Below are 113,451 nucleotides of genomic sequence, written 5' to 3'. Positions count from 1 at the left end.
GGGAATCCGGTGATGAAGATGACGGCCGCCGCGACGCCGATCGCGGCCAGCGCGTTGCCGGTGCCGTGGGTGAGTCCGATACCGGCGCCGATGGAGAAGTCGGCGAGATAGGCGATACCGCCCAGCGCGGTGGTCGCCACGACCATGGGGGTCCAGCGGCGGTAACGACGCGGCGCGAACCGGAGGGTGTAGTCCTCCAGGGTCTCGCTGACCGCGCGGTCTCCGGTGGCTGGGGCGCCTGGGACGCCCGGGGTGTCCGCGGTGTCCGCGGTGTCCGCGGTGTCCGCGGTGTCCGCGGTGGCCGGCCCCGTCTCGTGGGGCTCCGGATGGCTGTCGGGCGCTATCAGCCGTGGTTCGGTGCTCATGCCACGCCTCCTTGGGCCGGGGTGGTGGGGCGGGAGCGTTCCCTCGCGGGGACAGTAGGCAGCCGGTGTTTCCCGTCGGCGATCACCAGATGTCGGAGACGTTTCCGCGCCGGGCGGCGTCGCGACCGCGGGCGGGGAGCGATCCATGAGCCGCGCCCACGAAGGGTCCATGACCGGACGCCATGGATCCTCAACAGGGAGCTATGCGCATCAGAAAACGCCCGGCGCCTCCGAACGGGCTGGTGGCATGGCCACGACTACCGTATCGACACCCTCCCCACGCGCCGGCCCACACCGGCGCGGACCTCCGCCAAGGTCTGACGGCGCCCCGACGGGCCCCACCGGCCCGCGGCATCCCGACGGACCCCCCGGCCCGCGGTATCCCGACGGACCGCCCCTGCCGACCGCATGACGAGACAACGGTCCACAAGGCGGAAACCAGCCCTTATGCTCATACGCATGTCCGCACCCGCTCGCCTCCTCTGTCTCGCGCTCTTCGCGAACTCGGCGTGGTGTGTCGACGACGGCCTCTGTCGCCGCCCGACCTGTCGCCGCTGAATCGGTCGCCGCCGGGCCTTCGGCCGGCAAACCCGAAGCCGCCGCGTCCCTCTTCTCGGGACGTCTTGCGTTACGGCCATCGGCGGCCTCCCCCTGACACATCGGCCCTCCCGTTCCCCGTCCTCGGAGACCCCGCAATGACCGCACCGCCCGTGGAGGCGACGAAGTCCGCCGCCCTGCTCTCCCCCTCCCCCACCTCCGTACCCCGTCCCGACGCTCCCCCCGCCCCGCCCGTGCGCCCGGTGCCGCTCGTCGTGTCCGCGCTGATCGCCGTGGCGCTGACCGGCTATGTGTGGTCCGCCCATGGGGCCAGGCCCGGTGTGCTCCTGCTGCTCGGCCTCGGCCTCGGTGTGGCGCTCTTCCACTCGCGCTTCGGCTTCACCTCCGCGTGGCGGCAGCTCGTCGCCGTCGGCAATGGCACCGGGCTGCGCGCCCACGCCCTGCTGCTCGGGACCACGGCGACCCTGTTCGCGCTGGTGATCGGCACCGGCACCGGCCTCTTCGGTTCGGTGCCCGCGCCCTCGGCCGGAACCCTGGGTGTGGGGCTGCTGGCCGGTTCGTTCCTGTTCGCCGTGGGCATGCAGCTCGGCGGCGCCTGCGCCTCCGGAACCCTGTTCGCGGTCGGTTCCGGGCAGTCGTCGATCGTGCTCACCCTCGGTGGCTTCATCGCCGGTTCGACCCTCGCCGCCTGGCAGTTCGGCCTCTGGAAGGACCTGCCCGCCTTCGAGCCCGTCGTCATGGCCGACCACATCGGCTGGTTCGGCTCCTGGGCCGTGACCATGGTCGCGCTCGCCCTCATCGTGGTCGTCTCGCGGCGTGTCCAGGCCCGCCGCAACCCGCCGCCGACCGGCCCCGTACCGTCCGCGCGCGGCGCCGCCGCTCGGGTGCTCCGCGGCTCCTGGCCGCTGGCCGCCGGCGCCCTGGCGCTGTCCGTGCTCGGCGCCGGGGTACTGCTGGTCTCCGGCGGCGCCTGGGGCATCACCAGCGCGTTCAGCCTGTGGGGCTCGGAGCTGGTACGCGCCCTCGGCGGACACCCGGAGACCTGGACGTTCTGGCAGCAGCCCAAGAACGCCGAGATGCTGGCGGGCCCGGTGCTCACCGACAAGAACAGCCTGACCGACATCGGCATCATGATCGGCGCGGCGCTGGCGGCGGCGCTGGGCGGCACCTGGACGCTCCATCGCGGCGTGCCGTGGCGGACCGCCGTCGCCGCGGTGCTGGGCGGTGTGCTGATGGGTATCGGTGCCCGGCTGGCCGGCGGCTGCAATATCGGCGCCTATCTGGCGGGCATCGCGTCGGGCAGTCTGCACGGCTGGATCTGGGGGGCCGTCGCGATCCTGGGCACCTGGGCCGGTCTGAGGCTGCGCCCGCTGTTCGCGCTGAGCAACCCCAAGCCGACGGACGGTATCTGCTGAGCACCGGCACGGCCCGAGGGGGCCGGGGCGGGAGATGGCTCCCGCCCCGGCCCCCTGCCGGCCTCAGGACCGCCAGTCGACCTTGAACACCCACACGTGCCGCCCGGAGCCGCGCGCCGCCGACGGGACGTCGACGACCAGCTTGCCGCCGGTCGTACGCCAGCTCAGCGGCCGGTCGTGGCCGAGCAGCGTCACCCGGTCCCCGGGCCTGACGGGCACCGGAGCCTCGACCGTGAGGGTACTGCCCGGCCGGGTGAGCGAGTGGATGTAGAACGCCTTCTCCGGCCGGACCGTGAAGCGCAGGTCCTCACCGAGCTGCGGCATCCTCGCCCAGTACGTACTGCCGTAGATCGCCTCGCCGTTGACCTTCAGCCACTCCCCGGTCTCCCGGAGCCCGCGCTCCATGATCTCCGGGATGGTGCCGTCGGCCCGCGGGCCGATGTCGAGCAGGAAGTTGCCGTTCTTGGAGACGATGTCGACGAGGGAGTGGATGACTTCCTCGGTCGTCATGTACTTGTCGTCGGGAGTGGCCCGGTTGTAGCCGTAGGAGCGCGGGTCCAGCCCCCGGCTGGCCTCCCACTTCGCGGTGACGACCGAGTCGTACGTGGTGTACTCGGGCGTGGTGAAGTCGTGCGGGCCGATCCCCGAGCGGTTGTTGACGGTCACCTCGATGGGGCGCGCCCGGTTCTTGGCGTGGTTGAAGTACTCCGCCAGGACACGATGGCTGTCGTTGTCGCCGCCGATGTCGCACCAGAGGATCTCGGGGTCGTACCCCTCGATCAGCTCCAGCATCTGCGGGGCCTGGAGGTCCTTGATGTAGTCCTGGCCCGCGAAGTGGCCGGTGTACGGGACGGGTTCCAGGGTGTACGGATTGCGGGGCGCGTGCCCCTCCCAGGGGTGGTCGGGGTTGAACCACTCCGGCATCGAGAAGTACAGACCGCGGTGCAGCTCCGGTGTGTAGCGGCGGGACGCGTCGAAGAGTTCCCTGATCAGATCGCGCTTCGGGCCCATCTTCACCGAGTTGCGGTCGGAGACCTTGGTGTCCCAGAGGGCGAATCCCTCATGGTGCTTGGAGGTCAGGACGTGGTACTGGGCGCCGGCGTCCCGGAACAGCTCGACCCAGGAGCGCGGATCGAACCGTTCGGCGCGGAACTGCGGGATGAAGTCGTCGTAGGCGAACGACTCGCCGTAGGTCTGGCGGTGGTACGCGTACGTCGGGTTGTTCGGGTCCTGCATCTGGGACCAGTACCACTCGGCGTACTGCACCCCGACCGGCGCCCACGCGGGCACGGAGTAGACGCCCCAGTGGATGAAGATGCCGAACTTCGCGTCCTGGAACCAGTACGGCGCCTGATGGGTATTCAGGGAGTCGTCGGTGGGCTGGAAGTCGGGCACTCCCAGGGTGAGGGAGCGACGCGCCTCGGCGGCCTGCCGGCCCCGGCCGTGGGCGACGATCCGGCCGTCCTCGCTGGTTCCCGGCGCGGTGCCGGGGCCGGGGCGGATGCCGATCCGTACGCGGGTCTCGTCGCCGGGAGCGAGCCGGGTGACGCGACCGGGTACGACCGTACGGGCGCCCGCGACGTCCACGGAGAGGCTGAGCCCGTCGGCGGCGAGGATGCCCACGGTCCCCGCGTTGACGACCGTGGCCTCGACGCTCTGGGCGCCGTGGTCCAGCGAGGAGGTCGTCGAGTGCACGCCTCGGAGCGCCAACGCCCGTCCCTCGACGGCCGGTTGGAGGGAGAGGGCGAAGATGTGCAGCGAGGAGGAGTTCTCCTCGGCGGGGCGGGTGACCGGCAGGGTGAGAGCCACGGCCTCCCTGCCCGGGTCGATGGTGAGCGTGGAGGCGGCGATCACGACCTGGTGCGGATCCTTGGCGCCGGTGGGACCGTAGCGGTACGGGGCGACGAGGGCGCCCTTGCCCGCGTACCAGTCGGGCCCACCGAGGGCGGCGGCCGAGGTGGTGCCGTCCGCGTAGTGGACGGTGGCCTCTCCGGAGGTCTCGCCGTAACTGCTCGCGGTCAGGAAGTGGCCCGACAGATACCGGCCCGGGGGCAGTTCGACGCGCTGCCCGAGGGCGACGATGTTGTTCTTCGCCCCCGCCGTGGCGGCCGGGAAGAGATAGGCCAGTCCGTCGATCTCCACCTCCCCCGCAGGGAGTTCCTCGCCGGGGAAGGTGTAGCCGGAGCCGTCGAAGTTCCCGCCGCGGGCGTCCGCGGTGTCGATGCCGTCGTTGTCGAACCACTGCTCCAGGGGTACGGGGAGAGCGGCCGGGACCGTGCCCCAGTCGCCGTCTCCCCCTTCCGTTTCCGTCCCAGTTCCCGTCACCGTTTCCGTCCCCGGCAGCGTGGTGCGCGGACTCGCGTCGGCCGTGGCCGGGTGGACCAGAGCGGCGCCGATTGCCGCTCCTGCCGTCATTCCGAGTACATGGCGTCTGTGAAGTTCCGTCATAAGGTCCGATGATTGAAGTATGACAAGAACCTGTCAATGCTCTTTTCAGGACCCCATTCTCTTGCCCGTCCGTATCCATCGGATGAATCGAGGACCATGATGAGGCGGGCCGGGACGGCGAGGGAGACGGCCTTCCTCACTCGGGCCGTTGTGCATCCATCAAGACCTGCCCGGCGTCCGTGCGGTAATAGAGCACGGACCGCCCGGTACGCCGGCGCCGGACCAGTCCCGCGTCGAGCAGGATCTTGAGATGGCGGCCCACCGACCCCAGTCCCTGGCCGGTCAGTGCCACCAGCTGCGTGGTGCTCTTCGGCGTGCCCAGAAGGACGAGGACGCCCGCCCGTGCCGTCCCGAGCAGCGCGCCCAGTGTCTCGGGCACCGGCGCCCGGCCCGGCTCGGCCAGCGCGCCCGAGCACGGGTACACCACGGCGTACCGGTGGGACGTGTCCCAGGAGACCCAGCCACGGCCGGGGGTGACCGGGACGAACATCAACCGCGCCCCGGACAGCTCCAGTTGAGGATAGTCGTACGCGTTGATTCGCAGCCGGCCCTCGCCCAGCCAGCGCATCCCCGGCCGCAGGCCGTCCAGGGCCGCCGCCCAGCCGCCCTGGCTCAACTGCCCTGTGCGCGCGACGACATCGGCCTCGATGATGGACCGGCGCCGGGGCCAGTGGGGCAGGACCGTCTCCGTCCACACCCACTCCAGCAGATCGGCGGCGCGGGCCGGCAGATCGGACCGGCGCAGCCGGCCGGGGAGCGGTCCCGCCAGCGACTCGGTCAGATCGGCACGGGCCGTCCCGGCGGGAGTCTCGCGGATCCGCGCCAGCTCGTCCGCGAACGCCCGCTCGCCCTCGCCCGTCGGCGTGGGGGTGAGGAACGTCGCGTTCCAGCCGCGCCCCAGCCCGGCCCGTACGAGCAGCGCGGTGACCGGGTCGTCGGCCAGCCGCTCCCGGTAGGCGGGCAGATACGCGTCGAGCCAGGCGCGTTCGCCGGGGTGCGCGGCGGTGCCCCGCTCCAGGGTCTTCAGGGTCGCGGTGGTCTCGGCGAGCGGGGACACGACGAAGCGGCTCTCCGCGAGCGTGTCCGCGCTGACCAGCCAGCACCCCATGGTTTCGCCTCCCCGCGAAACAGTATCGCTCCCGTCAGCGGGCCACCGAGACTCCGGCCATGCGCACCTATCAAGATCTGTTCCGGACACCGGAGTTCACGCCGCTCTTTCTGACCTCCGCCGGGCAGACGGCGGCCCAGGCGGTGAGCGGCCCGGCCCTGGGCACACTGATCTACACGGAGACCGGCTCACCCCTGCTCTCCGCTCTCGCCATGTTCGGCCCGTCCCTCGCCCAGGTGGTCGGCGCGGCCACCCTGTTGTCGGCGGCCGACCGGCTGCCGCCGCGCGCCGCGCTGACGGGCACGGCGCTGCTCTTCGGTCTCGCTACCGCTCTCCAGGCCCTCCCCGGCCTGCCCGTATGGGCCGCCCTCGCGGCCCTTCTGGGCCTCGGAACGATCGGCTCGCTGAGCGGCGGGGTGCGCTACGGACTGCTGAACGAGGTCCTCGCGAAGGAGGGATATCTGCTGGGCCGCTCCCTGCTCAACATGTCCGCCGGTGCCACGCAGATCGGCGGGTTCGCCGTCGGCGGTGTGCTGGTGACCGCTCTGTCGCCGCGCGGGGCGCTGCTCGTCGGCGCCCTCCTGTATCTCGTCGCGGCCGCCGTCGCCCGGTGCGGTCTCGGCCGGCGCCCGCCGCGTGCCGCCGGGCGTCCGTCGGCGGGCGAGACCTGGCGGAACAACGCGTGGCTGCTGTCGTCCGGCCCCCGCCGCCGGGTCTATCTCGCCCTCTGGGTGCCGAACGGGCTGATCGTCGGCTGCGAATCGCTGTTCATCCCCTACGCGCCCCGCCACTCGGGGCCGCTCTTCGCCGTCGCGGCGCTCGGCATGCTGGCCGGGGACGTCGCGATCGGCAGGTGCGTCCCCCGGCGGTGGCGCGGCCGGCTCGCTACCCCCCTGTGTCTGCTGCTCGCCGCCCCGTATCTGCTCTTCGCCCTGCGCCCGGCGCTGCCGCTCGCGGTGACCGCCGTCGTTCTCGCCTCGGTCGGTTACGCGTCGAATCTGCTGCTCCAGGAGCGGCTCATGGCCCTGACACCCGAGAAGTCGAGCGGCCACGCCCTCGGCCTGCACGCCTCCGGCATGCTCACCATGCAGGGTGTGGGCGCGGCCCTCGCGGGAGCCGCCGCCGAGCACACCTCGCCCTCGACGGCGATGGCGCTGACGGCGGCGGCCTCCCTTGTCGTCACCCTGGTCCTGGCGGGGCCCCCGCGGCATGGACGGGGTGAGCCGGGCCGCCGCCGGGCAGGCGGGACCTCGAAGACACGCCCTACCCCCGGTACGTCTCCAGCAGGCGCAGCCACACCTCGCTGATCGTCGGGTAGGAAGGAACCGCGTGCCACAGGCGGTCGATCGGGACCTCGCCGACGACCGCGATCGTGGCGGAGTGGAGCAGTTCGCCGACGTCCGGGCCGACGAAGGTGACGCCCCGGAGAATCTCGCGGTCCAGGTCGACGATCATCCGGGCCCGGCCGCGGTAGCCGTCGGCGTAGAGGGACGCGCCCGCGACGCGGGCCAGGTCGTAGTCGACCGCGCGGACACGATGGCCCGCCGCTTCGGCCTGAGCGAGGGTGAGACCCACGGCGCCGACTTCCGGTTCCGTGAAGACGACCTGAGGGACGGCGGCATGGTCGGCGGTGGCGGCGTGGGTGCCCCAGGGGCCCGCGTCCAGGGTCGGTACGCCCTGGGCCCTCGCCACGATGGCGGCTCCCGCGATACGGGCCTGGTACTTGCCCTGATGGGTGAGCAGGGCGCGGTGGTTGACGTCCCCGACCCCGTAGAGCCAGTCGCTGCCCTTGACCCGGCAGCTGTCGTCGACGGTCAGCCAGGAGCCCGGTTCCAGACCGACCGTCGCGAGACCGATGTCCTCCGTGCGCGGGGCGCGGCCGGTGGCGAAGAGCACCTCGTCGCACTCGATCCGCTCGCCGCCGGCCAGTGTCACGGTCACAGGTCCGGTCCCGCCGTCGCGCTCGACCGCGCTGATCGAGACGCCCGTTCGTACCGTGGCGCCCGCCTCCTTCAGCGACTCGGCGACCAGTTCCCCGGCGAAGGACTCCATCCTCGGCAGCAGGTGGTCACCCCGGACCAGCAGCGTGACGTCGGAGCCGAGCGCCTGCCACGCGGTGGCCATCTCCACGCCCACCACTCCCCCGCCGACGACCACGAGCCGTCCGGGGACCCGCGCGGAGCTGGTCGCCTCGCGGCTGGTCCAGGGCTTGGTACCGGCGAGTCCCGGGAGATCGGGCAGTACGGCCCGGCTGCCCGTGCACACGGCGACGGCATGGCGGGCGATCAGCACCTGGGTGTCGCCCTCGGGGCCCGTGACGGAGACCTTCTTCTTCCCGTCCAACCTGCCGTGTCCGCGGTAGAGATCGGCACCGGTCCCGTCGAGCCACGCGACCTGGCCGTCATCCTTCCAGTGCGCGGTGAACTCGTCGCGGTGGGCGAGCACGGCCTCGGCGTCCAGCGGCCCCCGTACGGCCTGGCTCACCCCCGCCACGCGCCGGGCCTCGGCGCGGGTGATCGCCGGGCGGAGCAGGGCCTTACTGGGAATACAGGCCCAGTACGAGCACTCGCCTCCGACGAGTTCGCTCTCGACGACCGCCGTGCTCAGCCCGGCCGCCCTGGCCCGTTCGGCGACGTTCTCGCCGACCGGTCCCGCTCCCAGCACCACAACGTCGTATTCAAAGGTTTCCGTGGCATGCGTCATAGGGGCCAGTCTGGTGCGAGGCCTGTCGCATGGCCACACGATCTTCGGGCAGGGGCCAGGAATACGGCGATGACGCACGCCGTTGTCGCAGGCGCCGCAACCCGGAGAGTCAGGAAGAGGTATCAGGCTATGGCCACTGTGGAACTCACCAAGGAGAACTTCGACAGGACGGTGTCGGAGAACGACTTCATCCTGATCGACTTCTGGGCTTCCTGGTGCGGTCCGTGCCGCCAGTTCGCCCCGGTGTACGAGAAGGCGTCGGAGCGCCACGAAGACCTCGTCTTCGCCAAGGTCGACACGGAGGCGCAGCAGGAGCTGGCCGCCGCGTTCGAGATCCGTTCGATTCCGACGCTGATGATCGTCCGGGACAATGTCGCGGTGTTCGCCCAGCCCGGCGCGCTGCCCGAGACCGCCTTGGAGGACGTGATCGGACAGGCACGCGCGTTGGACATGGACGAGGTGCGGAAGTCGGTGGCCGAGGCCGAGGCGACGGCGAAGAACAGCGAAGCCGCGCGGTGACCGGGGCCGCCCGGTGACCGACGGCGCGCAGTGACCCAGGGCGGCCCCGGGCCCGGAGCCGGGAGCCGGACGCCGAGTTCACGCTCCGCGGCGCGAACCCGGACCCGCCAAACCCCAGCCGCCGGACCTGGGCACGCCTCCCGTCAGCGTTCCAGCACGAGCGCGAGGCCCTGTCCCACGCCGATACAGAGCGCGGCGAGGCCCGTGCCCGAGCCCGCCGCGGCGAGCTGGTGGGCGACGGATCCGGCCAGCCGGGCGCCGGAGGCACCGAGCGGATGTCCGATCGCGATGGCGCCGCCGCGCGGGTTGACGACGGCCGGATCGAGGCCGGGCCATTCGGCGAGGCAGCCCAGCGACTGGGCGGCGAAGGCCTCGTTGAGCTCGAACGTGGTGAGATCGGCGAACGTACGGCCGGCCTTGGTCAGCGCCCGCTGGACCGCCTCGACCGGGCCGAGGCCGAAGAGCTGCGGCTCGACGCCGGTGACCGCGGAGGCCCGGATACGGGCGAGCGGTTCGCGGCCCGTCTCGCGCAGCCCGGCCTCGTCGACGAGGAGCAGCGCGGCGGCGCCGTCGTTGAGAGGCGAGGCGTTGCCGGCCGTCACGGTCCCGGTCCCGTCCGTACGGAAGGACGGCTTCAGCTTGGCGAGCGCCTCCATCGAGGTGCTGTCGCGGACGCATTCGTCGCGGGCCAGGTCCACGCCGTCGTACGGGACGACCTCTCCGTCGTACAGACCCGCGGCCCAGGCGTCGGCGGCCTTGCGGTGGCTGGCGAGGGCGAACGCGTCCTGCCGCTCCCGGGTGATGGCGTGCTTGTCCGCGATCAGTTCGGCGCCCTCGCCCAGCGCAACCGTCCACTCCCTGGGCATCGCCGGGTTGGTCATGCGCCAGCCCAGGGTGGTCGAGTGGAGCTGCTGATGGCCGGCCGGAAAGGCCCGCTCCGGCTTCTGGAGGACCCAGGGCGCGCGGGACATCGACTCGACCCCGCCCGCGACGGCGACGGACGCGTCACCGAGGGCGACCGCGCGGGCGGCCTGGATGACCGCTTCGAGGCCGGAGCCGCAGAGCCGGTTGACGGTCACCCCCGGGACGGACACGGGCAGTCCGGCGAGCAGCACGGCCATGCGTGCCACATCGCGGTTGTCCTCGCCCGCGCCGTTGGCGTCCCCGAACACGACGTCGTCGATCCTGGCCGGGTCGAGCTCCGGAGAGCGGTCCACCAGGGCCTTCAGCACATGGGCGGCGAGATCGTCGGGACGTACGGAGGCCAGGGCACCCCCGAACTTGCCGATCGGCGTACGGACGGCGTCGACGACATAGACATCGCGCATGGTCATCGGATCTCCGGCTCCTCTCCCACAGCGTGACAGCGGTGACGGCGCGGACGGGGTTGTTCCCCACGCCGCCCCTCGCCCATCAGGGCATTCGCCTGGTGAACCATGGTTCACAATGGCGCGGCCAGAGTCTCTGCCTCCGGACGACGGCTGTCAACCGGCCTGGGCCCTGCCTGGGTCCTGTCCGACACATCCCACGAAAGCGGGCCGCCGGGCCCCGGTGCCTCAGGCGGCCGGAGCGTCGATCACGCGGACCGACAGGCCGTAGTCCACTTCGTAGCCGTCGATCAGCAGCGCCTCCACCGTGCGGGTCTCCGGGTCGATATCGGCCTCCATGCCGTTGCCCGCGTAGCGCGGATAGCCGGACGCCCCCGTTTCGCCCGTCGCCTCGACGAGTGCCGAGCGCAGTGCGTTCGCCGAGGCGGGCGGGCCTCCGTCGCCCTCGGTGAACTCGGCCACCAGCAGGATCTCGAAGCGCGGCGGAACGGTACTCATACGTTCGACGCTAGCCACCCCGTCATGGCCACGCATGTCGCCGCCCGCGCGCCCCGCGCGCACCCGCGCGCGCCCCGCCCCGCCGCCGGGTCAGCTGGACTCGCGGTGAACGACCCGCGAGTCCATCAGGTCGTGCCGCTCCGGCTCGCCGCCCGGATCGCGGACCACCCGGTCGACGAGTTCGGCCAGCCGCTGTCCCGTCACCATGTCGACCCGCACCGTGGAGAGCCGGGGCCTCAGCAGCCTGCCGAGCAGCAGATCGTCGGAGCCGATCACGGCCGTCTCCGCCGGGATGCCGACTCCTTCGTCCTGGAGCGCGCGCATCAGGAGCATCGCGTACTCGTCGCTGAACGCGAAGACCGCGTCGAGGCCCATGGACCGCCAGCGAGCGGCGAGGGCGGCGGCCGAGCCCTCCTCGTACGCGAGCGGCAGCGGGACGATCCGTACGCCCGTGCCCGTGCCCGTGCCCGTGCCAGCCTCGGCAGCGGCACGGGCGCCCGCGAGCCGGGGTCCTGAGAACATCTCCAGACCGGGTTCCTCGGGCATCACCACCCCGATCCGGCGACAGCCGCGTCCGATCAGATGCTCCACCGCCCGGCCGCCGATCGCGCTCTGGTCCATGACCAGCGCGTGCGCGCCCTCGACCCGCCCGGGTCCCAACGTGATGACGGCCTTCGCGCCGGACCGTTTGAGTACCTCCACCCCGTGCGGGGTGAGCGCGATCTCGCCGAGTGACACGACCGCGACGGGCCGCAGCTCCGCCCAGGCGCGCGCCGCCCCGTCCCTGTCCAGGCCGAGGCTGCCGTACTGCACCACGGTGTAGTCGAGCCGGCGCAGCGCCCACTGGAGTTCGTTGAAGAAATGGCTGTAGAGCGGTCCGACGGGGATGTGCGCCGTGGGCAGCAGAACGATCCTGCTGTGCCCGGCGCGCAGGGAGCGCGCGGCGGCGTGCGGTACGTAGCCCAGCCGCTCGGCGGCCTCGCGCACCTTGCGCCGGGTGGGGTCGCTGATGCGCACGGCCGAGGTGTTGTTCAGTACGTACGAGACAGTGGCCCGGGAGACTCCGGCCACCCGCGCGACATCGGCGCTGGTCGGAACGGGACGGTCGGCGGGCTGCTCGGTTGACTGGGTCATGGCAGCCGGTATCTTTCCAGACCGGTCCACGGAGGTCCGGCGGACGGCCGAACCAGTACGCCGGTACGCCACCGCACCGGTACGCCAGCACACCGGTACGCCAATAAGCCAGCACCCCCGAGAGCGAAACAGCGCGACCGAGATCCCGGAAGGCATGCACTGTGCGACTCCACACCCATACCTGGGGCGAGGGCGATCGCGTCGCGCTCCTGATCCACGGCATCATGGCCGACCACCGCACCTGGCGCCGTGTGGGCCCCGCCCTCGCGGCCCGCGGCCTGCGCGTGATCGCCGTCGATCTGCGCGGTCACGGCGCCAGCGACCGTGGTGACTACGGCATGGAGCACTTCGCCGACGACCTCGTGGAGACGTTGCCGGCCGGAGCCGAGGTGGCGATCGGACATTCCCTCGGCGGGCTCGCCCTCTCCCTCGCCGTGGGGCGGCTGGCGCCGGGGCGTGCCGTCTACTCCGACCCGGCCTGGTATCTGCCGCGCACCGAGGGAGAGTTGGACGGCCCGAGGGCGCTCGCCCGCACCAAAGCACTGTCACGGGAGGAGATCACGGCGCTCAACCCCCGGTGGGAGAGAGAGGATGTCGATCCGGAGCTGGAGTCCCTCACGGCCTGGGACGAGAACACCACGTTCGGTCTCGCCCCCGCGTTCAGCGCCGATCTGCTGCCGGCCGCGCCCGTCGTCCCCTCGCTCGTTCAGCTCGCCGGTCCCAGCGTCATGATCTCCCCGGCGAACGCGGCGGAGTTGGCGCGGCGCGGCTTCCATGTCCGTACGGTGGCGGGTGCCGGGCACACCATCCACCGCGACGACTTCGACGGGTTCATGGTGTCCCTGGACGGCTGGATATGACCCGGATTCACCAGGCACTGTCCGGCCGGGAACGGACCCACCCTCCCCGTCCGGGAGGGACCCGCCCCACGGAGTGATCCACGGACGTTCTAACGTCATCCGGATGACGCCCATCCCCGGCGCCGCCAGCGGCGAGCGCACCAGCGACAGCAGCGACCTCGACTCCCCGGGCCGTAGCGGCCCGGCCGCCACGACGGAGGCCGAACCCCGGGAGGTGGGGCGGGTCCGCACCTCGTACGCCCCGGAGCACGACGGCGATCCCGACCCCGGCGAGATCGTCTGGACCTGGGTGCCCTTCGAGGAGAACGACGGGCGCGGCAAGGACCGCCCGGTGCTGGTGGTCGCCCGCGAGGCGGCCGGCACGCTGCTCGCCGTACAGCTCTCCAGCAAGCGCCACAACCAGGACCGCGAGTGGGTGCCGATCGGGGTCGGGCCGTGGGACCGCGCGGGCCGTGAGTCCTGGGTGAATGTGGACAGGGTGCTGCGCGTCCACGAGAAGGGCATGCGGCGCGAGGCCTGCGCGCTGGACCGCGGGCGGTTCAATCTGGTCGTCAACCGGCTCAGGGAGCTGTACGGCTGGCGGTGACGCCGGCCGCCGCGCCCCCGGGCGCCGCACAGTCCGCGAACACCCGCCGGAACGCCCCCAGCGTGGTCCCGCGCGCCGTCCGGTCGAGCACCGCGAAGACCGTCTCGTCGATGTGGCCCGCGAACCGGCCGCCCGCGGTGAGCAGCGCCCGGAACGCGTGCGCGACCTGCTCCGGGTCGTTGCGGAAGACCCCGCAGCCCCAGGCACCCAGTACCAGCCGCCGGTAGCCGCGCTCCGCCGCCGTCTCCAGTACGCGTTCGGCGCGGACGGCGAGCGCGGCCGGAATCCGGTGGACCTCGGCGGGGGCGCTCCGGGCGATCACGCCCGCGTTCGGGGCGGGCGAGGTGAGAAAGCCCACCCGGTACGGCGTGTCGAGCAGCCTGCCCCGGTCGTCGCGGAAGACCGGCACGCCGGGTGAGTGGACCACCCGGTCGGTGTAGAAGGGGCTGCGCTCCGCTCGGTGGTGGGCGTAGAACTCGGGCACGCGCAGCAGCGTCGTATACAGCGCGGAGGCCCGGCAGAGGGCTTCTTCCTGGGCCTGCGCGCCGTTGAGATACCCGCCGCCGGGATTGCGCGCGGAGGCGAAGTTGAGGACGACGACCGGTCCGGAATCGGCCATCGTCAGCCGCCGCGCCGCCTCCAGGCTGGTCTCGCGGGTGATCTCGATGACCGGCACGCGGGTCGCCCGGCCGGTGGCCCGGCCCCCGTACGGAGCGGTGCCCGTCGCCCGGTCCGGCGTGGGCACGTCCGCCCCGTCCCTGGCCGGCGCGATCGCGACCGGCTCGGGCCCGTACATCCGGGTCCCCGCGACCGCCGCGTCCACGGCCGTGCGAATCCCCACGTCACAGCCGTTTCCCGTACGGTAGCCGCCCGTTCGGACGATCTCCTCCGTTTCTTTCGCGATCCCCCGCAGCAGTGCGCTCATGCGGAAGTCCTGCGTGGACGACCCCGCTCGGGGCAACCGGATTTCTGACGAAACGATGACCGCAGGGGCACTCTTGTGCGAAGCGGCGAGAGTGGCTTTAGGTTGGACGAAGCGCTTCGCCCCCACCCCGGGAGCGGAGTCAGGTCACGGTCTTCGACAGGAGGATCCGGCCATGCCATTCGACGGCTTGACCGATGAGGGAACACCACTCGGCGAGGACGACGCCGAGGATCTACTACGCGGTATCTGTTTCAAGACGGGCCCGCCCCGCACCGTGGGTGTGGAACTGGAATGGCTCGTGCACGACCTGCGCTCCCCCGAAAGAGCGGTCCCGGCCCACCGCCTCAGAGAGGCGTACGAGGGGCTGAGGACCCTGCGCCTCGCATCGGCACTCACCTTCGAACCCGGCGGCCAGCTGGAGCTCAGCTCCCCGCCCGCCGCGTCACTGATGGAGTGCATCACCACCACCGCCGCGGATCTGGACACCGTACGCCCGGCGCTGCGTACGGCGGGACTCGCGCTCGCGGGTCTCGGACAGGACCCCTGGCACTCCCCGCACCGCATGCTGCGGGAGCCGCGCTATGACGCGATGGAGACCTACCTCGACCGGATAGGTCCGGCCGGACGCGCCATGATGCGGACCACGGCCTCCATCCAGGTGTGCCTGGACGTCGGCCACGAGGAGCCGGGGCCGCTCGGTTACGGCCGGCGCTGGCAGCTCGCCCATCTGCTGGGCGCGGTGCTGGTCGCCGCCTTCGCGAACTCCCCCATGAGCGAACACAGACCGACCGGCTGGCGCTCCACCCGGCAGGCGATGTGGGCCCAGCTGGACCCTGCCCGGACCGCCGCGCCCTCGGCGCGGTACGAGCCCCGTGCCGCCTGGGCGGCGCATGCCCTGGACACACCGGTGATGTGCATCCGGGCGGAGAAGGGGCCCTGGCCGGTGCCCGACGGGCTGACCTTCCGGGAGTGGATACGGTCCGGGCTGCCCCGTCCACCGGTCCGCGCGGATCTCGACTACCACCTCACGACGCTGTTTCCGCCCGTCCGGCCGCGTGGTCATCTGGAGTTGCGGATGATCGACGCCCAGCCGGGTGAGGACGGCTGGATGGTGCCGCTCGCCGTCACCACCGCGCTGTTCGACGATCCCGAGGCGTCGGAGACCGTCTACCGCACCGTCAAACCACTGGCGGAGACCGCGGGTTCGCTGCCCGCTCCCCGCAATCTCCTCTGGGCCAACGCGGCGCGGCACGCGCTGAGCGACCCGGAGCTGCACGCCGCGGCGATCGCCTGTTTCGCCGTCGCCCAGGAAGCACTCCCGCGCATCGGCGCCACGCGGGCCGTACAGGACGCGGTCGCGGCCTTCAACGACCGCTACGTCGTGCCCGGCCGATGTCCCGCCGATGATCTGCGCGCCTCCGTGAACGGGAAGGACCCCAGGACATGACCGACTCCGCGGAAACCATGAAAGGCGCGGAAAGCGCGGACGCCGTCGGGATGCCGGCGGAACGGCTGCGGCTGCTCGCCATCGAGGTCCTGACGACCGCGAGGGACCGTACCGCCCTGCTGACCTCCTGTGTCGACGACCACGAGCTGACGGCGCAGCACTCGCCGCTGATGTCCCCACTGGTCTGGGATCTGGCGCATATCGGCAACCAGGAAGAGCAGTGGCTGCTGCGGACGGTCGGGGGACGCGACGCCATCCGCCCGGAGATCGACTCCGTCTACGACGCCTTCGAGCATCCCCGGTCCGCACGGCCGACGCTGCCGCTGCTGCCACCCGCCGAGGCGCGCGCCTACGCCTCCGACGTACGCGGCAGGGTGCTGGACATCATCGAGCGCACCCCGCTCCATGGCGGTCCGCTGCTGGACGCGGGGTTCGCCTTCGGGATGATCGCCCAGCACGAGCAGCAGCACGACGAGACGATGCTCATCACCCACCAGTTGCGGCGGGGGCCCGCCGCGCTGACCGCGCCCCCGCCGCCCGCCGGGGACACCATCGGACTGCCCGCCGAAGTGCTCGTACCGGCCGGGCCCTTCACGATGGGCACCTCCACCGAGCCCTGGTCGCTGGACAACGAGCGCCCGGCCCATCAGCGGCTCGTCCCGGCGTTCTTCATCGACACGGTGCCGGTGACCAACGGTGACTACCAGCACTTCATCGACGACGGCGGCTATACGGACGAACGCTGGTGGGCGCCGGCCGGCTGGGAGCAGATCCGCACGCACGACATCGTCGCTCCGCTGTTCTGGCGGCGCGAGGGCGGGCAGTGGCTGCGCCGCGCGTTCGGTGTGGTGGAGCCGGTCCCCGCGGACGAGCCGGTGCTCCATGTGAGCTGGTACGAGGCCGACGCGTACGCCCGCTGGGCGGGGCGGCGGCTGCCGAGCGAGGAGGAGTGGGAGAAGGCCGCCCGCCACGATCCCGTCTCCGGTCGGTCGCTGCGGTATCCGTGGGGTGACGACGAGGCCACCCCGGAGCGGGCCAATCTCGGCCAGCGGCATCTGCGGCCGGCCCCGGCGGGCAGCTATCCGCGGGGCGCCTCGCCGCTCGGCGTACGGCAGTTGATCGGGGACGTCTGGGAGTGGACGTCGAGCGACTTTTTGCCCTATCCCGGGTTCGCCGCGTTCCCGTACCGGGAGTACTCGGAGGTGTTCTTCGGCAGCGCCCACAAGGTGCTGCGGGGCGGGTCGTTCGCGGTGGACGCGGTGGCGTGCCGCGGTACGTTCCGCAACTGGGATCTGCCGGTCCGCCGCCAGATCTTCTCCGGTTTCCGTACCGCCAGGGATGTCTGATGTGCCGCCATCTCGCCCGGCTGGGACCGCCGGTGGCGCTCGGTGAGGTGCTGATCGCGCCGCCGCACGCGCTGTTCCGGCAGTCCTGGGCGCCGCGCCGGCAGCGCCACGGCACGGTCAACGCCGATGGTTTCGGGGTGGGCTGGTACGCGGACGGCGATCCGCTGCCCGCCCGCTACCGCCGTGCGCGGCCCATCTGGGGGGACCTCGGATTCACCGATCTGGCGCGGGTGGTCCGTTCCGGCGCCCTGCTCGCCGCGGTACGTGACGCGACCGAGCCGGGCGCCGACGGGGAGGCCGCCGCCGCGCCGTTCTCCGCCGGGCCATGGCTGTTCAGCCACAACGGCTCGGTCGGCGGCTGGCCCGGCGGTCTCGCGGCCCTGGCCGCGGCCCTGCCCGCCGAGGAGCTGCTCACCCTGGCGGCCCGCAATGATTCCGCGCTGGTGTGGGCGCTGCTGCTGCACCGGCTGCGGGCCGGTGACGAGCTCGGCCAGGCGGTGGGCGACACCGTCCTCGATGTCGCCGCCGCCGCGTCGGCCTCCCGGCTCAATCTGCTGGTCACCGACGGCGAGCGGATCGCCGCGACCGCGTGGGGGGACACCCTCTGGTATCTCACCGACCCCGGGGGCCACTGGACCGTGGTGGCCTCCGAGCCGTACGACGACGACGCGCGCTGGCGCGAGGTGCCCGACCGCACCCTGCTCGTGGCGACCCGCGACGACGTGCTGTTGTCCCCTCTCAAGGAGCCACCCGAGTGAGCCCGTTCCTGCTGACCCGCACCCTGCCCGAGGACGCCACGGACGCCGCTCTGCGCGCCGATGTGCTCCAGGGGCTGACCCACACGCCCAAAGTGCTGCCTCCCAAATGGTTCTACGACTCCCGGGGCAGCGAACTGTTCGAGGAGATCACCAGGCTGCCCGAGTACTATCCGACCCGTGCCGAGCGGGAGATCCTGCTCGCGCGGGCGCCGGAGATCGCGGCGGCGACCGGGGCGCGGACCCTCGTGGAGCTGGGGTCCGGATCATCCGAGAAGACCCGTCATCTGCTGGACGCGCTCACCGGCCTGCACAGCTATGTGCCGGTGGATGTCAGCGAGAGCGCGCTGACCGGCGCCGCCGAGTCCCTGCTCGCCGAGCACCCCGGCCTCCATGTGCACGCGCTCATCGCCGACTTCACCCGGGGGCTGGCGCTGCCCGGCACCCCGGGCCCCCGGCTGGTCGCGTTCCTCGGCGGCACGGTCGGCAATCTGCTGCCGGCGGAGCGCGCGTCGTTCCTGGCGTCGGTCCGGGGGCTGCTCACGCCCGGTGACGCGCTGCTGCTCGGTACGGATCTGGTGAAGGGCGAGTCCGTACTGGTCAGGGCGTACGACGACGCGGCCGGGGTGACGGCCGCCTTCAACAAGAACGTCCTCCTGGTCATCAACCGGGAGCTGGGCGCGGACTTCGATCCGCGCGACTTCGACCATGTGGCGCTCTGGGACGCCGGGCACGAGTGGATCGAGATGCGGCTGCGTGCGCGCCGGGACCTCATGGCGAAGGTCCCGGAGCTGGATCTGGTGGTGCACTTCGCGGCCGGCGAGGAGGTGCGTACGGAGGTGTCGGCGAAGTTCCGTCAGGACCGGGTACGCACCGAACTGGCCGAGGCGGGAATGGAGTTGACGCACTGGTGGACGGATGAGGAGGGCCAGTTCGCACTGTCGCTGGCGACCGCTGTGTGAAGGACGCCGTCCGTGACCGTGGTCCGGGCGATGCCCGACCGGGCGTCCCGGGCCAGCTCGCGGCGGTCGGTGTGGCGCCCGGCGGGGATCAGCGGCAGGACCGTGATCTCCGCCGTGAGCCCGCGGGCCGTCACGACCCGCCACAGCGAGGCGGTGATGGTGTCGTCCCCGACGAATGCCGGAGCGCCGGACGGCTCGCCGTCCGGCGCGCGGTAGGTGATACGCACCGGACGGACGGCGGCGTCCGCGTCCAGCGCCGCCTGGAAGACGGCGGTGGTGAACCGGCCCTGTTCGCGCCCGCACCAGGTGCAGGCCTCGGGGAAGACGATCACTCGCGAGCCGGCGGCGAGCGCGGTGGAGAGGGTCCGTACGGTCTCGGGCAGCGCCCGCAGCCGCTCCCGCTCCACGAACAGGGTGCCGCCCAGCGCGGCCAGCGCGCCCAGCAGCGGCCAGCGCCGTATCTCGCTCTTGGCGAGCATCCGCCCTGGGAAGACCGTGGCGAGGAGCGGTATGTCCAGCCAGGAGACGTGGTTGGCGACGACCAGCACTCCGGAGCCGCGCAGGGGCGCGGGCTCCCCCACGACGCGGACGCGCAGGCCGAAGAGCCGCAGCACCATGCGCGTCCAGTGCCGGGTGAGCCGGTCGCGTACCTCCCCTCCCAGAAGCGTGAGGAAGGGGGACGTCAGCGCGCCGGCCAGGACGAGACCGACGCCCGCGAGCAGCCGCACGGCCCCGGTCAGCGCCCCGGCGGCCGGGCCCCGGTGGGTCGCGCAGTCGCGCGGGGTGCAGGGCGCGGTGGGCAGCCAGGCGCTCATGCGCCGGGGGCGAGCGAGAGGAAGTGCCGCAGATAGCGCGGGTTGGTGCGGCGCATCGACAGCAGCACGTACAGGTCGGCGACGCCGAACTCCGGGTCGTGCGCGGGCGCGCCGCACACCCAGGCGCCGAGCCGCAGATAGCCGCGGAGCAGCGGCGGCAGCTCGGAGGGCTTGGCAGCGGCGGCGGAGGCGTCCGGGGTCCAGAGGCGGTGCGGGGTGACCCAGTACTCCTCCGGCGCCAGGTTCTTCTCCTTCACGGTGCTCCACGTCGAGGCGGCGAGCGCGCCGCCGTCCGCGAGCGGGACCGAGCAGCAGCCGGCCAGCCAGTTGTAGCCGCTGTCGGTCATATAGCGGGCGAGCCCGGCCCAGATCAGGGCGATGACACCGCCGGTGCGGTGCAGGGGGTGGACGCACGAGCGGCCGACCTCGACCAGATCGTGCCGGATCGGGGCGAGCCGGGAGAGGTCGAACTCGCTGTCGGAGTAGATACGTCCGGCTTCCCTGGCCCGCTCGGGCGGCAGCAGCCGGTACGTACCGACGACCTCGCCGGTGCTCTCCTCGCGTACCAGCAGGTGGTCGCAGTACGCGTCGAAGGCGTCGACGTCCAGTCCCGGTTCGGGGCCGTCGAGCCGGGCGCCCATTTCACCGGCGAAGACCAGGTGGCGCAGCCGCTGCGCGGCCCGGACGTCCTCCTGGTCGCGGGCGAGGGACACGACATAGCGCGGCTCGGCGGGTCCGGGACCTGTCCCCGTGGTGGGGGCGGGGACGGCGGGGCCGGCCGGGACGAGTGGAGCGGGGGCGATGGCGGACATGCGGACTCCTGTGCCGGTAGGGAAGGCAGGCCGCCGGGGCCGCCGCTCGCGCGACGGGGCCCGGCACCTTGTTTCTTCCGTGGCCGACTGGATTTGACATGACCACACGGGGGAGCGCGGATGTGAGAAGGCTGAATGGCCGGGAGCACGGGGACCGCGACACGGCCCGGACCGGAGGCCTCAGCCGGACAGCAACGTCACGCTGATCAGCTCGGATGCCGTCTTCGCCGACTCCTCCGGGTCCTTGCCCTCAAGAACGTCCGTCATATAGGGCTTGATCGGGTTGTCGGCCTCGACACTCGCCCACTGCGGTGAATTCGGGGTGGCCCGCCCCCGCGCGGCGCCCTCGGCCATCGCGGCCGTGCTCGCGTCGCCGCGGATGACCCCGGCGAGGGTCGTCTTGTTCGGCACATAGCTCATGGTCCGGGCGAGATCCGTCTGCCAGGTCTCGCCCGCCAGCGCCTTGACCACCTCGACGGCGGCGGAGAGATGGCTCGAGTTCTTCGGCACGATCAGATCGGAGCCACCGGTGAAGACGGCTCCCGGCTTGTCCGCGGTCTTGCCCGGAATGGGGAAGAAGCCGAGCTTGCCCTTCAGCTCGGGGTTCTTCTCCTCGATGATCCGCGCCGAGCTGGGGGTGGAGATGATCTGCGCGACGTCGCCCTTGGCGAAGACCTCCGCCTGCGGAGGATTGGCCTCGTCGGAGTTCTTCGGCCCGTTGCCCAGCGACTGGAGGTCCTTGTAGAAGTCCATGCCTCTCAGCGCGGCGGGCGTATGGATCGTCCCCTGCCACTCGCCACCGGACTCGACGGCCAGCTCGCCGCCCTCGTCCCAGATGAACCCGGCCAGGGTGTACCAGTCCTGTCCGGCGAGATAGATGCCCTGGTTCCCGCCGCGGTTCAGCTCGGCGGTGTCGTCCAGCCACTGATCCCTGGTCTTGGGCGGCTCCTCCATCCCGGCGAGCGCGAACAGATCCTTGTTGTAGATCACGACACGATTGGCCGCGTACCAGGGGATGCCGTACTGCGCGCCGTTGATGCTGCCCGGCTGGGCGAGACCGGGCAGCCAGTCCTCGCTGCCGAGATCTCGTACCGACTCCAGGGTGAGATCGCGCAGATTGCCGCTCTCCGCGTACTGGGCGACTTGGGTGTTGCCGACCTCGATCACATCCGGCGTGCCCTCGCCGTCGAGCGCCGTCAGCACTTTCTCGCCGATCCCGGTCCACTCCTGGATCTTGATGTCGAGCTGGACGGACGGATGTTCCTTCTCGTAGTCGGTCACGAACCGCTTGAGGAAGTCGTCCGAGACGCTGTCCTTCATCAGCCAGACGGTGATCGTCATGGAGTCGTCCCCACCGGGCAGCATTCCGCAGCCGCCGAGGGCTACGGAGGACACAAGAGCCACGGAACAGGCGAGAGGGCGGTTCTTCACGTAGGTCAACCTTCTGGCGTGAGTGCACGGAGCAGGAGAGAGGGCCCGACGTGGGGGGAGCGAAATCGGGTTCGCACGGGTGTGTGGGATTTTGGTATGGACCAAACGGCCGGTCAAGTCCCGGAAGGGAACGGAAAGCAGACGGAAGGGGACGCACGCGACCATGACGCCCGTCCCCGGCACGGCCGAGGGCCATCCGGCGCCGGCTGTCTCGCGGAGCGCCACGTGGTGGGGCACGGTGGAGTGAGACCGCGACACCCGTGACGCGTGAAGAGGAGAGCGACGCCATGTCCCACCACACCTACCGGGTCACCGAGATCGTCGGCAGCTCGCACGAGGGCATCGACGACGCCATCCGCAATGGCATCGCCCGTGCCTCCCAGACGCTGCGCGGTCTGGACTGGTTCGAGATGACGGAGGTACGGGGCCATATCGTCGACGGCGACATCGAGCACTACCAGGTCGGACTGAAGGTCGGCTTCCGGCTCGACGACGCCGGCTGAGCCCAGGCGCCGTCAGGTGCGGCCCTCGCGCTGTCGTCAGGTGCGGCCCTCGCGCTCCTGCGCGTCCTTCAGCGCCTGTGACGTGCTCGCCCAGCGGGCCCGTACGACCCGGAAGCCCGCCCGTTCGGCCGCGTCACAGACCAGTTCGTCGTCGTCCACCAGCATCCGCACCTCCCGGCCCCCGGCCAGTCCGCGCAGGATCTCCAGTTTGGTCGTACGCGCGGGCCGCCGGTCGCTGTTCCCCCGCATCCAGATCCGCCCCTCGGGCAGGCCGTGCTCACGCAGCCAGGCCAGCGTGTCCGCGCGGCAGCGCTCCGGGCGGCCGGTGAGGTACATGATTTCGCACTCCACGGTGGCCTCCGCCACCAGCCGTACGCCCTCGGCCAGCGGTGTGTCCTGTCCGGCCGCGCCGAAGAATCCGTTCCAGTCGCGGGGCCGCCGCTCCAGGAAGTGCTGACGGTGGCCGGTCTCCGCCAGCGTTCCGTCCAGGTCGAATATGGCCAGCGGCCTGCTGTTCCCCGTCATCCCGCTCCCCGTCGTCCGTGTCACGTCCGCCAGCGTAGACAACGACGCGGACGGCGGCGCCCGCGCGTCGGCAACGCCCGGCGGTCGCCGGTAAACACGTTCGACATGGCGTGCCCGGCCCCGCTAATCTGCGGCCATGTCCAGTCCCGAGGCGTCAAGACTCTAGCCACCGGTCGTCCGGTGGCCTGCTCGCGTTGTCGCGTTGACAAGCTCCGCGGCCCATGAGGCCGTCGGCGCTGTCGTCTGCGACCCGCCGCCATCGGATCGCCGTAGTACGGACTGTATTCGGCCTCGACCGGGCGTCACTTCCCTGACGCCGGGAGGCCCTTCGCGCGGTGGTCGCCGCGTATCTCCCGCCCGGACCGTCGATCACCGGCGTCCGTGCGGACACTCCCGCGGCCCACCGCTGCCTTGTCGGCGCCTTCGCCGACGCCTTGTCGGTCCATTCGGTCACACGATCCACGGTGTGGTTGCGGAGTTCTGTTATGCCATTCGCTCTCTACCTGCTCGGACTGGCGGTCTTCGCCATGGGGACGTCCGAGTTCATGCTGTCCGGCCTCGGGCCGGACATCGCACACGATCTGGGGGTGTCCATCCCGGCGGCGGGGTCGCTCACCTCCGCGTTCGCCGTGGGGATGGTCATCGGCGCGCCGCTGATGGCGATCCTCGGTCTGCGCTGGTCGCGACGGCGCGCACTGCTGGTCTTCCTGCTCACGTTCCTCGCCGTCCATGTGGTCGGCGCGGTCACCACCAGTTACGGGGTACTGCTGGTCACCCGCGTCATCGGGGCCCTGGCCAACGCCGGGTTCCTCGCCGTGGCGCTGGTGACCGCCACCGGCATGGTCGAGCCGAACGCCAAGGGGCGCGCCACCTCCGCGCTGCTCGGTGGGGTCACCATCGCCTGTGTCGCGGGCGTGCCCGGCGGCGCGCTGCTCGGTCAACTGTGGGGCTGGCGCGCGGCGTTCTGGGCGGTGGCGATCGTATCGGTACCGGCCGTCGTCGCGATCCTGCGGGCGGTGCCGAGCGGCGGCGCCGGTCCGGCGCGGACGAGCGCGCGTCGTGAGCTGCGCGCGCTGCGCGAGCCCCGGCTGCTGGTGACCCTGCTGCTGGGCGCGCTGGTGAACGGTGCCACGTTCTGTACGTTCACCTATCTCGCACCGCTCCTCACCGAGGTGGCCGGACTCGGTTCCGCGTGGGTGCCCGTCCTGTTGGCGCTCTTCGGTCTGGGTTCGTTCACCGGGGTCACCATCAGCGGCCGGCTCGCCGACGTACGGCCCGTCCCGCTGCTGGTGGCCGGCGGCGCGGCGCTGCTCGTCGGCTGGGCCGTCTTCGCGCTGACGGCCGGGAACCCGGTGGCGGCGGGCGCGTTCGTCTTCGTCCAGGGGACCCTCTCGTTCGCCGTCGGCTCCACGCTGATCACGCAGGTGCTCTACGCGGCGACCGGCGCGCCGGCCCTGGCCGGCGGGCTCGCCACGGCCGCGTTCAACGTGGGCGGCGCGATCGGGCCGTGGGCCGGCGGCGTCGCGATCGGCGCCGGACTCGGCTTCCGCGCGCCGCTGTGGGTCAGCGCGCTGCTGGTGGCCCTCGCCCTCGCCACCGGCGGCGTCGCCCGGGGAGTGCGGCGCGGGGCGGCCGACGACCACGAGGGGGTGCCGACCGCGACCCGGTAGCGGAGCCTCAGGAGCGTGAGACCTTACGGGTCGCCCGCAGCCACTCCTTGTTCATCGCCGCGATGGACGGCAGCGGGATCCCCTTCGGGCAGGCGGTGGCGCACTCACCGGTGAGGGTGCAGCCGCCGAAGCCCTCCTCGTCCATGGTCGCGACCATGTCGAGGACCCGGGTCTCGCGCTCCGGTGCGCCCTGCGGCAGCACATTGAGGTGGTTGATCTTGGCCGAGGTGAAGAGCATCGCCGAGCCGTTGGGGCAGGCCGCGACACAGGCGCCGCAGCCGATGCACTCGGCGTGTTCGAAGGCGAAGTCGGCGTCGGGCTTGGGGACCGGTGTGGCGTGTGCCTCGGGCGCGGCGCCGGTGGGGGCGGTGATGTAGCCGCCCGCCCCGATGATCCGGTCGAAGGCGGACCGGTCCACCACCAGATCCTTGACCACGGGGAAGGCCCCGGCCCGCCACGGCTCGACATCGATGGTGTCGCCGTCGTCGAAGTGCCGCATATGGAGCTGACAGGTCGTGGTGCGCTCGGGGCCGTGGGCGTCGCCGTTGATGACCACGCCGCAGGCGCCGCAGATGCCCTCGCGGCAGTCGTGGTCGAAGGCGACCGGCTCGTCGCCCTTGAGGATCAGCTCCTCGTTGAGGGTGTCGAGCATCTCCAGGAACGACATGTCCTCGGAGATGCCGTCGATGCCATAGGTGACCATGGCGCCGGGGGCGTCGGCGTCCGGCTGTCGCCAGACGCGCAGGGTGAGCCTCATGCGTAGCTCCGCTGGGTGGGGTGGACGTACTCGAAGACGAGGTCTTCCTTGTGCAGGACGGGCGCGGTGCCGGTCCCTGTGAACTCCCAGGCCGCGGCGTAGGAGAACTCCTCGTCGCGGCGGGCGGCCTCACCGCCCTCGGTCTGCGACTCCTCGCGGAAGTGGCCGCCGCAGGACTCCGCGCGGTGCAGGGCGTCGAGGCACATCAGCTCGGCCAGTTCCAGATAGTCGACGATGCGATTGGCCTTCTCCAGCGACTGGTTGAGCTGCTCGCCGGTGCCCGGCACCTTGATACGGCGCCAGAACTCCTCACGGATCTGCGGGATCCGGTCGAGCACCTTGCGCAGGCCCTCGTCGGTGCGGGCCATTCCGCAGTGTTCCCAGAGGAGTTCGCCGATCTCCTTGTGGAACGAGTCGGGCGTGCGGTCGCCGTCGACGGCGAGCAGCAGCCGCAGCCGGTCCTCGGTGTCGGCGACCGCCTCGGCCACCTCGGGGTGGGAGTCGTCGATCTCGTCGTGGTGCGGGTTGCGGGCGAGGTAGTCATTGATGGTGGACGGCAGGACGAAGTAGCCGTCGGCCAGGCCCTGCATCAGCGCGGACGCGCCGAGCCGGTTGGCGCCGTGGTCGGAGAAGTTGGCCTCGCCGATCGCGAACAGCCCCGGCACGGTGGTCTGGAGGTCGTAGTCGACCCAGAGCCCGCCCATCGTGTAGTGGATCGCCGGGTAGATCCGCATGGGCACCTCGTACGGGTTCTCGGCGGTGATCCGCTCGTACATCTCGAAGAGGTTGCCGTACTTCTCCTCGACGGCCTTGCGGCCGAGCCGCGCGATGGCGTCGGCGAAGTCGAGATAGACGCCCTGTCCGCCGGGTCCGACCCCGCGGCCCTGGTCGCAGACGTTCTTCGCGGCCCGTGAGGCGATGTCGCGCGGGACGAGATTGCCGAAGGAGGGGTAGATCCGCTCCAGGTAGTAGTCGCGCTCGTCCTCGGGGATCTCGGCCGCGGGCCGCTGGTCGCCGCGCGCCTTCGGCACCCAGATGCGGCCGTCGTTGCGCAGCGACTCGCTCATCAGCGTCAGCTTGGACTGGTGTTCGCCGGAGCGCGGGATGCAGGTGGGGTGGATCTGGGTGAAGCACGGGTTGGCGAAATGGGCGCCGCGCCGGTGCGCCCGCCAGATGGCGGTGGCGTTGCTGTTCTTGGCGTTGGTGGAGAGATAGAAGACGTTGCCGTAGCCGCCGGAGGCGAGGACGACGGCGTCCGCGAAGTAGGTGGAGATCGTGCCGGTGATCAGATCACGGGCGACGATGCCGCGGGCCCGTCCGTCGACGACGAGCAGATCGAGCATCTCGGTGCGCGGGTGCATCTCGACGGCGCCCGCCGCGATCTGCCGGGACAGCGCCTGGTAGGCGCCGAGCAGCAGTTGCTGGCCCGTCTGGCCGCGGGCGTAGAAGGTACGGGAGACCTGGACGCCGCCGAAGGAGCGGGTGTCGAGGAGTCCGCCGTACTCCCGGGCGAAGGGCACGCCCTGGGCGACACACTGGTCGATGATCTCGACCGAGACCTCGGCGAGCCGGCGGACATTGGACTCGCGGGCCCGGAAGTCGCCGCCCTTGACGGTGTCGTAGAAGAGCCGCTGGATGGAGTCGCCGTCGTTGCGGTAGTTCTTGGCGGCGTTGATGCCGCCCTGCGCGGCGATGGAGTGGGCGCGGCGCGGCGAGTCCTGGTAGCAGAACTGGACGACGTGGTAGCCCTGCTCGGCGAGGGTGGCGCCGGCGGCGCCGCCCGCGAGGCCCGTACCGACGACGATCACGGTGTGCTTGCGCCGGTTGGCGGGGTTGACCAGCTTGGCTTCGAAGCGGCGCCGGTTCCAGCGCTCGGCGACGGGCCCGTCCGGCGCCTTGGTGTCGGCGATCGGCTCTCCGACGGTGTATTCGGCGTAGTCGGTGGGTTCGTTCATATCAGCTCACCACTCCGGTCATGACGGCGACGGGTACGGCGACGAATCCCGCGGTCAACGCCAGCGCCAGCAGATTGGCCGTGCCCTTGAGGACGCGTTCGCGGGCGGCGTTGCCCGCTCCGAGGGTCTGTGCGGCGCTCCAGAAGCCGTGCTGGATGTGCAGCCCGAGGGCGAGCATCGCGACGAGGTAGATCACGTTCCCGTACCAGGTGGAGAAGGTGTCCACGACGTTCTGGTACGGGTGGCCGGCCTGGAAGCCGCCGGAGTGCACCGTGCCGGTCGTCAGATCGAGGATGTGCCAGACGATGAACAGGGCGAGGATGATCCCGCCCCAGCGCATGGTGCGGGTGGCGTAGCCGGCGCGGGCGCGCTTGTGTACGTACTTGCTCGGGCGGGCGGCGAGGTCACGGCGGCTGAGCTGGTAGGCGCAGACCGCGTGCAGGACGACGGCCACGACGAGGACGACGCGGAGGATCCAGAGCGCCCACTCGTAGTGCAGAATCGGTTCGCCTATGGTCCGCAGCCAGTGCGCGTAGCCGTTGTACTCCGGCGGTCCGAAGAAGATCTTGAGATTGCCCAGCATGTGCGCGACCAGATAGCCGAGCATGATCAGGCCGCTCACGGCCATGACCGTCTTTTTTCCGATCGTTGATCCCCAGAGGGTGCGGGTCATGGACGGCCGTTGGTCCGTCCCCCGCGTTGCCAGCGCCATGGACAGCACGCTAGGCCGGGTGATGCCAAGAGGTCCAAGACATGGTCCGGCTGATCTCCATAGCCTGTTCCTATCGCACGATCTACCCTGGCTCTTATGCAGTTCCAGCAACTTCTCTACTTCGTGGCCGTCGCCGAGACCCGGCACTTCACCCGCGCCGCGGAACGGGTCCATGTCTCGCAGCCTTCCCTCTCCCAGCAGATCAGAGCGCTGGAGAAGGAGCTGGGGGCCGAGCTGTTCAGCCGCGCCCGCGGCAATGTGGCCCTCACCGACGCGGGCGAGGCGCTGCTGCCGCTCGCCCGGCGCATCCTCGCCGACACCGAGACCGCGCGGGTCGAGGTGCAGGAGCTGGTCCAGCTGCGGCGCGGCCGGGTCAGGCTGGGGGCGCCGCCGAGCCTGTGCACCGGACTGCTGCCCGACGTCCTGCGGACCTTCCACGATCTGCACCCGGGTATCGAGCTGCTGATCGAGGAGAGCGGCTCACACGATCTCGTACGCGAGCTGGCGCGCGGGGCGCTGGATCTGGCCCTGGTGGTGATGCCCCTGCCGGCCGCGTCACCCGCGCTGACCACGGTCGAGCTGCTGCACGAGGATCTGGTCGTGGTCTCGTCGGCCGCCGTCCCGGCCCCGCGGCGCCCCGTCAGGATCGCCGATCTGGAGGGCGAGCCGCTGGTGATGTTCCGGCACGGCTACGACCTGCGCGAGCTGACGGTGGCCGCTTGCCGGGCCGAGGGGTTCGAGCCGTCGTTCACCGTGGAGGGCGGCGAGATGGACGCCGTCCTCGGTTTCGTACGGGCCGGTCTGGGTGTGGCGGTCGTACCGAGCATGGTCGCGGCGCGGGCGCGCGATCTGAGGGTCACCGCCCTGGCCAGGCCGGGGCTGCGCCGTACGATCGCGCTCGCCCATCGCAACGATGTCGCCCCGCCGCGCGCCGCGCGCGAACTGCAGAAGGTGCTGCTGTCCACACAGAGCGCGGCCCCGAAGGGGACCAGGGTCCAGGACGTCGCGTCCTAGTGCCGCGACCGGCAATGTTTGCCCGGCAAGGAGCGGCGACCGGTGCGTGTGATCGCAAGGCGGCGGGAAGCCCTGGTAGCGGAGCTACCTGGGCTTGTGGCCAACGCCGCGACGAGGCAAACATTGCCGAGAGGGGCACTAGACAGCGTCCGCGAGCGACAGCATGTGCAGCTGCTCGGGCGGCCCCGGTCTGGCGTAGTACCAGCCCTGGGCGGTGTCGCAGCCCAGCCGGCGCAGATGCTCCGCCTGCGCCCCGGTCTCCACGCCCTCCACCGTCACGGCCAGCTCCAGGCTGTGCGCGAGCGCGACGATCCCCTCGACGATCTTCAGATCGACCGGGTCCGCCGGATGCTGCTGCATGCCCTGGGTGAAGGAACGGTCCAGTTTGAGGACGCTCACCGGCAGCCTGCGCAGATTCGCCAGGTTCGAGTAGCCGGTGCCGAAGTCGTCGAGCGCGATGTCCACGCCCATCTCGGAGAGCTGGCGCAGCGGCTTGAGCAGATCCTCGTCCGCGCCGATCAGCGCGGACTCGGTGACCTCCAGACAGAGCGCGCCCGGCGGGAGGCCGATCCGCTCAAGCACCTCGACCGTGTCGGCGACGAGCCCGGGGTGGTGCAGCTGGGTCGGCGAGAGGTTCACATTGATCCGCAGCGGTACGGCCGAGTGCACCCCCGTGCCCTCCGGCAGCTGGCGCTGCCAGAACATGGCCTGCCGTACGGACTGTTCCAGCACCCAGCGGCCGAGCGGCACGATCAGTCCGGTGTGCTCGGCGAGCGGGATGAACCGGTCCGGGCCCAGTACGCCGTGCTGCGGATGGGACCAGCGCACCAGCGCCTCCGCGCCGTGCACCGTGCCGTCGTCCAGATGCACCAGCGGCTGGTACTCGATGAAGAACTCACCGCGCTCCAGGGCCGCGGGCAGCGCCGTGGTCAGTCCGTGCCGGGTGATGGCGCGCGCGTCGGCCTCCGGATCGGCCACCTCGTAGCGATTGCCGCCCGCGGCCTTGGCCCGGTACATGGTGATATCCGCGCTGCGCAGCACCTCCGCGGGGCTCCGCCCGGCGGCGGGTCCCTCCACGATGCCGATGCTGCCCCGGACCGTGAACTCCCGTCCGTCGAGCCGGACCGGAGTGGCCAGTACGTGGAGGATCCGGGAGGCGAGGTCGACCACGCCCCGCTGGGTGTCGGGCCCGGTGGTCAGCGCCACGAACTCGTCGCCGCCCAGCCTGGCCACCATCTCGCCCTGCGCGGTGGCGCAGCTCTGGAGCCGGTCCGCGACCTCGACCAGCAGCCGGTCTCCCGACGAGTGGCCCAGGCTGTCGTTGATCGCCTTGAAGCCGTCGAGGTCGAGATAGCAGAGGCCGAAGCGCGCGCCGCCACCCGCCGAGAGCGTCTTCTCCAGACGCTCGAAGAACAGCGTCCGGTTGGGCAGTCCGGTCAGCGCGTCGTGCGTGGCCTCGTATCTCAGCCGCAGATTGAGCAGCCGCCGCTCGGTGGTGTCCTCCATCAGCGCCAGCTGATACTGGGGAGCGCCCTCGGCGTCCCGGAGCAGCGAGAGGGTCAGATTGGTCCAGAGCACCGTGCCGTCGTTGCGGTAGAACGGCTTCTCGACCCGGAAGTGCTCGCGCTCGCCGCGCACCAACTCGTCGTAGAGGCGCCAGACATGGGGCGCGTCCTCCGGATGGACCCACTCGCTCACATTGCGGCTGCGGACATGGTGTTCGAGTCCGCCGAACATCTGGGTGAGGGTGTCGTTGACCTCCAGCACATTGCCTTCGAGATCGGCGATGCCGATGCCGATGGCCGCGCCCTCGAACACCGCGTGGAACCGGGCCTGCGTGGCGTGCAGCGCGTCCTCGGCGTCGTTGCGCGCGGCGAGCGCCGAGCGAGCGATGGCCTCCTGCTCGCTCAGCGTGCGCTCGCGCAGCGCCTGGGCGAAGCCGGCGGCGAGGGAGTGCTGGAGGCGGGCGCAGCGGGCGCGGTTGTCCTCCGCGGTCAGCTCCTCCGTACCGCAGTACAGCACCAGATAGGAGTCGATGACGCCGAGCGTACGGCCGAGGGCCTCGGGGTCGGTGCAGTGCGCCGCCACGAGGGCGGTGCCGACACGTGTGGCGGGCGCGGTGTCGAAGAGGTGCGCGTGCAGCGCCTCCTGCAACTCCCGGGCCAGCGGCAGCAGATGCGTTTCGAATTCGGGGCGCGTCAGAGACGTGGCCGTCGCCGGGAAGATCGCCCGGCTCCAGATCGTCGCGAAGCGCCGGAGTCTGTCTTCCAGGCCGTCCGGTTCACTCTCGGCGGCTCTCGACTGCGAGGGCACCATCACGCCTTGCGTCCCACTCCGCCGAACCCCGAGAAGGCGTACGGGTCCTCCTGGTCGGCGGGGCTGTCGGGCCGCCAGTGCGGCATGGACACCAGACCGGGCTCGACCATCTCGAAGCCGCCGAAGAACCGGGCGGTCTGCTCGCGCGTGCGCATGATCAGCGGGTTGCGGATGTCCTTGTAGACGGCGACCGCGGCGCCCGTCTGCTCCTGCGGGAGCGGCACGCCGTCGTACGAGGCGTGCGTGAGGACGAGCAGGCTGCCGGGCGCGAGCGCGTCGCGCAGCTCGGCCACCGCGCCGTACGGGTCGTCCGCGTCCTCCAGGAAGTGCAGGACGAAGACGAGCAGCAGCGCCACGGGCCGCTCCAGGTCCAGCAGCCCGCGCGCCTCGGGGCTGTTGAGGATCTTCCCGGGCTCGCGGAGATCGGCGCTCACGATGGCAGCGTTGTCGTTGCCGCCGAGAACGGCCTGGCTGTGTGCGACGGCGACCGGGTCGTGATCGACATAGAGCACCCGGGCGTCGGGGTCGCCGGCCTGGGCGACCTCATGAACATTTCCGTAGGTCGGAATACCGGATCCGATGTCGAGGAACTGCGTGATGCCCTCGTCCAGTGCGAATTTCACCGCGCGACGCATGAACGCGCGGTTCGTCTTCATGATCGTGGGAAGTCCCGGCATGAAGCCCATTGCCTTGCGTGCCGCGTCCCTGTCCACCTCGAAATTGTGCGAACCGCCCAGATAGTAGTCGTAAATGCGGGAAACGCTCGGCATCGATATGTCGATGCCCTGCGGGGCCCAGGCGGGACGCTCCATCGATGTCTCCAACAAGTCGCCACGGGATGCGGCCAAGGTACACGGCCGGTTGTTCGAGCCGAGGCTACTGATCGCCCGCCAAGAGAGCGAGCCCAAACGGAAATTAGCGATCCGTTCTTGGTCACACGCCACTGGCACGTGCGACAGGTCCGCCGCCGCACGGAGCGGTGCGGCGGCGGACCGATGGGCCGGAGACGCGCGGCGCGGGGACTACTTGGGCGCCCCGACCAGCTTGGAATCCGGGGAAACCGCGAACCAGGTGCCGCCAACGCCCTGACCATTGGTATCTCCCGGCTTTGTGTCGCCGGCGAAGGTGTAGATCGGCCAGCAGTCGATGCTCTGCTGCTTGATTCCATCGGGCCGGTCGAAGGTCACGAAACCCTTCTCGATGATCCCCTCGGTGTCATTCTTGTCGACCGGAGCGACGACCGGCCACTTCTCCAGACAGGCTCCAGTGCAAGCCGACTTCATCGGCCAGGCGGAGTCCTTCGTGAACCGATAGACCGTCATTCCCTTCGAATCCACCACAATGTCACCGAGTTTGGGATCCCTGCGGACCGAGAGTCCGGGAAGATCGGCGGGGGTGGCTTCCGCGTCGGAGCCGGAGCCGGCCACCGCGGCCTTCTTGCCGTCGGGAGCCGAGGCGAACCATGTACCGCCCACACCCTGGCCGTTGGCGTCACCGGGGCTGGTGTCCTGGGCGTACCGGTACATCGGCCAGCCGGCGACGGTCAGTTGCTTGGTGCCGTCGGCGCGGGTGACCTCACCGAGCAGCGTGGCATCGGTGCCCGCCGCGGCCTTCACGTCACCCGCGGCCACCACCGGCCAGACCTTCGCGCAGTCACCCTCGCAGTTCGAGGTGGGCGGGCTCGCCGTGTCCTTGTCGAAGCGGTAGAGCGTGAACCCCTCGCTGTCGGTGAGCACCTTGCCGAGCTTCTTGCTGTCCCACACGGCGAGTTGACCGGCCGGCCTGGCCGCCGCCGCGCCCGTATCGGATCCGTAGCCGCTGTCCGCTCCGTATCCGGCGTCGGCCGGCTTGGCGGCGCCGACGGACTGGCCGTTGGTGTCGGTTCCTTGCTCCTGACCGCACGCCGTCGTCAGGGCCAGTACGGCCACCGCGGTCACCGCGAGCGAGGCGTTCCGCCAGGTGTTCATGTCAACTCCCGTTGTATGTAGGCCAGTTGAGGCGCCCGGTTGCGCTGCTCATGGCCCTAAGTACGGAGCGGGGGCGGCCTCGCGTTCAACGTGGCCGGAAAAAACTTCCGCGGGGCAAGACCATGGCCGTCACATCCCCCCAATCAGGGGAATTCGAGCGCTTTTCCGCGTGTCGCGGCCGGAGAAGGAACAAACTCCTGCCCGTGTACGGATCACTCGTCGGACGGCTGCTCGCGGCCGCCGCACTCATATCCCTGTCGGCAGTCCCACTGCCCGCTGTGGCCAGCAGCTGCGCCTACGCGTCCCTCGGGCCGGGTGGTCCCGGCGGTCTGTCAGTAGCCGTCGCCGTGGTCGGAAGCGGCCACTGCCCGCCGCCTCCCACTCCGCCCCCTCCCCCGCCGTGCGAGCCACCCACCAAGCCGCCGAAACCATCGAAGCCACCCAAGCCACCCAAGCCATCGAAACCGCCCAAGCCCACCCCTCCGCCGCCACCCACACCCCCGGCACCGCCGCCGCCCCCCGCACCGCCGCCCCGGCCGTCACCGCCCCCGCCTCCGCCGGCCCCCAGCGCCGTACCGGAGCCGCCCCCGCCTGCCGTCAGGCCGCCTGTCCGGCAGCCCCGGCCCGCGCCGCCACCCGCACCGCCGCCTGCGCCGAAGCCGAAGCCACCGCCGAAGCCACCGGCCCCGAGCCCCACGCGGCCTTCGCCCACCCCGTCGGCGACTCCCACGCCGTCGTCGGTGGCGCTGCCCTCCTATCGCAAGGCGACCCGTGATCAGCCCAGGAGCGGCCCTTCCCCCGTTCTGCTGATGCTCCTGATCACGGCCCCGGCCGTGCTCGCCGTAGCCGTCCTGCGTCCCCGCTCCCGCTGATCGACGGAGATCTCATGTCGGAATGGCTCGTTCTGAGCATCGCGATGGCCGCCGCCTGCGCGGTCGTCCTGACCATCGTCGTCATCAACAACCGCCGCGTCCGCGAGGACGACGACCCCTCCGAGACACCCGACGTCATGGACTACATGACGATGATGATCGGCGTGGTCTACGCGATCGTGCTGGGCCTCGCGATCGCCGGCGTCTGGGAGGGCCGCAGCTCGGCGCAGGAGTCCGTACGCCAGGAGGCCCAGGCGCTGCACGAGGTACGGCAGCGGGTCCAGGTCTACCCCGCCGAGGTACGGGACCGGATCCGCGCCGATGTCGACGCCTATGTCACCTACGTCGTCCGCACCGAATGGCCGCACATGTCCGAGCACGAGGCTCTCAGCGCGAAGGGCACCCAGCTCTTCGACCGGATCCGCACGGATGTCAGCCAGTACGCGCCCAGGACCGATCTGGAGGGACAGGCGTACCAGCCGCTGGTCGACCAGGTGGCCGCCGCCGACGACGCCCGGGGCGCGCGCGGGCAGAACGCGGGCCCCACCATGCCGGGGGTCGTCTGGTTCGGCCTCATCACCGGCGCCGTGGTCACGGTGGGGCTGATCTTCGTCCTGCAGATCCGCCGTACGTTCCGGGAGTTGCTGCTGGCGGGGCTGTTCAGCGTGCTGATCTCGTTCCTGCTCTTCCTCATCTGGAACTTCGACGCTCCCTACGGCCGCGGGATCAGCGCGACCGCGGCGCCCTTCCTCGATCTGTTTCCGCAGATCGGGTCCTGAGCGACGACCGGATCCCGAGCAGGGTACGGGTGTCCGCCGCCCGGGGGACACCCGTGCCCCATTCGCCCGTCAGCGATCGCGGCTGTGATAACGCGCTCCTAGCGTTTCCCGCATCGAGGTGCATTTCCATCCTGATGTGGAAACGGTTCCGCAGCTGCTCCTCGGGGACCCGGAGGATTCACCATGCGCGCGATACGTGCCGCGTCCGCCGCTCTGCTGGCAGTGTCCGCACTCGTACTGACCGCCCCCACCGCGACGGCCGCCGTCAACGGCGGAAACGCGCCGTTCGGATTCACCGTCACACCCTCCACAGTCGCGGCGGGCGGCAGGGTGACTCTCTCCGTCACCAACTGCGGTACGACCGCCACGGCCTCCTCCGGGGTCTTCGACACGGTCAACATCCCCTCGGGCCGGTCCGCCACCGCAACGGTCGACTGGGACGCGAAGGCCGGCGCCACGTATCAGGTGACCTTCACCTGCAACGGCCAGTCGGGGACGACCAGCCTCCGGATCTCGAGCGCCACGCGGAACCCGGCACCGGCCTCGACGGTCACCCGTACCACGGACCCCACCGTCGTACCGGGAGGTGTGCGGGGAGGGCTCGGCGGCAGCATGGGCGGGATGAACACCACCGAACTCGTGGCCGGTTCGGCGCTGGTGGTCGCGGCGGCCACCGGCACGATCTACGCCGTACGCCGGCGTACGGCGGACCGTAAGCACTGATCACGGGCGGCCGGGTCACCGGCCGCCCCTACACAGGACGCCGCCGGGCGTCCCCGTCACAGGAAAAAGCCCCTGCCCTGAAAAAGCCCCCGCCCCTGAAAAGGCCCCCGCCCCGAGTCCTCGGTCAGGACTCGGGGCTACGGGCGTTCGGGGCCCCGCGGACCCCCGGTGGAGGCTGCCGGGAGAAGGGCGCCCGGTCAGACCCGCACACCGGCCGGCCCGCGACGGCGCGCGAGGAACAGCGAACCACCGACGGCCGCCGTGGCGACGAGCCCGCCGCCGACCGCCATCTCCGTGGAACTGGGACCGATGGATCCGCCGAGCCCGCCCAGCGCGCCCAGCCCCTCCAGCACCCGGAACTGGTGTGTCGCGACCCTGTCGTTGTCACTGCACCTGACGGCCAGGTTGTAGTTGCCCGGCGTGGCGTCGTCACGGATCCGGGCCCTCGCCGTGGAGTTCCCCGACGCGTTCACGGACAGATCGACCCGCGGGAAGGCGTTGGACGTGACGGTGCCTCCGTGGCCGCAGCCGCGGGCACTGATCTCGATCGTGCTGCCCTGGTGGACCTCGAACGGATTGATCGTGACATTGGTCGGACCGTTGTTGGCGACGGCCAGCGGAGCGGAGAGCGCCACGGCCGCGCAGGCGACGGCGGTCACCGCCAGAGCGCGTGAAGCACGCATCGTTGAACCTCCAGCGGAAGGCGCCCCAAAGCGGTGCTCCGGGAGATTCGACGAGTACGCCCTCCATGACGAACCCTCACCGGGCTTCGCGGATACCGCATTTCGGGGCTGGTCCACCTCGGTGAGCCGACACGCCGTCAGGAGGACGCCCGCCCGACGGATCCGCAGGTCACAGACCGTCAGAGATTTTAATGTTCCGGTTGCTCGGATGGGTCAGCCCGCCCGGCGCCCGCCACCCATTCGCCTTTCAGTGATCGCCCCCGGGTTGCGACGCCCTTACCGTGCCTGCAGACGTCCACGGAGGGAGAACTATGGGCATGGACCACAACGCCCGGGAGTCGAGAAAGCGCTCGCCCTGGGGCGTTCTGGCTCTCGTCATGCTCACCGGCATCGCGATGTTGCGCAACGGGGTGGACGTACCGCTGGGACCACCGCAGCCCGCGGCGGCCGCCGCGCTGGACACCGTGCCCGATCCGGCGGCGGGCGCCGTCACCACCGACTCCGTGCCGATCGTGAAGCCGCTGCCGTACGCACCGATGTCCCGGGTGCGGATCCCGACGCTCAGGGTCGACGCGCCGGTCGTGGACGTGGGCCTCGACCCGGACGGCTGGATCGCCGCCCCGCCGCCCCGGAACCCGAATCTGGCGGGCTGGTACCAGAACGGTGTCGCGCCCGGCCAGCGGGGCACCACGGTGGTCGTCGGCCATGTCGACAACAGCTCAGGACCCGCGATCTTCTTCGGTCTCGGCTCGCTGGACAAGGGCGATCAGGTCGAGGTGGAGCGCTTCGACGGCAGGACGGCGGTGTTCGAGATCTACGGGGTGGAGGTCTTCTCGAAGAACGATTTCCCCGCGGCCCGGGTCTACGGCGACTCCGGCCACGCCGAGCTACGGGTGATCACCTGCGGCGGCGGCTTCTCGAAGGCGAACGGATACGACGGCAATGTCGTCGTCTTCGCCCGGCTGGTCAAGACCCGTTGACCAGCCGGGAGCGGCCGGGGGCCTCAGCGATGAGGCACGGCGATGCGGTACCCGTCGTCCAGCAGCCGCGGCAGATAGCGGCGCAGCGCCGCCACACTCTGCGAGCGGTCGCCGCCCGCGTCGTGGTTGAGGACGACGACCCCCGGCCCGGCGCCGTCCACCACTCTGCGGACGATGGTGTCGGTACCGGGGGTCTCCCAGTCGAGGGTGTCGACGGTCCAGGCGAGCGGCTCCATGCCCATCTCGGCCCCGATCTCGAAGGCGTACCGGTTCCAGGCGCCGTAGGGCGCGCGGTACCAGAGGGGCGGGTAGCCGAGGATGTCCTCGACCACCTGGCTGGTGCGCCCCATCTCGTCACGGATCCGCGACGGTCTGAGCGCGGTCATCAGCGGATGCGACCAGGTGTGGTTGCAGATGATGTGGCCGTCGCCGTCGGCCTCCCGCAACAGGTCGCGATGGGTGTCAGCCGTCTCGCCGCAGACGAAGAACATCGCGCGAACGTCGTATCGGCGCAGTGTGCGCAGGATGCCGGGGGTGTAGTCGGGGTCGGGCCCGTCGTCGAAGGTGAGGACCATCGTGCGACCCAGTTCCGGCATCTCCAGGATGGGTGTCTTGCGTACCGGCGGCAGGGGTCTGCGGTAGCGGGGCTGCGCGCCCTCCGTCATGGGCTGGAGCCGGTATGCGGAGGGTTTGACAGGGGGGGCCGCCCTGCTCACCGCCTGTGCTCCGGTCGCCGGGGGCGGCGCGGCGGGGCTGCCGGGTGTCTGGGCCTGTCCCGCGGTCAGCAGCCGAGTGGTGAGCGCGGCGCCGACGCAGGCGGCGATCCGCAGGACCGCACGGCGCCCCGGAATCATCTGATCCTTTTTCATGACCAATGGCTCGCACGGTGGATGCTCCGTGCCGCTCACCAACACCGGTTATCCGGGGGAAAGTACCCGATGGGGTGAGCCATGAAGAGAACCCGGCGCCGGTGCACCGACGCGAAGGAAGTGTCTCACGAATGGCCGCAGGCCCCGGACACGAGGGGACGGCGGCCCAGGATCGGTCCACTCCTCGATCGGCCGCCCGCACCCCTCCGGCACGGCCTCGCCGCGCGTGTCGTCCTGGTCCGGCCGGATCGTGAGGTCAACGCTCCGGGGAGACCGCCGCCGGTCTGTTCGCCGGGAGCGGATACCCTGCGTGCCGTGACTCAGCAGCCCACTCAATTCGAACGTGGTACCGACGGCCCGAAGGTGATCGTCGTCGGCGTGGACGGTTCGCAGTCCTCGTTCCGCGCCGCCGCGTACGCCAGCGGCCTCGCCAGGCGCCAGAACGCCCTGCTCGCCATCGTCTATGTACAGCCCGTCATGGCGGCCGGCGCCGCCCTCGGCGCCCCGGTCACGGAGGCGACCGGGGAGATCGCCGAGGGGCTGGTGGAGGAGATCCGGGGGGCCGTGGAACGGGTCAGGGACGTCTGGGACGTCCGCTGGGAGTTCCACACCTTCCACGGGGACCCGTACAGCGGACTGGTCACGGCGGCCGACGAACTGAAGGCGGATGCCGTGGTGGTGGGCGCCTCGGAGTCGGCGGGGCACCGGATCATCGGCTCGGTCGCGGTACGGCTGGTCAAGGCGGGCCGCTGGCCAGTGACGGTCGTCCCGTAGCCCGCGTCGTACGGCTCCCTCCGCCCCACAACCCCCGACCGCGCTCCCGCGTCCCTCCCGACGCGCCCGCCGTCCCTCTCAGCGGCCCGTGGTGAGGCCGTCCGCCGCCGCGCCCCGGCTCAGGACCGCCTCGCTGATCTCCGACTGGATCTCGCGGTAGTCGTCCCGCTCGGAGTCGCTCCGTACCGCCTCCGGCAGATTGACCACGCGTCCGGTGTCGAGGTCCCACATCTGCGGGATGAACTGGGCCTTCTTCACCGGCCAGCGCTCCCCCGGCGCGGCGGGCGGCGCGAAGGTGAACCGGCCGATCGAGCCATGGTTGCCCCGTGCGTCCAACTCACCGTCGTCGTTGGTCATCGTCCCGGCGATCTGGTCGCCCATCCCGTAGATGATCCAGGTGCCGTTCACCTTCTCGTACGGCTGCGGGACATGTGCGTGGGTGCCGAGGATCAGATCGATGTCGGGGCGGCCACCGGTGCGCGACGCGGTGAGTTTCCTGCCCAGGCTCAGTTGCTGCTCGTCGGGGTCCGTCTGCCACTCGGTCCCCCAGTGCAGGCTGATCACGACGACATCGGCGCCCGCCTTGCGTGCGGCGCGGGCATCCGCGATGATCTTTCGCTCGTCGATGAGGCCGACGGCCCAGGGCTGCCCGTCGGGAAGCGGATAGTCGTTGGTGCCGAAGGTGTACGCCAGTTGCGCCACCTTGGCTCCGCCCGCCGTCAGCAGCGCGGGGCGCGCGGCCTCGGCGGCCGAGCGGGCCGTACCGGTGTGCCGGACGCCCGCCTTGTCGAAGGCGTCGAGGGTCCGGTGCACCCCCTCGGCTCCGTCGTCCAGGCTGTGGTTCGAGGCGGTGGAGCAGGAGTCGTAGCCGGTGGCCCGCAGACCGGCGGGGATCTCCGGCGGGGAGACGAAGGCCGGGTAGCCGCTGTACCAGCCGTCCTTCTCGCCGAACACGGTCTCCATATGACAGATCGCCACATCGGCGCGGGAGACCACCGGCTTCACGCTGTCGAGCATCGGCCCGAAGTCATAGCCCTCGCCGTCCGCGTCGGCGTTCGCCCGGTCGATGACGGAGTCGTGCGGCAGCACGTCCCCCGAGGCGACGAGCGTGAATCCGCGCTGCTGCGGCGTGGAGCCGCCCGCGGCGGAGGGTGCGGCGGAGCCCGGCCGCGGCGGGCCGTGCGGGACCGGGGCGGCTGGCCGCTCGGGACCGGTACAGGCCGCCGCGGTTCCGATGAGCAGCGCCGCAGCGGCCACCGCTCCCTGTCGCATGCGCTTCGTCATCGGGCAGGCTCCATTTCCGGGGGGATACCGTCCCAAAGAATCCATATGTTCATATAAATGGTTGTCAACTAACCAAGCCGACAGTGGCCATGAAAGGGGCCAAACGCCACCGCCCGACCGTTCACCGCACCACTCGCCGCAGTGAGCGACCGCTCGTCGCAGACCTCGGTGCACTGTCTGTCCCTCGGCGTCGCCATGCGTTCGGATACGCCAGGCGGCAACGGAGCCGCGTACGACGGCGACCCCGGCGGGAAGGGCGTTCACGATGACCACAGCCATGGCCGAGGAGAGGACCGACGAGCGGGCGCTGACGGAGCTTCAGCGCGAACACGGACCGGCCCTGCTGAACTTTCTGCTGGGTCTGACGTACGGCGACCGGCAGCGCGCCGAGGATCTGCTCCAGGAGACGCTGGTCCGCGCCTGGCAGCATCCCGAAGCGTTCGACGGGCCCTTCGACTCCATGCGGCCCTGGCTGTTCACCGTCGGCCGCAGGCTGGCGATCGACGCCCGCAGATCCCGGCTGGCCCGGCCCACGGAGGTCAGCGACGGGATTCTCGCCGCCACGCCCGACCCCGAGGACCGCACCGAATCCACGGCCGCGGTGCTCGACGTACGGAATGCGGTGCGGACGCTGAGCCATGAGCACCGCGCGGTGCTGACCCAGATCTACTTCCGCGGGCTGAGCGTGAACGAGGCGGCGCGGGTGCTCGGGATTCCGCCCGGCACGGTCAAGTCCCGTTCGTACTACGCGTTGCGCGCGCTGGCCCGTTCACTGCCCGGCTACAGCGCGCCCGGCTACCGCAGATCGTCCTCGTCCAGGAGCGCCAGCAACGACGGCGCGTCGGCCACCTCAAGATAGGCCGCGCCGCACGGGCCGCACTCCGCCAGATGGCCCGCGATCCGCCGGTTCTCCGCGGGCGCGAGCGCTTCGAGTACGTAGGCACCCAGGAGCGACCGCACATGCGGGCCGGAATCGTCCGCTCCATCGTCGGACGCGTCACCCTCGGCCACACCCGTCACAATCCTCTCCCGTCCGCCGACCGATCCTGCCTTTCTGGCCACGCGGGGCGGCCACCGCCGGTTCAATGCTCCGTGAAGCAGGCTTCGGGGGAAGAAAGGAAGGCGGAAGAGCGATGCGTCCGGAATGTACCGAAGGGGCGGGTGGTGGCGGTCTCCTGGTGCCCATGGCTTGGATGTACGCGGAGTACATCGCCGACGAGTTGTTGCGCACCGGCGATCTGATGCCGCCGACGACGCTCGAATACCGGGCGGGGCGGGACGCGCTGGCCCTGACGATCTTCCTCTCCGACAGTTCGGTGGGCGGCCCGCGCGTGGTGGCCAGGATGGAGGAGTGGCGCTCCCTCACGGCGTACGGGACCTGCTGGCGGGAGTGGGTCTGCGGGCGGCTCGACCGACTGGAGGCGGCCGCGTTCGAGGCCGGCCGGGAGACCCGCGATCCGGATCTGGAGCTGGCGGGCGCGGCCTGGCGGTGGCTGGAGGAGACGGAGCTGCTGGCGCCGGATCTCGATGCCATGGGCGCGGCGTGCGACGATCCGTGCCCGGCCGGCGAGGCGGAGGGCCCCCAGATCTGGACCCCGGCCTGGCAGCTCGGGCTGCCGCTCGGCCATCTGGCGATCCATCTGTTCTGACCGGCGGCGCACGCGGGCGGGGCGCTCAGGTGCCGTGCACGCCCGCGCGGTACTTGGGAATCCGTACCGTGATCTTCGTACCCGCACCCACGCCCGTCTCGATGACCAGGCCGTACTCGTCGCCGTAGACCTGGCGCAGCCGCTCGTCCACATTGAGCAGTCCGATCCCGGTGGACGCGCCGCCCTCGCCCCGCAGGATCCGGCGCAGCCGGTCCGGCTCCATACCGACCCCGTCGTCCTCGATCACCACCTCGGCCTCGGCGCCCGCGTCGAGCGCGCTGATGGTGATCCGGCTCGTGGTGACGGCCCCTTCGAGGCCGTGTTTGACGGCGTTCTCGACGAGCGGCTGAAGGCAGAGGAACGGCATCGCCACCGGCAGGACTTCCGGAGCGACCTGGAGCGTGACCGAGAGCCGCTCGCCGAACCGGGCCCGTACGAGCGCCAGATACTGGTCGATGGAGTGCAGTTCCTCGGCGAGGGTGGTGAAGTCGCCGTGCCTGCGGAACGAGTAGCGGGTGAAGTCGGCGAATTCCAGCAGGAGTTCCCTGGCCCGCCCGGGGTCCGTACGGACGAACGAGGCGATGGCGGCGAGGGAGTTGAAGATGAAGTGCGGGGAGATCTGGGCCCGCAGCGCCTTGATCTCGGCCTCGATCAGCCGGGTGCGGGAGCGGTCCAGCTCGGCGAGTTCCAGTTGTACGGAGACCCAGCGGGCCACCTCACCGGCCGCCCTGGCCAGGACCGCCGACTCGCGCGGCGCATAGGCGACCAGGGTGCCCAGGATCCGGTGGTCGACGGTCAGCGGGACGGCCACGCCCCAGCGCAGCGGGCATTCGAGATCGCCGCAGCCGCACGCGAAGGCGGTACCGCGTCCGCTGGCGAGGAGTCCCTCGACCTGTGCCATCACCTGCTGGTCGTGATGTTCGCCCGACCCGTCCCAGGCGAGCACCCTCTCCCGGTCGGTGAGACAGAGCGCGTCGGTGCCGAGCAGGGAGCGCAGCCTGCGGGCCGCCTTGCGGGCGCTCTCCTCGGTGAGACCGGCCCGTAGCGGGGGCGCGGCGAGGGAGGCGGTGTGCAGCGTCTCGAAGGTGGCGCGCTCCACGGGTGTGCCGACATCGCTGGTCCGCTCGGGGCGCGCGGTGCGCCGGCCGAGTACGAAGCCGCCCGCGAGGAGCAGCGGACCGAGCACGATCAGTACGGCGAGGGCGGCTCCGCTCATCCGGCGCCCCCGGTTCCGGTGACGTTTTCCGTGACGTTTCCCGCCCCGTTGCCCGTCACGTCTCCCGTCCCGTTGCCCGTGACAGTTCCGCCACCCGTCGCGTCCGGGCTCGCGGACGGGCTTGCGGACGGGCTCGCGCTCGCGCCTCCGTCGCGGCTGCCGGACATCAGCACCTCCGGCAGATGGAACCGCGTCATCGCCGCGTTGGTACCGGACGGTATCCGGCCGCGCGTGGCCAGGGACACCAGGATCATCGCGAGGAAGCCGACGGGCACCGACCAGACGGCGGGCCAGGCGAGCAGCGCGTGCGGCCAGCCCGACCGTACGGACCCGCTCACCGTGATCACCGTGGCGGCGAACGCCAGACCGCCGCCGAGCAGCAGTCCCGCGATCGCGCCGGGCGGCGTGAGCCTGCGCCACCAGATGCCCAGCACCAGCAGCGGGCAGAACGACGAAGCGGAGACCGCGAAGGCCATCCCCACCGAGTCGGCCACGGGCATCCCGCTGACCAGCAGTGACCCGCCGAGCGGTACGGCCATGGCGAGCGGGGTGGCCAGCCGGAAATGGCGTACACCCCGCGAGGGAAGGACGTCCTGGGTGAGGACCCCCGCGACGGCCATGGTCAGCCCGGAGGCCGTGGAGAGGAACGCGGCGAAGGCGCCGCCCGCCACCAGCGCGCCGAGCAGATCCCCGCCGAGGCCGCTGATCGCCCGCTCCGGCAGCAGCAGTACGGCGGCGTCGGCCTCCGTACCGTAGGGAAGTTCGGGGACATACAGCCTGCCCAGCGCGCCGTAGACGGGCGGCAGCAGATAGAACGCGCCGACCAGCGCCAAGACGATCACGGTGGTCCGGCGGGCCGCGCGGCCATTGGGGCTGGTGTAGAAGCGGACGACGACATGGGGCAGCCCCATCGTGCCGAGGAAGGTCGCCACGATCAGACCGTAGGTCGCGTACAGCGGATGGTCCGCGCGGCCGACGACGGCCGCCGTCAGATCGAGGTCGACGCGCGGCCGTCCGTCGCCCTGCCAGGCCAGCAGCAGGAAGAGCGCGGGCACGAGCAGTGCGGTGAGCTTGAGCCAGTACTGAAACGCCTGGACGAAGGTGATGCTGCGCATCCCGCCCGCCGCGACCGCCACCACCACGACCAGGGCGACCAGCACCCCGCCGAACCAGTCGGGCGCGCCGGTGAGGATCTTCAACGTCAGCCCCGCGCCCTGGAGTTGGGGCACCAGATAGAGCCAGCCCGCACCGACCACGAACACACTCACCAGCCGCCGCACCGCACGCGATTCGAGCCGGCCCTCGGCGAAGTCCGGGAGGGTGTACGCGCCGGAGCGCCGCAGCGGGGCGGCGACGAAGAGCAGCAGGACGAGATAGCCGGCGGTATAGCCGACCGGGTACCAGAGCATGTCGGGGCCGTGCAGCAGCACCAGGCCCGCGACGCCGAGGAACGAGGCGGCGGAGAGGTATTCGCCGCTGATCGCGGCGGCGTTGAGCGCGGGCCGTACCGTGCGGGAGGCCACATAGAAGTCGGAGGTGGTACGGGATATCCGCAGCCCGAAGCCGCCGACGAGGACGGTCGCGAGCACGACCACGGTGACCGCGGCCACCGTGTAACTCTGGTTCACGGAACGGGCCGGCCCTTCACGAGCCGGGCGAAGTCGCGTTCGTTGCGCTCCGCGCGCCGTACGTACCACCAGGCGAGCAGGGTGAGCAGCGGATACGCGGCGAAGCCGAGCACCACCCAGACCGCCGTCGCGTCGCGCAGGGTGGCGAAGGCGAGCGGCAGCGTGGCCGCGACCAGCGCGAGAAGCGCGAACGCGGTGAGTCCCGCCCGGAGTTGACTGCGCATCAGGGAGCGGACATAGGCGTCACCGAGCGCGGTCTGCTCCTCGATCTCGGCCTGGGCACGGTAGCGCGGCAGGGGGCGTACGCGACGGGGCTCACCGGTCACCACCTCGCGCCGGGGCACCGGCTGCCGGGACGCGGGCTCTCCCGTCATTTCCGACCCCCTCTTTCTCTCCGGCTCTCCGCGCTCCCGCCCCGGCCGGTGCCGACGCCGGGCGGACGGCTCGATGTGTCGGACAGAGCCTCGGGCCCGGAGTGTACGCAGCCCGGTGATCCCGGGGGAAGCCCCTGGTCAGCGGCCGCCCTGCCGCATCAGCAGATCACGCAGGGCGCGGGCGTGACGCCTGCTGACCGCGAGTTCGGCATCGCCGACGCGGACACTCATCGCACCCGCGTCGAGCCGTAGCTCGTCGATCCGGGCCAGGGCCACGAGATGGCGGCGGTGGATCCGTACGAATCCGCGGGCCCGCCAGCGCTCCTCCAGTGTGGTGAGGGGGATACGGACCAGATGGCTGCCGGTGTCGGTGTGCAGCCGCGCGTAGTCGCCCTGCGCCTCGGCGTAGGCGATGTCGTCGACCGCGACGAAGCGCGTCACTCCGCCCAGTTCGACGGCTATCTGATCGGCGGCGGGGGCGGAGACCGGCCCGCGCTCCCCCACCAGTTCGGCGACCCGGCGTACCGCCTCGGCGAGCCGCTCCCTGCGGACCGGCTTCAGGACATAGTCGACGGCCTTCAGATCGAAGGCCTGGACGGCGAAGCCCTCATGGGCGGTGACGAAGACGATCAGCGGCGGCTCGGCGAAACCGGCCAGCAGCCGGGCGACGTCGAGGCCGGTCAGCCCGGCCATATGGATGTCGAGGAAGACCACATCGATGGCGGCGGGGTCGTCGGGGCCCGCGTCGAGCGCGGCGCCGATCCGCCGCAGCGCCTCCGTCGCGCTGGTGGCGCCCTCCGCGCCACGGATCCGCGGGTCGGCCCTGAGCAGGTACAGCAGCTCCTCAAGCGCCGGTTCTTCGTCATCCACAGCCAGTACACGCAGCATGACGCCGGAGTGTAGGCGGTGTCCGCCGTGCGAGGACCGCCGCTGCTTGAGTCATTCGGCGTTCCCCTGCGTAACAGTCAGCATGCGGACCTTGGACCTCCATCGTGATGCCGGCGCCTACGCACTGGGCGTGCTCGACGCCGCGGACGCCTTCCGGTTCGAGGACCATCTGCCGGACTGTCCGCGCTGCTCGGAGCTGCTGGCCGAATTCGGCGGGGTGAAGGAGCAGTTGGACGCCTACGCGCGGCGCACCCCCGCCGACATGGCGCCGTTCACCGTCGCCGGTCCGGAGCTGCTGGCCGGGCTGCTCGGCCGTACCGCCTCGGGGCGGCGCCGGGACCGCGGACGGCGGCTCGCGCTGGTGGCCGCGGCGGCGGTGCTCGCGGTGGGCGGTCCGCTCGCCGTCCTCGCCGCGGCTCCTCCGGCGGATCCGGGCAGCCCGGTGACCGCCCGGTGGACCGCGTCGGACCGGTCGACGGGTACGGCGGCGGTGGTGACGGCGGCGGAGAAGACATGGGGGGCGGATATCGGCCTTGAACTGGTCCGGGCCGGTGACTCCGGCTCCTGCGCACTGATCGCGGTGGGCCGGGACGGATCGAGGGAGACCGTGACGTCGTGGGCGGCGCGCGCGGGCGGCTCCACGCCGCTGGTCACCCGGGGCGGTGCGGCGCTGCGGCCCGGCGAGATCGACCACTTCGAGGTCCGTGCCTCGGACGGCCGCCGCGTGATGACGATCGGCGGGCGATGACGCCGGACGGTGAGCGCGCGGCGGCCGTCCGAGGCCGGCTGCTCAGGAGACCGCTCGGACGACCCTGGAGACCGCTCAGGAGGCCGTCAGGAGGCCACTCGGGAGGTTACTCATTTGAGGAGGCGCGACATCCTGCGGTCGGCGAGCGGCTTCCCGCCCGTCTGGCAGGTCGGGCAGTACTGGAGCGAGGAGTCGCTGAAGGAGACCTCGCGGATGGTGTCGCCGCAGACGGGACAGGATTCACCGGTACGGCCGTGCACCCGCAGCCCGCTCTTCTTCTCCGCCTTGAGCCGCCCGGCCGCCACTCCGCGCGAGCGCTCGACGGCACTGTGCAGTGTGTCGCGCAGTGCCTCGTAGAGGGTCGTGATCTCGTCCTCGGAGAGGTTCTTCACCGGCTTGAACGGCGACATTTTCGCCGCGTGCAGGATCTCGTCGCTGTAGGCGTTGCCGATGCCCGCGAGCAGGCGCTGGTCGCGCAGCGCGCCCTTGATCTGACGGTTTTCACCGGCGAGGAGCCGGGCGAACGCGGCCCGGTCGAAGGAGTCGTCGAGCGGATCGGGGCCGAGGCTCGCGATCCCGGGGACATCCGCGGGATCGCGGAGGAGATGCACGGCGAGGCGCTTGGTGGTGCCGGCCTCGGTCAGATCGAACCCGTCTCCCCCGTTGAGGACCGCGCGCAGCGCGAGGGGGCCCTTGCCGGGCCGCGGGGGCTCGGCCGGGAAGGAATCCTTCCAGCGCAGCCAGCCCGCGCGGGCGAGGTGGATGGCGAGATGCAGTTCGCCGTCCCCGGCATCACGCGCGACGATGTCGAGAAACTTGCCGTGGCGGGCGATGACGGTGACCGTGGCGCCCTCCAGTGCGGAGAGAGGCGGATCGTATGTTTTGAGCACATTGATGGTCAGTGGCAGGACACGGACGATTTCCCTGCCCACCAGGTGGCCGTCGAGAAACTCTCGCAGCGCTTCCACTTCGGGTACTTCCGGCATGCGTCCAGGGTGCCGCAGGGGCCGGGTGAACGCCCGGCGGGGCGGTCGGGCACCACATGACCGCCGCGGCGACGAATCCGTTCTCCGGATCGTTCATGGAAGAGCCCCGCCAGAGGTTCCCCGGACAGCCCCCCGGGCTCCCGCCGTCGGAAGGAAGGCCCACGTGTCCATACGCGATCGCCGAGCCGCCGTCCAGCCCGCTCTCGTTCTGGACAGAACCGCCGCGCGCCCCCGCGCCGTCGTCCTGCTGCTGCACGGCGGGCGTGAGGAGGGCGTGGAGCCGCCGGCCCGGCTGAGTCTGCCCGGCGCCCGGATGTGGCCGTTCACCCGTGCGGTGCTGCGGGCCACCGACGGATACGACGTGGTGGTGGGCCGGGTGCGCTACCGCTGCCGGGGCTGGAACGGCAGCCGGGCCGACGCGGCGCGCGACACCCGCCGGGCGCTCGACGAGCTGGGGCCCCTGGTCGGTCCCGTGCCCGTCGTGCTCGTGGGGCACTCGATGGGTGGCCGTGCCGCCCTGGCCGCCGCCGGCCACGACCTCGTCAGCGGGGTGGTGGGGCTCGCGCCCTGGTGCCCGTCGGGCGAGCCGGTGGCGCAGCTGGCGGGCCGCAGGACGGTGCTGCTGCACGGCGACCGTGACCGGGTCACGGATCCGCGCGGCAGCGTCGAGCTGGCCGCCCGCGCCCGTGCGGCGGGCGCCGAGGCCTGTGCCGTACTGCTGCCGGGCGGTGATCACGCGATGCTGCGCCGCCCGCGTACCTGGCACGCCCTGGCCACCCACTCGGTCACCGCGCTGCTGGGCATGGAGCCCTTCCCCGGTCCGGTGCGCCATGCCTTCCCGGAGTCGGCCGAGGACGGAATCGACCCGCTTCAGAGTGCGTAGACGCGCCGCGCGGTGTCCCGGAAGACCGCGTCGCGCTCGTCCTCGCTCAGTCCGTCGGTCACGGTGCGCGCCGCGTCGAGCACCTCTCCGTACGTGGCGGCCAGCCGGCACACCGGCCAGTCGGAGCCGAACATCAGCCGTCCGGGCCCGAAGGCGTCGAGGACCGTGTCGGCGTACGGACGCAGTCCCTCGGCCGTCCAGGAGTCCCAGGCGGCCTCGGTGACCATCCCGGAGAGCTTGCAGACGGTGTTCGGCCGCGCGGCCAGCGCCCTGACCAGGCCCGCCCACGGCTCTGTCGCGCCCCCGGCGATCGGCGGCTTGCCGAGATGGTCGAGGACGAAAGTGAGACCGGGCAGCAGCTCGGCGGCCTTCGCGGCGGCGGGCAGCTGATGCTCCAGGATCACCAGGTCGTACACGAGTCCCGCGGCGGCGACGGCGGCCAGACCGCGTCGCGCGTCCGGGCGCAGCAGCCACTCCGGGTCGGGCTCCCCCTGCACCTGATGGCGTATCCCCACCAGCCGGTCGCCGCCGGGCAGCTCGCGCAGTGCGGCGAGCGTGTCCGCGACCCCGGGCGCGGTGAGATCGGTCCAGCCGACGACGCCCGCGACGAGGTCGCTGCCGTCGGCGGCGGCAAGGAACTCGGGGGTCTCCTCGGGGACCCCGATGGTCTGGACGAGCACGGTCGCGGACACCCCGGCGGCCCGGGTCTCGGCGTCCAGATCCGCCAGGGTGAAGTTCCGGCGGATGGGGGCCATGGCGGGGCCGGTGATCCAGTCCTGGTCGCGTACGGACAGATCCCAGATGTGGTGGTGTGCGTCGATCACGCCCGGCGGTGTCATGACAGCTCCCAGACGACGGGCAGTCCAGCTCCGGCGCCGGCCGCGGAGTAGTCGTGCACGACATCCAGCAACTCGGCCATCCGGGCCTGCCAGGCGACATTGACCGGAAGCCGGTCCAGCTCGGCGAGCAGACGGGCGTAGTCCTCGCACTCCAGCAGATGGAAGAGATCGGTACCGCTGCGCCAGATCGTCCAGGAGGTGGCGCCCGCGGCGCGGATCGCGGCCGTGAGCTCGGCGGGCACCTCGCGGTGCGCCGCCTCGTACTCCCCGACCCGGTCGGCGCGGACCCTGGTGTGCAGGGCGACCCTCATGACAGCACTCCGTCCTCGGTCAGTGGTCCGGTCGGCGGTCCTTCGGTCAGCAGCCCTTCGGCGCGCAGTTCGGCCCACAGGTCGTCGGGGACGGTGAGGGCGGCCAGTTCGGCCGCGTCACGTATCTCGGCCGCGGAACGGGCGCCGACGAGCACGCTGGCGACAGCCGGATGACGCGACGGGTAGTGCAGGGCCGCGGCCCGCAGGGGCACTCCGTACCGGCGGGTGACGGCGTCCATCCGCAGGGCCCGGTCGAGCAACTCGGGCGGGGCGGCGGTGTAGTCGTACGTCGCGCCGGGGCGCGGGTTGGCGAGCAGCCCGGAGTTGAAGACCCCGCCGGCGACGACGCTCCTGCCGCGTGCGAGGGCCTCGGGCAGCAGTGCGGTGAGCGCCGACTGGTCGAGCAGGGTGAAGCGGCCGGCGCACAGCACGACATCGGCGTCGGTGTCGCGGAGGAAGCGGGTGAGCATCGCCGTCTGGTTCATCCCGGCGCCGATCGCCCCGACGACCCCTTCGGCGCGGAGCCGCTCCAGCGCCGGATACGCCTGCTGGAAGGCTTCTTCCGCGTGGTCGTCGGGGTCGTGCAGATAGACGATGTCGATACGGTCCACCCCGAGCCGCCGGAGGCTGTCCTCGATGGAGCGGCGTACCCCGTCCCCGCTGAAGTCCCAGACGCGGCGGTGCGTGGCGGGTACGGCGAAGCCGTGGGCGAGATCGTCGCCGACGGGGCCGGGGCCGGACACGGGGGCGAGCAGCCGGCCCACTTTGGTGGAGAGGGTGTACGCGTCCCGTGGTCGGTCGCGCAGCGCCTCGCCGAGCCGCCGCTCGGAGAGCCCCAGACCGTAGTGCGGCGCGGTGTCGAAGTAGCGGATGCCCACGTCCCAGGCGGCGTCCAGCGCCGCGGCGGCCTGCTCGGGTCCGACAGGGGTGTAGAGATTGCCGATCCCGGCCGCCCCGAAGGACAGTCCGGTCACCCCGACCGTTCCGCGTCCGAGCGTAGTGTGCCGCATACCGCTGCCGCCTCCCGATGTAGCCGCTGCCGACCTCCCGGCCGATGCCGAGGGCGACCAAGATGCCGATCACGATGAAATATTCATCGGATGACTGGACGCGTCAACACCCATGAAGCAGCTATCTGTGAGGATTTCGCACCCAGCTGTCCGATCTCTCGGGGTTCTGTGGTCGCCGAGGCTGTCTATCCGCGATCCGACTTCGGCCCGACGGTGCCCTCCGAGGGCGTGTCGGGTCCGCTGTGGAGGATCTCGCGGGCTTGTTCCGCGGCGCGGGTGATGCTCTCGCCGATGAAGTCGACGAAGCGGGCGATGTTCTCCAGGCGGGCGGCGGCCGGGGTATGGCGGCCGAGGACGGCGACGCCCTGCCGTGCGGTCTCGGCGAGCTGGATGTTGGCCCGGGCGCTGGCGATCGTCGACTGGTACCAGACGTCGCCGTCGGCGACATAGCGCTCCCGGCGGCGTTCGTCGCGTTCCCGGCGCACGAGGCCCTGGCTTTCGAGGAACGCGATCGCTTTGGAGATGGATGCCGGGCTGACCTGGAGGTGCTGGGCGAGTTCGGACGCGGTGAGGCTGCCCGCGTCGGTGATGAAGAGGCAGGTCAGCACCCGGGCCATCATCTTGGGCAGGCCCGATTGCATGAGGAGGGTCGTGAAGATCTCCTCGTACTCGCGTACCGCCTCGGGGTCGCGCCCGTGGGCCTGCACGGGGGCGTGGGGTCCCGGGAGCGCGGTCCGCCGACGGCGGTGGGTGCGGCGTTCGGTGGCGCGGTGGGCGAGGTCGGCGCGGTAGGCGGCGGGGCCGCCGTTGCGCATCACCTCACGCGTGATCGTCGAGGTGGGGCGGTCGAGACGTCTGGCGATCTCCGCGTAGGCGAGGCCGTCGGCCAGCCCCAGCGCGATCTGCTGGCGTTCCTGCTGGGTGAGTCTGCCTCCCGGCATCGCGATCTCCTCTGTGTTCCGTGATGCCTCCAGCATAGCGTTCACTCCTCATTCAATGCAACGATGGAATGACTGACGTTGCGTTACCGCCATATCTGTTGCAACGATAATTAGGCACCTACCTGCGCTGGTGCCCTAAACAAGCAACGAACTTGTTGCGTAATCCTTGAACGCTACGTAGCGTTTCCGGTGTCAGAAACAACAAGCACAAGAGGAGAACACAATGCAGAAGTACGACACCCCCGCCCCGATCTCCGCCGTCCTCGACATCCCCGCGGGACGCATCCGGCTCATCGCCGCCGACCGGACCGACACCACGGTCGAGGTCCTGCCCGCGAACGCCTCGAAGGGCCGCGACGTGAAGGCCGCGGAGCAGACCAAGGTCGAATACGCCGACGGCGTCCTGCGGATCGAGACCTCGGCGGCGAAGCACCAGATCCTCGGCCCCTCCGGATCCATCGAGGTGACCATCAAGCTGCCCGCCGGCTCCCACATCGAGGCGAAGGCGGCTGGCGCCGAATTCCGGGCCGTCGGACGGCTCGGCGACATCGCCTTCGACGGTGCGCACGGCGCGACCAAGCTCGACGAGGCTACGAGCGTCCGCCTCACCGCCCTCGACGGTGACGTCTCGGTCGGCCGCCTGGGCGGCCCCGCGGAGATCAGCACCCAGAAGGGCGACATCCACATCGCCGAAGCCGTACGCGGCACGGTCGTGCTGCGCACCGAGTCCGGCGACGTGACGGTCGTCGCCGCCCGCGGAGTCTCCGCCTCCCTGGACGCCAGCACCGGCTACGGCCGGATCCACAACTCGCTCAGGAACAGCGAAGGCACCGCCGACCTGGACATCAACGCGACCACCGCCCACGGCGACATCACCGCCCGCTGCCTCTGACCCGCAGTCTCCGAAGGAGCACCATCATGACGAAGAACAGCACGTCCTCGGCCAGTTCGAAGTGGACCGGCATGGTGCCGGTCGACGACACGGCCCTGGCCGTCACCGACACCGGCGGTCCCGGCATCCCCGTGGTCTACCTCAACGGCCAGTTCGCCACTCAGGGGTACTGGCGGCGGGTCATCACCGAACTGGGCACGGGCTGGCGGCACATCACCTACGACGAGCGGGCTCGCGGCAAGAGATCGAAGCGTTCCGCGGACTATTCCTTCGAGGCCGCTGTCCGGGACGTCGATGCCGTTCTCGCGGCCAGGGGTGTGGACCGGGCTCTGGTGGTGGGCTGGTCCTACGGGGCGTTCGTCGGGGCGCACTGGGCCGGCCGGAATCCGGACCGTGCCCTGGGAGCGGTCCTGGTCGACGGGGCGGAACCGTACGACTGGCTCGACGAGGCCATGGAGCGGCGGATCCGGAAGACGTTTCGGCGGATGGGCTGGTTCACGCCGCTGCTGCGCCCGACGGGCCTGGTCCCGCGGATGACCGCCGAACAGCAGGCCGACAGCAACATCGAGCTCGGCAGGCTCTCCCGTGAACGCGAGCTGGGCCCGGTGCTGGACAACATCACCGTCCCGGTGCGGTATGTGCTTGCCTCGGGGTCGTCCTTCGGAAGCAAGGGTGATGAGCAGGAACGAATTCGCGCAAGTCTCGATCAGGTATTCGAGCGCAACTCGAACATCCGGCTCAGCGCGAAGGTCGCCAGCAACCACGGCGCGATCCTGAAGAAGGACTTCCCGGCCGTCGCCGAGGCCGTACGCGAGGTCGCCGCCCTCGACCGCGGGAGGCACTGAAGACACGACCAACGGCATCGGACTCCGTCACCGGACCGGCCCTCCGCGCTTGTGCCCCTCCCGGCAACGTGTGCCCCGTCACGGCGGGCAAACCTTGCCGGTCGTGGCACTGGCGGCGCAGGATCAACGACTCAGCGTTTACCGCTGTACCGATGTTCCCCGAGGCCGGGGCCGGCGGAGCGGATCCGGCCGCCCGGCCCGGTGACCCGCAGCAGTTCCCGCAGTTCCTCCGTCATCCCGCGCGCCAGCCGGTCGAGGTCCGGCACGGCCTTGCCGTCGGCGACGAGCCCCACATGCACCCGCCCGCCGTAGGAGGACAGTGCCACCGCCAGGGACTGTCCGCGGGCGAGCGGCGCCATCGGATACACCTCGCGCAGCGGGCAGCCACCGAGCGAGAGCGTGGAGCGCGGCAGCGGGACGCTCGTCACCAGGATGTCGAAGAGCATCCTGGCCGCGCTGCCGGCGAGGGACGCCCCGAGCCGGTGGGCGAGCGGCGGCAGTTGGTCCGCGAGGACGGCCACCGCGCCGGCCCCGCGCGAGGGGCCGGCGGACTTGTTGCGGTCCATGCCCAGGCGTACGGCGGCGAGCCTGGCCCGGGGGTCGGCCTCGGCCACCGGCAGGCCGAGGAGATAGGCGGAGAGCCGGTTGCCGGACCCGGGCGGACTGCCCGGTCTGTGCCGGGTGACCGGCACGAGCGCACGCGGGGCGACGGCGGGCAGCGGCTCGCCCCGTTCGAGCATCCAGCGCCGCAGCGCGCCGGCCACGGTCGCGAGAAGCACATCGTTGGCCGTTCCGCCCGCGGCCCTGCGGATCCGCTGGACGTCCTCCAGATCGAGCAGGGCGGTGGCGAGCCGCCGTGTCCCGCTGGACCCGGCGGTGAGCGCGGGCATACCGCGCGGGTCGAGCCGGCTGGCCCGTACGACCGAGGCGCCGATGCCGACCGCCCGGCCCAGCTCCTCGATCCGGCCCCTGGCCAGCCCGGCCACCTGCCAGGGGCCGGGAAGCCAGGACCGGGGCGGCACCGGACGCGTCCGGCGGGCCCCGGCCGCCCGCGCGTCGGCGATCTGGTCGAAGATGCCGGCGCCGATCGCGACGGCGCGCATGCCGTCGGCCAGCGCGTGGTGCAGCTTCACCAGGACGGCGAAGGGCCGGCCGCCGTTGGCCGCCTCCCGGGCCCCGCCGCCACCGGCACCACCACCGCCGCCCTCCGCCGTCAGGACATACATCTCCCACGGCGGGATACCGCGTTCCAGCGGACGTTCCATCAGCTCCCCGGCCAGCCGCGCCGCCTCCGTCGCGAACTCCCCCTCGGGCAGCGGCAGTCGGCGCACATGACGGCGTACGTCGAACTCCTTGTGCACCGCCCAGGCCGCACCGCCGACCGGCAGCCAGACGTCCCGTACCCGCATCCGGAGCCGGGGAATGGCGGCGGCCCGCGCGGCGAGCAGCTCCCGCACGCCCGCTCCGCCGGCCGTGCCGGGCGCCGCGGTGAAGATCGCGAGCGCGCCGAGGTGCATGGGATGGTCCGCGGATTCGAGATGCCAGAAGGCCAGATCGATAGGTGCCAGCAGCTCGATGGTCAAGGGAACCCCAGGTCCTAGAAGGCGAGGTACGGCGACGGGCTCAGCCAATCGCCTTTGTTCGATTACGGTCAAGTACGATCAAGTCACCTAAAGTTAACGACGAAAACCGTTCAATGTGACGGCCGGTCCAGGACGATGAACTCGCACCACACGCACTTGCCGCTGCCGCGCGACTCCACACCCCACTCCTCCGCCAGCCCTTCCACGAGCCGGAGCCCGCGCCCCGAGACCCCTGAAACCCCGGCGTCCCGGCGGTGCGGCAGGGCGCTCGAACCGTCCTCGACCTCGACCCGCACCCGTCGCTCCACCCCGGACAACACCCGTACGGTCACGACGGCGTCACCATCGGTGTGCAGCAGCGCGTTGGTGATCAGCTCGTCCGCGGCCAGCTCGATCTCGTCGGAGCGCTCCCCGGCGCCCCAGGCGGCCACCGCCGCGCGGATCGTGTGCCGGGCGGTGCTCAGCCCCTCCGCGTCACCCTGCGCGACCTGCTGCTGGAGCCGGCCGCCCGAACGCGGGGCGAGCGCGCCGCCCCGGCGCAGCAGCAGCACGGCGACATCGTCCTCGCCGCCCCGCGCGTCCACCACCTCACAGAGCCGGTCGGCCAGCAGCTGGAGATCGCGCGGACCGTCCCGTACCAGCGCGGCCAGCAGCCGCAGCCCGTCGTCCAGATCGGCTCCCGGTTGTTCCACCAGCCCGTCGGTGTAGAGCAACAGGGCCTGGCCGGGGTCCAGTTCGATCGTCTCCACCGGGTAGTCGAGCCGGCCGAAGGCCGCGGAGAGGCCGAGCGGCAGCCCGCCGGGCACCGGCAGTCTGCGGCAGCCGCCGTCGGTGTCCCTGATCAGCGGATCGACATGGCCGGCCCGGACCAGCTGGACCACTCCGGTGGCGAGGTCGGCCTCCGCGTAGGTGCAGGTCGCGAAGCGGTCCGTGTCCAGTTCATGGAGGAAGACCGAGGCCCGCGCCATCACGGTGGCCGGCGCGTGCCCCTCGGCCGCGTACGCGCGCAGCACGATGCGCAGCTGCCCCATCACAGCGGCCGCGTGGGTGTCATGGCCCTGTACGTCGCCGATGACCGCGCCGACCCGGCCGCCGGGCAGCGGGATCACGTCGTACCAGTCACCGCCGATGTCCCGGCCGAGCCGGGCCGAGCGGTAGCGGACCGCGATCTCGGCGCCCGGCACGGCGGGGATCCGGCGGGGCAGCATCGCCTGCTGGAGCCCCTCGGCCAGATCGTGTTCCTGCTCGAAGAGGACGGCGCGCTGAAGACTCTGGGCGATGCTGCTGCCGAGCGCGACCAGCAGATTGCGGTCCTCGGCGGTGAAGCCGCTCTTCTCCTGGTAGAGCAGCCCGAGGGCGCCGATGGGCCGCGCCTGGGCGATCAGCGGCAGATAGGCGGCGGCGTTGATGCCGAGCTCGCTGATGTGCGGCCACAGCAGGGGGTAGCGCTCCGCGAACTCCTCGGCGGACTCGATGAAGCACGGGGCGAGCGTCCGTACCACCTCGCTCATCGGGTACTGCTCGTCGGTCCGGGTGACCCGCGTCCCCTGTACGTAGGAGCCCTCGGGGCCCTCGGCGACCAGATGGATGCGCCCCGCCTCCATCAGCCCCATGACCAGGCTGCCGGCCCCGAGGTGTGCCAGGCCGTGGGAGTCCTTCAGTACGTCGATGACGTCCTGGACGGTTCTGGCGTGGGCGAGCGCGGCGGCCGTGCCCTCGACGATACTCGTCCGCACCCGGCGCACCGCGCTCAGTTCGAGTCGCGCGGCCGAGTCCGCCAGTTCCTGGGAGGCGTCGCGGACGATGCCGATGACGCGGTAGGGCCGGCCCGCCGGGTCACGGCGGATGGCGCCCTGGGTGTGCGTCCAGCACAGGCTTCCGTCCCGCCGCCGGATACGGAGGTACGCGCCGTAGTTGACGGCGCCTTCCCGCAGCGCCCGCTCCACCACGTCCGTCAGCCGGCTGCCCTCGCTCCGCGGCATCCGCGCCTCCACGCTGCTCAGCCGGCCGTCGTACTCGTCGGGGCACAGATCGAAGACCGCGAGCGCGGGGCCGTCGAGATGCAGAAGCCCGCTGTCGAGGTGCCAGTCGAAGGTGCCCGTCCGATTGAGGGACAGACTGATGCGCGGAGGGGCCGGCCAGTCGTCGGGGAGCGACAGGGGACCCGCTTCCCGTTCAACCATGGAGACACTCTGTCATTATTTGTCGGTTTCTTCGAGCGGTCCCGTCAGCCTCGGACCCAACGGTCAGCCCGCGAACGCATCGGGACGGACCGGCTCGTCGACCGACTGCGGGCCCTTCAGCGACGGGGCGGACAACTCGTCGCCGGGGACCGGCACGAGGTCGTCCGGGCCCGTCAGAATCTCGTCATCGGACAACGCGGGGTCGCCGCCGCCCCGCTCCGGCTCCACCGGACCGTCGGGCGGGACCACCCCGTCGTCCGGTACGAGCGGCGCGTCCCGCGGCTGGTCCGGCACGGCCCGGCCCTGGCCCGGGGGGTTGCCCGGGGGATTGCCTCGCGAGGCATCACCGGACGTCGATCCCACGCCGGCGGGGGCCTCGGGCATGCCGGGCTGCGGCGGCTTCACCGCGTCCGGGTCCGTGATGTCGGCCTCCGGACCGTACTGCGGCGGCACCTGGGGCGGCTTGTCCCGCCGGCCCTCGGTGCCGATCTGCCGCTCGATCCACATGTTGGCGGCCAGGTCGACGATGATCAGGCTGGTGACGACCTCGGGGGTGCGATTGATGACGACGACCCGCTCGGGCAGATAGCCCTTCCATTTCTCGCCCCGGTACCGCACGGAACCCCTGGCCGCGATCGGCGGACTCAGCGGACTGCCGTCGGCGCAGCGCACCCTGGGCACGCCCCGGTTGTCCACCATGACGGCGGTGCCCGCTTGCAGTACGGACTGGAAGGCGGCGGCGGACCGGTCGCGGTAGCCGTGGCTCGTCACCCGGATGTCGGGCCGCAGCACCACGGGGGTGAGTCCGCGCAGGAAGTCGGGGACGGACGCCTGGGTGACACCCGCTCCCTCGGCGAAGGCGCGGGCCTTCGTCCGGTCCTGGGTGAGGAGACGGGTCTGCCGCTCCACCTCACAGCTGGCGACGGAGGTGCCGCCGTAGAGCCCCGGTGTGGAGCCCGGCAGGGCGCGCGGCGCCCGAGCGGTGCCGCCCGCCCCGCCCCGGTCCGGCGACGCGGGCCGGACCGCCGGAGTGGCCACGGCATCGGGGCTCACGGTGGACCGTGTGAACGGATCGGGGCCCGGATCGGCGGCCGGCTGGAGCAGCAACTCCTCGGCGCCCGCCACATCCTCGCCACCCTCGTCCCCACCACAGCCGGCCGTGATCAGAATCCCCGCGGACAGCACGGCGAACGCGACATACCGACGACGGTGGGGTGAGCGCACCAGAATCTCCCGACTCTTCCTCCATGGATGTCCCCTTATGTGTGCCGGATCCCTCCCCACTCCGCAAGCGGGAACAGGGACGACAGGCCTGGGACTTGAACGCGTTCAGGCGGCGGCACGCGCTCGTTCGCAACGCTTGAACACGTTCACGTCCGGGGCGGGATGAGGGATGTCCGCGCAGGTCAGCCCGGTGGAGATGGCCAGCACGCCGTCGTGTGCCGGCGGGCCGGCCGCCGGCACACCCGGCTCGAGGGCCCGCCGGTACCGGTCCTCCGGAGCTGGTACGCCAAACGGCTCGGCCGCACGCCGGGCCGGTTCACTGCCGGGCCGCCTCACCGCCGGCACCTGGAGTCGGTGTCGTCGTCGGAGTGCCACGCGTCGTCCCGTACCCCGGCCGTTGCGGGGGGGTACGGGACGTACAGCGATCGGTCGGTCGATTCGGTGGGTCAGTCGGTCTGGTGGGTCAGTCGATACCGGGCAGGATGTGCGGCTCCGCGAGGTCGTCCTCGTAGCCGGCCAGTCTGATCGGAGCCGACCTGGCCCACACTTCGAGATTTCCGAGTTTCTTCTCGGGCCGACGGGTCCGCTCGACGTACTCCGCCGGGCGCTGCTCGTGTTTTGTGAGATCTGGTGTCACCGCGCACTCCTCTGTGTCGCGTAACTCTGGGACAGGACACGTTTCCGTCGCGGTGGCGCCGTTGTCGGACGGGACCGCGCCCTGGTGGTGGGCCTGTCCCAGCACAGCCGTGGGGATGGTGTATCCCCTGATTGGCCGTCCGTTCGCACCAGAGTAACCATATGAGCGCCAACCCGCTCGATAGGGCTGGCATTCGAGTGAAATTCCGGCCACTCGGCCCACGGCCGCTGGGCCGAGTGGTGATCTGACGGGCTATGAGTCCACCGGCAGCCGTTCGCGGTTTACCAGTCGGCGGGCGCGTAGTCCTTGAGGAAGCAGCCGTACAGATCCTCGCCACTCTCGCCCCGCACGATCGGGTCATACACCCGGGCCGCGCCGTCGATCAGGTCGAGCGGGGCGTGGAAACCCTCGTCGGCCAGCCGCATCTTGTCCGGATGCGGGCGCTCGTCGGTGATCCATCCCGTGTCGACGGCGGTCATCAGGATGCCGTCGCTCTCGAACATCTCCTGGGCGCTGGTACGGGTCAGCATGTTCAGCGCGGCCTTGGCCATGTTGGTGTGGGGATGACCCGCGCCCTTGTAACCACGGCTGAAGACTCCCTCCATCGCGGAGACGTTCACCACGTAGGCACGGGCCGCCTCGGCCGCGGCCATCGCGGGACGCAGCCTGCTGATCAGGATGAAGGGCGCGGTGGAATTGCACAACTGGACTTCGAGCAGTTCGACCGCGTCGACCTCGGAGACCGTCTGGACCCAGCTGTTGGTGTCGTGCAGGTCGGGCACCAGGCCCCCGGCGTCGATCGCCGTGCCCGCCTCGATCCTGGCGAGCGTCGCGGAGCCGCCGACGAGCGCGAGCCCGGTGACATCGGAGGCGCTCAGCGCCTCGGCGCCGACGGCGGGCAGTACGGCCTGGGCACCGCTGCCGAACGCCCCGATGACCTGGGAGGCCGGGAGTTCGCCCGCGGGCAGCGGCGCGGACTCGGCCGCCAGCAGTTCGCTGTACGCCTGCGGAGAGCGGCGTACCGTCTGCGCGGCGTTGTTGATCAGGATGTCCAGCGGGCCCTCGGCGGCGACGGAGTCGGCGAGGGCGACGACCTGCGCGGGATCCCGCAGATCGATGCCGACGATCTTGAGGCGGTGGATCCACTCGTCACTGTCCGGCATCGCCTTGAAGCGGCGGACGGCGTCGCCCGGGAAGCGGGTGGTGATGGTGGTGTGGGCGCCGTCGCGCAGCAGCCGCAGCGCGATGTACATACCGATCTTCGCCCGGCCGCCGGTGAGCAGCGCGCGCCGTCCGGTGAGGTCCGTACGGGCGTCACGGCGGGCCCGGTTCTCGGCGGCGCACGACTGGCAGAGCTGGTGGTAGAAGGCGTCGACCTCGGTGTAGCGGGTCTTGCAGATGTAGCAGGAGCGGGGGCGCCGGAGTATGCCCGCGATCTCGCCGCTGACCGAGGAGGAGGGCAGCAGGCCCTGGGTCTCGTCGTCGATGCGCTCGGCGGAGCCGGTGGCGGTGGCCTCGGTGACGGACTTGTCATGGGCGGTCTTGGCGGCCCTGCGCTCCTGGCGACGGCGCTGCTTGACGGTCCGGTAGACGCCGGCGGTGGCCCGCCGGACCGCGATCGCGTCGGGGTGGTCGACATCCAGCTTGTCGAGTTCGTCGAGCACGGCCAGACAGACGGCCAGGCGCTCGGGGTCGATGCCGGGACCGTACTCCTGGCTCTCGGCATGCACCGGGCTCTCGGCGTACGGCCGGCTGTCGCCGTACGCCGGGCTGTCCTCTGTCACCGTCATCGCTGTTGCCGTTCCTCGATCACTCGTACACCGGGGTCACTCGTACGCCGGAGTCCCCGATGGGGCTTTTCATGGCTATTGCGACCATCCCCGCAGGTCAGGAGCATACCGACGCGCCGGGGGCCAACAAAATCCCACCATCTTAGCCGGTCCCGGCTCCGGCCCGGACGCTTCGGGACTCACCGGCCGGGACCCGGACCCCGAGGAACCTCGTCGTCCGGCGCAGCCGGAAGCCGAGGTTCTCGTACAGCCGGATGGCGTTGGTGTTGGACGCCGCCGCGTGCAGGAACGGCTGCTCACCGCGGGCGCGGATCGAGTCGGCGACGGCGAGGACGAGGCGGGCCGCCAGGCCCTGGCCGCGGAACGCGGGGTCGGTGCAGACGGCGCTGATCTCCGTCCAGCCCGGCGGGTGCAGCCGCTCCCCCGCCATCGCCGCCAGCGCCCCTTCGCGGCGGATGCCGAGATACGTGCCCATCTCGATGGTGCGCGCCAGGAACGGGCCCGGCTGGGTGCGCTCGACCAGGTCGAGGATCTCCGGCACATCGGCGGGACCGAGCAGGACGGCTTCCTCGTCCGGAGCGGTCCTGATGTCCGTGCCGACGAGCTGCACTCCGTCGGCGCTGAAGGTGACCTCCCAGTCGTCGGGCGGCGGAACCAGGAAGCCCGCGAGCGACAGGGATCCGCCGGGGCCCGCGAGCGCGGCGGCGTCGGCCCAGTCCTCGGCGTCGGGGGCGTCCGGCAGCGCGAGCCACGGCGAGACGTCGGGCGGATAGCGCAGCAGCCGGCCGCGCCGCTCGGCGAAGTGCGCGTGCGGTCCGGTGAGCGAGGCCAGCGCGGGATGGTCCAGCGGATGGCCCGACACGACCGGGGACGGCTCCGGCGCACGGGGCGCGGGCGTGCGGGATATGGACCCGGGCGTGCCGCTCATGCGCCGACCTCGATCACGATCTTTCCCCGCACGTGCCCCGCCTCGACCGTGCGCAGCGCCTCGGCCGCGCGCTCCAGCGGGAAGGTCCGGGTCACGAACGGCCGCAGGGCGCCGCTCACCACGAGCTTCGCGACCTCGTCGAGGACCGCGGCCGTCCGCTGCCGTACGACCGCCGCCCCGCCGAGCTGGGGAACCGTCGCCTTGTCCGCCACGCTGAGCAGTTTCGTACGGTCCACCAGCAGCTCGGCCGCGGCCCTGAGATCGTCGCCGCCGACGAGGTCGAGGACGGCGTCGACACCGTCGGGCGCCACGTCCCGTACGCGCGCGGCGAGGCCGGGTCCCGGCGGCACATGGACGGCGCCCAGGGACTCGACGAACTCCTTCTTGCCCGCGCTCGCGGTGCCGATGACCCGCAGGCCGGAGCCGCGCGCGAGCTGGACGGCCGCCACCCCCACACCCCCGCCGGCGCCGGTGACCAGCAGGGTGGCGCCGGGCGGCAGATCGGCCTGGCGTACGGCGTCGTACGCGGTCGCCGCCGCGACCGGCAGTACGGCCGCGTCCGTGAACGACAGCGCGTCCGGCTTGTGCGCGGTGATCCCGACCGGCAGCAGGGTGTACTCGGCGTATCCGCCGGTGAGGGTGGAGCCGAAGACCGCGTCACCCACGGCGAAGCCCTCGACGCCCGCGCCGATCTCCTCGACCACACCGGCGGCCTCACTGCCCAGCGCCTCGGGCGGCGAGGCGGGCGGCGAGCCGGGGCGGCGGTAGCCGTCGCGCAGCTTCCAGTCGACGGGGTTCACGCCCGCCGCGCGTACGGCCACCAGCAGCTGGCCGGGGCCGGGGCTCGGCGTCGGCCGGTCGACGAAGGTCTCCACCTCCGGACCGCCGTGCCGGGTGAAGACATACGCCTTGGACGTGGCCTTGGGCATCGGGGCTCCTCGTTCTGGCCGCTGGCTTCCGTTGCCGCCGCCTACGTCGGACTGGGCAACAGCTGGTTCAAGGTGGATCACCGGCCAGCCTATTCCCGAGGTCACACGGTGTTCATGGAGCCCGGTGTTCATGGAGCCCGGTGTTCAGGAGCCGCGGCGTGCGACGTGCCTGAGCCCCGGCCCGCCCGGCATGCGGGCGGACCGGGGCCGGGGGCGGATCAGGAGGTGGCGCACTCCATCGACGCCGGGTCGGAGGCGTCACGGATCAGCGCGTCATGCGCCGCCTTGAGCCGCTTGACATCGGGCTTCATCACCTTGCGGTCGTAGGTGAGCAGTCCGTTCAGCTCGCCCTCCACATCGGTGATCTGGGTGTAGACCGCGCCATTGCTCCCCTGGCAGGCGAGCTTGCGCACATTGCCGAGCTGGGCCAGATACTCGTCGGTGTACGCGGCCTGGTCGACACCCACATAGGTGTGCTGCACCGGCCAGGCGTGGCCGGGCACCGCCAGCCCCAGTCCGCCGTACTCCCCGCTGACCAGCGCCCGTTTCCCGTCGGGCGCGGGCAGTTGCGGGCTCGGATAGCCGTGGGCGTCGGCGATGTCGCCGTTGCCGCCGTCCACCGCGCCGCAGCAGTTGACCCCGCTCATGTTGTTGACCAGCCGGCTCGGGTCCCACGCCTTGGCCTGGTCGGCGATCCGCGCCTGGTCGTACTGGCCCCAGCCCTCGTTGAAGGTGACCCACATGACCACCGAGGGGCTGCTGCTGTGCTGGTCGATCATCTCCTTCATCTCGTGTTCGTACTGGGCGCGGGACGCGGCGTTCGGCGTGATCGTGTTCATCGCCGGCATGTCCTGCCAGACCAGCAGTCCGAGCCGGTCCGCCCAGTAGAACCACCGGTCCGGCTCGACCTTGATGTGTTTGCGTACGGAGTTGAAGCCGAGCTGCTTGTGCTTCTTGAGGTCGTACGCGAGCGCCTCGTCGGTCGGCGCGGTGTGCAGCCCGTCGGGCCAGAAGCCCTGGTCGAGTGTGGCCATCAGGAAGGTCGGCTTGCCGTTGAGCACCGTGCGCGGCACGCCGTCGACCTTCTCGACCGTGAGGGAGCGCATCCCGAAGTAGCTGCCGACCTTGTCCTTGCCGGCCGTCACTTCCAGCCGGTAGAGATGGGGATCGTCCGGCGACCACAGACGCGGGTCGCGGACCGGCACGCTCAGCGTGCTTCCGGTGCGGCCGGTGACCGTGCCGACCGTGCGCTTTCCGTCGTACGCGGTGGCCGTGACCGGCACACCGTCCCGTATCCCGCGTACCTCGACCGCGAGCTTCTCGGCCGCGACATCGGGGGTGAGCCCCAGCGAGCCGACATGGTCGGCGGCGACCGGTTCCATCCAGACGGTCTGCCAGATACCGGAGGAGGGGGTGTACCAGATGCCGCTCGGGTCCAGGCGCTGCTTGCCGACGGGCGGGTTCTCGCCGTCCGCGGCATCGGTCGGGTCGTAGACGCCGACGATCAGCTCCTGGGTGCGGCCGGGCTTGAGCGCGTCGGTGACATCGACGCTGAACCGGTCGTAACCGCCCTTGTGCTCGGTCACCTTGGTGCCGTTGACGTACACCTCGGACTGCCAGTCGACGGCGTCGAAGTTGAGGTTCAGCCGCTTGTCCTGGCCTACCCGCCAGTTCGGCGGCACGGTGAAGGTGCGGCGGTACCACATCCGGTCCTCGTGCCGTTCGATCCCGGAGAGCTGTGATTCCACGGGGTACGGGACGAGGATCCGCTCGCGCAGTGTGGTGCCGACCGGCGGGCGCTCGCCCTTCTCGGCGGCGGCGAACTGCCACTGTCCGTTGAGGTTCTGCCACGCGTCGCGGGTCAGCTGCGGCCGGGGGTACTCGGGGAGCGCGTTCCCGGGGCCCACCTCCTTGGCCCAGGGGGTGGAGAGCTGGTACTCCGAGGTGTTGGGCCCGCTGCTCCAGAAGGCCGCGACCGGCTTGCCCTGCTGGGCGGCGAGCCCGCCCGCGCCGTCGTAGCGCAGATCGGCGGAGCCGCCCTTGCCGACGACGGGTTCCTTCAGGGTGACCAGCAGCCGCCTGGCGTCCTTGGGGTCGCTCCGCACGCTCCCCAGCGGCCAGGCCGCGCCGCCGATGATCGCGCTGAGATGGGAGACGAGGCCGGCGGGCGGGGCGGCGAGCTCCTGGACGAAGTCGAGCCGCAGGGTGCGGCCGTCCGGCAGCACGGTGGCGGAGGTGGCGCCGTCGTACGCGAAGCCGTCGGGCAGCCGGAACGCGGACTGGGGCACCGGACGCTTGCCGCCGCCGGGCTCGGTCCACCGCAGGTGGAGGTTGGAACCCCCGTAGTGCTCGAAGTACTCCACCTTGATGTTGTAGGCCCGGTCCGCGGTGAGCTCGACGGGCGGGGAGGTCTGCTCCTTCTCCCAGTCGTCGACCCAGTGGTCGATGGCGAGCCGGCCGTCGATCCAGAGCCGGAATCCGTTGTCGCCGATCATCGAGAAGGTGTGCGCGCCGGTGGTGGCCGGAACGATTTTTCCGGTCCAGCGCACGGTGACGTCGTCGGCCCGCCCGGTGGCGGCCGTCAGCCTCGGTTCCAGAGTGGCGAAGTCGATGGACGGGTCGAACCCGGTGGCCTTGAGTTCATGGAAGTCGAAGGCTCCGGGGGCGGACTGGGTGTAGTACTCACCCTTGAGCCCATGGGCCTCGACCGTGTCGTCGGCGGCCGAGGCCGCGGGGACCGCGGTGAGTCCCGCGAAGCCCAGAACGACGGCGAGCAGGAGAGCCAGTTTTCTTCGGATGCGCACATGTCCTCCTTGTGGCCAGCGCCCCCGACCGGTGGTGTCCGCCCGTCGGGGAACGGCGTCGGGTGCGTGCCGGACGTCGTGACGGGAGGACACCGCCGGGAGGGACACTGGGGTGGCGGCTCGTTGCGACAGTCTGTACAACGTTGGAAGGAACGGCAGTTGGCATGACAACATGCCGTTCCGCCCGCTGTCCAGGGTCACGACAGAGTGCGGGCCGGCGCCATATCCATCGATGTACGAACAGGGCAGGGGGCGGGCCCGCGGGCCCGCCCCGGAGGGGAAGTGCGGGTGTCCGTCAGCCTCAAGGACGTCGCGGAACGAGCGGGCGTCTCCATCAAGACCGTCTCGAATGTGGTCAACAACTACCGTCATGTCACCCCGGCGATGCGGGCCAAGGTGCAGCGGGCGATAGACGAGCTGGGCTACCGGCCGAATCTGACGGCCCGTCATTTGCGCAAGGGCCGTACGGGAATCCTGGCGCTGGCGGTGCCCGAGCTGGGCAACCCGTACTTCGCCGAACTGGCGGGCGCGGTCATCGACGTGGCCGCCGAGCACGAGTACACCGTGCTGCTCGACCACACCGGGGGCCGCCGGGAACAGGAGATCCTGGTCAGCCAGGGGTTCCGGGCGCAGGTCATCGACGGACTGATCCTGAGCCCCATCGAGCTGGAACGGGAGGATCTGCTCGGCCGCGACCACGACGCGCCGCTCGTACTGCTCGGCGAGCGGGAGTACGACCTGCCGTACGACCACATCGCGATCGACAATGTCGCGGCCGCCAGGACCGCGATACGGCATCTGCTCGCCGTGGGCCGGTCGAGGATCGCCTTCCTGGGCGCGCGGACCGACCGGGTCAATGAACCCTCGCATCTCCGGCTGCGCGGCTGGCGCGCGGAGTTGACCGAGGCCGGGCTGCCCGCGCCGGACTCGATGATCGCCCCGACCGGGGGGTGGGACCACCCGGACGGCGCCGCGGCGATGGCACGCCTGCTGGACTCCGGGGCGCTGCCGGACGCGGTCTTCGCGTACAACGACCTGATCGCCATCGGCGCGATGCGGGTGCTGTCGGAGCGCGGGCTGCGGGTTCCCGAGGATGTCGCGGTGGTGGGCTTCGACGACATCACCGAGGGCCGCTACGGCACGGTGACATTGACCACGATCTCGCCCGACAAGCAGACCATCGCCCGGCTCGCCGTGCAGTCGCTGGTGGAGCGGCTAGGTCCTGTCCGGGGGGAGACGGCGAGCACCGCCGATGACCAAGAGGCTCCAGGTGGGGCCAGGCCCCCCGGGAGCACGCGCGCACGTGAACTCCGGGCCGATTTCCGGCTGGTGGAGCGGGAGAGCACGGTCGGCCGGGGGTGACCGCGGCGCTCCGGGTGTTCTCCGCCGTTATCGCGCGAAGGGTTTACAGGCTCCGTACAACGATGTAAAAACCCTTCCGAACGATCTCAACGCACAGCACCTCTGTACGAGTTGACCTCCCGTGAGCGCCCTGCGCGCCGGGGCCGCGCCGAGATGGGGTTCCGCCATGAAGCCTTCCGCCGTCCGCCGCACCACCACCACCACGACCGTTCTGGCCGCGAGCCTGGCCGCCACGCTCGCGCTCACCGGCTGCGCGAAGTCCGAGGACGACGCCTCCGGCGACAAGAGCGCCTCCGCCGGGGCGGACGCGGGCCAGGTGGTCGCCTCGCCCAGCGCCGGAAGCTCCGAGACCTGCACCGTCGAGCGGTTCGGCGGCGAGAAGATGGATCTCTCCGGCGCGACCGTCGGCTTCTCCCAGTCCGAGAAGGAGGCCAACCCCTTCCGGATCGCGGAGACCGCCTCCATCAAGGCCGAGGCGGAGAAGCGCGGTATCAAGCTCCTCACCGCCAACGCCCAGACGCAGTTCTCCAAGCAGATCAGCGATGTCCAGGACCTGATCGCCAAGGGCGCGGACCTGCTGGTGATCGCCCCGCTGAACTCCGACGGCTGGGGCCCGGTGCTGCGCACGGCGGCAGCCAAGAAGATCCCGATCGTCACCATCGACCGGAAGATCAACGCGACCGCCTGCAAGGACTATGTGAGCTTCATCGGCTCGGACTTCATCGAGCAGGGCAAGCGCGCCGCGGACCGCATGATCGAGGCGACCGGGGGCAAGGGCAAGGTCGCGATTCTGCTCGGAGCGGCCGGAAACAACGTCACCACCGAGCGTACGAAGGGGTTCAAGGACCAGATCGCGGCCAAGGCCCCCGGCCTGGAAGTGGTGTTCGAGCAGACGGGTGAGTTCGCGCGGGAGAAGGGCCAGCAGGTCACCGAGCAGCTCATCCAGTCGAACCCGGACATCACCGGGATCTACGCCGAGAACGACGAGATGGGCCTCGGCGCCGTCAACGCCCTGAAGAGCGCGGGCAAGAAGGCGGGGGACGTCAAGATCGTGACGGTCGACGGCACCCGCAACGCCGTGCAGGGCATCGTGGACGGCTGGATCTCCGGGGTCATCGAGTCCAACCCGCGCTTCGGGCCGCTGGCCTTCCAGACCCTCGACACGTTCACCAAGGGCGAGGAGGTCGCCCAGGACATCGTCATCCAGGACAGCGCCTACACCGAGGCGAACGCCACGTCCGACCTGGGCAAGGCCTACTGACGTGCTGTCGGTGACCGGCCTGTCGAAGACCTTCCCCGGCGCGCGGGCCCTGGACGGCGTGGACTTCGCCATCGGGCCCGGCGAGGTCCACGCGCTGATCGGTGAGAACGGCGCCGGCAAGTCCACCCTCATCAAGCTGCTCACGGGGGTGTACCGGCCGGACGAGGGCGAGATCCTCTTCCGGGGCGAGCCGGTGCGCTTCGCCACCCCGCTGGAGGCGCAGCACGCCGGGATCTCCACCATCTACCAGGAGGTCAATCTCGTCCCGCTGATGAGCGTGGCCCGCAATCTCTTCCTGGGGCGCGAGCCCCGCGGCGGGCTCGGGCTGATCGACTTCGGCCGGATGCACCGGGAGGCGGACGAGGCGCTACGGGCGCTCGGGCTGCGCGTCGACGTACGGCGGCCCCTGCGCACGCTCGGCGTCGGCGCCCAGCAGATGGTGGCGCTGGCGCGGGCCGTCTCGGTCGACGCGCGGGTGGTCATCATGGACGAGCCCACCTCCTCGCTCGAACCGCGCGAGGTCCGCACCCTGTTCGGTGTGATCAGGATGCTCAAGGAGCGCGGGATCGCGGTGGTCTACGTCAGCCACCGGCTGGACGAGCTCTACGAGGTCTGCGACACGGTCACCGTTCTGCGGGACGGCAAGCGGGTCCACACGGGTCCGATCGCGGAACTCGACCGGCTGACGCTGGTGTCGCTGATGCTGGGTCGTGAGATGAGCGAGGTGCGTGGCGAGGGCCTTACCAAGTTCACCGGCGGCCATGACACCGGTACCGAACCCGTCCTTGAGGCAATGGACTTGACGGTACGTCACCACCTGGACGGAGTGTCGGTGCGAGTGCGTCCCGGTGAGGTGGTGGGGCTCGGCGGGCTGCTCGGTTCGGGCCGCAGCGAGACCGCGAAGGCCATCGCCGGGGCGCTGCCGCCCGACTCGGGCCGGGTGCTGGTGGCCGGGCAGCCGGTGCGTACCGGCTCCACGCCCGCCGCGATCCGGGCGGGCATCAGTCTGCTGCCCGAGGACCGCAAGGCCGAGGGCATCGTTCCCGGACTGTCCGTACGGGAGAACATCGCCTTGGCCGCGCTGCCGGGGCTCTCCCGCTTCGGTCTGGTCGACGACGCCCGGATCGACCGGGTGGTGGACACCTTTATGAAGCGGCTGCGGATCAAGGCGTCGGGGCCGCACCAGAAGGTCGGTGAACTGTCCGGGGGCAATCAGCAGAAGGTGCTCCTCGCTCGCTGGCTCGCGATGCGGCCCAAGGTCCTGCTGCTGGACGAGCCGACCCGGGGCATCGACGTCGGGGCCAAGGCCGAGGTGCAGCGGCTGATCGACGAGCTCGCCGGCGAGGGGCTCGGGGTGCTGCTGATCTCGTCCGACATGGAGGAACTGATCGAGGGATCCGACCGCGTCGTGGTCCTCAAGGACGGCGCCGTGGTCGCGGAGCTGACCGGGACCGAGGTGACGGAGGACCGGCTGCTGCACGCCATCGCCTCGCAGGGGGGAGCCCGCGATGACTGACCTGGCGGCGCCCAGGCGCGTACCGCTCGACCGCGCACGGCTGCTGGCGCTCCTCCAGGAGTACGGCGTATACGCCGGCGTGGCCGTACTGCTGCTGGCCAACGTCCTCTTCACCCCGCACTTCCTGTCCGCGGAGAACTTCCGTACTCAGGCCGTACAGGTCGCGCCCGTCCTGATCGTGGCGCTCGGCATGGCGCTGGCCATCGGCAGCGAGGGGGTGGATCTCTCCGTCGGCTCGGTGATGGCGCTGTCGACGTCCCTGCTCTCCCTCTATCTGGGGTACGGGCCGTGGATCGCGCTGATCGTGGCGGTCATCGGCGGGGCCGTCGTGGGACTCGCCAATGGCTCGCTGATCGCGTTCATCGGGGTGCAGCCGATCGTGGCGACCCTGGCGCTGATGGTCGCGGGGCGCGGCATCGCGCTGGTGCTGCTCCCCCAGCTCAAGGACGTACGGGACCCGGCGATGGCCTCGCTGGGCTCCGGCGATCTGCTCGGCATCCCCTATCTGGTGCTGATCGCGGCCGTGCTGGCGCTCGCCGTCGCCTTCACCGTACGGCGCACGACCTTCGGCCGGCAGCTGCTCGCGATCGGCGACAGCCGGCCGGCGGCGAAGCTCGCCGGTCTCCCGGTGCGCAGGGTGCTGATCATCGTCTACATCTGCTCGGGTGTGCTCGCCGCGATCGCCGGTGTACTGGCCACGGCGCGGCTCCAGGCGAGTGACCCGACGTCACTCGGAACCCTGATGGAACTGTCCGCGATCACCGCGGTGGTGGTGGGCGGTACACCGCTGAGCGGAGGCCGGATCAGGATCGGCGGCACGGTGGCGGGCGCCGTACTCATCCAGTTGCTGACCGCCACGCTCATCAAGCACGATCTGCCGCCGTCCTGGACGCAGATCGCGCAGGCCGTGGTGATCGTGCTCGCGGTCTACGCGGCACGGGAACGGGGGAAGCGGTGACCACTGTGCGGACCGGGACCGGACCCAGGGAGCAGGGCCTCCCGCCGCTGGAGGAGGAACCGCTCGGCGCGAGCCGGGCCGAACGCCTCAGCGCGCTCGCCCAGCAGCACGGCGCGCTCGTCACCCTCGTCCTGGTGGCCGTCGCCGCCTCGATCGGCTTCGACACCTTCCTGACGGGCGACAACCTGGAGAACATGGCGGTCTCTTCTGCCTTCCTCGCCGTGGTCGCCCTCGGCATGACCTTCGTCATCATCACCGGCGGGATCGATCTCTCGGTGGGCTCGCTGTTCGCGCTCGGCGGGGTGCTCGCCGCGTGGGGCTCGCAGTACGGAACGGCGGTCGCCCTGCTGCTGCCACTCGCGGTGTGCGGACTGATCGGCCTGGTCAACGGGTTGCTGATCGCACGGGCCCGGCTGGCGCCGTTCATCGTGACGCTGGCCGCGATGCTGCTGGCGCGCGGAGTCCTGCTGTCGGTCACCGACGAGGGCTCGAAGACCTACCTGGTGGACGAGCGGTCCTTCTTCGCCCGCCTCGGCCAGGACAAACTGCTCGGGATCGGCCTGCCGGTATGGATCACCGTGGCGCTCTTCGTCCTGGGCGCGATCGCGCTGCGCCGCAGCCGCTTCGGGCAGTATGTGTACGCGGTGGGCGGCAACGAGGACGCGGCGGCGCTGATGGGCGCGCCGGTGGCCCGTACGAAGATCGCCGTCTACACCCTCTCCGGCCTCTGCGCGGGCCTGGCCGGCGCGCTCAACGCGGCGTGGCTGGTGTCGGGGGTGACCATCCTCGGTGCGGGAATGGAGCTGGAGGCGATCTCGGCCGTCGTCATCGGCGGCACGCTGCTGACCGGTGGCTTCGGCTTCATCAGCGGCTCGCTCGTCGGCGTACTGCTGCTGAAGGTCATCCAGAACGTGATCAACCAGATCGGCTCGCTCGACTCCGCGTACCAGCAGGTGGTCAGCGGGGCGTTCCTCGCGGTGGTGGTGATCGCGCAGACCTGGCTGGGCCGCAGACGCCGGATGCTGTGACAAGGACAAGGACAAGGACAGCGACGGGGACAGGGCCGACGGCCGTGACCCGCGCCGGCCCTGTCCCGTTCCGCGCTCCGCGCGGGGGACGCGGGGCACGGAGTCTGCGCGACGAGCGCCGCCATCAGCAGCCACACGCCCGCACAGCACGCGGCGAGCGTCTTGTACGCGTCCTTGGCGCGGTGCCTCACTGTTTCACCGTGTGAGGTCGCGGGTCGTCGGTGTCTTCCCGGTGGATCGGGCAGTCGCACCGAGGCCGAGGCCACAGAGCGGACAGGTTGTTGTCTCGCGTTTTCGCGGGGTGGACGGTGTAGCGGGGTACGACGGTCGTCCGCACGCCGCCCGGACTCAGACGGTAGACGGAGATGGTCATGGTCGTGGTCACGACGCCAGTTCCTTGGCGCTCCGCCACGCGGCCCGGAGGTCCCGCGCCTCTCCGCAGTCGACGCCGTTCGTTCGGCAGCCGTTGCATCCCTGCGTGTGCTTGATCCATGCGTTGTACGCGGTCTGCACTCCAAGCGTTATGGTCCGCGCGGCGGAAGCAGCTCTCCCGTCGGGTTCGAGGGCCGCTCCCCACCCCCGGGACCGATCGTGTGTCACGCATGCGCCGCACCTCCGCCGTGGGGTTTGATGCGACGAGTGTTTCCGCTGTCAGTCCAAAGCCCCAGGGATGCAGCACCCTAGTTTTGTCACGCTAATCGGCCACCCCGAGAAACTCCGCGAGGGAGCGCAGTCCCTCGGGGTGGTTGGGCAGGGCCCACAAGTCCTCGACGATGGCAACGGCAAGAGTGTGATGCTGCATCCACGTAGGCGTCACTCTCCGGAGCGCTTTGAGCGTGCGCACCGCCCCCTCCGCGTCTCCGACATCCGTGTGTGCGCGTGCGACGTCGAGAAGCAGCCACGTGCGCCACGACGGGGGCGTGTCTTTCGCCAGCCGCATTCCCTTCGACAACCGGAGAGCCTCTTCCGGATGTCCGAACTGAACTGCCAGACGCACGCGTTCGATCCGCACGGACGACTTACTGAAGACGCTCACCATCCGCGTGTCTTCTTCGGCCGGCAACTTGGCGACGCGTTCGGCGGCCTTCTCCGCAGTGCGCATCATCTCGTCGGCACGGTCGTAATCGCCCCGTCGAGCAAAGCTCGTCGCAGCGGACATCAGAAGCCCTCCCCAGACACGCACCCCCTCCGCGGTGCCAAGATGGTCCCGTTCTACCCGGGCGGCAGCGTGCAACGCTACGGCTGTGGCGTCGTCCAGCCGGTTCTGACGCTGATAGGCCCACGCCACGCTGTTACAGATCATGGGAGTCAGCAGTGGGTCGGAGGACGCGTCGGCCGCAGCTATCGCCCGTTCGAGGCTCATGAGTGCGAGATCGGTCTTCCCCAGCCTCACGGCGAGATGTCCGCCGAGCTGGAGCACCTTTCCGAGTGCTGCCTGGGCGCCTGCCAGATCCGCGGCCACGAGCCGGCGGGCATCCATGACGATGCCCGGGAACGACTTCATCAGGCTGTCGAACTCTGCCGCATGGTAGTCCGACCACGCGTCCGCGATCTGATCACGCAGGACAGACACGGACAGCCCCTCGGCTTCGGACGGGTCCGGTAGCGCTGAAAAGAGTGGTGGGGTGATCGCACGGCGCACTGCGACGAGTGCGGGAGAATCCCCTTCGCCGGTTGACGGAGCGCCCGGGGGGTCGCCCAGGAGCGTGGTCAGCTCGACCCCCAACGCGTCAGCGAGTGCGTGAAGTGTGGGTAGCAGAGCCGACTTCTTCCGACCCTGTTCGAGGTGGCGGATCACGTCGACCGACACAGCGGATCGTTCCGACAGTTGCTCTTGCGTCAGGTCGGACAACTTCCGAAGGCGACGTAGTGTCGATCCCAGTTTCTTGCTCACGCAGTAAACGGTACGCCGACGAGAGGGCATCCAACCTGGGAAAGCTTCCGACCTCTCATCCGCGGAGATACCGGGGGCTTCACCGTCCTACCGGGGACGACCGTAGGGTCCTCCCCGCGGCGGCCGCTGTGCGCAGCCGGGCATTCAGGACCCCCGCGCGGACGTGAGCAGCTCCTCGTACACCGCGTACGTACGGCGGGCCACCTGGTCCCAGCCGAACTCCCGCACCGCGCGCCGCCGGCCCGCCGCTCCCATCCTGGCCGCCGACTCCGGATCGTCGAGCACGCGGTTGAGCGCTTCGGTGAGACCCGACTCGAAGGCCTCCGGGTGGCGTTCGTCGTACGGCACGAGCAGGCCCGTACCCCCGTCGTCGACGACCTCGGGGATTCCACCGACCGCCGAGGCGACCACGGCCGTTCCGCACGCCATCGCCTCCAGACTGACGACGCCGAGCGGCTCGTACACCGAGGGGCAGGCGAACACCGTCGCGTGGGTGAGGAGTTGGACCACCTCGGAGCGCGGCAGCAGCTCCGGGATCCAGTGCACACCGTCGCGCGTCCGCCCCAGTTCCTCGACCAGCTCACGGAACTCCGCGCCGATCTCGGGGGTGTCCGGGGCGCCCGCGCACAGCACCAGCTGGGCGCCGGGGTCGAGGGCTCGGGCGGCACGCAGCAGATGCGGGACGCCCTTCTGGCGGGTGATACGACCGACGAAGAGTACGAAGGGGCGGTCGGGGTCGATGCCGATCCGGTCCAGTACGGCGGTCCCCCGGTCCGGGCGGTAGAGGCGGGTGTCGATGCCGTTGTGGACGACCCGCACCCTGTCCGGGTCGAGCGAGGGATAGCGGGCGAGGAGGTCGTCACGCATGCCCCGGGAGACGGCGATGACGGCGTCCGCGCCCTCGACGGCCGTGCGTTCGGCCCAACCGGAGAGGGCGTAACCGCCGCCGAGCTGCTCGGCCTTCCAGGAGCGCGGCGGCTCCAGGGAGTGCACGGTCATCACATGCGGGATGCCGTACAGCAGCTTGGCGACATGGCCGGCGAGATTGGCGTACCAGGTGTGGGAGTGGACCAGGTCGCGGCCCTCCAGGGCGGCGGCCATCGCCAGATCCACCGAGAGGGTGCGCAGCGCGTCATGGGCTCCGTCGAGTCCGGCGGCGGCCCGGTGGCGTACCACCCCGGCCGCGGGCTCCGTGTCGCCGTCGCCCCAGCAGTGCACTTCGAGCTCGGTCAGGGAGCGCAACTCCCGTGCCAGGAGCTCCACATGGACGCCGGCACCGCCGTGGACGTCCGGCGGATACTCGCGGGTGAGCAGCCCGAGCCTCACGCCATCCCCCCGTTCTCGCCCGGCGATCGCAGCCCTGTCATGGTCACCCGGAAACCCTCCGTGCGGAAGACCGCCGCGGAGGCCGGTCGAAGACGCAGTCCCCGCACAGCCCGCCCGTCGGGCAGCGGTAGTAGAGACAGCAGCTGCGCCGGCGGAACGATCCGGCCGGCGCACCGCCGGTGGCGCGCAGGTCCGGGTGGGCGAACAGCTCGGCGGCCAGCGCCCCGGCCCGTTCCGCCACCTCCGGCCTGCCGTTTCCCTCTCCCCAGACGGTCAGTTCCCGTACGGCTCCGGCCAGCGCGGAGCCCGCGTTTCCCCACAGCAGCCGGAGCGAGATCCGGCCGTCGCGCCGCAGGGCCTCGGCGAGCGGGACGAGATGGCCGTACTGCACCACCTCGCGGACGGCCTCGGCGGTGCCGGGCAGCGCGCGCGGGCCGGTCAACAGGAGGTCGTCCGGTGAGGTCATCTCCGGGTCCCAGTGCAGGCGGCGCGGATCCAGATCGGGGACCGCGTCCGCCAGTACGGCGCAGCCCAGGGCGATCGACCAGAGCCGGGCGGCCAGGCCGAGCTGCGCCACGGAGGCGCCGATCCTGCGCTCGGGGGCGCGCAGCCGGGCGGCGACCTTGTCGACGCGGGCGGTGAGCGGCGCGGTGTCGCCCGCGTACACCCGGGCCAGCGGAACGTGGCCGGCGGGGGGTGTTCCCGTACGCAGGGCGAAGAATCCGCCCACGGCGGCGACTCGCGCCAAAGTCTTCGGCCTTAGAGGCCGCGCGCCTGGGTGGGGCGGCGTCGCGTGCCGATGGGCGCGGCCTCTTATCAGGTCCGTACCGTCCGTCTGGTCCATATCCCGCCCACCACATCCATAGGACTACATCCCGCCCCACTTTGTACTACGAGAGCAGTACGCCGGAATGACCTCTCCAGGACGACGCCGAAATCACGCCGACAAGAGATCGTGGCACCATGAGTGCACTCGCGCTGTCCGTGCTGTTGTCGCTGGTCTCGGCGGTCGCCTACGCCGCCGGGGCGATTCTCCAGGAACGCGTCGCGACGGACACCGCCGACCGCCCGTACGCACCCCTGCACAACGGGGTCTGGTGGGCCGCCGTGGTGCTGAACGGCCTGGGCGCGGTGCTGCATGTGGTGGCGCTGGCGTACGGACCGCTCAGTCTGGTCCAGCCGCTCGGTGCGCTCACCATCGTCTTCGCGCTGCCGATGGCGGCGCTCTTCGTCGGCCGCGGGGCCGGGCACACCGCCTGGCGGGGCGCGATCATGGCGTCCGTGGGGCTGGCCGGACTGCTGGCGCTGACGGACGGCGCCGACTCCCAGTCGCTGGCCGGCGGGGAGCGGCTGGTGCTGGCAGCGGCGACCTTCGGCGCCGTGGGGCTGCTCTTCCTGGTCGCGCAGGTGGTGGGGCGCCGGGTCGTACGGAGCATGGTGCTGGCGGGCGCGGCCGGTGCCGCGTTCGGTATCGCGTCGGTCTTCACCAAGACCGTCGCCGTGGACTGGACCTCGGAGGCGCCGACCGTACAGGCGCCGAGCCTGGTGGTGATCGCGGTTCTCGCGGCCTGCGGGCTGCTGCTCTCGCAGGCCGCCTACCGGGGCGCCGGGCTGGCCGCGCCGCTGGCCACGGTGACCGTCGTCAATCCGGTGGTGGCCGCGGCCGTGGGACTCACGCTGTTCGACGAGCAGTTCAGGTACGGCGTGCTCGGTACGGTCCTGGCGCTGGGCTCCGGTGTGGTCGCGGCGGGCGGGCTGATCCTGCTCACCACGGAGCGTCTCGCCGTACAGACGCGGGAGGCACGGCAGCACGGGAAGGCGGCATCGGCGGCCCGGCCGTCGTCCTGGGACCGGCCGCCGGACGACACCGAGGCCCCGTCAGATCCTGACGCCGCGCTCCCGCAGGTAGGCGAGGGGGTCGATGTCGGATCCGTACCCCGGCCCCGTACGCATCTCGAAGTGGAGATGTGGTCCCGTGCTGTTGCCGGTGGATCCTGACCGCGCGATCCGCTGGCCGCTGCCGACCTGCTGGCCCTCGCGCACATTGAGCGCGGAGAGGTGCGCGTACTGGCTGTACTTGCCGTCTCCGTGCCGGATGACGACCTGATAGCCGTACGACCCCTCCCAGCCGGCCGAGACCACATGACCGGCGGCGACGGCCTTCACCGAGGTGCCGGTGGGGACCGGGAAGTCCACTCCCGTGTGGTAGCCACTGGCCCAGGAGCCGGACTGGCGGTACTGGGTGCCGGTGGAGGCGGAGACCGGGGCGGTGGCCCCGGCCGTTCTGGGCTTCTCGGCGCGGACGGGCGTCTTGGCCTGCTCGCGCTTCTCCGTCTCCTGGGGCTTCTCGGCCTGCTTGGGCTTTTCGGCCTGCTTCGGCTTCTCGGCTTCCTTCGGCTGCTCGGCCTGCTTCGGCTTCTCCGTCTGCTTCGCCGGGGCGGCGGGCTTGGGCTGGGCCACGGGCTTCGCCGTCTGCTTCGGCTTCTCGGCCGGGGCGGGCTGCGCCTTGGGCTGCGCGGGGGCGCTGCCCTTCGGCGGCGCCTGGACGTGCAGGACGAGCTTCTGCCCCGGGAAGATCAGATCGGGGTCGCTGCCGATGAGCCGGCGATTCTCCTCGTACAGCCGCTGCCAGCCGCCCTTGACCGACTCGTCGACGGCGATCTCGGAGAGCGAGTCGCCACGGGCGACGGTGTAACCGTCGCGCTGCGTCGGCACGGAGGTGGGCGACGCCTTCTCGCGCGCGACGGGCGCGCTCTTCGCGCGGATGGGTCCGCTGGTCTTCTCGGTCGCCGTACGGGGCGCGTTCGCGGCGTCACGGGCCTGGTCCGGAGTGATGTCCGGCGCGTCGCCGCCCCGGGTCAGTCCGGCGCGGACCGAGCAGGCGGGCCAGGCCCCGGGGCCCTGCCCCTTGAGCACCTTCTCCGCGACGGCGATCTGCTGATCCCTGGTCGCGAGGTCGGCGCGCGGGGCGTAGCTCCCGCCGCCGTACGCCTCCCAGGTGGACTGGGTGAACTGGAGCCCGCCGAAGTAGCCGTTATTGGTGTTGATCTGCCAGTTGTTGGTCGACTCGCAGGACGCGACCTTCTCCCAGACATCGACCGAGGCGGCGTGTGCCGTACCCGCGGCGATGAACGGCAGCGCCATCCCCGCGCCGCCGGCCGTGACAGTCAGGGACGCGCGGTTGATACGGCTCGGCTGGTATCGGCGGTGCCGACCGGTTGCGGCCATGGCTGGGCTCCCCCACTGGCTGTAGGACACGTCACAAGCGGCCAACTTAGAGGCTTGGCACAGACCATGACAAGGCCTCGGCTACTCCCCGGCCACTCCTGAGCACTCAGCGTGCCACCACGGACCCGGTCACGTCTCAAGGAGCCGCGTATTGGCTGCCGTTGACAGGGCCGCCGGGGTCCGGGGAATCTGTGCGAGGGGAGCAGGAGAGCGCTCTCCCATCGCACGAGGGAGACAGACATGAACGGGGCGGGCAAGAACGGGGCGGGCATGACCGACGAAGAGATCGGCCATCTGCTGGAGAAACTGGATCTCGGACAGAAGGTGCGTCTGCTGACCGGCGCGAGCACCTGGCGTACGCACGCGGAACCGGCCATCGGGCTGCGGGCGCTCACCTTCTCCGACGGGCCGGCGGGGGTACGGGGCGAGGCCTGGGACGAACGGGACACCTCGCTCGTCCTGCCCTCCCCCACCGCGCTCGCCGCCGCCTGGGACGACGAACTGGTCGCGGAGCTGGGCGGACTGCTCGCCGCCGAGGCCCGGCGCAAAGGCGTGGACGTCCTGCTCGCGCCCACCCTCAATCTGCACCGGTCACCGCTGGGCGGGCGGCACTTCGAGTGCTTCTCCGAGGATCCGCTGCTGACGGGCCGCACCGGCGCCGCGCTCATCGACGGCGTCCAGTCCGGTGGAGTCGCGGCCACCGCCAAGCACTTCGTCGCCAACGACGCGGAGACCGACCGGCTCACCGTGGATGTGCGGGTGGACGAACAGACGCTGCGCGAGGTCTATCTCGCCCCCTTCGAGGCCGCCGTGGAGGCCGGTGTCCAGGCGGTGATGTCCGCGTACAACCAGGTCAATGGCGTCACGATGGCGGCGGCGCCGCTGCTGGAACGACCACTCAAGAGCGAGTGGGGCTTCGACGGCCCGGTCGTCTCCGACTGGGGCGCGGTGCGCTCCCTGCTCGACACGGCCCGCGCCGGACAGGACCTGGCGATGCCGGGCCCCGACGGTCCGTGGGCCGACGGGCTGCGCGCCGCCGTGGAGCGTGGGCTCGTCCCCGTGGAACGGATCGACGACAAGGTACGGCGACTGCTGCGGCTGGCCGACCGGGTGGGCGCCCTGGGCCCTGTCCGGCCGCGAAGATCGGCCGGACAGGGCCCAGGTCCTGTCCGGGTACGGCGGCCTCCGGCCCCGCCGTCCGCCGCGCCGGAGGCCCCTTCGCGCGCGCTGCTGCGCCGGGCGGTCGCCGCCGGCACCGTCCTGCTGCGCAATGACGGGGAGTTGCTGCCCCTCGACCCCGCGCGGCTGCGCTCCGTCGCGGTCATCGGGGCGCATGCCGCGGCGGTACGGATCCAGGGCGGCGGCAGCGCGGAGGTGTTCCCCGCATCGCCGGTCTCCCCGCTGGACGGCATCCGGACCGCTCTGGACACGGCCGCCGAGGTGACGTATACCCCCGGCCTGCCCCCGAGCGCACTGCCCCGGCCGCTGGACCCGGTGCGGACCGACGGGCCCTCCACCCGCGATCCGGTCAGTGGTGAACCGGGCGTGCTGGTACGGCTGTTGGACGCGGACGGCGTCGAACTCCACACGGAGCACCGGCTGTCCGGCCGGATCGTGGAACCGGCCAGGGTGGCGGGCGCGCGGACCGTGGAGATCCGGGCCCTGGTCCGGCCCCGCCAGGAAGGTGACTGGACGCTCGCGGTCGGCGGCTGGGGACCGCTCTCCCTCTCCGTCGCGGGCCGGACCCTGTTGTCCGGCACCTTCCCGCTGGACTCGGACGATCCGACCCGGGTCCATGTCGCCCCGCCGTACCGGTCCGTACGTACCCCACTGGCCGCCGGAGAGGAGGTGGAGGTGGTCGCCAGACGCGGACTCGCCCCCGGCACCGGTGTGGCGACGGTCCTGGCCGCCGCCCCGCCCCCGGGCGACGCCTCGACGGCTCTCGCCTCGGCCGTCGCCGCGGCCAGGGACGCGGACGCAGCCGTGGTCGTCGTGGGCACCACCGAGGAGAGCGAGTCGGAGGGCCGCGACCGTGACACGCTCGCGCTGCCGGACGGCCAGGACGAGTTGGTACGGGCCGTCGTCCGCGCCAATCCCCGTACGGTCGTGATCCTCAACACGGGCGGCCCGGTCGCCCTCCCCTGGCGCGCGGAGGTACCCGCGCTGCTGCTCGCCTGGTTCCCGGGGCAGGAGGCGGGGGACGGGCTGGCCGACGTGCTGTTCGGCCGGGCCGAGCCGGGCGGCCGGCTGCCCACCACCTGGGCGGCGGCCGAGGAGGACGTGCCCGTACTGCGCACCCGCCCGGAACGGGGCCGACTCCCCTACACCGAGGGCCCGTTCATCGGCTACCGCGCCTGGCTGCGCTCGGGCGCCTCTCCCGCCCACTGGTTTGGCCACGGCCTGGGCTACACCGACTGGTCGTACGGGGCGATGGAGGCACCGTCCGTGGTGATCGCGGGCGAGCCCTTCGACGTACGGATACGGCTGCGCAACACGGGCCGCAGACGGGGCCGCGAGGTGGTCCAGCTCTATCTGGCCGAGCCCTCGTCCTCAGGCGAGCCCGCGGTGCGGCGGCTCGCCGGATACACGGCGGTCGTCGCGGATCCGGGAGAGGAAGTCGTCGCGGTGGTACGGGTGGAGGGCCGGGCGACGGAACGCTGGTCGATGGAGCGTCACCGCCGGGAGACCGTCCCGGGCGAACTGCTGCTGCACGGCGGCCGGTCGGCCGGAGACCTGCCGCTCAGCGCCGTGATCACGGCGTCCGCGCCGCCGGGACGGTCACCGGGGGCGGCCACGGAGAGCGCTCTCCGCTGATGCTATAAATGGGGGCATGACGGAAGACCCGAGACCGGCCGGTTCACCTACGCTGGAGGATGTGGCGCGAGCGGCCGGTGTCTCCCGCGCCACGGTCTCACGGGTCGTCAACGGGGTCCGCAATGTCGACCCGGTGATACAGGAGTCGGTACGGCAGGCGGTGGCCGCGACCGGCTACACCCCCAACCGCGCGGCCCGCTCGCTGGTCACCCGTCGTACGGACGCGATCGCCCTGGTGGTCTCGGGCGCGGGGGACGATCCGTCGCCGCGGGACGAGGCCGCCGGCCCGTACCGCGCCGGACCGACGGGCGGCGACGGCGGCGCGCACCACGCCGATGAGCCCGACGGCGGGGCCGGATCCTCCTTCACGGCCCAGGTCTTCGCCGACCCGTTCTTCGGCCGGGTGGTGACGGGGATCGTCAACTACCTCCGGCCGCGCGGGATGTATCCGGTCCTGATGTTCGCCGAGACCTCGCGCGCCCGCGACGAGGTCGTCTCGTATCTCCGCCAGGGCAGCGCCGACGGCGCCCTGGTCGTGTCGACCCATGCCGACGACCCGCTGCCCTCCCTGGTCACCGACGCCGGGCTGCCCGCCGTCCTGTACGCGCGCCCCTCCCGGCCCACCCGCATCAGCTATGTCGATCTCGCCCACCAGGACGGCGCGCGGCTGGCCGCCGAACATCTGCTGGCGCGTGGCTGCCGGCGGATCGCCACGATCACCGGTCCGCTGGACGTGCCCGCCGGGCAGGACCGGCTGGCGGGTTTCCGCGACACGATGGCGCGCGCCGGGCAGCCGTACCTCCCCCTGGCCGAGGGCCGGTTCACCCAGGAGAGCGGTGAGGCGGCCATGGCCCGGCTGCTGGCCGAACACCCGGATGTGGACGGGGTGTTCGCGGCGAACGACCTGATGGCGGTGGGTGCCTGCCATGTACTGCGGGAGCACGGCAGGCGGGTGCCCGAGGACGTGGCGGTGATCGGGTTCGACGACAGCAGCGCGGCCGTCGCGTGCCGGCCGCCGCTGACCACCGTCCGGCAGCCGGTGGAGGAGATGGCGGCGGAGATGGCCCGGCTGCTGCTCGACCGGCTCGCCGGGCCGGACCGTGCGGTGACGTCGGTGATCTTCGAACCGTCACTGGTGGTACGCGGATCGGCCTGAGGTTCCGCGCACGCAGCCCGGTTCAGCCCGAGTTCCGGTTCAGCCCGGTTCAGCCCGGGGCGGTGTCCCTCATGACAGCTCCCCCGAGGTGGCGGACGTCGCGGAGGCGGAGGAAGCGGAGGAAGCGGAGGCGCGCCGCCAGCGCTGCGGCGCCGCCGCCCCGCCCGGCTCCGCCGGCCCGGCCTGACCGGGAACGCGCGGGCGGCTCCCGCCCCGTGCGAGGAACGCGGCGAGCGGCAGCGTGGCCGCGCCGACCGTGACGGCGTCCGGGCCCAGTTCGCCCAGCTCGATCGTGGTCCGCGCCGCCGCGTGGCCGAGCGCGTACTGCTCCGCGTGACGCCGGATCGCGGGCAGCAGACGCGGGCCGATGAGCAGCCCGGCCCAGCCGCCCAGCAGGATCCGCTCGGGCAGGAACAGATTGATCAGATCGCCGACGGCCGCGCCCAGGCATTCGGCGGTGTCGTCCAGGAGCGAGACGGCCAGCGGGTCGGGCGGGGGGCCGCCGGGCCCGGGGAAGGCGGCGACCAGCAGGGCGGCGAGCGCGGTCTCGTCGTCCGCGTCCTCGGGGAGCGAACCGCCCGCCTCGTCCCAGCGTTCGCGCAGCGCCTCCGCTCCGGCGTACGCCTCCAGACAGCCGATGGAGCCGCAGCGGCAGCGACGGCCGCGCATCCGCACGGTGGTGTGGCCCCATTCGAGGGCGCTGCCCCGGCCGCTCTCCTCGATCAGGGCGCCGCCGTGGATGACGCTCGCGCCGATGCCGGAGCCGATGAGCGCGATGGCGGCGGTGCCCGCGCCCCGGCCGCCGCCGAACCACATCTCGGCCTGGCCGAGAGTCTTGGCACCGTTGTCGATGAACAGCGGCACCTCTGACGGAACTTCGAGGACGGCACGGAGCAGCTTCTCGAAGGGCACCGAGTGCCAGCCGATGGTGGGGCCGTGGACCGTGGCGCCGGCCGGGCCGCCGCGCTCGATGATGCCGGGGACTCCGATGCCGATGCCGAGGAGCCGTTCCGGGTCGGCCCCGGCGTCGCGCAGCACATCGGCGACGCCGATACGGACGTGGTTCACGATGCGTTCGACGTCGTAGCCGTGCCGGGCGGGGCCCAGCAGACGGTCGGTACGGGCCAGTTCGGTGAGAGACAGATCGAACAGCTCGACGCGGACCCTGGTCTCCCCCAGGTCGATGCCGATGAGCAGACCGCCGCCGGGGGCGACCCGCAGCAGGGTACGGGGACGGCCGCCGTCGGAATCGACCACGCCGGCTTCTTCCAGGAGGCCCTCGGTGGCCAGTTCCGCAACCACGTTGCTGATGGATCCTGAACTCAGACCGGTGGCGGGTCCGAGCTCCTGGCGGCTCAGCGGACCGTCGAAATACAACCGTTGCACAACCCGGGCACGGTTCCCCCTGCGCAGGTCACGCACCGTCCGTCTGCTGCGTTCTGCCATGTTGCTCCTTCCCTGGACGCAACATACCCCGGTCCCAGACCTTGACGCGACCTTCGCTCACCTCTTAAATCACGTCATAAATTAAGTCATGGAGGCCGTTCGACTCTCGAACGCAGCCATCCCCGGAAAGGGGCCACCTCACATGCGCAAAGCAAGAGCCGCAGCAGCCATCGTCCTCGCCAGTACACTCACCGCCGTCGCCGGATGCGGCGGAGGCTCCTCGTCCGGCGACGGTGGCAGCAACGAGTCACCGAAGACGCTCACCTACTGGGCGTCCAACCAGGGACCCAGCATCGAGGCGGACAAGAAGATACTCACCCCCGAACTGAAGAAGTTCGAGAAGGAAACCGGGATCAAGGTCAAGCTGGAAGTGGTCCCCTGGGCTGACCTGCTCAACCGGATCCTCGCCGCCACCACCTCGGGACAGGGCCCCGATGTGCTGAACATCGGCAACACCTGGTCGGCCTCGCTCCAGGCCACCGGCGCGCTGCTGCCGTGGGACCAGAAGAACTTCGACGCGATCGGCGGCCGGGACCGGTTCGTCGACTCGGCGGTCGCCTCGGCCGGCGCGGAGGGTCAGGACCCCGCCGCCGTGCCGCTGTACTCGCTCGCGTACGCGCTCTATTACAACAAGAAGATGTTCGCCGACGCCGGGATCTCGCAGCCGCCGGCCACCTGGGACCAGTTGGTCGCGGACGGCAAGAAGATCTCCAAGGACGGCAAATGGGCGCTCGGCGCCGAGGGCGCCAACCTCTCGAACAACATCCACCAGGTCTTCGCCCTCGGTAAGCAGCACGGAGCGGACTTCTTCGACAAAGCGGGCAAGCCGACCTTCACCTCCGACGGCGCCGTCGCCGCCGTGAAGCAGTACATCGACTTCATGGCCACGGACAAGATCATCGCTCCGGGCAACGCGGAGTACGCCCAGAACCAGTCCCTTCAGGACTTCGCCAAGGGCAAGACGGCCATGGTCCTGTGGCAGGCCGCGGCCTCGACCTTCGCCTCCCAGGGCATGAAGCCCGAGGACTGGGGCGTGGCGCCCGTACCGGTAGCGTCCGGCACCCCCGGCACCGGCCAGAACCTCAACTCCATGGTCGCCGGCATCAATATGGCGATCTTCAACAACACCAAGAACATCGACGGCGCCAAGAAGTTCGTGAAGTTCATGACGAGCGACGCCGAGCAGACGCTGCTCAACAAGACCTATGGCTCGGTCCCGCCCGTCAAGGCCGCACAGCAGGACTCGGCGTTCTCCGCCTCGGACGTGAAGGTCCTGCGCGACACGCTGGCCACCAGCGCCGCGCCGCTCCCCCAGGTCGCGAACGAGTCGCAGTTCGAGACGACCGTCGGTACGGCCGTCAAGGGGCTGTTCGCCGACGCCGCGGCGGGCAAGCCGGTGACCACCGAATCCGTCAAGGCGGCCCTGACCAAGGCCCAGCAGCAGATGACGCAGTGAGGCTCTCCCCATGACCGCCACCGTGACACCCAGCAGTGGGCACAAGGCGGGCGATACGGAGAAAACGGATGGCGGGGGTGCGCGCGGACGACGTTTTCCGCGCATCCCCGACCGGATCCGTCAGGGTGGTCTGCCCTACCTCCTGCTGCTGCCCGCCGTCGTGCTCGAACTGCTCATCCACATCATCCCGATGGTGATCGGGATCTGGGTGAGCTTCCGACAGCTCACCCAGTTCTTCATCCGGAACTGGGGCAATTCCCCCTTCGCCGGCTTCGACAACTACAAGATCGCCATCGACTTCGATGCCCCGATCGGTCAGGCGCTGCTCCACTCCTTCCTGGTGACCTGCGCCTTCACCGTGCTCTCGGTCGGGCTGTCCTGGCTGTTCGGTGTGACGGCGGCGATCATGCTCCAGGAGAACTTCCGCGGCCGGAGCGTGCTGCGGACGATCTTCCTCGTCCCGTACGCCCTGCCCGTGTACGCGGCGGTGATCACCTGGGCGTTCATGTTCCAGCACGACAACGGCATCATCAATCACGTCCTGCACGACCAGCTCGGCCTCACCGACAAACCGTCGTTCTGGCTGATCGGCAACAACAGCTTCATCGCGCTGGTCGTCGTCTCGCTCTGGAAGTCCTGGCCCTTCGCGTTCCTGATGCTGATGGCCGCTCTCCAGAACATCCCGCGCGATCTCTACGAGGCCGCCTCCATCGACGGGGCGGGCATCTGGCAGCAGATCCGCAAGATCACGCTGCCGTCGCTGCGTCCGGTCAACCAGGTGCTGGTGCTCGTGCTGTTCCTATGGACGTTCAACGACTTCAACACGCCGTATGTGCTGTTCGGCAAGTCGGCGCCGGAAGCGGCGGATCTGATCTCGATCCATATCTACCAGTCGTCGTTCGTCACCTGGAACTTCGGTTCCGGATCCGCGATGTCCGTCCTGCTGCTGCTCTTCCTGCTGCTGGTCACGGCGGTCTATCTGTTCCTCACCTCACGAGGAAGGAAGGGTTCGGATGTCTAAGGTCACCCGGACGAAGGGCCCTGGGGCCAGGTCTCCCATCGCGCCGCCGCGGTCGTTCATCTGGACGCGCCGCGTCGTGCTGACGGCGCTGGCGGCGTTCGCGCTGCTGCCCGTCTATGTGATGGTCAGCAGCTCGCTCAAGCCGCTCCAGGACGTCTCCGGCACGTTCCAGTGGTTCCCGAGGAACCTCACGATCCGCCCGTACTTCGACATCTGGAAGACCGTCCCGCTCGCCAAGTACTTCGTGAACTCGCTGATCGTGGCGGGTTCGGCGACGGTGCTGTCCGTGCTGATCGCGGTGTTCGCCGCGTACGCGGTGAGCCGCTACCGCTTCCGCGGCAAGCGAGTCTTCACCGTCACGGTGCTCTCCACCCAGATGTTCCCGGGCATCCTCTTCCTGCTCCCGCTGTTCCTGATCTTCGTGAACATCGGGAACAGCACGGGTGTCGAGCTCTACGGCTCGCGCGGCGGTCTGATCCTCACCTATCTGACGTTCTCGCTGCCCTTCTCCATCTGGATGCTGATCGGTTACTTCGACTCCATCCCGAGGGAACTGGACGAGGCCGCCATGGTGGACGGCTGCGGACCGATCCGCGCCCTGTTCCGTGTGGTGGTGCCCGCCGCGGTCCCCGGGATCGTCGCCGTCGCCGTCTACGCGTTCATGACGGCGTGGGGCGAAGTCCTCTTCGCCTCCGTCATGACCAACGACACCACCAGGACCCTCGCCGTGGGTCTCCAGGGCTACGCCACCCAGAACGACGTCTACTGGAACCAGATCATGGCCGCCTCGCTGGTCGTCAGCGTGCCGGTGGTCGTCGGGTTCCTTCTTCTCCAGCGCTACCTCGTCGCCGGCCTGACCGCGGGCGCCGTGAAGTGACCCCTCCAGAAAGGCAGTCCGTGAACGACCTCAACGCCCTTCCCCACGATTTCAGCTGGGGCGTCGCCACCGCCGCGTACCAGATCGAGGGAGCCGTGGCCGAGGACGGCCGTGCCCCGTCCATCTGGGACACGTTCTCGCACACCCCGGGCACGATCGACAACAACGACACCGGGGATGTGGCCTGTGACCACTACCACCGGGTCCCCGAGGACATCGGGCTGATGAAGCGGCTCGGCGTGGACGCGTACCGCTTCTCGCTCGCCTGGCCGCGGATCGTCCCGGGCGGCGACGGACCGGTGAACAAGGCCGGCCTGGACTTCTACGACCGGCTGGTGGACGGCCTGCTCGACGCCGGCATCACACCGTTCGCCACGCTCTACCACTGGGATCTGCCGCAGGCGCTCCAGGACCGGGGCGGCTGGCCGGTACGGGACACCGCCGAGCACTTCGCACGGTACGCGTCCGTCGTCGCCGAGCGCCTCGGCGACCGGGTCAAGGACTGGGCGACGCTCAACGAGCCGCTGTGCTCGTCATGGATCGGCCATCTCGAAGGCAAGATGGCGCCGGGGATCACCGATCTCACGGCGGCCGTACGCACCTCGTTCCATCTCCACCTCGGACACGGTCTGGCGGTGCAGGCGCTCCGCGCGGCCTCCTCGGACGCCCGGGTCGGCATCGTCAACAACCTCAGCCCGATCGAGCCGGCGAGCGACAGCGAGGCCGACCGCGCGGCGGCGGTACGGGCCGACGGCCACACCAACCGCTGGTGGCTCGACCCGATCCACGGCCGCGGCTATCCGCAGGACATGCTGGATCTGTACGGTGTGGAGCTGCCCGCGCGCCCCGGCGATCTGGAGACCATCGCGGCGCCGCTGGACTGGCTGGGGCTGAACTACTACTTCCGCCAGATCGTGCGGGACGACCCGACCGGGGCCGCCCCGTTCGCCAAGCAGGTCGACGTACCGGACGCGCGCCACACCCACATGGGCTGGGAGGTGCACGCCGACGGTCTGGAGCAGCTGCTGCTGCGGCTCACCGAGGAGTACGGCGCGCGGCGCGTCTATGTCACCGAGAACGGCGCGGCCTTCCCCGACACCGTCGCGGCGGACGGCACGGTCGACGACCCCGAGCGGGCCAGGTATCTGGACGAGCATCTGGCGGCCTGTGCGCGGGCGGTGGCGAAGGGCGCCCCGCTCGCCGGGTACTTCGCCTGGTCGCTGCTGGACAACTTCGAGTGGGCGTACGGCTACGACAAGCGGTTCGGTCTGGTCCATGTGGACTACGAGACGCAGCGGCGCACCATCAAGGGCAGCGGCCACCACTACGCGGACATCATCCGCGCGGCGAACGCCCGGGGCCGTAAGGCCGCCTGACGCCCGGAGCCCAACGGCCGGAGCCACCACCCCGTCGCGAGGGGGCGGTGGCTCCGGCCGTTACGGACGCACACGGACGTACCTGGAGGTCAGCCGAGATCGTCGGGCAGCGAGGGTTCCGTACCGGTCTGGGCGACCACCGAGGCCGCCACCCGGGAGGCGAGGACGAGCATCTCCTCCACCCGGTCGCGCGGCAGCCCGGCCACGCCGCCGCGGTGCGCGCCGTTGGCGCTCAGCCAAGTGAGGACGGCCGCCATGAAGGCGTCGCCCGCCCCGATGGTGTTGACCACCTCGACGGGTACCGCGGGCACGGAGACCGGCTCCGCGGAGCCCGCGTAGCCCGTGCTGCCCTTGGCGCCCCGGGTGAGGATCACGAGCCGGCCCTCCCCCGCCAGCCGCCGGCAGGTCTCGTCCGGGTCGGTGTCCGGCCACAGGCGCGCGAGATCCTCGTCGCTCGCCTTGACGACGTGCGCCAGCGCGCACAGCTCGCGCAGCCGGGACACGCTCGGCTCCGGGTCGATGGTCCGGTCCTCGCGCACATTGGGGTCGACTACCAGCAGGGACCGTTCGGCGCCCGCGCGCGCGGTGGCCGCGACCGCCCCGGCCGCCGGTTCGACGACCGCCGCGACGCCGCCCACGTACACCGCGGCGAACCGGTCCACCACCGCGGAGTGGTCCGGCAGCCGGAAGGTCGCGGTGTCCTGGAGATGGAAGTGGTAGCTCGTGCCGTCCGGGCCCGGGTCGGCGACCGCGAGCGTGGTGGGCAGCTCCGAGCGCGCGCACAGGCCCAGTTCCGTACCGGCCGATACCAGCCGCTGTTCGATCATCCGGGCGAAGCCGTCGCCGCCGAGCGCTCCGGCGAACCAGCTGGGCGTGGCCAGCCTGGCCAGCCCCGCGGCGACATTGGCGGGCGCGCCGCCGGGCTGGGCCCGGTAGAGCTCCGGCTCGTCCGGCACCGGTACGAGGTCGATCAGCGCCTCACCCATCACCAGGACGGCGCCGGAGCGGACCTCGGGCCCCTCGCTCACGGCTGGACCACGATCTTGCGGCCCTGGCCCGCCTTGAACCGGTCGATCGCCTGCGGGTACTGCTCCAGCGGCAGCCGGTCGCTGATGAAGACCGCGGGGTCGAGGACACCCGTGGCGAAGAGCGCGGCGGCCCGCTCGTAGCTGTGCAGCACCGCCATGGAGCCGGTGATCGTGATCTCCTGGTTGTAGATGCGGTACGGCTCGATGACCGCGGTCGTCGCGTAGTCGGCGACGCCGAACTGGAGGAACGTACCGCCCTTGGCGACCCGGCCGAGGCCGTCCTGGATGGCGCCCGCGTTGCCGGTGGCGTCGATCACGACATCCCAGCCGCCGGGCCGGTCGAACTCCTCCGCCGTGGCGCCGGAGCGCGAGCAGCCGAGCTTGTTGGCGGTCGCCAGCCGCTCCGGGTTGATGTCCAGGACATCGACCCCGGCGGCGCCGGTGCGCTTGGCCAGCTCCAGCATCATCAGGCCCATGGTGCCGGAACCGTAGATCAGCACATCCGCGCCGAGGGTGGAGCTGAGCACGTCGTAACCGCGGACCGCGCAGGACAGGGGCTCGATCAGCGCCGCGTCCTTCACATCGATGTGCTCGGGCAGCTTGACGCAGTTGGCCACCGGCGCGACGGCGAACTCGGCCGCGCCACCGGGCTTGCTGACGCCGATCGCGTTCCACCGGTCGCACAGATTGCCCCGGCCGGAACGGCAGTACCGGCATTCGTTGCAGTACAGCGACGGGTCGACAGCGACCTTGTCACCCACGGACAGTTCCGTGACCTCGGAGCCGATCTCCACGATCTCCCCGGCGAACTCATGGCCGGGCACGATGGGCAGGGTGGGCGCGAACTCGCCCTGGAGAATATGCAGATCGGTACCGCAGATCCCGCACGCGGCGACGGCGACAACCACATCCCGGGGGCCGGGGGTGGGGTCGGGAACCGTCGTGACGGAGACCTTGCCGACGGCTTCGACGATCGCTGCCCTCATTACTTAACAGCTCCAAGAGAAAGGCCCTGGACCAACTTGTCCTGGGCGGCGAAACCTGCGGCGAGAACCGGCAGGGACACAACGACGGACGCGGCGCACAGCTGGGCGAGGAAGAGCCCCTGGCTGGTCACGAAGCCCGTCAGGAATACGGGTGCGGTCTGGGCCGTCACACCGGTGAGCACCCTGGCGAAGAGCAGCTCGTTCCAGCTGAAGATGAAGCAGATCAGCGAGGTGGCCGCGATACCGGGCGCGGCCACCGGCGCCACCACCCGCATCAGCACCGTGGGCAGCCGGGCGCCGTCCACCTGCGCGGCCTCGATGATGGAGACCGGCACATCCGCGAGGAAGGACTGCATCATCCATACCGCGATCGGCAGATTCATCGAGGTGTAGAGGATGACGAGCAGCCAGATGTTGTCCAGCATCCCGACGTTCTTGGCGAAGAGATACACCGGCAGCAGTCCGGCGACGACGGGCAGCATCTTCGTGGAGAGGAAGAAGAACATCACGTCCGTCCACTTCTCCACCCGCTTGATGGAGAGCGCGTACGCCGCCGGGAGCGCCAGCACCAGCACGAACAGCGTGGAGAACAGCGACGCCGTCAGGGAGTTGATCAGCGGCGGCCAGGGGCTGGCGCCACCTCCCTCGCCGAAGAACACCCGGTAGCTGTCGAGGGTGAGGGGCGCGCCGATGGACGGCGGGTTGGTCGCCGCGTCCGTCTCCGAGTGGAAGGAGGTCAGCAGCATCCACAGCGCCGGCAGACAGAAGACGATGCCGACGATCCAGGCCAGCAGCCCGAGCCCGGCGGAACGCCGCCTGGCCCGCCGGGCGGCGGGGGCGTACTTGTCGATGTGGGGGCGTGACGCCGTGGCGGTGTTCGGTACGGAGAGTGTGCTCATGCCCGGTTCGCCTCCTCACTGAAGAGGGACGAGACAACGCGCAGGGCGAAGGTCGCGATCACGATGGTGCCGATCACGACGACGACTCCGGCGGCCGAGGCCAGTCCGTACTCGTGAGCCTGGTAGAAGGTCTGGTAGATGGTGTACGGGAGGTTCGCGGTGCCGAGTCCGCCCGAGGTGAGCGTGAACACCGCGTCGAAGTTCTGCACGATGTAGATCGACCCGAGCAGGACGCCCAGCTCCAGATAGCGGCGCAGATGCGGCACGGTCAGGAAGCGGAACATCTGCCAGCCGGTCGCGCCGTCCAGCTTCGCTGCCTCCATGATCTCGGCGGGCCTGCTCTGGAGCCCGGCGAGCAGGATGAGCATCATGAACGGCGTCCACTGCCAGACCAGGGATGCCTCGACCGCCAGCAGCGGCATGTCGGAGATCCAGTCGGGCTGGGCCGGGCTGGAGACCCCGAAGAGTCCGGTGAACCACGCCCAACCGCCGTTGAGCAGGCCGTACTCGGGGTTGTAGAGAACGTGCTTCCACAGCAGCGCGGCCGACACGGGCACCAGCAGGAACGGCGTGATGAGCAGCGTACGGACGAAGCCGCGCCCGATGAACTTGCGGTCGAGCAGCAGGGCCAGCAGCAGTCCGAGGACCACGCTGACGATCACCACGGTCGCGGTGAGCAGCACGGTGGTGAAGACCGATTCGCGCAGACTCGCGTCGGTGAAGACGGAACCGTAGTTGGAGAGCCCCGCGAAACTGCGGTCGTCGGGGGCGAGCGAGTTCCAGTCGAAGAGTGAGATCACCAGCGTCGCCACGAACGGCAGCTGGGTCACCGCGATCAGGAAGATCAGGGCGGGCAGCAGCGGGGCCCGGGTGGCCCAGGCGCGGGCCCGGCCCGAGGCCCCCCGGCCGGCGCGCCGGGGCGCCGAGGGGCGCTGGGCGCCGGCCGGGGAGAGTGGGGGGGTGCTGACGGAGGTACTCACTTCTGGTCCTTGCCTACCTTCTCGGCGAGCGCCTGCGAGTTCTTGAGCGCCTCGGCGACCGACTTCTTGCCGGCGATGGCCGCGCTGATCTCCTGCGAGACCTTGGTGCCGAGGTCCGTGAACTCGGGGATGTCGACGAACTGGATGCCGACCGTCGGACGCGGCTGGGTGCCCGGGTCACGCGGGTTGGCTTTGGCGATGGCCTGCTTGGTCACATCGGCGAAGGCCGCCGCGTCCTTCAGATAGTCCGGGTTGGCGTACGTGGAGGCGCGCTTGCCGGCGGGCACGTTGGACCAGCCGATCTTCTCGCCGACGAGGTTCTCGTACTCCTTGCTGGACGCCCAGGAGATGAACTTCCACGCGCTCTCGGTCTTGGTGGACGCCTTCTGCATGCCCCAGGCCCAGGTGTACAGCCAGCCGGAGCTCTCCGTCTTGTCCACCGGCGCGGGTACGTAGCCGATCTTGCCCTTGACCGGGGATCCCTTGGCCTCCAGCGAACCGGCGCCGGCGGTGGCGTCGTACCACATGGCCGACTTGCCCTGTGTCATGTTGTTCAGGCACTCGGCGTAGCCGGCCTGGGGAGCGCCCGCCTCACCGTGCTTGCGCACCAGGTCGACATAGAACTGGGTGGCCTTGGTGAACTCCGGGGAGGTGAGCTGTGCCTCCCAGTCCTTGGTGAACCAGGTGCCGCCCATCGTGTTGACGACGGTGGTGAGCGGGGCGATGACCTCGCCCCAGCCGGGCAGCCCGCGCAGACAGATGCCCTTCATGCCCTCCTCCGCGCCGTCCGCCTTGGCGGCGAGGTCGGCGACCTGCTGCCAGGTGGGCTTCGCCGGCATCGTCAGGTTCTTCGCCTCGAAGACGTCCTTGCGGTACATCAGGAAGGACGACTCGCCGTAAAACGGCTCGCCGTAGAGCTTGCCGTCCTCCGCGGTGAGGGACTCCTGGAGGGGCTTGAGTATGTCGCCCTGGTCGAAGGCCTTGTCCTTGGCGGTGTACTCGTCGAGCGAGTGCAGCCAGCCGTTCTTCGCGAAGAACGGCACCTCGAAGTTGCTGATGGTGGCGACGTCGTACTGGCCGGCCTGGTTGGAGAAGTCCTGCGTGATCTTGTCGCGGACGTCGTTCTCCGGGAGGACCGTGAAGTTGACCTTGATCCCGGTGTCCTTGGTGAAGTTGTCCGCGGTCAGCTTCTGCAACTCGACCATCTGCGGGTTGTTCACCATGAGCACATTGAGGGTGTCATCGCCTCCGGACGAGGAGGCGCCGCCCGCGCCGCTGCACCCCGCGAGAAGGGCCACCAGGGCCGCGCTCGCACCCACACGCACGCGGAAGTCGCGTCGTCGTTGCTGGAGGGGCATGAGATTTCTCCTGATCATCGTTACGAGAGGGGTTTTTGGGACGGCTCGGCCCCGCATCCGGACCGGGGAACGGACCGATGGAAGAGGGCGAAGTAGAGGGTGGTGCCTGGTGGTTCAGACGCGGATGACCTGCGGGCCCAGCAGTGAGTATCGCTGCGCCTCGGCCGACGGCAGACCCGCGTCCGTCACGATCGACTCGAAATCGCCGACCTCCGCGAAGCGGCAGAAGCTGACGGCGCCGAACTTGGTGTGGATCCCCGCGAAGACCCGGCGGCGGGCGCTGCGCATGGCCTGGGCCTTCACCTCACTGACGGCCGGATCGGGGGTGGTGAGACCGTACTCGCGGGAGATGCCGTTCGCTCCGACGTACGCCAGGTCGATGACGAAGTCGGAGAGCATTCTGGTGGTCCAGTGATCGACCGTTGCCATGGTGGAGCCGCGTACCCGCCCGCCGAGCAGCAGTACGGCGATCTTCTCGGCCTCGGCGAGCGCGGTCGCCACGGCGAGGGAGGCGGTGACGACGGTCAGCTGCCGGTCCCGCGGCAGCGCCTCGGCGACGAGCTGGGGGGTGAAACCCTCGTCGACGAAGACCGTTTCCGCGTCTCCCAGGAGATCGGCGGCGGCTGCCGCGATCCGTGACTTCTGGGGTACGAGCCGGGTGGTCCGTACCGCGAGAGTCGTCTCGAACCCGGCGCTCTCCACCGGGTAGGCCCCGCCGTGGGTACGTCGTACCAGTCCATGACCTTCCAAGGCGTGCAGATCACGCCGGACGGTCTCCTTCGCGACCCGGAGTTTCGTGGCCAGCGCGCTGACTTCCACTGACCCGTCACGTCGGGCTATCTCAAGAATTTCTCGTCGTCGTTCGTCGGTGTCCACGGTGACACACTTCCCTGCTTTGCTGCGGCTCAGCACCCGTTCGGGCTCATGCGTCGTTTGTACAAGCAAGGGACCCGCTGCGACCAGCTTCTTCGCTGCATCGACTGTGTCCGTTCATGCCCGTTTCGTCAAGAGCGTTTGCGCTGGTCATCATGGGTAGCAGGACATCTGTTGCATGGACCACTGCCCGAATACGGCTCCGCGTGTGCCCGATCACTGCCCGATGCGGTCCATGCTTTACGTCCGAGCGGCGCCCGTATACGCAAAATCGCCCGCTAAACATTTCGCGGCGGGCCACGAAGATCCGTGGCCCGCCGCGGGGTTCCGCGCCATCGACGACGTCAGCCGTACACCCCGAACTCGTAGAGCGAGTAGCCCCAAGCGGTGCCCCGTGCGGTCGCGTTGACCCGCACATAGCGGGCGTCCCCGGCGACGTCGTGATCATCGATCCCGCCGTCGCCGTCGGTGACGGTCCTCAGCGTGGCCCAGTCCTGACCGTTGTCGGAGGTCTGGAGGGTGTAGCCCTTGGCATACGCGGTTTCCCAGGCCAGCTGGACGTGCCGGAACGCCGTTTTGCGCCCCAGGTCCACCTGGATCCACTGCGGGTCGCTCCAGTCGCTGGCCCAGCGGGTGTCGAACGAGCCGTCGACCGCGTTGCCCGCGGGGCAGGGACAGCCGGTGCCGCTCGGCTGGGACGAGGATGCCGTGGCCGGCCTGCCCTGGGCGAGATTGGTCCCGTCGACCGGCGGCGGCACCACCTTGAAGGACTTCGTCTCGATGCCGACATTGCCCTTGCCGTCGGACGCCTTGACATAGACCTTCCACACTCCGAGCCGGCCGGGCGCGGTGACCTTGAAGGTGCCGTTGCCCGCGTCGGTAAACCGGACGTCCGTCAACTGGCCTGAATTGTCAAGGTATTTGCTGCCCAGCAGCAGCTGGTACGTGAGCGGGTCGCCGTCCGGGTCCGAGACCGACGTCCGTACCGTGAACTCCCGGCCGGCCGGGACCGAGGCTGCGCCGTCGACCGCCATCGAGGAGATCACCGGCGGAGTGTTGTCGGCGGAGGTGTCGCCGCCGTAGGCCCGCTTCACCGCGTAGTACGAGAGCCGCTTCTGGCCCGCGGGGAGCAGATTGAACCAGACGCCGCCGAAGTCGTACTCGGTGCCGTAGTGGAAGAGTGTCGCACCGAGCGCCACGCCCGGGTGACCGGTGACACAGCCCCACGCCTTGGTGTAACCGCTCGCCTTGGCGGTGTCGGCCGGCTCGTCGGGCACGTCGTTGGCGTCGTCGGGCACCTCCCACTCGCCGGCGGGACCGCCCTCGGTGACGATATAGGGCTTGGTGTAGCCGCCGTCCTCCCAGGTCTTGCGGATATTGCAGACATCGCCGTAGGAGTTCACCGCGTACAGATCGAGGTCGGGCGCGTTGCGTTTGTAGTACGGCCAGGCCCCGGTCCAGGCGTCCGTCGAGGTCACCGGATGGTTGGGGTCGACCGCGTGGATCTTCTTCGCGATCTCGTTGACGAAGGAGGTGTACGCGTCACGCTGCTGCTCCAGCGCGGTGCCGCTGTAGCAGTTCTGGAGTCCGAGGACGGACTCGTTGCCCACGTTCCACATCAGGACGCCGGGGTGCTCCTTGTAGGTGTCCACCCACCTGGGGAACTCCGCGAGCATGTTGTTCTTGTAGGTGGTGTCCGTCAGATAGTCGACACAGCCACCGCTGCCCGGACCACCGCCCGGCTGGAGCCAGAAGCCGGCGATGACCTTGACTCCGTTGGCCGCCGCCGCGTCGAACAGCGGTTTGCTGGTGGCGTCGGTGCCCCAGCTGCGTACGGTGTTGGCGCCCGTCGACTTCACGTCGGGCATGTACCGCGCGGCGTCCGCCATCGCGGGACCCCAGGTCAGGCCCTTGACCTGGTAGGGCGCTCCGTCGACGGTCAGCTGCCAGGAGCCCTGTGATCCGGTGACCTTGACGACGCTGGCCGCGGCGTGCGCGGCGGGGGCCGGGAGGGCCACCGCACAGGCGGCGAAGAGTCCGGCGACGGCGAGCGGGGCCAGGCGGCGGGGTCTGCCGGCCGGCCTGCGTACAGGGTGTAAGGCGGGTGGACGCATGGGGTGGTGTCTCCTCGGGTTGTGGGGGGCGCGGGTGCGGGTGCGGGCACAGGTACGTGCACGGGAGAGCGCTCTCCCCGGTGGGTGTGCGGCACCCACCGGGGAGAGCGCACCGGTCAGGGCAGTTCGTAGTCGGCGTCGAGCGCGGCGCCGGCCTCGGGGTGGGTCTGGTCATAGCCGCGGGCGTCACACTGGAGTGCGCCCACGACGCAGTGCTGGACCAGCGCGTTCAGCGTCGCGTCGTCCCACGCGTTGAAGAAGTCGTAGTGGAACGAGTGTCCCGTCCCACTGGCCAGCCTGACCCGCGACATATCACCGTTGACGGGCCAGGCCATCTTGAACTCGATCATCGGCAGAGCCACCGGATGCGAGGTCGGGCAGACGTCCTGGTTGGCGCCCTGCGCGACCGGATAGGCCATATGGCTCTGGTGGTTCGGGGTGTCCAGATACTTTCCGTCCCAGCAACTCGGCGCCTGGAAGCGGAGGTTGAGCTGAACGTCCTGGGCGGTCGGGCAGGACGCCGGGATTTCGGTGTTGTTGTACTGGTTCCCGCACTCCCAGCCCTCCACCCAGCCCGGGTGGTTGCGGAACTCATCGGCCGACTGCGTCGGGCTGCCGACGACGAAGCGCAGCCCCTTGGGGAACGGCCGCACCGTGCGGTAGTCGGTGACGCCCGACTTGTAGTAGATGACCTGAGGACCGACCGGCGCGACCGCCGCGTCCCCCTTGAACAGGGTCGGCATCCAGTACGCGGACCTGTCGCCCGGCGCCTTGCACGCCGTGCCGCCGCCGCTCAGCGAGGCCGTGGTGCTGTGGGCGTCGGTCGTCCTGTTGCCCATGAACGTGTGGTCGTGCGACTTGCCGGGCTGACCGGGGAACACGATCGGGTCGTCCGGCCTGGTGTGGGTGACCGAGCAGTTCGCCTGGAACTCGTGGAAGTAGCGGTGCGGGGGGATCTCGGTGGACGGTTCCACCCCGGTCACGGGCGGGTTCGCCGGTATGTATCCGTCCCCGTCGGGGTCGTCCCCCGACGGCACGGGGGCGGCGGGGGCCATCTTGTGCCCGGCGTGGGCGGCGGACGCCGCCTGCTGCGCCGCGGCCGGCCGGTCGGCGGCGCGCGGGGTGGTGGCGGTGGCGGTGTCCGGAATCGCGGAGAACCCGAACGCCACCAGAGCCAGTGCGGTGGCGACGAGTAACGCGGACATCAGGGCGGTGGTGCGGAATCTCTCGGCCATGCGGACCTCCATGCCGCTTGGAATCACTGCGGGAGAGCGCTCTCCAAGGCTTGTCAGTGTTACGCCGCCGCTGAGAGGGTGTCAATACTCTGTGAACGATCCCGGGCACGGCCCTTGTTGCCGCTCACGCGCCGGACACGGCACGATGCGTCAAGCCCGGAATGCGGAAGCTCCCGGGCGGCTTGACGATTGGTGAACGGCCGTGTTCAGCGGTGCGTATCGCTCCCCGGCGGGACGTACTGGCGAAGCACGGCACATCCGACGGATATCCAGGAGCGCACGCATGAGTGGTACAGCCCAGATCGGCGTCACGGGGCTCGCGGTGATGGGCCGCAACCTCGCCCGCAACTTCGCCCGCAACGGCTTCACCGTCGCCGTGCACAACCGCACCGTGTCGAAGACCCGCGCCCTGGTGGAAGAGTTCGGTGACGAGGGCGCCTTCGTCGCCGCCGAGTCAGCGGCGGAGTTCGTCGCGGCACTGGAGCGGCCGAGGCGTCTGGTCATCATGGTGAAGGCCGGCGAACCGACGGACGCCGTGATCGAGGAGTTCGCCCCGCTGCTGGAGGAGGGCGACGTCATCATCGACGGCGGGAACGCCCACTTCGCGGACACCCGGCGCCGGGAGCGGGAACTGCGCGAGCGCGGCATCCACTTCGTGGGCGTGGGCATCTCGGGCGGTGAGGAGGGTGCCCTGCACGGGCCGAGCATCATGCCGGGCGGATCCGCCGAGTCGTACGCGTCGCTCGGCCCGCTGCTGGAGCGGATCGCCGCGAAGGCCCCCGACGGCGCGCCCTGCGTGGCCCATATCGGCCCCGACGGCGCGGGCCACTTCGTGAAGATGGTGCACAACGGCATCGAGTACGCCGATATGCAGCTGATCGCCGAGGCGTACCACCTGCTGCGGTCCGTGGCGGGCTACTCCCCCGCGAAGATCGCGGAGACCTTCCGGTCCTGGAACACCGGTCGGCTCGACTCGTATCTGATCGAGATCACGGCCGAGGTGCTCGCCCATACCGATGAGGCGACCGGCAAGCCGTTCGTGGACATCGTGACCGACCAGGCCGAGCAGAAGGGCACCGGCCGCTGGACGGTGCAGATCGCCCTCGATCTGGGCGTTCCGGTCTCCGGCATCGCCGAGGCGGTCTTCGCCCGTTCGCTGTCCGGACACGCCGCGCTGCGCGAGGCGTCCCGCACGCTGTCCGGCCCGACGGCCGCTCCGCTCGGCGAGGCGGACGCGGCGCGCTTCGCCGACCAGGTCGAGCAGGCGTTGTACGCGTCGAAGATCGTGTCGTACACACAGGGCTTCCACCAGATCCAGGCCGGCAGCGAGGAGTACGGCTGGGACATCGACCTCGGTTCGGTGGCCGCGATCTGGCGGGCGGGCTGCATCATCCGCGCCGCGTTCCTCGACCGGATCCGCGGGGCGTTCGACACGCGGCCGGACCTGCCGAGCCTGCTGTCCGACAAGCAGTTCGCGGAGGAGATCGGCGCGGCGCAGGACGACTGGCGCGCGGTGGTCGCCGCGGCCGTGCACCAGGGTGTGCCGACGCCGGGGTTCGCGGCGGCGCTCGCGTACTACGACGCGCTGCGCGCCGAGCGGCTGCCCGCCGCGCTCACGCAGGGGCAGCGCGACTTCTTCGGCGCGCACACCTACCGGCGTACGGACCGCGAGGGCTCGTTCCACACGCTCTGGGGCGGTGACCGCTCCGAGGTCCCGGCCGGCTGAGGCTGAGGCCTGCCAGGGCGTGTTTCAGAAGTAGCGGCTTGGGGGGCGTGTCCTCAAGGTCGCGGCGAACCCAGTGGCCCGGGTGAGGGCTCCGGCTCCGGTACGGGGTCGGGGCCCGGCGGGTGCGGGATGGGTTCGGGTTCGGGAATGGGCGCGGGGCTCGGTGGCGAGGGGACGGGCTCCGGGGCGGGACCGGGCCCCGGCACCGGCGGGCCCGGCGGCGGGGTGGGCGGGCGCGGTACGGGACCGGGGAAGGGGCCTGGCTGTGTCAGACGCGGCCTGGTCATGCCGGACCTCCAGAAGTGCGGGAGTCGTGCGTTCCCAATGTCTCTCGGAGCGCCTGCCCACGCTCGCCGGATCCACGCGCGCCTCCGCGTATCCGATGCGTCGGACACGGGCGCGGGTCAGATGGCGACGGCGGCGGCAGCGGCAGCGTTGAGCCCCGGACGCGGGCTGGAGAACACCGGAATGTCACTCACGGCGCGCTCGGCCGCGTCGGCCATCGACGCCTGGGCGAGCACGATCACATCCGCTTCGGTGACGGCGTCGACGGCGGCGGCCACCGCGTCCAGATAGCCGTCACGGTCACCGGCCTCGAAGCGCTCCCACGCGCCCTCGACCAGTACGGTACGCACCTCGATGCGCCGCTCCCCCGCCTCCTGCCGGATCAGCGCCACCGTCGCTCCCAGGGTGCTGTCCAGCGCGGCGACCACCACGACCCGGTCGGCCGCCGCGGCGGCCACGGCCATCGGCCGGTCGACCCGCAGGACGGGCACGCCGAGTGCCGGGGCGGCCCGCTCCGCGACCTCGCCGATGGTCGAGCAGGTGCACAGAGCGGCGGTCGCCCCCTCGGCGACGGCTGCGGCGAGCACCGACTCGACATCGGCGGCGACGGCGTCCGGGCCCTCGGCCCTGGCCCGGATGAGCAGGGACTCGTCCACCAGATGACGCAGGACGAGTCCCGGGTGGTCGGCGTCCCGCAGGGCGTCGAAGACCGGAACGTGAACCGGTGAGGTGTGCAGCAGCGCCAGCATGATCGCGATGCTAGACGGCCTTCGGCGCCGTGTCGCGCGCGCTCACCAACGCCGCGGCGAAGCTTCCAGCTGCTCCTTCGCGGCCCTGACCGTCTCGGCCGGAGCTTCGGGCGCCTCGTCGGGATGGCGTCCCGCCCATGCGGCCGCGTACGGGCACAGAGGTACGACGGGCACGCCCTCGCGCGCCGCCATCGCGTAGAACTCCCGTACCAGCGTCCCGGCGATGCCCTTGCCCTCGTGTCCCTTCTCCACCACGGTATGCACCGCCACCAGCGCGGCGGGCGTGGCGGCCAGCGGGAAGTAGTCGATGACACCGACCGCCTCGCCGTCGTCGTATGCCTCGAAGCGGCCCTGCGGCCGGTTGTCACGAATGTCGAGATCTGCCATGGCGTGGAGTCTCCCTGGTCGGACCGGCGGAGGACGACGACGGGACCGGAGCCGGGCGCGACACCACGGATGTCCGTACCGATGCCCGGCCCTCGACGTCGCCCAACCGGGCTCCATCAACTGGGTGTCGAGGGCGCCGCGCACCGCTGTCCGCCGCACCTCGCGAAGTCCCCACAAGCCTACGCTCAGGTGATCGCCACCGGCAGCCCTCCCCCGCTCGTCCGCGATCTCGCGCATGCGCGGTACGAGGCGGTACGAGGCGGTACGAGGCAGTCGTCAAGCTCTCGCGGGGAGAGGCGGACAGGCAGGAGACGGCCGCGTCAGTCCTCTGCCGGGGTGGCGTCCGCGGCGTCGGCCCGCCGGTCGGCCGCCAGCGCCTCGGCACGCCTTCTGATGATCACGATCGCCGCCGCCGCCGTGGTCACGAAGGCGACCGGGACCATCCAGGGCTGGTCGAGACGGTGACAGGTGACGCGGTCGAGAGAGTAACGGCCCGCGCCCATGAGACCGATGGAGGCCGCGGTCCAGCCGAGGACGGCCGGGTATTCGAAGCCGCCCGACGTGGCGAAGAATCCGTTGGGGGCGTGTACCGAGGTGGCTGCCGCCATGCCGCCCGCCACCGCCGCCCCGGCCGCCGGGGTGGCCAGACCGAGTGCCAGCAGTGCGCCGCCGCCGGCCTCCACGAGCCCGGAGGCGATCACGCTTGGTCTGCCCGGCCGGAAGCCCATCGCCTCGAATGCCTGAGCCACCCCGTCGATGTCGCCGCCGCCGAACCAGCCGAACAGTTTCTGGGTGCCATGCGCGGCGATCACCGCGCCGGTGCCCAGTCGCAGGGCGAGCAGGCCGAGATCGCGTCGGCTGTGACAGGTCATGGCGGACTCCATGGGTGTGGGGGCGGCGCGCGAACGTACGACTCCACTCTCTGTGGCGCGGCGGGCCGGGGGGCGGCGTTGATGGGCCGTACGGGTGGGGACCGGACCACCCCACCCACTCCCGTCATTTTGACGATAACCAGTCCCTCGATATCGTCGCGTTGACGAAAAGAAGGGGGTCACCATCGAGTCCGACCGGCTGGTGGCCTTCGGCGACGGCATGGAGAGAGACGCCCTGGAGCTGACGTGGGGTCAGACGGTCCGGCTCGGCCGATCGGGCACCGCGCCGCGGCGGCTCGGCCGAGCCGCCCGGACGGACCGCCACGCCTCGTACCGGCCCGGGGGCAGAGGCCGTTACGCGCCTCCGCCCCCTCGCACCGTGACAGCCGTGAGCCGTGAGCCGTGATTATCGGCCGCAGCGCAGAGCGCGCACATCGACGGAGTCGCTCATGACCTTCATCCCCGCGTCGTTCGGGTGCAGATGGTCCCCGCTGTCGTACGCGGGCAGGATCTTCGAAGGCGCCGCCGGGTCCTTGACCGCCGCGTCGAAGTCCACGAACCCGTCGAACGCGCCGCTCTCCCGGATGAAGGTGTTGACCTCCTGGCGGACCGCTTCGCCGCCCGCGCTCCACTCCCGCCAGCCCTCGTACGGCATGACGGTCGCGCCCACCACACAGGCACCGGCCGCATGCGTCCGGGCGATGATCTCCCGGTATCCGGCGATGACTTGGGCGGCCGTGGGGGCCGGGGTCGCCTTGATGTCATTGACGCCTTCGAGCAGGATCACCGTGCGCAGACCGCGCTGCGACAGGACGTCCCGGTCGAGCCGCTTCAGCGCGCTCTCGCCCGCGCCGTCGGAGAGGACCTTGTTGCCCGAGATCCCCTCGTTGGCCACGCCCTTGACGGAGGTGCGGCGATCGCTCTGGAGCCGCCCGGCGAGGAAGTCGGGCCAGCGGCGGTTGGCATCCGCGGTGGAGATGGCGCCGTCGGTGATCGAGTCGCCGAGCGCGACGACGGCCCCGGTGCCGCGCGGGGCGTCGACCACGACCGCGTCGAGGTAGTAGCGGAAGCCGGTCTGCTGGGTGAAGGCCGTGGCGGTGTCCTCGGCCGCGCGGTCGCCGTCGGGCGCGATGTAGGAGGTCTGGAGCCCCATCCGGTGGCCGGTGGCGGTCCCGGCCGCGTCCTGTACGTACACGCTGATGGCCAGATCGGACTGCGGGCGTACGGTGCCGGGCAGCGGATCGCTGTATACGGACCCGCCGGGCGGGACCGTGACCGAGGCGGCGCCGCGGAAGGACAGCGCGCGGTTGCTGCCGGGCACCAGGGCCGCGCCCGAGGCCCGTACCCCCGCATAGGCGCGCCCGAAAGTGACCGGCTGCTCGCCGAAGGCGTTCGACAGCCGGATCCGCAGCGCGCTGCCGCCCGCGCTGGTGTGGACGACGACCCGGTGGGTGCGCGCGGGCACGGCGGCATCGAGCCGGTCCGCGCTCGCCGCCCAGGTGACGACGGGGGTGGTGGCGGCGGAGACGGCCGCCGGTGCGGCGGCGGGGGCGGTCGGGACGGGAAGGGCGGAGGACGCGGTCGGGACCGCGAGGACCGAACAGAGAGCGAGAACGGCAACGGCGACCGTGCGCCGGACGCGTCGGGGGAACTCCGGTCTGTTCATTACGGGGTGATCCCTCTCGTAGCGGAAGTCGTGTCCATGTCATTCATGACACGGACAGAAAGCGCTTCCGGTTCGATGCCCGAACACATGCGGCTGATACCTGACCGCGTCACAATGGAAACGGCCGCTGAACGACGCCGTGGGTACGGATCACCGGATCGCCCGCGCTGGCGTCCGCCGGACGGAGGAGGTGCGTCGTGCCGACAACCAGCACCCGTGAGGCCGTACGGGACCTGCTCGACACCTATGGCCGGACCTACGCCGATGAGGCGGGTATCCATCTGCGGAACACCCCCAAGCCGCTCTACCAGTTGCTGGTGCTGTCCTGTCTGCTGAGCGCGCGGATCCGCAGTGAGACCGCCGTCTCGGCCTCCCGCGCGCTCTCTCACGCCGGGCTGCGCGACGCGCGCCATATGGCCGACGCCACCTGGCAGCAGCGTGTGGACGCGCTGGGCGAAGGGGGCTACCGCCGCTACGACGAGCGCACCGCGACACAGCTCGGCGTGGGTGCCGAGCTGCTGCTGGAGAAGTACGGCGGGGATCTGCGCCGGCTCCGCGAGACCGCGGGCGGAGACATCGCCACCCTGCGGTCGCTGCTCCGCGAGGTCCCCGGCCTCGGCCCCGTCGGTGTGGACATCTTTCTGCGCGAGGTCCAGGGGGTCTGGCCCGAAGTCGCCCCGTACCTGGACGCGAAGGCCCTCCAGGGAGCGCACAGGCGCGGGCTGCCGGACGAGCCCAAGGCGCTGGCGCGGCTGACCGGTGACACCGATCCGGCCCTCTTCGCGGCGGCGATGGTACGGGCCGCCCTGGAACGGAAGAAAGCAGGGCTGAGCCGGAAGGAACAGGGCTGAGCCGGTCGCGGTGACCGACGGTGCGCGGACCGCCGGCCAGTGGGGTGATCCGCGCCCGGCGGCCCGCCCGCCGTCGGACCGCCCGTCAGCCGTGCGGCGGTCTGTCGTCCTTCGGGGGCTCCGTGCCGATCTGCTCGTTGATCTTCTTCTGGACGGTGTCCACCTGGTCCTTGTACTTGTTGCCCGTCTTCCGGTCGAACGCGTCGCCCGCCTTCTCCACCCCTTGGCGCGCCTGATTCTCATGGCCCTTCAAGAGGCCCTTCAACTTGTCGAGCATCGACATGTTCTGCTCCTCGCTCGGAACGGTGGTCACGTCCACCTTCACCGCTACCGGTCGATCCCGCATCCGCAGCGGCCGGCAGCACCGCGGTCCGCGTCCGCCACGCCTCAGGGAGCGGCGTTGAGCAGGTCGAGCGCGCTGTGCTGGCGGGCGGCGTCCGCCCTGTCGAGCGGGCCGCTCCAGCGCAGCCCGTACTGGTCGAGCGGAGTACGGTCCCGGGCGTACGCGGTGTCGGCCTGCTTCCTCAGATACCCCGTGTAGGGATGGTCGGCGAGCGCGGCGTTGAGCTTGCCGAGCCCGCGTACGTGAGCGCCCTTGAACGACGGTCCGTCGGCCCCGCAGTCCCCGCCCTCGCAGGGATCGCGCAGGATGCCGTCCGCGGTGTGCAGCGACGGGGCGGTCGTCGCCGCGTCGGCCAGCTGCCGTGCGGTGGTGAGGAGTTGGCCGTCCTGGGTGGCACGGTGCAGCTCGGTGAGCGCGCCCAGCAGCACGCCCTGGTTGTACGACCACACGGTGCCGTTGTTGTTGCGGCAGGTGCCCAGATCGATACCGTCGTTCACCAGCCGCGAGCCATTGACCATCCCGGTCCCCTGGAACCAGGACCAGCCGGCGCGGGCCCGGCCCAGATAGGCCGTGTCGCCCGGGATCCGGTTGTGGAGCGCCGCGTTGAGCTGGATGTAGAGGGAGTTGGCGATGGCGTTCTTGTAGGTCCTGGCCGTACTCCACCACACACCGCCGCCGCAGGTGCCGTCCCAGTACGCGGCCATGTGGTCGGCGTCCGCGCGTGCGGTGTTCAGATAGCGGCTGTCGCCGGTCGCGTCGTACGCGGCGACCCAGGCCAGTCCCCACCATCCGGTGTCGTCGATGTAGTCGTTGCGGAACTGACCGTCCGCCGCGCCCAGTTGGCGGTCGTAGGTGTGGGCGATGGCGTACCGGTAGCTGGGCATGCCGGTGACCCGGATGTTGTCGATGACCGCGGTGAGGGCGTTGGCGGAGTTCCACCAGCCGGTGGTGTCGAACAGACCGGTTCCGTTGTTGTAGAACTGCATCTGCGCGGTGGCCGCGGCCGTACGCCGGTCGTACGCGTTCCAGGTCGTACGCGCCCACGGCGTGCACGCGATCTCCGTACGGTCGCCGGCCTTGCCGCAGGCGCGCAGGGCGCCGACGCCACGGTTGTTCCAGTCGTCCACGTTGTACATCAGGGTGCGCCAACCACGCTGTCCGGTGGGCACGGCGGTGGCACCGAGGCGGCTGCCGGAGCTCCAGGTGCGCCCGCCGTCGAAGGACCGGTCGAGCCAGACCTCGTCGCCCGGACCGCCGTTGTCGATCGAGGCCCAGCCCATCGCGTCGTGGTCGTCGAAGTGCAGGGAGATGGCCCGCGAGAAGACCGTGGTGGTGACGGGGGTGCGGACCGCCGGCGCGAGCGCGGGGTCGCGGGCGTCGCAGTACGCGTTGCAGATGGCGGCGGCGGGAGCGGCCGCGGGGGCGGCGGGCGTGGCCGCGACGGCTTGGGGCGTCACCGCCGCGAGCGTGCTCATCACCAGCGCGGTGACGGCCGGTGCCATCAGCTGACGCATCCGGGCTGACAACGTTCTCCACATGGGCCACTCCATGGTCGGGCGACGCGGGTGAGGGCGGACGATGGAGCGCGTTCCCGGAACGTACGACCGTGACGCGCTCACGTCAACGAGTGCGACCGGGTCAACGCGACCGGGTCAATGGGGATGGCCCCGGACTCCGGCCCCCGGACGCCCGCCGGACACGCTCCGCCGGTACGGCGTCGCCTCGTCGCCCTCCCTGTCCTCCCTGTCCACCCTGTCCACCCTGTCCACCCTGTCCACCCTGTCCACCCTGTCCACCCTGTCCACCCTGTCCACCCTGTCCACCCGGGGCAGGATCCGGTCCAGCCACCGGGGCAGCCACCAAGCGCTCGTGCCGAGCAGGGTCATCACCGCGGGGACCAGCAGCAGGCGGACGATCGTGGCGTCGATGAGAACGCTCACCGCCAGGCCGAGACCCAGCATCTTCACCACGATGTTGTCGCTCAGGATGAACGCGGCGAAGACGCTGACCATGATGAGCGCGGCGCAGCTGATCACCCGCGCCGTGATCTCCAGACCGAGCGCCACGCTCCCCCGGCTCTCATGGGTACGCAGCCATGACTCCTGGACCCGCGCGAGCAGGAACACCTCGTAGTCCATGCTCAGCCCGAAGACGATGGCGAACATCATCATCGGCACATAGCTCTCGATCGGCACGGCGCCCGAGATGCCCAACGAGGGCCCGCCCCAGCCCCATTGGAAGACGGCGACCACCACTCCGTACGACGCGGCGATCGACAGCAGATTGAGCACGGCGGCCTTGAGAGCCACCAGCAGGCCGCGGAACACGATCAGGATGATGACGAACGACAGGGCGACGACGACGCCGATGATGAGCGGGAGCCGGGCGGTGATGAGACCGAGGAAGTCCTCCATGGCGGCGGTCGCGCCCGTCACATACGTCTTCGCGCCGGTGCCCGACACGGCCCCCGGCAGGATGTCGTCCGTGAGGTGATGGAAGAGCCTGGTGGTCCCGGCCGACTGCGGCGAGCCGCTGGGGATCGCCGTACCGGTCAGCAACTGACCGTCGGGGGTGGGCCGGAGAGGGGTGATACCGGCCGCGTCCGGGACATCGGTGAGTGCCCTGCCGAGCCGGGACGCCAGCGCGGGGCGGTCGGCCGCCGGCACCGCGCTCTGGTCGACGACGAGGACGAACGGCCCGTTCGCGCCCGGTCCGAAGCCGGCCGAGATCAGGTCGTAGGCGCGTCGGTCGGTGAAGCTGGTGGGGTCGGCGCCGTCGTCGATGTGTCCGAGGCGGATGGAGAACAGCGGGATCGCGAGCACGCCCACCACCACGAGTCCAGCGAGCAGGAACCACCAGGGGCGGTGTTCCACCCGCAGCGCGTACCGGTGCCAGCCGTCGTGCGGCTCCCCGTCGGCCGGCTCCGTGCGCTTCGTCCGTTCCGCACGCTCCCGGCGCTCCTCGCGCTCCTCGCGCTCCCCGTGTTCCTCATGCTTCCCGTGTTCCTCAGGCTTCCCGCGCTCCTTGTGTTCCCTGTGTTCCGCAGGCTTCCCGCGCTTCACACCGTTCGGTGCCGGCGCCGGGTCGCCTTCCGCCACCGGCCGGCGGACCCAGTAGCGGTCGATGCGGCGCCCGGCGAGTCCGAGCAGCGCGGGCACCAGCGTGATGGCCCCGACGACGGCGGTGACGACCGTGACGGCGGCGGCGACGCCCAGCTTGCCGATGAAGCCGAGTTGCGACACATACAGCCCGGCGAGGGCGACGATGACGGTGCAGCCCGAGACGATGACGGCACGGCCGCTGGTGGAGACCGCCCGGCCGGCCGCCGTCACCGGGTCGGCCCCGTCCATGAGCCGCTGTCGGTGACGGGTGATCAGAAACAGCGCGTAGTCGATCCCGACGCCCAGACCGATCATGGTGGCCAGGGTGGGCGAGACGCTGGCGAAGGTGGTGGCCGCGGCGATCAGGCCCAGACAGCTCACCCCGACGACGACGCCGACCAGCGCGGTGACCAGCGGAATCCCGGCGCCGATGATACTGCCGAAGCCGATCAGCAGGACGATCACCGCCACCGCGAATCCGATGATCTCGCTGGTCAGATCGGCGGGCAGGGGCCGGGCCAGTTCACCGAGCAGCCCCCCGTACTCGACCTGCACACCGGCGGCACGGAGCGGCTCGACCGCCGCGTCGACCCCGCGGAGATAGGAGTGACCGAACGAGGTCGGGGTGGCGTCGAACTGGATGCCGATGTAGCCGGTCCTGCCGTCGGGGGTCAGTCCCCCGGTGGGCGGCGCGGAGTGCGCCGAGGGCAGCGGGCTCGTGGCGGACAGTACGTGCGGGAGCGTCCTGAGCGAGTCGACCGCCCGGTCGACCTGGCTCCGTACGCCGGTCAGCGGCTGCCGCGCGTCATACAGCACCACTTGGGCGCCGACGCCGCCCGCCCCCGGGACATGCCGGCCGAGCACCCGCGCCCCCTCGTCCGACTGCGTACCGGGGAGCGAGAAGTTGTCGGAGTAGGTGCCGCCGAACGCGGCATTGAGTCCGTGCAGCCCGCCGAGCGCGATGAGCCAGAGCACGATGACCGCGATGAAGTGCCGGGCGCACCACTCCCCCAGCCGCCGTAGCCGACCGGCCCTGACCTGACTTCCGGGGTCTTTCACTTCCGTACCGCTCTGCGAAGTCATGCGTCCCCCCAGCGGGCGTGAACATCAGCGAAACCTGGCAAATGCAGCCATTTTATACGTTCCATCAGAAATATTGGCGTTCACGCCTTTTGCCCGGCGTGCCCTGGTACCGCTCCGCCTCAACCGGCCTTTCCCGCAACCCTCTTGACGGGGGCACGTCGACCTGTATGGTCTAGTCCAAGTGGTCGAGACCTTTCCGGATGCAACGTCATTTCACCGTGTCCGCGAACGGAATCCACCGCCGCCCTTCGCGCCTCTTGGCCCCCACACTCGAGAGGCCGACCCGCTGTTTCCGGATTCCCCCACGAATCCGGTGACCGCGCGGGAAGACCTGATGTGAAGGAGTACGCATGCACACGAAAAGGAAGCTGGCCGCCGTACTCGGCGCCGTTGTCGCCCCGGTTCTCGCCGTGAGCCTTCCCGCGAGTTCCGCGAGCGCCCACGGATATATCTCCACTCCGCCGAGCCGGCAGGCGCAGTGCGCCGCGGGAACCGTCAGCTGCGGTGACATCACCTATGAGCCGCAGAGCGTGGAAGGGCCCAAGGGGCTCACCAGTTGCAGCGGCGGAAACTCCCGGTTCTCCGATCTCGACGACGACTCCAAGGGCTGGACCGTCACCCCCGTCGGCAGCAGCACATCATTCCAGTGGAAGCTGACCGCGCGTCATTCCACCAGCACCTGGCAGTACTTCGCGAGCGGGCAGAAGATAGCCGAGTTCAACGACAATGGCGCGCAGCCCGGCGCGACCGTGACCCATCAGGTGAACTTCGGCGGCCTGTCGGGGAAGCAGAAGGTACTGGCGGTGTGGAATATCGCCGACACCACGAACGCCTTCTACGCCTGCATCGATGTGAACGTCGGCGGCTGAGCGAAGCTCCCCACACGCCGGGCGAGCCCCTGACACCCCACTCGGGGCTCGCCCGTGACCGCCACCACCCCCCACCACATACGCATGGGCCGCCACGCGTTCGGCGGCCGATCCAGAGAGTGAGTCACTCATGCGTCAGCGCCTCATCGGACTGGTCACCGCGACGGCCGCGGCCGCCGCGTTCTCCCTGCTCTCCCTCGCGCCCTCCTCCGTGGCGCAGTCGGCCCAGACCCAGCGGGCGGCGGCCGATTTCGTCGTCAGCGAGGGCCAGTTCAACCAGATGTTCCCGAACCGGAATCCGTTCTACACGTACAGCGGTCTGACCGCCGCGCTGAGCGCCTATCCGGGCTTCGCCGGTACGGGAAGCGACACCGTACGGAAACAGGAAGCCGCGGCGTTCCTGGCCAATGTCAGCCACGAGACCGGCGGTCTGGTCCATATCGTGGAGCAGAACACCGCGAATTATCCACACTATTGCGACGCGTCGCAGCCCTACGGCTGTCCGGCCGGAAACGACAAGTACTACGGGCGCGGACCGATTCAGCTCAGCTGGAACTTCAACTACAAGAGCGCGGGTGACGCGCTCGGCATCGATCTGCTGAACAACCCGGATCTCGTGCAGAACGACTCGGCCGTGGCGTGGAAGACCGGTCTCTGGTACTGGAACACCCAGAGCGGTCCCGGAACCATGACGCCGCACAACGCGATGGTGAATGGCGCCGGATTCGGCGAGACCATTCGCAGCATCAACGGCAGTATCGAATGCAACGGTGGAAACCCCGGCCAGGTGCAGAGCCGGATCAACAACTACACGAAGTTCACCCAGATCCTCGGGGTGGGGACGGGCGCCAATCTCAGTTGCTGACGCAGACACCGGCACGTCCCGCCGAACGTACCGCGCGGGAGTGTCAAGGGCGGTGTCACCGGCTCATGGCCGGTGGCACCGCCGCCTGGCGTTCAGTTGACCTATCGTCAGGAGCAGTGCGACGCCGGGGAGTTCCGGACGGCGGGCTCAGCGCGTGGGCGAGCCGAGGGAATCCGTGCCCGGCAGCAGGACCGGACGTATCAGCAACTGGCCCACGGACGCGGCGAGCAGCCGCCCACCGGCCTCGTTGCCCCGCCCGGTGGCCTCGCGCAGCACCCCCGCGGCGGCATCGGCGAGGCCGCTGAGCGCCACCCTCCGCAGCCCTCCGGCCTTGTCCTGGGACATGGTCAACAGCAGGTCGTAGCCGAGTGCGTTGGCGGCGTCGCTGACGTCGATCGCGAACCGGCCGTCCACGGAGTCCGGGAGCCCGGCCGCGCGGGGCAGCGCCAGGGCCGGCACCTGCGTACGGCTGCTGCGCAGCGTCCGCGCGCTGGCCCGGGGGTGGTAGCCGAGGGCGTCCACGGCCTCCCGCACCCGTCGTCGCGTCTTCTCGGAGATGGTGCGGGAGCCATTGAAGACGTACGAGACGGTGCCAGGGCGTGTCTGATAAATAGCCAGGCGGGATTTGTCAGACACGGCCCAGGCGCGACCCCGGCCCGCCGGGCGACGTCCCTGATGGTAGCCATCCTCGCCCCCTTCGACGGTGTGGGTACGACTCCGGGGAGAATCCGGTGAACGTGCGGAAGCCGCTGTTCACCATGGCATCGAACACCCCTGTGGCGCCCGGGAACACAGGGCGTCGGGCCGCACCGGGCGTGCGTGCGGCGGGGCATCCGTCCGGCGTGGCGGCGACCCGGGAAGATGAACCTACGAGCGGATCGTGACAACCCAGATGGAGGAGTGCGCAGATGGCACACGAACGAGCGGGACAGCAGGCGCGGCCGGAGGATCTGATCGATGTCGCCCGGCTGGTGACCGCGTACTACGCGCTGCATCCGGACCCGGAGGAACCGGGCCAGCGCGTGGCGTTCGGGACCTCCGGGCACCGCGGGTCGTCGCTGGCCACCGCGTTCAACGAGGACCACATCGCGGCGACCAGCCAGGCGATCTGTGAGTACCGGACCCGGCAGGGCACCAACGGGCCGCTCTTCCTCGGCGCCGACACCCACGCGCTCTCCGAGCCCGCCCGGGTGACCGCCGTCGAGGTGTTCGCCGCGAACGACGTGACCGTGCTGATCGACTCCGCCGACGGCTACACCCCCACGCCCGCCGTGTCGCACGCCGTGCTCACCCACAACCGCGGCCGCTCCTCGGGCCTGGCGGACGGTGTGGTCGTCACCCCATCCCACAACCCGCCCGCCGACGGCGGGTTCAAGTACAACCCGCCCAACGGCGGCCCGGCCGGCTCCGACGCGACCAACTGGATCCAGGACCGGGCCAACGAGATCATCGCGGGCGGTCTGAAGGACGTACGGCGGCTGCCCTACGCCCGCGCGCTGGCCGCGCCGACCACCGGGCGCCACGACTTCCTCGGCACGTATGTGGCGGATCTGCCGGCCGTACTCGATCTGGACGCGGTGCGCGGCGCGGGCGTACGCATCGGCGCGGACCCGCTGGGCGGCGCGTCGGTGGCGTACTGGGGCCGGATCGCCGAGGAGCACCGGCTCGATCTGACGGTGGTCAATCCGCTGACCGACCCCACCTGGCGGTTCATGACGCTGGACTGGGACGGCAAGATCCGGATGGACTGCTCGTCGCCGTACGCCATGGCCTCACTGATCGGCCGGCGCGACGAGTACCAGATCGCCACCGGCAACGACGCCGACGCCGACCGGCACGGCATCGTCACCCCGGACGCCGGGCTGATGAACCCCAATCACTATCTCGCCGCCGCCATCGCCTATCTCTACGCCCACCGTGAGCGGTGGCCCGCGGGGGCGGGCGTCGGCAAGACGCTGGTCTCGTCCGGGATGATCGACCGGGTCGCCGCCGACCTCGGCCGTCAACTGGTCGAAGTGCCCGTCGGCTTCAAATGGTTCGTGGACGGGCTGATCGGCGGGTCGCTCGGCTTCGGCGGCGAGGAGTCGGCCGGGGCGTCCTTCCTGCGCCGCGACGGCTCGGTGTGGACCACCGACAAGGACGGCATCATCCTGGCCCTCCTCGCCTCCGAGATCCTCGCGGTCACCGGCAGGACGCCCTCCGAGCACTACGCCGCGCTGACCGGCCGCTTCGGCGAGCCCGCCTACGCCCGGATCGACGCCCCGGCCACCCCGGCGGAGAAGGCCGTCCTGGCCCGGCTCTCGCCCGAGCAGGTCACGGCCGACACCCTCGCCGGGGAGCGGGTCACCGCGGTGCTCACCGAGGCACCGGGCAACGGCGCGCCCATCGGCGGTATCAAGGTGACCACGGAGAACGCCTGGTTCGCCGCGCGCCCCTCGGGCACCGAGGACGTCTACAAGATCTACGCCGAGTCCTTCCAGGGGCCCGATCACCTCGGCCGGGTGCAGGAGGAGGCCAGGAGCGTCGTCTCCGCGGCGCTGGGAGGCTGACGACGGCGGATCGGGGCCCGGTACGGACCGTACGTCCCCGGTACGCGCACCCGTACGCGCCGTACGCGTCCGTACGCGTCCGGAACGGGGCGGATCGGCGGCGGATCGAGGGCGGAGCGGGGGCCCCCCCCCCCCCCCCCCCCCCCGCCCGCCCCCCGCCGCCCCCCCCCCCCCCCCCCCCCCACCCCCCCCGCAGGGCGCGCGACGGGTGCGTATCGCGCGGGCAG

Annotated in this window: 100 protein-coding genes (1 of these 100 running past the window's edge); 40 read left to right on the top strand and 60 right to left on the bottom strand. The window is 70.9% G+C overall.

The window, feature by feature from the left end; translation table 11 throughout:
- On the bottom strand, nt 1–365 hold the start of the coding sequence (locus ACIRQP_RS14165; RefSeq protein WP_403888467.1) for a purine-cytosine permease family protein. It extends 1,384 nt beyond the left edge of the window; only the first 365 of its 1,749 coding nucleotides appear in the window; it begins with the start codon at nt 363–365; the stop codon falls past the left edge of the window.
- Nucleotides 366–1,060: 695 nt separating this feature from the next.
- Here ACIRQP_RS14165 and ACIRQP_RS14160 point away from each other — a divergent pair.
- Nucleotides 1,061–2,338, top strand: a complete 1,278-nt coding sequence (locus ACIRQP_RS14160; protein WP_403888464.1) for a YeeE/YedE family protein — start codon at nt 1,061–1,063, stop codon at nt 2,336–2,338.
- Nucleotides 2,339–2,401: 63 nt separating this feature from the next.
- On the opposite strand, the gene ACIRQP_RS14155 is transcribed toward ACIRQP_RS14160, so the two are convergent.
- Together ACIRQP_RS14155 and ACIRQP_RS14150 are read right to left on the bottom strand one after the other, a co-directional pair.
- Nucleotides 2,402–4,753, bottom strand: coding sequence for an alpha-L-fucosidase (locus tag ACIRQP_RS14155; protein WP_403888461.1), 2,352 nt, complete (start codon nt 4,751–4,753; stop codon nt 2,402–2,404).
- Nucleotides 4,754–4,922: 169 nt separating this feature from the next.
- On the bottom strand, nt 4,923–5,894 hold the full coding sequence (locus ACIRQP_RS14150; protein WP_403888459.1) for an ArsR/SmtB family transcription factor: 972 nt from the start codon (nt 5,892–5,894) through the stop codon (nt 4,923–4,925).
- A gap of 59 nt (nt 5,895–5,953) precedes the next feature.
- On the opposite strand from ACIRQP_RS14150, the gene ACIRQP_RS14145 reads away from it, so the two are divergent.
- Nucleotides 5,954–7,201 carry an MFS transporter gene (locus ACIRQP_RS14145; protein WP_403888456.1) on the top strand — a complete coding sequence of 416 codons (1,248 nt, stop codon included), beginning with the start codon at nt 5,954–5,956 and terminating at the stop codon, nt 7,199–7,201.
- On the opposite strand, the gene ACIRQP_RS14140 is transcribed toward ACIRQP_RS14145, so the two are convergent.
- Nucleotides 7,158–8,597 (bottom strand): dihydrolipoyl dehydrogenase family protein, encoded by a 1,440-nt coding sequence (locus ACIRQP_RS14140; RefSeq protein ID WP_403888454.1) that lies wholly within the window; start codon nt 8,595–8,597, stop codon nt 7,158–7,160. The genes ACIRQP_RS14145 and ACIRQP_RS14140 overlap by 44 nt on opposite strands.
- A 129-nt stretch (nt 8,598–8,726) precedes the next feature.
- Between ACIRQP_RS14140 and trxA the strand changes: the two genes are divergently transcribed.
- Nucleotides 8,727–9,116 (top strand): thioredoxin, encoded by a 390-nt coding sequence (gene trxA, locus ACIRQP_RS14135; protein ID WP_403888451.1) that lies wholly within the window; start codon nt 8,727–8,729, stop codon nt 9,114–9,116.
- 143 nt (nt 9,117–9,259) lie between these two features.
- Here trxA and ACIRQP_RS14130 read toward each other — a convergent pair whose 3' ends face one another.
- From ACIRQP_RS14130 to ACIRQP_RS14120, 3 genes are all read right to left on the bottom strand, one after another.
- The gene (locus ACIRQP_RS14130; RefSeq protein ID WP_403888448.1) at nt 9,260–10,450 is read right to left on the bottom strand and encodes a thiolase family protein; all 1,191 of its coding nucleotides are present in this window, start codon (nt 10,448–10,450) and stop codon (nt 9,260–9,262) included.
- Between the two features lie 222 nt (nt 10,451–10,672).
- Nucleotides 10,673–10,942, bottom strand: coding sequence for a hypothetical protein (locus tag ACIRQP_RS14125; RefSeq protein ID WP_403888445.1), 270 nt, complete (start codon nt 10,940–10,942; stop codon nt 10,673–10,675).
- A gap of 90 nt (nt 10,943–11,032) precedes the next feature.
- Nucleotides 11,033–12,076 carry a LacI family DNA-binding transcriptional regulator gene (locus tag ACIRQP_RS14120; protein ID WP_403888442.1) on the bottom strand — a complete coding sequence of 348 codons (1,044 nt, stop codon included), beginning with the start codon at nt 12,074–12,076 and terminating at the stop codon, nt 11,033–11,035.
- A 161-nt stretch (nt 12,077–12,237) separates the two neighbouring features.
- Here ACIRQP_RS14120 and ACIRQP_RS14115 point away from each other — a divergent pair, with 161 nt between their 5' ends.
- Nucleotides 12,238–12,936, top strand: coding sequence for an alpha/beta fold hydrolase (locus ACIRQP_RS14115; protein WP_403888438.1), 699 nt, complete (start codon nt 12,238–12,240; stop codon nt 12,934–12,936).
- Nucleotides 12,937–13,039: 103 nt separating this feature from the next.
- Nucleotides 13,040–13,522, top strand: coding sequence for a type II toxin-antitoxin system PemK/MazF family toxin (locus tag ACIRQP_RS14110; RefSeq protein WP_403888435.1), 483 nt, complete (start codon nt 13,040–13,042; stop codon nt 13,520–13,522).
- Here ACIRQP_RS14110 and ACIRQP_RS14105 read toward each other — a convergent pair.
- On the bottom strand, nt 13,497–14,447 hold the full coding sequence (locus ACIRQP_RS14105; RefSeq protein WP_403888431.1) for a TIGR02452 family protein: 951 nt from the start codon (nt 14,445–14,447) through the stop codon (nt 13,497–13,499). The genes ACIRQP_RS14110 and ACIRQP_RS14105 overlap by 26 nt on opposite strands.
- A 172-nt stretch (nt 14,448–14,619) precedes the next feature.
- Here ACIRQP_RS14105 and egtA point away from each other — a divergent pair, with 172 nt between their 5' ends.
- From egtA to egtD, 4 genes are read left to right on the top strand one after another with little or no spacing between them, the layout of a single operon-like run.
- The gene (gene egtA, locus ACIRQP_RS14100; RefSeq protein WP_403888428.1) at nt 14,620–15,894 is read left to right on the top strand and encodes an ergothioneine biosynthesis glutamate--cysteine ligase EgtA; all 1,275 of its coding nucleotides are present in this window, start codon (nt 14,620–14,622) and stop codon (nt 15,892–15,894) included.
- A gap of 50 nt (nt 15,895–15,944) precedes the next feature.
- A complete protein-coding gene (egtB, locus tag ACIRQP_RS14095; RefSeq protein ID WP_403888609.1) occupies nt 15,945–17,240 on the top strand; it encodes an ergothioneine biosynthesis protein EgtB in 1,296 nt (431 codons plus the stop codon).
- A complete protein-coding gene (gene egtC / locus ACIRQP_RS14090; RefSeq protein WP_403888425.1) occupies nt 17,240–17,998 on the top strand; it encodes an ergothioneine biosynthesis protein EgtC in 759 nt (252 codons plus the stop codon). The genes egtB and egtC overlap by 1 nt, the downstream gene beginning before the upstream one ends.
- Nucleotides 17,995–18,957, top strand: a complete 963-nt coding sequence (gene egtD / locus ACIRQP_RS14085) for an L-histidine N(alpha)-methyltransferase (RefSeq protein WP_403888422.1) — start codon at nt 17,995–17,997, stop codon at nt 18,955–18,957. Before egtC ends, egtD begins: the two co-directional genes overlap by 4 nt.
- On the opposite strand, the gene ACIRQP_RS14080 is transcribed toward egtD, so the two are convergent.
- The 3 genes from ACIRQP_RS14080 to ACIRQP_RS14070 form a co-directional block, all read right to left on the bottom strand.
- Nucleotides 18,852–19,772, bottom strand: a complete 921-nt coding sequence (locus ACIRQP_RS14080; protein ID WP_403888419.1) for a lysophospholipid acyltransferase family protein — start codon at nt 19,770–19,772, stop codon at nt 18,852–18,854. The two genes, egtD and ACIRQP_RS14080, sit on opposite strands and share 106 nt — an antisense overlap.
- Complete coding sequence (locus ACIRQP_RS14075; RefSeq protein WP_403888416.1) at nt 19,769–20,584, bottom strand: GNAT family N-acetyltransferase; 816 nt, start codon at nt 20,582–20,584, stop codon at nt 19,769–19,771. Before ACIRQP_RS14075 ends, ACIRQP_RS14080 begins: the two co-directional genes overlap by 4 nt.
- Before the next feature lie 180 nt (nt 20,585–20,764).
- Nucleotides 20,765–22,015, bottom strand: a complete 1,251-nt coding sequence (locus ACIRQP_RS14070) for an extracellular solute-binding protein (protein ID WP_403888413.1) — start codon at nt 22,013–22,015, stop codon at nt 20,765–20,767.
- A gap of 287 nt (nt 22,016–22,302) precedes the next feature.
- Between ACIRQP_RS14070 and ACIRQP_RS14065 the strand changes: the two genes are divergently transcribed.
- Nucleotides 22,303–22,518, top strand: coding sequence for a dodecin (locus ACIRQP_RS14065; protein ID WP_403888410.1), 216 nt, complete (start codon nt 22,303–22,305; stop codon nt 22,516–22,518).
- Between the two features lie 36 nt (nt 22,519–22,554).
- Here ACIRQP_RS14065 and ACIRQP_RS14060 read toward each other — a convergent pair whose 3' ends face one another.
- Complete coding sequence (locus ACIRQP_RS14060) at nt 22,555–23,043, bottom strand: hypothetical protein (RefSeq protein ID WP_403888606.1); 489 nt, start codon at nt 23,041–23,043, stop codon at nt 22,555–22,557.
- A gap of 485 nt (nt 23,044–23,528) precedes the next feature.
- Here ACIRQP_RS14060 and ACIRQP_RS14055 point away from each other — a divergent pair, with 485 nt between their 5' ends.
- On the top strand, nt 23,529–24,713 hold the full coding sequence (locus ACIRQP_RS14055; protein ID WP_403888407.1) for a Cmx/CmrA family chloramphenicol efflux MFS transporter: 1,185 nt from the start codon (nt 23,529–23,531) through the stop codon (nt 24,711–24,713).
- Nucleotides 24,714–24,720: 7 nt separating this feature from the next.
- Here ACIRQP_RS14055 and ACIRQP_RS14050 read toward each other — a convergent pair whose 3' ends face one another.
- Genes ACIRQP_RS14050 through ACIRQP_RS14040 form a run of 3 tightly spaced genes read right to left on the bottom strand, consistent with a single transcriptional unit; the run spans nt 24,721 to nt 28,137 of the window.
- Nucleotides 24,721–25,470, bottom strand: a complete 750-nt coding sequence (locus tag ACIRQP_RS14050; RefSeq protein ID WP_403888404.1) for a succinate dehydrogenase/fumarate reductase iron-sulfur subunit — start codon at nt 25,468–25,470, stop codon at nt 24,721–24,723.
- On the bottom strand, nt 25,467–27,425 hold the full coding sequence (locus ACIRQP_RS14045; RefSeq protein ID WP_403888402.1) for a fumarate reductase/succinate dehydrogenase flavoprotein subunit: 1,959 nt from the start codon (nt 27,423–27,425) through the stop codon (nt 25,467–25,469). The genes ACIRQP_RS14050 and ACIRQP_RS14045 overlap by 4 nt, the downstream gene beginning before the upstream one ends.
- A 1-nt stretch (nt 27,426) precedes the next feature.
- Nucleotides 27,427–28,137 carry a succinate dehydrogenase gene (locus ACIRQP_RS14040; protein ID WP_403888399.1) on the bottom strand — a complete coding sequence of 237 codons (711 nt, stop codon included), beginning with the start codon at nt 28,135–28,137 and terminating at the stop codon, nt 27,427–27,429.
- 96 nt (nt 28,138–28,233) lie between these two features.
- Here ACIRQP_RS14040 and ACIRQP_RS14035 point away from each other — a divergent pair, with 96 nt between their 5' ends.
- Complete coding sequence (locus ACIRQP_RS14035) at nt 28,234–29,151, top strand: LysR family transcriptional regulator (RefSeq protein WP_403888396.1); 918 nt, start codon at nt 28,234–28,236, stop codon at nt 29,149–29,151.
- Between the two features lie 138 nt (nt 29,152–29,289).
- Here ACIRQP_RS14035 and ACIRQP_RS14030 read toward each other — a convergent pair whose 3' ends face one another.
- From ACIRQP_RS14030 to ACIRQP_RS14020, 3 genes are all read right to left on the bottom strand, one after another.
- Entirely contained in the window at nt 29,290–31,467 is a 2,178-nt protein-coding gene (locus tag ACIRQP_RS14030) for a putative bifunctional diguanylate cyclase/phosphodiesterase (protein WP_403888394.1), read from the bottom strand.
- The gene (locus ACIRQP_RS14025) at nt 31,467–32,279 is read right to left on the bottom strand and encodes an SAM-dependent methyltransferase (RefSeq protein WP_403888391.1); all 813 of its coding nucleotides are present in this window, start codon (nt 32,277–32,279) and stop codon (nt 31,467–31,469) included. Before ACIRQP_RS14025 ends, ACIRQP_RS14030 begins: the two co-directional genes overlap by 1 nt.
- 210 nt (nt 32,280–32,489) lie before the next feature.
- Nucleotides 32,490–33,434, bottom strand: coding sequence for an SCO0930 family lipoprotein (locus ACIRQP_RS14020; protein WP_403888388.1), 945 nt, complete (start codon nt 33,432–33,434; stop codon nt 32,490–32,492).
- Between the two features lie 400 nt (nt 33,435–33,834).
- Between ACIRQP_RS14020 and ACIRQP_RS14015 the strand changes: the two genes are divergently transcribed.
- The 3 genes from ACIRQP_RS14015 (at nt 33,835) to ACIRQP_RS14005 (ending at nt 35,808) form a co-directional block, all read left to right on the top strand.
- On the top strand, nt 33,835–34,209 hold the full coding sequence (locus tag ACIRQP_RS14015) for a hypothetical protein (RefSeq protein WP_403888385.1): 375 nt from the start codon (nt 33,835–33,837) through the stop codon (nt 34,207–34,209).
- Between the two features lie 111 nt (nt 34,210–34,320).
- A complete protein-coding gene (locus tag ACIRQP_RS14010) occupies nt 34,321–35,085 on the top strand; it encodes a hypothetical protein (RefSeq protein ID WP_403888383.1) in 765 nt (254 codons plus the stop codon).
- A 183-nt stretch (nt 35,086–35,268) separates the two neighbouring features.
- Nucleotides 35,269–35,808: a hypothetical protein gene (locus ACIRQP_RS14005; protein WP_403888380.1), complete on the top strand. Its 540-nt coding sequence runs from the start codon at nt 35,269–35,271 to the stop codon at nt 35,806–35,808.
- 197 nt (nt 35,809–36,005) lie between these two features.
- Here the strand turns inward: ACIRQP_RS14005 and ACIRQP_RS14000 are convergent, their stop codons facing one another.
- Nucleotides 36,006–36,491 carry a hypothetical protein gene (locus tag ACIRQP_RS14000; RefSeq protein ID WP_403888377.1) on the bottom strand — a complete coding sequence of 162 codons (486 nt, stop codon included), beginning with the start codon at nt 36,489–36,491 and terminating at the stop codon, nt 36,006–36,008.
- 311 nt (nt 36,492–36,802) lie between these two features.
- On the opposite strand from ACIRQP_RS14000, the gene ACIRQP_RS13995 reads away from it, so the two are divergent.
- Nucleotides 36,803–37,471: a class F sortase gene (locus tag ACIRQP_RS13995; RefSeq protein ID WP_403888374.1), complete on the top strand. Its 669-nt coding sequence runs from the start codon at nt 36,803–36,805 to the stop codon at nt 37,469–37,471.
- Nucleotides 37,472–37,494: 23 nt separating this feature from the next.
- Here the strand turns inward: ACIRQP_RS13995 and ACIRQP_RS13990 are convergent, their stop codons facing one another.
- Complete coding sequence (locus ACIRQP_RS13990) at nt 37,495–38,340, bottom strand: polysaccharide deacetylase family protein (RefSeq protein ID WP_403888371.1); 846 nt, start codon at nt 38,338–38,340, stop codon at nt 37,495–37,497.
- 315 nt (nt 38,341–38,655) lie between these two features.
- On the opposite strand from ACIRQP_RS13990, the gene ACIRQP_RS13985 reads away from it, so the two are divergent.
- Nucleotides 38,656–39,114: a universal stress protein gene (locus ACIRQP_RS13985; protein WP_403888368.1), complete on the top strand. Its 459-nt coding sequence runs from the start codon at nt 38,656–38,658 to the stop codon at nt 39,112–39,114.
- Between the two features lie 78 nt (nt 39,115–39,192).
- On the opposite strand, the gene ACIRQP_RS13980 is transcribed toward ACIRQP_RS13985, so the two are convergent.
- A complete protein-coding gene (locus tag ACIRQP_RS13980) occupies nt 39,193–40,398 on the bottom strand; it encodes a CapA family protein (RefSeq protein WP_403888365.1) in 1,206 nt (401 codons plus the stop codon).
- Between the two features lie 277 nt (nt 40,399–40,675).
- On the opposite strand from ACIRQP_RS13980, the gene ACIRQP_RS13975 reads away from it, so the two are divergent.
- On the top strand, nt 40,676–41,257 hold the full coding sequence (locus ACIRQP_RS13975; protein ID WP_403888603.1) for a sigma-70 family RNA polymerase sigma factor: 582 nt from the start codon (nt 40,676–40,678) through the stop codon (nt 41,255–41,257).
- Here ACIRQP_RS13975 and ACIRQP_RS13970 read toward each other — a convergent pair.
- Nucleotides 41,194–41,409 carry a zf-HC2 domain-containing protein gene (locus ACIRQP_RS13970; protein ID WP_403888362.1) on the bottom strand — a complete coding sequence of 72 codons (216 nt, stop codon included), beginning with the start codon at nt 41,407–41,409 and terminating at the stop codon, nt 41,194–41,196. The genes ACIRQP_RS13975 and ACIRQP_RS13970 overlap by 64 nt on opposite strands.
- Nucleotides 41,410–41,531: 122 nt before the next feature.
- Here ACIRQP_RS13970 and ACIRQP_RS13965 point away from each other — a divergent pair, with 122 nt between their 5' ends.
- Nucleotides 41,532–42,047, top strand: coding sequence for a hypothetical protein (locus ACIRQP_RS13965; protein WP_403888359.1), 516 nt, complete (start codon nt 41,532–41,534; stop codon nt 42,045–42,047).
- Nucleotides 42,048–42,072: 25 nt separating this feature from the next.
- Here ACIRQP_RS13965 and ACIRQP_RS13960 read toward each other — a convergent pair whose 3' ends face one another.
- The 4 genes from ACIRQP_RS13960 to ACIRQP_RS13945 all read right to left on the bottom strand — a co-directional run bounded on the left by ACIRQP_RS13960 (nt 42,073) and on the right by ACIRQP_RS13945 (nt 46,153).
- Nucleotides 42,073–43,263 (bottom strand): sensor histidine kinase, encoded by a 1,191-nt coding sequence (locus tag ACIRQP_RS13960; RefSeq protein ID WP_403888356.1) that lies wholly within the window; start codon nt 43,261–43,263, stop codon nt 42,073–42,075.
- Nucleotides 43,260–44,891: a cation acetate symporter gene (locus tag ACIRQP_RS13955; protein WP_403888353.1), complete on the bottom strand. Its 1,632-nt coding sequence runs from the start codon at nt 44,889–44,891 to the stop codon at nt 43,260–43,262. The genes ACIRQP_RS13960 and ACIRQP_RS13955 overlap by 4 nt, the downstream gene beginning before the upstream one ends.
- Complete coding sequence (locus tag ACIRQP_RS13950) at nt 44,888–45,265, bottom strand: hypothetical protein (protein ID WP_403888350.1); 378 nt, start codon at nt 45,263–45,265, stop codon at nt 44,888–44,890. Before ACIRQP_RS13950 ends, ACIRQP_RS13955 begins: the two co-directional genes overlap by 4 nt.
- A 138-nt stretch (nt 45,266–45,403) precedes the next feature.
- Nucleotides 45,404–46,153 (bottom strand): LytR/AlgR family response regulator transcription factor, encoded by a 750-nt coding sequence (locus ACIRQP_RS13945; RefSeq protein WP_382516142.1) that lies wholly within the window; start codon nt 46,151–46,153, stop codon nt 45,404–45,406.
- An 82-nt stretch (nt 46,154–46,235) separates the two neighbouring features.
- Here ACIRQP_RS13945 and ACIRQP_RS13940 point away from each other — a divergent pair, with 82 nt between their 5' ends.
- On the top strand, nt 46,236–46,901 hold the full coding sequence (locus ACIRQP_RS13940) for a zf-HC2 domain-containing protein (RefSeq protein WP_403888346.1): 666 nt from the start codon (nt 46,236–46,238) through the stop codon (nt 46,899–46,901).
- A 110-nt stretch (nt 46,902–47,011) separates the two neighbouring features.
- Here ACIRQP_RS13940 and ACIRQP_RS13935 read toward each other — a convergent pair whose 3' ends face one another.
- Entirely contained in the window at nt 47,012–47,887 is an 876-nt protein-coding gene (locus tag ACIRQP_RS13935) for an Fpg/Nei family DNA glycosylase (RefSeq protein ID WP_403888343.1), read from the bottom strand.
- Between the two features lie 163 nt (nt 47,888–48,050).
- Here ACIRQP_RS13935 and ACIRQP_RS13930 point away from each other — a divergent pair, with 163 nt between their 5' ends.
- The gene (locus ACIRQP_RS13930; protein ID WP_403888340.1) at nt 48,051–48,770 is read left to right on the top strand and encodes an alpha/beta fold hydrolase; all 720 of its coding nucleotides are present in this window, start codon (nt 48,051–48,053) and stop codon (nt 48,768–48,770) included.
- Here the strand turns inward: ACIRQP_RS13930 and ACIRQP_RS13925 are convergent.
- The 4 genes from ACIRQP_RS13925 to ACIRQP_RS13910 form a co-directional block, all read right to left on the bottom strand.
- On the bottom strand, nt 48,758–49,609 hold the full coding sequence (locus ACIRQP_RS13925) for an amidohydrolase family protein (protein WP_403888337.1): 852 nt from the start codon (nt 49,607–49,609) through the stop codon (nt 48,758–48,760). The genes ACIRQP_RS13930 and ACIRQP_RS13925 overlap by 13 nt on opposite strands.
- Nucleotides 49,606–49,920 (bottom strand): L-rhamnose mutarotase, encoded by a 315-nt coding sequence (locus ACIRQP_RS13920; RefSeq protein WP_403888334.1) that lies wholly within the window; start codon nt 49,918–49,920, stop codon nt 49,606–49,608. Before ACIRQP_RS13920 ends, ACIRQP_RS13925 begins: the two co-directional genes overlap by 4 nt.
- Nucleotides 49,917–50,930: an aldo/keto reductase gene (locus tag ACIRQP_RS13915; RefSeq protein WP_403888331.1), complete on the bottom strand. Its 1,014-nt coding sequence runs from the start codon at nt 50,928–50,930 to the stop codon at nt 49,917–49,919. Before ACIRQP_RS13915 ends, ACIRQP_RS13920 begins: the two co-directional genes overlap by 4 nt.
- 185 nt (nt 50,931–51,115) lie before the next feature.
- On the bottom strand, nt 51,116–51,871 hold the full coding sequence (locus ACIRQP_RS13910) for a helix-turn-helix domain-containing protein (RefSeq protein WP_403888600.1): 756 nt from the start codon (nt 51,869–51,871) through the stop codon (nt 51,116–51,118).
- Nucleotides 51,872–52,094: 223 nt separating this feature from the next.
- Here ACIRQP_RS13910 and ACIRQP_RS13905 point away from each other — a divergent pair, with 223 nt between their 5' ends.
- Both ACIRQP_RS13905 and ACIRQP_RS13900 read left to right on the top strand, forming a co-directional pair.
- Nucleotides 52,095–52,763 carry a DUF4097 family beta strand repeat-containing protein gene (locus ACIRQP_RS13905; RefSeq protein WP_403888328.1) on the top strand — a complete coding sequence of 223 codons (669 nt, stop codon included), beginning with the start codon at nt 52,095–52,097 and terminating at the stop codon, nt 52,761–52,763.
- A 26-nt stretch (nt 52,764–52,789) separates the two neighbouring features.
- A complete protein-coding gene (locus ACIRQP_RS13900) occupies nt 52,790–53,608 on the top strand; it encodes an alpha/beta fold hydrolase (protein ID WP_403888325.1) in 819 nt (272 codons plus the stop codon).
- Between the two features lie 131 nt (nt 53,609–53,739).
- On the opposite strand, the gene ACIRQP_RS13895 is transcribed toward ACIRQP_RS13900, so the two are convergent.
- From ACIRQP_RS13895 to ACIRQP_RS13860, 8 genes are all read right to left on the bottom strand, one after another.
- A complete protein-coding gene (locus tag ACIRQP_RS13895) occupies nt 53,740–55,191 on the bottom strand; it encodes a wax ester/triacylglycerol synthase family O-acyltransferase (RefSeq protein ID WP_403888322.1) in 1,452 nt (483 codons plus the stop codon).
- A 110-nt stretch (nt 55,192–55,301) separates the two neighbouring features.
- A complete protein-coding gene (locus ACIRQP_RS13890) occupies nt 55,302–57,374 on the bottom strand; it encodes a SpoIIE family protein phosphatase (protein WP_403888319.1) in 2,073 nt (690 codons plus the stop codon).
- 63 nt (nt 57,375–57,437) lie between these two features.
- The gene (locus ACIRQP_RS13885) at nt 57,438–58,598 is read right to left on the bottom strand and encodes a DUF6777 domain-containing protein (protein ID WP_403888317.1); all 1,161 of its coding nucleotides are present in this window, start codon (nt 58,596–58,598) and stop codon (nt 57,438–57,440) included.
- Between the two features lie 463 nt (nt 58,599–59,061).
- Complete coding sequence (locus ACIRQP_RS13880; RefSeq protein ID WP_403888314.1) at nt 59,062–59,235, bottom strand: hypothetical protein; 174 nt, start codon at nt 59,233–59,235, stop codon at nt 59,062–59,064.
- Nucleotides 59,236–59,516: 281 nt separating this feature from the next.
- Nucleotides 59,517–61,025 (bottom strand): SDR family NAD(P)-dependent oxidoreductase, encoded by a 1,509-nt coding sequence (locus tag ACIRQP_RS13875; protein ID WP_403888312.1) that lies wholly within the window; start codon nt 61,023–61,025, stop codon nt 59,517–59,519.
- Nucleotides 61,026–61,167: 142 nt separating this feature from the next.
- Entirely contained in the window at nt 61,168–61,953 is a 786-nt protein-coding gene (locus ACIRQP_RS13870) for a GNAT family N-acetyltransferase (RefSeq protein WP_403888309.1), read from the bottom strand.
- Nucleotides 61,950–62,882 (bottom strand): NADP-dependent oxidoreductase, encoded by a 933-nt coding sequence (locus tag ACIRQP_RS13865; protein ID WP_403888306.1) that lies wholly within the window; start codon nt 62,880–62,882, stop codon nt 61,950–61,952. Before ACIRQP_RS13865 ends, ACIRQP_RS13870 begins: the two co-directional genes overlap by 4 nt.
- A 218-nt stretch (nt 62,883–63,100) precedes the next feature.
- Nucleotides 63,101–65,686, bottom strand: coding sequence for a PA14 domain-containing protein (locus tag ACIRQP_RS13860; protein ID WP_403888303.1), 2,586 nt, complete (start codon nt 65,684–65,686; stop codon nt 63,101–63,103).
- Nucleotides 65,687–65,974: 288 nt separating this feature from the next.
- On the opposite strand from ACIRQP_RS13860, the gene ACIRQP_RS13855 reads away from it, so the two are divergent.
- The 5 genes from ACIRQP_RS13855 (at nt 65,975) to ACIRQP_RS13835 (ending at nt 71,811) form a co-directional block, all read left to right on the top strand.
- On the top strand, nt 65,975–67,048 hold the full coding sequence (locus ACIRQP_RS13855; protein ID WP_403888301.1) for a LacI family DNA-binding transcriptional regulator: 1,074 nt from the start codon (nt 65,975–65,977) through the stop codon (nt 67,046–67,048).
- Between the two features lie 166 nt (nt 67,049–67,214).
- Entirely contained in the window at nt 67,215–68,309 is a 1,095-nt protein-coding gene (locus ACIRQP_RS13850) for an ABC transporter substrate-binding protein (protein ID WP_403888298.1), read from the top strand.
- Between the two features lies 1 nt (nt 68,310).
- Complete coding sequence (locus ACIRQP_RS13845; RefSeq protein ID WP_403888294.1) at nt 68,311–69,825, top strand: sugar ABC transporter ATP-binding protein; 1,515 nt, start codon at nt 68,311–68,313, stop codon at nt 69,823–69,825.
- Nucleotides 69,818–70,783 (top strand): ABC transporter permease, encoded by a 966-nt coding sequence (locus ACIRQP_RS13840; protein WP_403888291.1) that lies wholly within the window; start codon nt 69,818–69,820, stop codon nt 70,781–70,783. The genes ACIRQP_RS13845 and ACIRQP_RS13840 overlap by 8 nt, the downstream gene beginning before the upstream one ends.
- A gap of 47 nt (nt 70,784–70,830) precedes the next feature.
- On the top strand, nt 70,831–71,811 hold the full coding sequence (locus ACIRQP_RS13835) for an ABC transporter permease (RefSeq protein WP_403888598.1): 981 nt from the start codon (nt 70,831–70,833) through the stop codon (nt 71,809–71,811).
- A 694-nt stretch (nt 71,812–72,505) separates the two neighbouring features.
- On the opposite strand, the gene ACIRQP_RS13830 is transcribed toward ACIRQP_RS13835, so the two are convergent.
- From ACIRQP_RS13830 to ACIRQP_RS13820, 3 genes are all read right to left on the bottom strand, one after another.
- Entirely contained in the window at nt 72,506–73,735 is a 1,230-nt protein-coding gene (locus tag ACIRQP_RS13830) for a helix-turn-helix domain-containing protein (RefSeq protein WP_403888288.1), read from the bottom strand.
- 114 nt (nt 73,736–73,849) lie between these two features.
- Complete coding sequence (gene glgA / locus ACIRQP_RS13825; RefSeq protein ID WP_403888285.1) at nt 73,850–75,031, bottom strand: glycogen synthase; 1,182 nt, start codon at nt 75,029–75,031, stop codon at nt 73,850–73,852.
- Between the two features lie 43 nt (nt 75,032–75,074).
- On the bottom strand, nt 75,075–75,779 hold the full coding sequence (locus tag ACIRQP_RS13820; RefSeq protein ID WP_403888282.1) for a (2Fe-2S)-binding protein: 705 nt from the start codon (nt 75,777–75,779) through the stop codon (nt 75,075–75,077).
- A gap of 215 nt (nt 75,780–75,994) precedes the next feature.
- Here ACIRQP_RS13820 and ACIRQP_RS13815 point away from each other — a divergent pair, with 215 nt between their 5' ends.
- A complete protein-coding gene (locus ACIRQP_RS13815; protein WP_403888279.1) occupies nt 75,995–77,029 on the top strand; it encodes a DMT family transporter in 1,035 nt (344 codons plus the stop codon).
- On the opposite strand, the gene ACIRQP_RS13810 is transcribed toward ACIRQP_RS13815, so the two are convergent.
- Nucleotides 76,910–78,259 (bottom strand): peptidoglycan DD-metalloendopeptidase family protein, encoded by a 1,350-nt coding sequence (locus ACIRQP_RS13810; RefSeq protein WP_403888276.1) that lies wholly within the window; start codon nt 78,257–78,259, stop codon nt 76,910–76,912. The genes ACIRQP_RS13815 and ACIRQP_RS13810 overlap by 120 nt on opposite strands.
- Nucleotides 78,260–78,499: 240 nt before the next feature.
- Between ACIRQP_RS13810 and ACIRQP_RS13805 the strand changes: the two genes are divergently transcribed.
- Together ACIRQP_RS13805 and ACIRQP_RS13800 are read left to right on the top strand one after the other, a co-directional pair.
- Nucleotides 78,500–81,073 (top strand): glycoside hydrolase family 3 C-terminal domain-containing protein, encoded by a 2,574-nt coding sequence (locus ACIRQP_RS13805; RefSeq protein WP_403888273.1) that lies wholly within the window; start codon nt 78,500–78,502, stop codon nt 81,071–81,073.
- Between the two features lie 16 nt (nt 81,074–81,089).
- Nucleotides 81,090–82,229, top strand: coding sequence for a LacI family DNA-binding transcriptional regulator (locus ACIRQP_RS13800; protein ID WP_403888270.1), 1,140 nt, complete (start codon nt 81,090–81,092; stop codon nt 82,227–82,229).
- A 69-nt stretch (nt 82,230–82,298) separates the two neighbouring features.
- On the opposite strand, the gene ACIRQP_RS13795 is transcribed toward ACIRQP_RS13800, so the two are convergent.
- Nucleotides 82,299–83,675: an ROK family protein gene (locus ACIRQP_RS13795; RefSeq protein WP_403888267.1), complete on the bottom strand. Its 1,377-nt coding sequence runs from the start codon at nt 83,673–83,675 to the stop codon at nt 82,299–82,301.
- A gap of 142 nt (nt 83,676–83,817) precedes the next feature.
- On the opposite strand from ACIRQP_RS13795, the gene ACIRQP_RS13790 reads away from it, so the two are divergent.
- Genes ACIRQP_RS13790 through ACIRQP_RS13775 form a run of 4 tightly spaced genes read left to right on the top strand, consistent with a single transcriptional unit; the run spans nt 83,818 to nt 88,405 of the window.
- Entirely contained in the window at nt 83,818–85,131 is a 1,314-nt protein-coding gene (locus ACIRQP_RS13790) for an ABC transporter substrate-binding protein (protein WP_403888264.1), read from the top strand.
- Nucleotides 85,132–85,141: 10 nt separating this feature from the next.
- Nucleotides 85,142–86,152: a carbohydrate ABC transporter permease gene (locus tag ACIRQP_RS13785; RefSeq protein ID WP_403888261.1), complete on the top strand. Its 1,011-nt coding sequence runs from the start codon at nt 85,142–85,144 to the stop codon at nt 86,150–86,152.
- Entirely contained in the window at nt 86,145–87,029 is an 885-nt protein-coding gene (locus ACIRQP_RS13780) for a carbohydrate ABC transporter permease (RefSeq protein ID WP_403888258.1), read from the top strand. The genes ACIRQP_RS13785 and ACIRQP_RS13780 overlap by 8 nt, the downstream gene beginning before the upstream one ends.
- A 20-nt stretch (nt 87,030–87,049) precedes the next feature.
- Nucleotides 87,050–88,405 carry a GH1 family beta-glucosidase gene (locus ACIRQP_RS13775; RefSeq protein ID WP_403888255.1) on the top strand — a complete coding sequence of 452 codons (1,356 nt, stop codon included), beginning with the start codon at nt 87,050–87,052 and terminating at the stop codon, nt 88,403–88,405.
- Between the two features lie 89 nt (nt 88,406–88,494).
- Here the strand turns inward: ACIRQP_RS13775 and ACIRQP_RS13770 are convergent, their stop codons facing one another.
- From ACIRQP_RS13770 to ACIRQP_RS13735, 8 genes are all read right to left on the bottom strand, one after another.
- Nucleotides 88,495–89,391, bottom strand: coding sequence for a PfkB family carbohydrate kinase (locus tag ACIRQP_RS13770; protein WP_403888595.1), 897 nt, complete (start codon nt 89,389–89,391; stop codon nt 88,495–88,497).
- Nucleotides 89,392–89,429: 38 nt separating this feature from the next.
- Nucleotides 89,430–90,419, bottom strand: a complete 990-nt coding sequence (locus ACIRQP_RS13765) for a zinc-dependent alcohol dehydrogenase family protein (RefSeq protein WP_403888252.1) — start codon at nt 90,417–90,419, stop codon at nt 89,430–89,432.
- Nucleotides 90,419–91,318, bottom strand: a complete 900-nt coding sequence (locus ACIRQP_RS13760; protein WP_403888249.1) for a carbohydrate ABC transporter permease — start codon at nt 91,316–91,318, stop codon at nt 90,419–90,421. Before ACIRQP_RS13760 ends, ACIRQP_RS13765 begins: the two co-directional genes overlap by 1 nt.
- Nucleotides 91,315–92,298 (bottom strand): carbohydrate ABC transporter permease, encoded by a 984-nt coding sequence (locus ACIRQP_RS13755; protein WP_403888246.1) that lies wholly within the window; start codon nt 92,296–92,298, stop codon nt 91,315–91,317. The genes ACIRQP_RS13760 and ACIRQP_RS13755 overlap by 4 nt, the downstream gene beginning before the upstream one ends.
- Nucleotides 92,295–93,656, bottom strand: coding sequence for an ABC transporter substrate-binding protein (locus ACIRQP_RS13750; RefSeq protein WP_403888243.1), 1,362 nt, complete (start codon nt 93,654–93,656; stop codon nt 92,295–92,297). Before ACIRQP_RS13750 ends, ACIRQP_RS13755 begins: the two co-directional genes overlap by 4 nt.
- A 114-nt stretch (nt 93,657–93,770) precedes the next feature.
- On the bottom strand, nt 93,771–94,532 hold the full coding sequence (locus ACIRQP_RS13745; protein WP_030349305.1) for a DeoR/GlpR family DNA-binding transcription regulator: 762 nt from the start codon (nt 94,530–94,532) through the stop codon (nt 93,771–93,773).
- A gap of 341 nt (nt 94,533–94,873) precedes the next feature.
- Nucleotides 94,874–96,643, bottom strand: coding sequence for a discoidin domain-containing protein (locus ACIRQP_RS13740; protein ID WP_403888240.1), 1,770 nt, complete (start codon nt 96,641–96,643; stop codon nt 94,874–94,876).
- 116 nt (nt 96,644–96,759) lie between these two features.
- Complete coding sequence (locus ACIRQP_RS13735) at nt 96,760–97,878, bottom strand: DUF1996 domain-containing protein (protein ID WP_403888237.1); 1,119 nt, start codon at nt 97,876–97,878, stop codon at nt 96,760–96,762.
- 283 nt (nt 97,879–98,161) lie between these two features.
- Here ACIRQP_RS13735 and gndA point away from each other — a divergent pair, with 283 nt between their 5' ends.
- Nucleotides 98,162–99,604 carry an NADP-dependent phosphogluconate dehydrogenase gene (gene gndA, locus ACIRQP_RS13730; protein ID WP_403888234.1) on the top strand — a complete coding sequence of 481 codons (1,443 nt, stop codon included), beginning with the start codon at nt 98,162–98,164 and terminating at the stop codon, nt 99,602–99,604.
- Nucleotides 99,605–100,008: 404 nt separating this feature from the next.
- Here gndA and ACIRQP_RS13725 read toward each other — a convergent pair whose 3' ends face one another.
- The 4 genes from ACIRQP_RS13725 to ACIRQP_RS13710 form a co-directional block, all read right to left on the bottom strand.
- Nucleotides 100,009–100,638, bottom strand: coding sequence for an aspartate/glutamate racemase family protein (locus ACIRQP_RS13725; protein ID WP_403888231.1), 630 nt, complete (start codon nt 100,636–100,638; stop codon nt 100,009–100,011).
- 42 nt (nt 100,639–100,680) lie between these two features.
- Nucleotides 100,681–101,025: a GNAT family N-acetyltransferase gene (locus ACIRQP_RS13720; protein WP_403888228.1), complete on the bottom strand. Its 345-nt coding sequence runs from the start codon at nt 101,023–101,025 to the stop codon at nt 100,681–100,683.
- A 320-nt stretch (nt 101,026–101,345) separates the two neighbouring features.
- On the bottom strand, nt 101,346–101,897 hold the full coding sequence (locus tag ACIRQP_RS13715; protein ID WP_403888225.1) for a DoxX family protein: 552 nt from the start codon (nt 101,895–101,897) through the stop codon (nt 101,346–101,348).
- 406 nt (nt 101,898–102,303) lie between these two features.
- Nucleotides 102,304–103,563 carry an SGNH/GDSL hydrolase family protein gene (locus tag ACIRQP_RS13710; protein ID WP_403888222.1) on the bottom strand — a complete coding sequence of 420 codons (1,260 nt, stop codon included), beginning with the start codon at nt 103,561–103,563 and terminating at the stop codon, nt 102,304–102,306.
- Between the two features lie 197 nt (nt 103,564–103,760).
- Here ACIRQP_RS13710 and ACIRQP_RS13705 point away from each other — a divergent pair, with 197 nt between their 5' ends.
- A complete protein-coding gene (locus ACIRQP_RS13705) occupies nt 103,761–104,414 on the top strand; it encodes an endonuclease (RefSeq protein WP_403888220.1) in 654 nt (217 codons plus the stop codon).
- 85 nt (nt 104,415–104,499) lie between these two features.
- On the opposite strand, the gene ACIRQP_RS13700 is transcribed toward ACIRQP_RS13705, so the two are convergent.
- From ACIRQP_RS13700 to ACIRQP_RS13690, 3 genes are all read right to left on the bottom strand, one after another.
- A complete protein-coding gene (locus ACIRQP_RS13700; protein WP_403888592.1) occupies nt 104,500–104,697 on the bottom strand; it encodes an antitoxin in 198 nt (65 codons plus the stop codon).
- 104 nt (nt 104,698–104,801) lie between these two features.
- Nucleotides 104,802–106,232, bottom strand: coding sequence for a glycoside hydrolase family 76 protein (locus ACIRQP_RS13695; RefSeq protein WP_403888589.1), 1,431 nt, complete (start codon nt 106,230–106,232; stop codon nt 104,802–104,804).
- A gap of 177 nt (nt 106,233–106,409) precedes the next feature.
- Nucleotides 106,410–108,941 (bottom strand): MMPL family transporter, encoded by a 2,532-nt coding sequence (locus tag ACIRQP_RS13690; protein ID WP_403888217.1) that lies wholly within the window; start codon nt 108,939–108,941, stop codon nt 106,410–106,412.
- 350 nt (nt 108,942–109,291) lie between these two features.
- Between ACIRQP_RS13690 and ACIRQP_RS13685 the strand changes: the two genes are divergently transcribed.
- Nucleotides 109,292–109,810, top strand: coding sequence for a lytic polysaccharide monooxygenase auxiliary activity family 9 protein (locus ACIRQP_RS13685; RefSeq protein WP_129768454.1), 519 nt, complete (start codon nt 109,292–109,294; stop codon nt 109,808–109,810).
- A 130-nt stretch (nt 109,811–109,940) separates the two neighbouring features.
- On the top strand, nt 109,941–110,675 hold the full coding sequence (locus ACIRQP_RS13680) for a chitinase (RefSeq protein ID WP_403888215.1): 735 nt from the start codon (nt 109,941–109,943) through the stop codon (nt 110,673–110,675).
- A gap of 147 nt (nt 110,676–110,822) precedes the next feature.
- On the opposite strand, the gene ACIRQP_RS13675 is transcribed toward ACIRQP_RS13680, so the two are convergent.
- Entirely contained in the window at nt 110,823–111,311 is a 489-nt protein-coding gene (locus ACIRQP_RS13675; protein WP_403888212.1) for a LacI family DNA-binding transcriptional regulator, read from the bottom strand.
- 272 nt (nt 111,312–111,583) lie between these two features.
- Here ACIRQP_RS13675 and pgm point away from each other — a divergent pair, with 272 nt between their 5' ends.
- Nucleotides 111,584–113,224 carry a phosphoglucomutase (alpha-D-glucose-1,6-bisphosphate-dependent) gene (gene pgm, locus ACIRQP_RS13670; RefSeq protein WP_403888209.1) on the top strand — a complete coding sequence of 547 codons (1,641 nt, stop codon included), beginning with the start codon at nt 111,584–111,586 and terminating at the stop codon, nt 113,222–113,224.
- Nucleotides 113,225–113,451 lie beyond the last annotated feature (227 nt).

Origin of the sequence: Streptomyces sp. NPDC102274 (assembly GCF_044766385.1) — a bacterium.
In the GTDB taxonomy this organism is placed as follows: domain Bacteria; phylum Actinomycetota; class Actinomycetes; order Streptomycetales; family Streptomycetaceae; genus Streptomyces.
Note: the sequence above shows the minus strand (reverse complement) of the source record. Positions and strands in the feature narration are given on the sequence as shown.

Coding starts and splice junctions, on each gene's coding strand:
- ACIRQP_RS13840 (WP_403888291.1), top strand. CDS start 69,818: ATGACTGACCTGGCGGCGCCCAGGCGCGTACCGCTCGACCGCGCACGG.
- ACIRQP_RS14130 (WP_403888448.1), bottom strand. CDS start 10,450: ATGACCATGCGCGATGTCTATGTCGTCGACGCCGTCCGTACGCCGATC.
- ACIRQP_RS13795 (WP_403888267.1), bottom strand. CDS start 83,675: ATGGCAGAACGCAGCAGACGGACGGTGCGTGACCTGCGCAGGGGGAAC.
- ACIRQP_RS13875 (WP_403888312.1), bottom strand. CDS start 61,025: ATGACGGTGACAGAGGACAGCCCGGCGTACGGCGACAGCCGGCCGTAC.
- ACIRQP_RS13700 (WP_403888592.1), bottom strand. CDS start 104,697: ATGTCGATGCTCGACAAGTTGAAGGGCCTCTTGAAGGGCCATGAGAAT.
- ACIRQP_RS13810 (WP_403888276.1), bottom strand. CDS start 78,259: ATGGCCGCAACCGGTCGGCACCGCCGATACCAGCCGAGCCGTATCAAC.
- ACIRQP_RS13695 (WP_403888589.1), bottom strand. CDS start 106,232: ATGAGCACGCTCGCGGCGGTGACGCCCCAAGCCGTCGCGGCCACGCCC.
- ACIRQP_RS14045 (WP_403888402.1), bottom strand. CDS start 27,425: ATGAACGAACCCACCGACTACGCCGAATACACCGTCGGAGAGCCGATC.
- ACIRQP_RS14030 (WP_403888394.1), bottom strand. CDS start 31,467: ATGGTGCCCTCGCAGTCGAGAGCCGCCGAGAGTGAACCGGACGGCCTG.
- pgm (WP_403888209.1), top strand. CDS start 111,584: ATGGCACACGAACGAGCGGGACAGCAGGCGCGGCCGGAGGATCTGATC.
- ACIRQP_RS13685 (WP_129768454.1), top strand. CDS start 109,292: ATGCACACGAAAAGGAAGCTGGCCGCCGTACTCGGCGCCGTTGTCGCC.
- ACIRQP_RS13690 (WP_403888217.1), bottom strand. CDS start 108,941: ATGACTTCGCAGAGCGGTACGGAAGTGAAAGACCCCGGAAGTCAGGTC.
- ACIRQP_RS14000 (WP_403888377.1), bottom strand. CDS start 36,491: ATGCGTGCTTCACGCGCTCTGGCGGTGACCGCCGTCGCCTGCGCGGCC.
- ACIRQP_RS13790 (WP_403888264.1), top strand. CDS start 83,818: ATGCGCAAAGCAAGAGCCGCAGCAGCCATCGTCCTCGCCAGTACACTC.
- ACIRQP_RS13865 (WP_403888306.1), bottom strand. CDS start 62,882: ATGCCCAAGGCCACGTCCAAGGCGTATGTCTTCACCCGGCACGGCGGT.
- ACIRQP_RS13740 (WP_403888240.1), bottom strand. CDS start 96,643: ATGCGTCCACCCGCCTTACACCCTGTACGCAGGCCGGCCGGCAGACCC.
- ACIRQP_RS13710 (WP_403888222.1), bottom strand. CDS start 103,563: ATGAACAGACCGGAGTTCCCCCGACGCGTCCGGCGCACGGTCGCCGTT.
- ACIRQP_RS13980 (WP_403888365.1), bottom strand. CDS start 40,398: ATGACGAAGCGCATGCGACAGGGAGCGGTGGCCGCTGCGGCGCTGCTC.
- egtA (WP_403888428.1), top strand. CDS start 14,620: ATGCCATTCGACGGCTTGACCGATGAGGGAACACCACTCGGCGAGGAC.
- ACIRQP_RS13870 (WP_403888309.1), bottom strand. CDS start 61,953: ATGAGCGGCACGCCCGGGTCCATATCCCGCACGCCCGCGCCCCGTGCG.
- ACIRQP_RS14040 (WP_403888399.1), bottom strand. CDS start 28,137: ATGGCGCTGGCAACGCGGGGGACGGACCAACGGCCGTCCATGACCCGC.
- ACIRQP_RS13815 (WP_403888279.1), top strand. CDS start 75,995: ATGAGTGCACTCGCGCTGTCCGTGCTGTTGTCGCTGGTCTCGGCGGTC.
- ACIRQP_RS13720 (WP_403888228.1), bottom strand. CDS start 101,025: ATGGCAGATCTCGACATTCGTGACAACCGGCCGCAGGGCCGCTTCGAG.
- ACIRQP_RS13800 (WP_403888270.1), top strand. CDS start 81,090: ATGACGGAAGACCCGAGACCGGCCGGTTCACCTACGCTGGAGGATGTG.
- ACIRQP_RS13715 (WP_403888225.1), bottom strand. CDS start 101,897: ATGACCTGTCACAGCCGACGCGATCTCGGCCTGCTCGCCCTGCGACTG.
- ACIRQP_RS13920 (WP_403888334.1), bottom strand. CDS start 49,920: ATGAGGGTCGCCCTGCACACCAGGGTCCGCGCCGACCGGGTCGGGGAG.
- ACIRQP_RS13945 (WP_382516142.1), bottom strand. CDS start 46,153: ATGCTGCGTGTACTGGCTGTGGATGACGAAGAACCGGCGCTTGAGGAG.
- ACIRQP_RS14080 (WP_403888419.1), bottom strand. CDS start 19,772: ATGAGCGCCTGGCTGCCCACCGCGCCCTGCACCCCGCGCGACTGCGCG.
- trxA (WP_403888451.1), top strand. CDS start 8,727: ATGGCCACTGTGGAACTCACCAAGGAGAACTTCGACAGGACGGTGTCG.
- ACIRQP_RS13965 (WP_403888359.1), top strand. CDS start 41,532: ATGCGTCCGGAATGTACCGAAGGGGCGGGTGGTGGCGGTCTCCTGGTG.
- ACIRQP_RS13760 (WP_403888249.1), bottom strand. CDS start 91,318: ATGAGCACACTCTCCGTACCGAACACCGCCACGGCGTCACGCCCCCAC.
- ACIRQP_RS14010 (WP_403888383.1), top strand. CDS start 34,321: ATGTCGGAATGGCTCGTTCTGAGCATCGCGATGGCCGCCGCCTGCGCG.
- ACIRQP_RS14140 (WP_403888454.1), bottom strand. CDS start 8,597: ATGACGCATGCCACGGAAACCTTTGAATACGACGTTGTGGTGCTGGGA.
- ACIRQP_RS13830 (WP_403888288.1), bottom strand. CDS start 73,735: ATGCCCTCTCGTCGGCGTACCGTTTACTGCGTGAGCAAGAAACTGGGA.
- ACIRQP_RS14125 (WP_403888445.1), bottom strand. CDS start 10,942: ATGAGTACCGTTCCGCCGCGCTTCGAGATCCTGCTGGTGGCCGAGTTC.
- ACIRQP_RS14160 (WP_403888464.1), top strand. CDS start 1,061: ATGACCGCACCGCCCGTGGAGGCGACGAAGTCCGCCGCCCTGCTCTCC.
- ACIRQP_RS13735 (WP_403888237.1), bottom strand. CDS start 97,878: ATGGCCGAGAGATTCCGCACCACCGCCCTGATGTCCGCGTTACTCGTC.
- ACIRQP_RS14035 (WP_403888396.1), top strand. CDS start 28,234: ATGCAGTTCCAGCAACTTCTCTACTTCGTGGCCGTCGCCGAGACCCGG.
- ACIRQP_RS13805 (WP_403888273.1), top strand. CDS start 78,500: ATGAACGGGGCGGGCAAGAACGGGGCGGGCATGACCGACGAAGAGATC.
- ACIRQP_RS13890 (WP_403888319.1), bottom strand. CDS start 57,374: ATGGTTGAACGGGAAGCGGGTCCCCTGTCGCTCCCCGACGACTGGCCG.
- ACIRQP_RS13975 (WP_403888603.1), top strand. CDS start 40,676: ATGGCCGAGGAGAGGACCGACGAGCGGGCGCTGACGGAGCTTCAGCGC.
- ACIRQP_RS13940 (WP_403888346.1), top strand. CDS start 46,236: ATGCGGACCTTGGACCTCCATCGTGATGCCGGCGCCTACGCACTGGGC.
- ACIRQP_RS14150 (WP_403888459.1), bottom strand. CDS start 5,894: ATGGGGTGCTGGCTGGTCAGCGCGGACACGCTCGCGGAGAGCCGCTTC.
- egtC (WP_403888425.1), top strand. CDS start 17,240: ATGTGCCGCCATCTCGCCCGGCTGGGACCGCCGGTGGCGCTCGGTGAG.
- ACIRQP_RS13910 (WP_403888600.1), bottom strand. CDS start 51,871: ATGCCGGGAGGCAGACTCACCCAGCAGGAACGCCAGCAGATCGCGCTG.
- egtB (WP_403888609.1), top strand. CDS start 15,945: ATGCCGGCGGAACGGCTGCGGCTGCTCGCCATCGAGGTCCTGACGACC.
- ACIRQP_RS13960 (WP_403888356.1), bottom strand. CDS start 43,263: ATGAGCGGAGCCGCCCTCGCCGTACTGATCGTGCTCGGTCCGCTGCTC.
- ACIRQP_RS14005 (WP_403888380.1), top strand. CDS start 35,269: ATGCGCGCGATACGTGCCGCGTCCGCCGCTCTGCTGGCAGTGTCCGCA.
- ACIRQP_RS14105 (WP_403888431.1), bottom strand. CDS start 14,447: ATGAGCGCACTGCTGCGGGGGATCGCGAAAGAAACGGAGGAGATCGTC.
- ACIRQP_RS13905 (WP_403888328.1), top strand. CDS start 52,095: ATGCAGAAGTACGACACCCCCGCCCCGATCTCCGCCGTCCTCGACATC.
- ACIRQP_RS14055 (WP_403888407.1), top strand. CDS start 23,529: ATGCCATTCGCTCTCTACCTGCTCGGACTGGCGGTCTTCGCCATGGGG.
- ACIRQP_RS13785 (WP_403888261.1), top strand. CDS start 85,142: ATGACCGCCACCGTGACACCCAGCAGTGGGCACAAGGCGGGCGATACG.
- ACIRQP_RS13900 (WP_403888325.1), top strand. CDS start 52,790: ATGACGAAGAACAGCACGTCCTCGGCCAGTTCGAAGTGGACCGGCATG.
- ACIRQP_RS13765 (WP_403888252.1), bottom strand. CDS start 90,419: ATGAGGGCAGCGATCGTCGAAGCCGTCGGCAAGGTCTCCGTCACGACG.
- ACIRQP_RS13750 (WP_403888243.1), bottom strand. CDS start 93,656: ATGCCCCTCCAGCAACGACGACGCGACTTCCGCGTGCGTGTGGGTGCG.
- gndA (WP_403888234.1), top strand. CDS start 98,162: ATGAGTGGTACAGCCCAGATCGGCGTCACGGGGCTCGCGGTGATGGGC.
- ACIRQP_RS14050 (WP_403888404.1), bottom strand. CDS start 25,470: ATGAGGCTCACCCTGCGCGTCTGGCGACAGCCGGACGCCGACGCCCCC.
- ACIRQP_RS14110 (WP_403888435.1), top strand. CDS start 13,040: ATGACGCCCATCCCCGGCGCCGCCAGCGGCGAGCGCACCAGCGACAGC.
- ACIRQP_RS13925 (WP_403888337.1), bottom strand. CDS start 49,609: ATGACACCGCCGGGCGTGATCGACGCACACCACCACATCTGGGATCTG.
- ACIRQP_RS14145 (WP_403888456.1), top strand. CDS start 5,954: ATGCGCACCTATCAAGATCTGTTCCGGACACCGGAGTTCACGCCGCTC.
- ACIRQP_RS13990 (WP_403888371.1), bottom strand. CDS start 38,340: ATGAAAAAGGATCAGATGATTCCGGGGCGCCGTGCGGTCCTGCGGATC.
- ACIRQP_RS14155 (WP_403888461.1), bottom strand. CDS start 4,753: ATGACGGCAGGAGCGGCAATCGGCGCCGCTCTGGTCCACCCGGCCACG.
- ACIRQP_RS14075 (WP_403888416.1), bottom strand. CDS start 20,584: ATGTCCGCCATCGCCCCCGCTCCACTCGTCCCGGCCGGCCCCGCCGTC.
- ACIRQP_RS13915 (WP_403888331.1), bottom strand. CDS start 50,930: ATGCGGCACACTACGCTCGGACGCGGAACGGTCGGGGTGACCGGACTG.
- ACIRQP_RS13780 (WP_403888258.1), top strand. CDS start 86,145: ATGTCTAAGGTCACCCGGACGAAGGGCCCTGGGGCCAGGTCTCCCATC.
- ACIRQP_RS13950 (WP_403888350.1), bottom strand. CDS start 45,265: ATGACGGGAGAGCCCGCGTCCCGGCAGCCGGTGCCCCGGCGCGAGGTG.
- ACIRQP_RS13935 (WP_403888343.1), bottom strand. CDS start 47,887: ATGCCGGAAGTACCCGAAGTGGAAGCGCTGCGAGAGTTTCTCGACGGC.
- ACIRQP_RS13850 (WP_403888298.1), top strand. CDS start 67,215: ATGAAGCCTTCCGCCGTCCGCCGCACCACCACCACCACGACCGTTCTG.
- ACIRQP_RS14060 (WP_403888606.1), bottom strand. CDS start 23,043: ATGACGGGGAACAGCAGGCCGCTGGCCATATTCGACCTGGACGGAACG.
- ACIRQP_RS13770 (WP_403888595.1), bottom strand. CDS start 89,391: ATGGGTGAGGCGCTGATCGACCTCGTACCGGTGCCGGACGAGCCGGAG.
- ACIRQP_RS14120 (WP_403888442.1), bottom strand. CDS start 12,076: ATGACCCAGTCAACCGAGCAGCCCGCCGACCGTCCCGTTCCGACCAGC.
- ACIRQP_RS14025 (WP_403888391.1), bottom strand. CDS start 32,279: ATGGAGCGTCCCGCCTGGGCCCCGCAGGGCATCGACATATCGATGCCG.
- ACIRQP_RS13680 (WP_403888215.1), top strand. CDS start 109,941: ATGCGTCAGCGCCTCATCGGACTGGTCACCGCGACGGCCGCGGCCGCC.
- ACIRQP_RS14020 (WP_403888388.1), bottom strand. CDS start 33,434: ATGAACACCTGGCGGAACGCCTCGCTCGCGGTGACCGCGGTGGCCGTA.
- ACIRQP_RS13995 (WP_403888374.1), top strand. CDS start 36,803: ATGGGCATGGACCACAACGCCCGGGAGTCGAGAAAGCGCTCGCCCTGG.
- ACIRQP_RS14065 (WP_403888410.1), top strand. CDS start 22,303: ATGTCCCACCACACCTACCGGGTCACCGAGATCGTCGGCAGCTCGCAC.
- ACIRQP_RS13725 (WP_403888231.1), bottom strand. CDS start 100,638: ATGCTGGCGCTGCTGCACACCTCACCGGTTCACGTTCCGGTCTTCGAC.